Source organism: Paenibacillus macquariensis (assembly GCF_900156375.1).
Lineage (GTDB): Bacteria > Bacillota > Bacilli > Paenibacillales > Paenibacillaceae > Paenibacillus_AQ > Paenibacillus_AQ macquariensis.
This window is the reverse complement of sequence record NZ_FTNK01000016.1, coordinates 1-115,343: the sequence shown is the minus strand read 5'-3', so window position 1 is coordinate 115,343 and position 115,343 is coordinate 1. Positions and strand designations below refer to the sequence as shown.

Genomic DNA, 115,343 nt, shown 5'->3' with positions numbered 1-115,343 from the left:
GGTGCCTTAAGCATTTGGTTGCAAGATGCCAAGCGGTTTAGCACGCTATCCGAAACAGGCAAGGTAACGGTTACGAAAATATCAGATTTCGATGCTGACAACGAGAACATGCTGATCGCCGCAGTGAAGATGCCGAACACAGTGAACCCTCAGGGTGGAGATGCTTATCTGATTGCGCTAGCTACACTCCAACCCATCGGTGATGCCGTTCAAGTCATGAGCCGATTTTATATGTATTTTTACGTACTGGCTGCATTTCCTATTCTACTCTTTGCTTATTTCCTTTCACGTACCATCACATTACCGCTTATTCAATTGAACAAAGTCGCTAAGCGATTGACTAAGCTTGATTTCACCGCAGTTATACGAATGAACCGCAAAGATGAAATCGGCCAACTTGCAGATACGATGAACAGCCTCGCCCACAATTTGCAGCAAACGATGGCTGATTTGCAAGAAGCCAACACTAAATTGCAGGCCGATATTGAGAAAGAAAAGCAGCTTGAACGACTGCGCAAGCAATTTGTAGCCAGTGTGTCTCATGAGTTGCAGACTCCCGTCAGTCTTATCCAAGGCTATGCGGAAGCGCTCAAAGACAATGTAGCCCACGGATTGAAGCGAGACAAATATGCGGGCGTAATTATTGAGGAATCGGAGAGAATGGCTCGTCTTGTGGCCGATCTACTGGACTTATCCCAATTAGAGAGCGGTCGGTTTGCACTTCATTGGTCAAAAGTTCCGCTTCAAGAAACGATCCGCTCTGTATTCATCAAATTGGATCCGCTCTTGAAAGAGAAATCCATCCGTCCCCAATGGGTTGGGCTTGATACGGAAGAATTGTGGGTAGAATCGGACCGACAGCGGTTGGAACAAGTGCTAATCAACCTTCTCAGCAACGCAATACGCCATACACCTGTTCAAGGACGTCTGGAAATACGGTTGATACCCGAACACTCGTCAGTATGGTTAGAAATCACGAATGAGGGCTTGCCAATTCCAGAAGGGGATCTGCCTTATATTTGGGATACCTTCTACAGAGCAGATCGCTCAGGTAGCCGTGAACTTGGAGGGACGGGCATTGGATTATCGATTGTAAAAGCTATTTTACAACGACATGGAAGCCAGTACGGCGTGCGAAATGAGGAAGATGGCGTAACCTTTTACTTCACCCTTCCTCTTCAGCGCACAACTTAATGAATACAATATAAACATAAATAAAAACAGTCTAAACCCCTTCCATACAGAGGTTTAGACTGTTTTTTATAATCACACAACTATGACTATCGCTTTATTTCCTAAGTGCTTCCGCAGGCTCAGTTGCAATCAACTTCCGACTTACAATCGTACTTAATAACAGAATGATGATGAATGTTGAAATCACGGTAATTACAACTTGCGAGATCCGGATAATCAAATCCCCACCTAGTAAGAGGCTATATACATAATGGATTGCGAAGAACATTCCCATACTAAATACCGTTGCAGTACAAGATAAAAGAATATTTTCAGCAGATAAAATCCCTCGAATCCATCGCTTGTTATAGCCAAGAGCTGCTAGAACTCCTATTTCACGGTACCTTGCGTTCGTTTGTTTGGCAAGTAATACGCTACTTAGGAATAGTGCTATGGATAAAATAAGAATAGAAACAACCATAAATAGCTTCTTCAAGTTGTTGAACGTATTCTCCAGTGCAGCAACTTGCTCTACAGCTGTCTTGGTAGATATATGTTGTTTGGTTAACCCTTCAGTTACCGATACAATGTCCGAAAAGTTGATCACATCATAAGATACGGACCGTGGCTTCTCTTCTCCCACATGCTTATACATGGATTGTTCCACATCAGAGCTGATGAAGAAATCATCATATCCTGCGTTATAAATCCCGCTAATGGTTAAGAGGTGACTCTCGCCTTCATATTCAAGTGTTAACTTTTGACCGATGAGTTCATGGATGTTATTCGTAAATTTCTTACCTACACTTGGTGTAATGGAGATCTCATTCTTCCCAGATCTCGGCATGATACCATAAGACATATTTTCAGTCGCTTTGGGCATGGGTATTTTCTCATTAAAGCTAACTACTTCTTCATCAAAAGCAAGCGATAGATCTTGTAGCACATACTGATGATAGATATTGTCAATTCTAGGATCTTCACTTAATCGTGTAGATGGATCTTGGTTCTTATCTATCGCAATATAGCCATTATTGAACGCGGTGTTCTTTTCTATGAAATCAGTAATCGACTTACTCATAATATTGTTAGAAGAGAGCGATACAACGAATAACGAGATCCCGATAGCAATGACCACACTAACCGTGAGATAGCGAAGAAGATGCACTCTAAAGTTCCTAACAGCCCGCTTCCAAATGGACACTTTGGCACGATCATGACGTTGCTGTGATTCCGTATGTGCCTGTGCTTGCGAAGGTGTTGTTGTTGCTTCTTCTGATGAAACAACCTCTATCTTCCCTTCCACAATGGATATGACTTCATCAGCCCAAGCGCATACCTTTGTATCATGAGTGATGACAACGACCAACCGATCCATCGATATTTCTTTCAAAATATCCATAATCTGATTCGATAACTCACGATCAAGCGCTCCCGTGGGTTCATCTGCAAATAAGATTTGTGGATCATTCACAAGTGCTCTGGCAATCGCCACACGTTGCCTTTGCCCTCCTGAAAGGTTCTCGACCTTTTCCTCCGCCTTCGTTTCTATGCCAAGTTTTGCGAGTAACGCAGAGACCTTCTCAAGGTTTTCTTCCGCTGGTTTCCCATTTAACTCTGCCGCAAGCATAATATTCTCTACAACCGTATAACCACTAATCAAATTATAGCTTTGAAAAACAAACCCAATATGTTGTTGTCGAAATTGACACAGTTCTACTGGATTCATCGTCGTGATCTTCTCATTGCATACCGTAATTGTTCCATCATACTTCGTATCAAATCCTGCGAGCAGGTTTAATAATGTACTCTTCCCACTACCTGATGCTCCAAGAATACAGGTTATCCCTGTATCTCGAAACCTGTAGTCAATAGATTTAAGAATGGTCTGGTCACCGTATTGTTTGGTTATGGCTTCTAATGTAATCATTATCTGTCACCTGACTTCAACGATTTAAACATATTCACGGTAGGGATAACCATCGAAGCAACCACTCCACATAAACCACTTAGTAGGATGATCAATCCACCTGCTATAGCGAATGTTGTTACATCCACAATACCCGAACCTGTAAAGGACTTCATGGCCATGTTGATGAGTGGAGAGGTAACTAAGAACAATACGATGGCCGCTATGCCAACAAGTAGGTATTCTAACAACGTAATCTTTGTCAGATGGCTATTGGTGTATCCGTTTATTTTATATATCGCATACTCCTTCTTACGCATAGCTGCCGTCATGAACGAAACAGCAAGGGAAACGACTAGCGCAAGAACACTGATGACAATGACCGCTGAGCCCGATTGCTCTTTGGCCTGATCATTTAGTCGAACCATATCTTCCACAAGTTCAAATCTACCATTTGGGACAATTCCGTTAGCTAGCAGCTCGTCCTTCAGCGAAATCATATCTTCAGGGCTCTTTGCTCTCATAGAGAAATTAGACGTTTTGGACGCCATGTTCGCTTGTCCGCGCATTTCCATAACCGATGATTTGCTGAAAAAGAAAGAGTCATCGACGGGGTATTCCTTAAACTCACCGTTATTCTCGACAACCATTGTTGTATCCGCCACACCAACGATGGTTGTAGTCGTACCTACAGGCATCTCAACAGGCTGTCCTGAATCCCAATTGAATAATGTTCCGCTGAGGTCTATCGTCTTACCGATGAGTTCTTTATTTGAAAGACCTACAATATCCCCCAAGCTACTTGACACAACAACTTCATTACCATCACCCATAGGCATTTTCCCAGCTAATAACTTTTTAAATACAGGGACATTGTTTGAGGTTTCAATGGTGTGTTCTTTACCGTCGATTACGACCTTAATGTTACCCACTGCCTGGGCAAATACGACATGCTCCACACGTTCATCTTTTAAGTATTTATCATAAAGACCTGCGATATCCTGATTTACATCGACAGCTGGCTTTTGCTCGTCTTCAGATCCACTCATACCCCCTGCACTGATAAAGCTGGCTGCAATCTCAACATCTAACAATCCCTCGCCAATAGACTCATACAATTCTTCAAAGCCATTTTGACTACTGTTTTGTATACTACCTGATGTATTCATTAGCAAAAAACTTGTGGATACGAGTATGGCGAGCGCAAGCACTGCATATCTACCTATTTTACTTTTCACGTTCGTGATGGATACGGATAGCGCCCTTTTTAACGATAATGCTGGGTTGGTTGTCTTCTTTGAAGTTATTGTTTTACCTTGTTCTTTCAACGTTGTTGAAATAATTTCACCCTTGTCCATTTCGTAAATACTGCTTTTGTCATCAAGCATTGAGCGATCATGCGTTACGATAATCACTGTTCGCGTCTTGGCGATTTGTTTGAGTATATTCACAATAATGCTAGCAGACTTCGGATCAAGAGCAGCCGTTGGCTCATCTGCAATAATAACTTCTGGATTCTTTACAAGTTCTCTTGCAATAGCCACTCGCTGTTTCTGTCCACCAGATAGATTTCTTACCTTTTGATTTGCCAGCTCATTAATTTTAAGTTGTTTCATTGTATACATTACTAATTCATCGGACATCGCATCATTTAAGTAGAGGGGCATTTTAATGTTATCAAACACACTTAAATCGTCGATCAAGTTAAACTCTTGCCATACAATCCCGATTTTTTTGTTGTAATACTCACTCTTTTCCTCTGTACTAAGCGCTTTTAGACTTTGTTGTCGGTAATAAGCTTCCCCTGTGAAATCTTGATCCAAGCCAGAAAGTATTTTGAGAAGTGTCGTCTTCCCACTACCAGAGGCACCAATAATAAAGTTAAGTCCGCCCTTTATTTCAAGCGATATGTTTTTGAGTGCGTACTCCTGACCAAAGACTCTTGATACATTTTTAATTTCAAACATGTTTGTTCTCCTAACTATTTTGTATTATTTCCCAGAAAATACTGAAGATAAATAGAAATTGATTGCATACTAAGATTGTTGACACGTTGTCCGTTATTGTCGCTAGCGGAACTCTTATACTATATATGGATCATGTGTCAACCAGATGGCGGATTGGTAGAGAAGTTCATCTACCTTATATACGGGGTTGTCCTTCAGTCAAAATACGGGTGCCACTCTGATCTTAGGCATTGCGGGTGTCGGATCATGGGAAATCGGGAACAACCCTATGGTTGTTCCCGATTTCCACACTAAGGTTTTTCTGCGCAACCGCGTTATATACATGTTATGTATTGTGTTATGTTATATTACACAACTCTTTGATTTATGCCCATTTTTTTCTTTGAAGCAATTAAATTCCATTAATTTCTTGTTTTATTATATGAAAAGTGTTATTCTTGTGTTAATTAAAATAACATTACGGGAAATTGAAAGGGTGGATAGCTATGAATGTCGCTTTCGTTGCTCATGATCACAAGAAAGACGAAATGATTCAATTCGTTATTGCTTATCAGTCCTTGTTCGAGAAGCATACATTGTTTGCTACTGGCACAACTGGCGGATTAATTATGACAAATACGAATCTAGATATTGTAAGATTCATGTCAGGGCCACTTGGCGGTGACCAGCAAATCGGAGCCATGGTCGCTAAGAATGAACTGGACTTGTTAATTTTCTTTCGTGACCCCCTTGTTGCGCAACCACATGAACCGGACATTACCGCTTTACTCCGACTATGCGATGTATACGGTATCCCTGTAGCAACCAACATGGCAACTGCCGAGTTACTTGTACACGCACTCGAACGAGGAGATTTCAGCTGGCGCGAAGTCATTCATCAATGCCGCCCTACCAATATCGCTCACCGTAAAATAAAACCAGTTGAAACTAAGGTCACTGCACAAACAGAATATTTGAGTGATGCTAACCTTCCTACAGCAGAATCCCAATAACTATAAAGAATATCGAACAATCTCTAACGAAATAACAAGAAGGAATCCACCTCCGTATATCGAGGTGGATTCCTTCTTTCATGAACATATTCATTCACCATACTTCTACACTTTCATCATTTCCCCATCAATTTACCTCTATATCCGTTAACGGGCAACCGATTTGAAATACTGAAAGACCTGATTTAATTTCTTCTCATGCCTACCCTTCGGACTTTCCATGCTACCGAATTCGAAGAATTTCACTTTTCGTATCCCCACATATTGAAACAAAGCCTTTCTCATGAGCACTTTATGAGCATTATTCAACCAATATAAAGGGTAGAACATAGGACCTTTCATGGTTGATATGCACACCACCGACTTACCCTTCAGCAACCCTTCTGGTAACATACCGCCCTTATCCTTGTATGCAAAATTCGAAGCAAACATTTGATCGATATAACCCAAGAGCATTGCGGGAGGTCGTCCCCACCAGATGGGATACACGAACACAATCTTATCTGCATTCAGAAGTTGTTCACGATATTTCGCAAGCTTGGGATCGATGTACATATCTCTTCTACGTTTGTTTTCATTAAATATAAGAACCGGATCAAATCCCTCTTCATATAAATCAAGCACCTGTACGTCCGCAATATGTATGTTCTCGCTGCTGCCTTGTATGACTTTTTTCAAAAATGCATAACTTAGACTCTTGTGATTCGGATGCGTATAAATGACTAAGACTTTCATTGCTCCACCTCATTAATTATCATTTGATAACTAAATGGTATCACGGACATCTTTTAGTTGTCAAATGATAATTGTATTGTGATAATCAGTTTGTTATTGTTTCATTAAGAGGTGAGGCTTGTGAATAAAGAAGCGTTGTTCCAAAAATGTGTGACCTTTGCAACGTCCGTACATGAAGTGACATACGAATTAACCAAAGATATTAAACCCGATGACATTACGCCCGTTCAATATAGTATTCTGGAGTACATTGCGGTTAGCCAACCCGTTACTCTGAGTCAGATTAGCGATTGTAAGCATATCTCCATGCCGAACACGAGCCGTGAGCTCAAGAAATTAACTGAGAAGAATCTCTGCGAGAAGTTCGATGTTGCTGAAGATCGCCGTAAGCAATTGATTCGGCTTTCCGAAGTAGGACAAGCGATGATGAATGAGGCCTTTCAACGGATAGGTGGACGTTTTCTAGATCGAATCAAGGATGCCTCCGCAGAAGAACTAGAAGAGATCCAGCGGGCGCTGGATCTGCTTCAATCTAAGGTGTTTTATGGAGATAAATGATTCAGGTTACCATGCCTCCATGAAGGAATAGCATTACAACAATATTCAAAGGGCACTCCTGTCTAAGGGGTGCTCTTTCTACTATTTGTAACGCTTGAATTCATCTCGACACCTTCCTTCCATCTTGATCGAATGAGAAATGATTATTTGAAACAGTTATTAACGTAACTGGTCTATAAATTCCGCCATAGAACGTGAAATCAGAATTTTGGGGATAAACATCTTTAGTTGCATTATCTGCTGAAACTGAGATGTTATTAGTACCCTCTACTAAATATTCTGTAATATCCGCATAGAATGTTGAGTATCCACCGCGATGCTCCACCACGAACTTCCCGTTGACATACACTTCAGCAACTTGAGCCACGGCCTCAAATTTTATGAGAACACGGCCTCCACTTTCCACTGCAGGCTTTTCAAAATTCTTTCGGTACCAGCATTTCCCTTTATAATAATCGACTGTACTCTGACCATCGATGTTATTCCATGTATGGGGTAACGTAACTGCTTCAAATTGTGATTCATCTATTTCAATATTATAAAAGTCACCGTCTGTTTTGATAAACCGCCAGTCATTATTCCAAACTTGTGAAATTCTCATTATGTACCTCCTGTAATCAATTTATTATGGTAACGGTTATGAATTGTTATCTATTCTTCTATTACATTCTAGAAGATTAATAACGATCTTATAAGAATCAATTTGTTTTATTAGTAGGATATGCAACCATTTTTGATAACGGTTTCACTTTTATTCATTACAAAACAAACAGACCGCAGCAGAATGCTTCGATCTGTTTACATAAGGATTCTAATGGATTCACTTAGAATTGTAATGTTTAAGTTCTACATTTCTATATCATGTCCCACAGAAAGTTCGGTAAGGAAGTGCTGAATCCGCAGGTAGCGTAGCATACATAGCCTGTTCTGGTGTGTGTGCATAGGGATTTGAGAGAACCTCAAGCAGTTGCTCCATGACGCTATAATCTCCATGATCTACTGCCGCTGCTAGTGCTTCTTCTACCCGATGATTTCGGGCAATAACCGCAGGGTTACTATTTCGCATCAGCTCATGTGCTGCGTCTTTCGATTCCTGTTGTCGCCCTAGTCTCTCCTGCCATAACGTATACCACGCCGTGAACTCAGGCGTGCCAGACAGAACCGTATCCTCCACCGTATTAAATGTTAAGGCAAGGAAAGTATTTGTATAGTCCACATGATACTTATGCATCAGACTCAGGAGATCTTTGATAAGTATCTCATCTTGTTCCTCTTCGTTAAATATGCCAAGCTTCGATCTCATTCCAGTAATCCAATGACCATAATACAACGTTGCATATTCTGCTAACGCATCCTGTGCCAATTCGACTGCTTCAGATTGATCTTCATGAAGTAATGGTACAAGGGCTTCCGCAAATCGTGTAAGATTCCAACCACCAATATTCGGCTGATTCCCATAAGCATAGCGACCTTGTCGATCAATGGAACTAAACACCTGTGCAGGATCAAAGATATCCATAAATGCACAAGGACCATAATCAATCGTCTCTCCACCAATAGCCATATTATCCGTATTCATGACTCCATGAATAAAGCCAACCAATTGCCACTTCGCAATCAGCATCGCCTGACGCTTAATCACTTCCTGAAGTAAATGAAGATAGCGGTCCTGTCCCTCTTCAATATCTGGATAATGTCGTTGTAATGTATACTCCGCAAGCACCCGAATATCCTCAACATTGCCCCATTGTAAAACATATTCGAATGTACCTACGCGCAAATGACTGGTCGCTATACGTGTAAGAATGGCACCTGGCAAGTGATTCTCACGAATAACCGATTCACCCGTTGTCACTACTGCTAAGCTACGCGTCGTAGGAATGCCAAGCCCATGCATCGCTTCACTAATGATATATTCGCGCAACATGGGTCCAAGTGACGCTCGACCATCACCACCGCGAGAGTATGGTGTTCGACCCGCACCCTTGAGTTGTATGTCCAATCGCTCACCTTGAGGCGTGATATGCTCACCAAGTAGAACAGCCCGTCCGTCACCTAACATCGTGAAATTCCCGAATTGATGACCTGCATAAGCCTGAGCGAGAGGTTGCGCATCCTCAGGAATGCTGTTGCCAGCAAACACGGCTACGCCTTCTTCACTTTGTAATGCTTCTATGCTTAACCCCAAGGATGTTGCCAATTCCTCATTGAGAATAACGAGCTGTGGCGATCTTACAGGCGTTGGGTTAGTACTGGTAGCAAATAATTGTGGTAGACGAGCATAACTATTATCAAATTTCCAACCCGCTTCGAATCTTTCATCTCCCATTGTCATCACATACCCTTCTCTGCTTTATTATTAAATTCTATGTAACATCCAATAGAAATCATTGATCACGGTACTTAGCTAATTCCGATCCATACATAAGCTCTTTTAGCGTATACTTCTTCCCATTTATTATACCCTTCCTCATCATAGATGGGCGAATCAACGGTGAATAAAACTTTTTCCTGAAATAGTATTGTAAATTATTCCATTCGCTGTTATATTATCATTATCGATAATGATAATAATGAAAAACAGCAAACCAGAAAGGATGTTAAGCACATTGAGCGAGTCCAAAGCTGATTTAATCCTTCATCCGATACGTATGCGAATAATCCAATCTTTAATCGGTGGAGCACGCCGAACAACGTTGCAACTCTCAGAAATCATGCCAGACATTCCACAGGCGACAATGTACCGCCATCTGAACAAGTTGCTTACAGCCAAAATAATTGAAGTAGTTGAAGAGCAGAAGGTCCGCGGCACCTTGATGAAAGTGTACATCCTCACTGAGAATGGAGGCGATATTCCGATAGAGGATCTGAACAACATGACTTCAGAAGAGCATATGGATTTATTCATGAAATTCATCGCCTCCCTAATCGGGGATTACGGAAGATACATTCAACAAGAGCACTATGATCTCGAACAAGATGGTCTTTCCTTACGACAACTAGAGCTTAATTTATCTGACAAAGAATATATTGAACTACTACATGGAATGCGGGCACAGATGATGCAACATATCGGCAATGAGCTCAATGGTGAGCGTAAACGACGTAATATTGTTACCATCTCCATCCCTGAGCCAAAACGTAGTTAATATCACAATTAGATAATATGAGGAGTGAAAGTTGATGACATCCATTAATGCTGATAACAGCAACGAATCGCAACAACAGTATGAACAAGTAATGAACAGAGCGAAGTACTTTCTACCGTTGTATCTCTTAGTTCCTGTGATGTTCTGGTTGGTATTCCACTATAGCGGTACTGCAATGGAGTGGAAAGCATTCGGATTGGGTGCACTTGGATGGGTAATCGCGTTCTTTCTAAGAGGGCCACTGAGTGCAATTGTCATGAAAATGCCGAAAGAGAAAGCGACCACGATTATCGTAGCCTCTTCGGGCGTATTCGAGGAATGTGTTCGCATCGCGGTGTTATTATTAACCAGCCTGACATTCTCATGGTCACTATCCATCGGTCAGGGTTGGGCGGCTATTGAAGTCCTCTTCGTTATTATCAATTTGATTGTCATGATCTCTCTTTCCAAACGTACCGATGAGAAATCGATACAAGCTAAAGAAATGCTCCAAATGCAAGGGAATATGAACGCTCATCCGGTGTGGGGCGTGATTGAACGGATTTTTGCAAGTGCGTTTCATATCGGGTGTACCTTATTGGTAGCGAAATACCCTTGGTTGGTTGTTCTATTAATTCCTCTGCATAGCTTCGTGAATCTATCGGCAATCAAGTTATCGAAACAATCCATGGTGCAAACAGAGTTGCTCATCGCCATATTCGGGATAATTACACTTACTGTTGGAATACTTGTATTTCAATAAGCTATGCATATCCTTCAACCAAAACGTAAACAGTAGGTGTTGAGGTGAATTATGCGAAGAATCCTATTACTATTAATGACTATACTCATCTATTTGGCCCCTGTTGCTTATGCTTATCCATATGAAAATAGAGAAGTAGAACCATTCACGTGGGATAAACAGTACCTTAAACAACTACACCACGTGAATATCCCTGTTTATGTTCCGTCGTGTATCGCTACATCTGAATTCCACCGGATAATTGGTCCTTTGACGTTAAGCAAACTTGAAGTGAGTAAAGATCATTATTTATTTCAAATTTCACGTCAAAAAGCCCCGAAAGGTAATCATGCAAGATTTCCTTTCGACGTAATGACCATGTCAGCTGGCACACTTCCTGACTATCGGAAACAGCCCTTCGCAACATTCGAAATGTTCCATAAACCAGAAGGCACAACTACCTTTAATGGATATGATGTAGATTATTTTACTGATAAAACATCATTCATTTGGAAGAGTAATGGCTGGGAATACCTCGTATCGGCAAAGAATACAAACAATGCCGTTAATATTATGAAGCAGGTTATGGCTACGATACCAAAGAGTGAACAACCTGTTCAGGATGCAGTAAAAGGACAATTTACAGCTTTTGATACAAATGCGGGTGTTCAATCAGATGCTGCATGGTCTTATGACAATGGGGCAACGTGGTATATCGTGACTGGGCGAACTACACCAGAACAATTGGTAAAGGTTCTACGGTCTATGGTTAAATTAGACACCCCATAACAACTTATATTATTTGTACTGCATGGTGACAACGCCGGCATATTGAGTTACGTTGTCCTTGGTAACTTCCAACGTAACCACTTCGGTCGTGTGTTGTCCCACAGCCTCAAGGAATTTGTCTGCCTTAGCGAACACAACTCTTCCTAGAATTCCTAACGCCTTCGTACTGTAATGCATAGGAATCGCAACGGTCGCTTGCAACTGACGCATCACTTGAGCGGCCTCTGCCCCATCAAGCGTCATTCTTCCTCCAACGGGAACAATAAGCACATCCACATGACCGATCTCCTTCACTTGCACCTCCGTCAACAGATGTCCCAAATCTCCGCAATGACAAATCGTTAGTCCATCCATCTGGAAGCGGAATATAATATTGGGGCCTTTTTTCTCGCCGTTCACCTTATCGTGAAAGGTCTTAAACCCGCTAATACTCACATCCCTGTGGCTGTATTCCTTCGGCTCATTAACAAGCAAATAGTCGCCTGACGCAGCATTAATTTTATTGTGGTCAGCATGATCATGCGTAACGACAACAATATCTGACTCAACTGGAACGGGCATGCGGTAGCCCAGGAACTTATAGTAGGGATCGATGAGAACCCGCGTCCCAGCCTCCGAAGTCAGTAAGAATGAAGAGTGACCAAACCATTGTATGCGCATATTGAAAGACTCCTCTCATTTATTTCTAATTTCATGGTTACATAGACTAATCTAAATTACAAACTTTCATCTTGTGATTAGAATACTCTCTAATTCTCACAGATGATTGGTATTGAATGATCTTCGATACGCATTCATCTAAGGAGAGCTTATCCGTCTCCACGATCACATCCGGTTGTACAGGCTCTTCATAAGGAGAATCAAAACCCGTGAAATGCTGGATTTGTCCAGATCTGGCTTGTTTATAGAGCCCATTCGGATCTCGCTCCTCACACACTTCCAACGGACATTGAACATATACTTCCATGTAAGCCTCGCCGATCAAAGAACGGACTTTGTCACGTGTGGAACGGTATGGAGAGATCGAGGCGACGATCACATTAAAATTCGCATCAAGCAGAATCTTGCCAATCTCACCAATTCTTCTACCTACTTCCAACCGATCCTCTTCACTGAATTGAAGATCCTGATTAATTCCTCTCCTCAGTATATCTCCGTCCAGAATATAGCAATTCTCAAAAAAAAGTCTCAGCACCTTAGCAAGAGTTGACTTACCTGAACCAGACAGCCCAGTTAGCCATATCAATTGACTCATAGATCCATTCCTCCATTCTGCTTGGTTTCTATTGTTAGAGGGACCGCCCCTCATCTTAAATAGACTCGATTTGTTTTTTCACGGAAGTGACTGTTGCATCAGAAACCCCTCGTAAAAATTGGATTAAATTTACTATTTATGCTAATTTGGTATAACTATATCACTGTTATTTAGACAAAAAAATCCCCCGTTTGGGGGATATATCTTTAAATTTTAGAGTGATGCAAAACGTTTCTCTGTTTTTGGGGTTATGGAGCATATTGAAAAAGTGGATTATTCGTGGCTGCACGGAATCTAAAGAAGAAATGGCCAGAATGACACTCGATTTCCTCGATATTAAGTAAACCAAACCTTCCTTTAAGCTCTGTTTAATATGAAAAGAACGAGACTCTCCCAAGGGAGAATCTCGTTCTTTGCTTTGTATGACTGTTAACGTTTCTCTTTATCAGATACTTGCACTTGTGACGCTTCATCCTTCAGATGCTTAAGCAACGATTCACCTTCGATATCAATATTCGGCAGGATACGATCGAGCCACTTTGGAAGATACCAGGCAGACCGGCCTAATAGCGCCATTGCTGCAGGAACGAGTGTCATTCGTACGATAAAGGCATCCACCAGCACACCCACGGTAAGTGCAACACCCATTGCTTTGGTTATCGGATCTTCCGTGAAAATGAAGCTAGCGAATACAGCAGCCATGATTAGACCCGCTGCCGTAACGACTCGACCGCTATGTCCTAATCCCATGACAACGGACTCCCGAGCGTTACCTGTAAGGATGTAATCCTCCCGCATTCGACTTACCAGGAATACTTCGTAATCCATAGCAAGGCCGAATAATACACCCGTTACAAGTATCGGCAGGAAGCTGAGAATTGGCCCAGACTGTGATAATCCAATCCAACTCAGGAAATGGCCATCTTGGAACATAAACACGACTACACCAAGCGATGACGTTAAGCTTAGTACAAACCCTATAACGGATTTAAGAGGCACAAGTAAGGATCGGAATACTAGCGCCAGTAATACAATCGCTAGACCAATAACAACTAGCGCAAATACAGGTAGAGCAGAGTTAAGCTTATCTGATACATCGATATTAACGGCAGTAACTCCTGTCACGAGAAGTTTGACCTCTTCTTGTTTCTGCAAGGCCGCTGTTTCATTTCGGATGTAATGGACTAAATCTGTCGTTTTCACGTCATTAGGACCTGTTATTGGAACAAGACTGACCAAAGCGATCGTATTGGTCTGGTTCCAGTTAGGCGGAGACACATAGGCTACATTGGGAATAGCAGTCAATGCTTTTGTAACCGTTTGAACCGTCTCTTGCGGATTCTTCTTGCCTAATACATCAACCACAACAATCAATGGACCATTAAATCCAGGACCAAAACCCTGAGAAAGTAGCTCATAACCCTTGTGCTCCGTCGTTTCTTTAGCCTTAGCCCCATTATCCGGTAGCCCAAGCCTCATATGTAGCGCTGGTAGACTAATAACGGTAAGAATCACGATACCAACCAATAGAATAATGACTGGATGACGTGTGACGAAACGTCCCCAACCTAGTGAAACTGTCTTCTGATCCGCTGTTGGTGGTGTTCGGAACATCCGTGACTTCCGATCAGGACTGATACGATGTCCAGCCATACCTAGAAAGGCGGGAATTAAGTTAATGGCAATAAGCACAGCTATCAGCACCGTGAATGAGGCAGCGAAACCCATAATGGAGAGGAAGGGAATACCTGTTACAGATAAGCCTGCTAGTGCGATAATGACCGTTGCTCCTGCAAAGACAACCGCACTCCCAGCTGTTGCAACAGAGCGTCCAATAGACTCCTCCATTTCCAACCCTTCTGCAAGCTGTTGGCGATGCCTTGCCACGATGAACAGTGCATAGTCGATTCCGACGGCGAGGCCGAGCATGATAGCAAGTATAGTAGCTGTAGAGGTCATTGAGACAAATCTAGATACCAAGAACACACCCATAATTCCGATCCCAACCCCTATTATGGCAGTAAGAATCGGTAACCCTGCCGCAAGCAAGGAGGCGAAAGTAAAAGCAAGAATAGCATAGGCTACAAATACACCTATGACTTCAGGAATTGGACTGGTCTCGAAATCTGTAAGCATGACAGATCCACCGAACTCTGTCTGTACACCAGCATCACGTGTCACCTGAGCACTTTGAATAATTTGCTCTTTGGATTCTTTCGTGACCTTCTGTGCATTTACGTTGTAGATAACATCTGCGTATCCAATTCGGTTATCCTGACTAACCGTCTTCAACATGTAGGGGTCCATAATAGCAACCACTGCTTTGTCCTGACGTGCTTGATCGAATGAAGCCATAATCGCCTTTTTGACATCCGGAGAGTCCAAGGTTTTACCATCCGGCGCAGCGAAGATTAGACGTATCGTCCCCCCATTTCCTCCTGGGAATTCTCGGCCTAGTAGATCAATTGCCTCTTGCGCCTTGGTTCCAGGAATGGAGAATTCACTACTGGTAGGGCCTTTGAAGCTCAGACCCACAATTAGGGTAGCTATCAGTACAACAATCCAACTTGTTACTACTAACTTACGGTTACGATGAGACCATTTTCCAAAATAATAAAGATACTTTGCCATGAGAAGCTCCTTTTGTATTCAATTTCGTTTATAGAGTATATGTGAAAATTATGGATATAAATATCATTTATCTCCATTATAATGTAGCTTTATTTTCTCAATGTCAATTTCCCCGAGCCCTCTAGCCCCGAAAGCTGATAACAACGCCGACATTAATTATGCTACCGCAGATAAAAAAAGCTCCCCACCGACATGAACTTCGGTGGGGAGCTTATCTCAATCACTTAAATTTCTGCATTTGATAACTGACCATCTATCATTTTTCAGTTGCTCATTACTTGATCTGATCTCAAATGCTAAGGATATGTGGCGAATCGACTATCCCAAATATTCCTCTTCTTATGTTTCACTAACTGTATTTCGGTTCACGTTTATTCTTGTTGTTGTGCTTGTTTCTGCTATTTCCTCAGCTTGCTCCGTACGTTTAATGAAGAATGATAGCACCAGACCTACAACTCCAATACCAATAATAACAAGATACGCATCATTAATACCTTGAATAGACGCTTCCATCAAAATATGTTCTTTTGTCATATTACCAGTTCCGCCAGCGACCATATCCAGAAGATGTGTCTTGGTACGGTTAGCCATAACTGTGACAAGCAGTGAGGTACCTATCGCACCAGCTACCTGCTTGATGGTATTGGAGATGGCCGTACCATGTGCATTCAGTCTTGCCGGCAGTTGGTTTAGACCCGCCGTAGTGATAGGCATCAGAAACATTGCCATTCCGAAGCGTCGTCCTGTGGACATCAGAACTAGATACGTATACGAGGTGGAATCGGTCAGATTAACGAATCCGATGGTTGTCACGATCGTGATAGCCATTCCGATGATGGACAGCCACTTCGCTCCAAAACGATCAAACAGCTTTCCTGTCACTGGCATCATTACTCCCATGAGAAGTGCGCCAGGTAGCATCAGCAGTCCAGACTCCAGAGCCGTGTATCCACGTGCATTCTGCAAATAGAGTGGAAGCAACATCATATCTGCATACATGACCATAGTTACAGCAATATTAATAATAGTCGTTAGGGAGAACATACTGTATTTGAAAGCCCTAAGATCAAGAAGTGGACTCTTCGATACCAACTGTCTCCATGTGAACAAGATCAAGGCGACCACACCTGTAACAATGGATAGAATGACTTCTTCGCTTGACCAACCTTTACTTCCAGCACTACTAAATCCGTAAAGAACGGTACCGAATCCGATGGTTGACAACAGTATGCTAAGAATATCAATTTTAGGATAGGCTCTTTCAGCCACATTTTTCAGAAAGATAAAGGCAACTACAATAACAATGACGACAAGCGGAATCATTCCATAAAACATCGTCCGCCAGGAGAAATGCTCTATAACATAACCAGCGATTGTAGGCCCAATTGCAGGAGCGAAAATAATAGCAAAACCAACCATTCCCATTGCGGCTCCGCGCTTATTAGGAGGAAATACGGTCAGAATGACATTCATTAACAGCGGCATGATAATACCTGCGCCAGCAGCTTGAATGAGGCGACCCGCTAGCAAAACATCAAAGTTAGATGCTATTGCCGATACAACCGTTCCGCCGAGAAAAATAACCATGGAAGCCTGAAAAAGCTCACGGGTCGTAAATCGTTGCATTAGAAATGCAGTGATTGGAATAAGAACCCCGTTAACCAACATGTATCCGGTTGTTAGCCATTGAGCGGTAGATGCCTCAATGTTAAAGTCGATCATCAGCCCTGGCAGGGCGACGCTCATAATAGTCTGATTCAAAACGGCGATGAACGCTCCCAATATCATGACAAATAACAAGGGACCTTTTTTAATGGCACTGCTGTCAAAAGCTAAATTTTTACTCATTATGCTCAATCCCTTCAAATTTATCCTGAACCTAATAGACACATTGTAGTATAATAAGCTCAATGTAAAATATTATATTGAACTCACATATATTTCACAAACAACAGATTCTCAATAAATGTCTATTAGTTTACATTGGAGAACGATCTGTCGTCTATGTGGAGAATAAACTACATAAGAAGATGCAATTGTAGTATAAAAAATTTTATGAGAAAGGAAATGAAAGCGATGCCAACAACTCCGCGCACAGATCCGCGTGTCCTTCGTACTCGCCAATTGATTCGCGATGCATTTATTGATTTGCTTGAGGAGATTCAGCTTGAGAAAATAACCGTGAATCGTATAGCAGAACGCGCCACCATTAATCGTGTTACCTTCTATCTTCATTACCGGGATATTCCAGAAATGCTCGAGAAATTGGCAGATGACATGATTGGTGAAATTCATACTATCGTAGATGGTATTCAGAACCAGTCTCGTTCCAGAGATATGGATTGGTCTATATTGGTCAACATGCTTGAACATATCGCCGAAAATTCAAAATTTTATAAGGTAATGCTTGCCTCCCAACGCATACCTGTCTTCAACGATCGGCTTATGAAATTGTTCGTCGATCTTATTACTAGCAGAAGCGAGAACCAAACCGATTTCCCTTCTACTTTGTCTATGGCAGTTCCGAAAGATATTGCAATCTGGTATGGCTCCTCTGCTTTCATCGGTACAATCGTCTGCTGGCTTCGCGAAGATATGCCCTACACACCACTTTTTCTTGCCAAGCAACTTTCTCTGCTGTTCCATATACAGCAAGTTACAGACCTACCCACAGACCCAGAATGATTACATCACAAAGAGCTCTCAGACGATTTCGTCGACTGAGAGCCTTTATTGATCTTTAGAGCTTATTTTAAATATAGAGTCTCATTTCGTTAAATGACATCCTATACATCAGCACGGATTGATTTCTTATCTTGAGAAGCATGTAGTTTTACCATCGCAAATCGGGCAATGGGTTGAATCACTAAACTCTCAGCAATCAGTGCAATCAAGAAATTTCTTGGCCAATTCGTTAAGAAGTTACTATAGATACCAGATCCAAATCCGTCTCCTATAATACCACCAATAAGCGTCATAGAAGCTGACATTCCTAGTACGGTGAATAGGATGCGGAATGCAATTTTGGCATTAAAACTATCTGTTGGTTCTGTAAATTTCCCTACCAATTTCTCTGCGATACGACCAATAAGAACGGGCTCAATAATCATGACAATAATCCACATAATCGGTAACGACTTGAGGATGGTTAAGGCCACTTCTTCATTAAATTCCCCAACAGCTAGAATGATATTTAGTGACGTCATCAATAGAACTGTCAGGGTACAAATGATTGCACCGTACAATGCTCCCTCCTTCCCGTTTCTCGGTAATCTTGTCTCTTGGTTCATTGTATTCTTCCTTTCAAATAGATAATTTCAGCATTACACAACCTTCAATAAATTCGGTAGAAGCTTGGCGATCATCTTTAAAGGAGCTGTTGATTGTTGTGTTAAACAAAGCATCATCGCACCTTCAATCGAAGCTGTCATCAACAATGCAACATCTGAAGCTGATTCATTCGAATAGCCATCCGTTACAAGCTTCGCACAGAAAATCTTTTGAATATTCTCATAAAGTGCACTACATGCATGGCGGACGGGTTCGCTCACTGTAGCCATTTCACTGACAATGCTGCTAAAGGTATCCGGTAATGGTACCGTCTGTCTCTAAGTTGTGAATTAACTTATCAATCATGTATTGAGTGGCTTCCTTCGTTGATTGATGCTTGCTAAAAATATCCTTGATATCTGTCGTAATTGCTTCGTCCAAAGCTTGTAAACAAGCAATTAATAGTTCTTCTTTGCCATTTGGAAAATGATGATAGAGCGCTCCTTTTGTAACGTTACAGGCTTTTAAGATTTCAGTAAGCCCTACACTTTTGTACCCCTTTTGTTGAAAAAAGATTGTAGCCTTATCCAAGATTAGCGATTTTGTATCCACGTTTGATGCATTCCTTTCAACATACCGACCGGTCTGTTTGTTATTATAACAAAATTTTTTCTATTGATGTAAGTACTTTTTTTGTTCTAGTCGTTTCCAAACATGCTATCTTACAAATACAATATAATCCGTGCTAACAGGTTCAATACCATCTGCTCGAAGTCCTGAGTTAATTTGTCCTCGATGATACTGTCCATGAAGGGCTACATGAGTCAAAATATCGCGTATAGAACTCTTGAACTCTTCCCCTTTACTATTGGTGTATGTTATTAAGTTGTCTAGGTCCGTGTTGGCTAACTCCGTAAGATATGTTGTGAATCTTGCTACATTTTGTTTACTAAGTTTTGCACAGACTTCTATATCACCATCCGACCAGATCGGCATTTGTGAACTATCCATTCCTTGTAATCTAGTTAACCATACTTGTTCTGCATTTAGAATATGAAGAAATAAACGTACCTGTTGGTCCCGAACTTCAATATTTTGCAAGGTTTCTAGCATGCGTTGATTCGCCCAATTTAAATGTTCAAACATCTTTTCAATTGTTCTCAATGCCGCCGCCTCCTAAATGATCAATCACTTTTTAAATATAAATTCTATACAAAGGAGTTCTACCCCTTCTTATTCTCATCATATTCCATTTATTTAAAATAATATAAAACTTCATTCTAAGGTACATGATAGAACTAAAGGAAGCATATTCGCCAACACGGCAATTATGCTTCCTTATAACATACGAGCTTTTCAATTATTGCGGAATTGCTTGCTTTTCACCGGATAAGCCCAGTGTGCGTGCTGTTGAAGTTTGAATTTCCTGCATAAGCTCTGAGTTTTCCAGCATAGACAAGCCATAAGAAGGAATCATTTCTTTTAACTTCGGCTCCCACTCTTTGATATGTTGCGGGAAGCATTTATTTAATATCTCAAGCATGACAGAAACCGCGGTAGAAGCACCTGGAGAAGCTCCGAGCAATGCAGCTATCGATCCATCAGCGGCACTAATCACTTCCGTACCAAATTGAAGCGTTCCTTTGCCCGCAGCAGTATCTTTGATAATTTGCACACGCTGACCGGCTAGTACCAACTCCCAATCCTCTGCTTTGGCGTTCGGTACAAATTCCTGTAAAGCTTCCATACGTTTTTCTTTCGATAACATCACTTGCTTGATCAGGTATGTTGTCAATGAAACGTTCTTCACACCTGCTGCCAACATCGTTACGAGATTATGCGGCTTTACGGAAGTTATCAAATCAAGCATTGAACCGTATTTCAGAAACTTCGGTGAGAAGCCAGCAAACGGTCCAAAGAACAACGATTCTTTCTCGTCAATCACTCTTGTATCAAGATGCGGTACCGACATTGGAGGAGCACCAATCGCTGCTTGGCCATATACTTTTGCACGATGCTTCGCTACAATTTCAGGATTCTTACATACCATAAATAGCCCGCTTACTGGGAATCCACCAATCCCTTTACCTTCAGGGATGCCGGATTTTTGTAGCAGATGTAGACTTCCTCCTCCTCCGCCAATAAAGACGAATTTGGCAGTATGGCGTTCGACGGTATTGCTATCGACATTACGCACTTTCAATTCCCACGAACCGTCGCTAGTACGTTTAATATCATCCACATTTTGTTTGAATTTGATATCTACGTTGCTACTCTTTAATTGGTCGAACAAGATGCGCGTTAAAGCGCCAAAGTTAACATCCGTACCAGAGTCAATTTTTGTAGCCGCTATAGGATTATTTATTACGCGGTCTTTCATCATAAGCGGAATCCATTCCTTCAGTTTCTCGGGGTCATTGGAGAATTCCATCCCTTGAAACAGAGGATTGTTAGACAATGCTTCATAACGTTTCTTTAAGAACGTTACATCTTGTTCCCCTTGTACAAAGCTCATATGGGGTACTGGCACGATAAAGTCCCGCGGATTACGTATCAGATTACTTTTTACAAGATAAGACCAGAACTGCTTGGAAAGTTGAAACTCTTCATTAACCTTTACAGCCTTGCTAATATCTATGGAACCATCCGGTTGCTCGACGGTGTAGTTAAGCTCGCACAGTGAAGAATGCCCTGTTCCTGCATTATTCCATTCGTTAGAGCTTTCCTCTCCTGCGGTATCGCGCCTTTCCAGAACTGTAATTTTCCAGTCTGGTACTAGTTCTTTCAGCATTGACCCCAAAGTAGCACTCATGATTCCAGCACCAATTAAGATAACGTCCGTTTTAGTTTGTCGGTTGCTCATGTTTACCGTCCTTATACCCTAGAATTTGCAGAAAGAATGTAGGCGCCACAGCAAGTAAGGGCGTGACCTGGTCACATATCTTTTCTGGATAAAAATTTAACCTATATCATAGTGTATCACTATTATTTGTAGATTAAAATATTAATTTTTACAATATCACACAATTCCATTCCCGCTTCGCAGGCTAATTTCAGAATAACTTTTCGGACAGACGAATGACTAATAAATGTTGCTTATATACGATGTTATGAGCAGTATTTTATTTATCTGACGTGGTATTTGATTAGGCTTCCTCTATTAAATCAATTATCCCTTTATTTGTGAAAAGGATCACCGTGAACGCTATCAACGAAGTTTAAAGGACACCCTATTGGATGCCCTTTATGGAACACAAGAATAATAATCTGACAATTAAACCTGAAAAGAACGCATGCTTCCGATAACGAGTATGTCGCCATTCTCTAGCCCTATAAGTCACCTCGGTATCAGATCGGAATTCCCCACAAACGCACAGTATCTCTATCTTGAGCACGACACAGCTGCAGCGTCGGGATAGTTTTATGCCCTACATTACAGATCATATGGATTCCCTTTATCAATGTCCTTAGGAAATTCTTCATTTAAGAGTTGCAAAAATACTTTTTGGGTTGAAGAAACATATTCTTTTTTACTCCTTTGTAAAAGTCCAATCGGAATATAAGGATTCATCATATGGACTGGAATGGTCACAACATCAGCTGATAGAGGTAATGATGAAAGAACAACTCCGACAGAAGGAATTTTTTGTACAAATGGCACAATTGAAGAAATTTGACTGACCGTATAAAAAAATGGCTTTGAAGAAAATCGAGAGAGCTCTTTATCCAACCGGATATGATACAAGCAGTTGGCTCCGCCAACGATAAGGGGATACTCAAACAAATCCTCCAGGGAGAGATCACTTTTCTCGGCAAAAGGATGATTCTTAGATACAATAAACGTGATTTGTTCGATATTAATGGGTTCAAAATGTAAGGTAGATATAGAGTGTGGTTCCCCACAGATCGCGAAATCTAGTGAGTTATTCATTAAGGCTTTTGAGAGAGAGTCTGTATTCCCAATAATAAAATTACAAGTTATATTCGGTTTATGCTCACGGAATTTTTGAAGGACAGCGGGCAGTATGCTAGCTGTTAAAGTTTCTATAACGCCGATATTCAGTGTGCCAATTTCTTCTTTTTCTAAAGACTTAGCCTGTTCCAACACATAATTCCAATGTTGAATCAATGCGTCTACTTCCTCTGCGTATATTTTACCGGATGCAGTTAATACGGCATCCCACCCTCTTTTAAAAAGCTTAATCCCTAATTCCTTCTCTAGCCTTTGCACCTGATTGGTCACCGTAGACTGAGCGTAATTCAACTTAGTAGCAGCCTTTGAGAACGATCCTTCTTCAATAATAGTACGAAATGTAGTTAGTTCTTTGAGATCCATGAGCATTCAACTCCATCTACAAAATTGAATATATTTATGATATTTATCAATTATACGAATAAAGAATGTTGATGTAAAATCAAGTTATCAGTTGAGGAGGTGGGATTTACAAGATGCCATTCGTCCGAGTAAGTTACTTGGAAGGTCAATACACGGATAAGGAATTGCCTGTAATTAGCCAGAGTATAATGAACGCACTGATCGAACATTTTAATGTCCCAGAAAATGATTATTTCCAGGTCTTTCATGCTCATAAAAAGAGTGAATTTTATTACAGTACAGATTATTTGAATGTATCCAGAACAGATCAATTACTAAATATCCAAATTACACTTGGGTCGGGAAGAAGCAGAGATCAAAAACGAAGCTTCTATAAAGGATTAGCTGAGCTATTGTCAGCACAATGCAAAATTAGGGAAGAAGAGGTATTGGTTATGCTGATTGAAACAGAATTAGAAGATTGGACATTTGGAAAAGGACTCGCACAAATGATTTTATAAGTGATTTGGTATCCATATCTATGGAAGAAGGAATAAAGATGAAGCATAAACCCATCACATCGACCGCTAGAAAAACAATTGGAGATTTTGCTCCGGCCTTTGTCAGTTATACGGAAGATGTTCTTTTCGGTGATGTGTGGAGAAGAGAAGAGTTGTCTCTAAGGGAAAGGAGTCTCGTTACGGTATCTGCATTAGTAGCTGGCGAACATACAAGTCAGCTCGTCTATCATCTCAAGCTTGCCAAGGAGAATGGTCTTTCGGAAGCCGAACTGATCGAGGCCATAACACATCTTGCCTTTTATGTGGGGTGGCCGCGAGCAGCTTCAGCAATTAATGTTGCTAAAGAAGTTTTTTTGAATGAAAAGGAAAAGTAATTATACTTGGTGTCCTATAATTAGAATTAATAATCTATCCTCAGAATTAAGCATTCCTTTATAGTCGCTCTGGCAAATGATTCCGGGTGTTGCATTGACTCCTGCATTGTATTATATTTGATCTATCAACAATTGATACGTCAACTATTGATGCATCATATAAATTACAGTCACCTAGAGAGGACCATACAACAATGAGTAATTTTCAGAAAACAAATGATTTCAATGAAATTGTCTATGGACGTCGATCCATTAAGAATTATGATCCGAGCATAAAGATCAGCCGTGAAGAAATGGCGGAAATGTTAGCAGAAGCAACCATTGCTCCGTCTTCGGTCAACATGCAGCCTTGGCGTTTTGTAGTCATTGATAGCGAAGAAGGGAAAAACACGCTTGGCGATCTGGCTAAATTTAATAAAGATAAAGTATTAAGTTCATCTGCGGTCATTGCTGTCTTTGCGGATATGAATAACTTCGACTATTCCGAAGAAATTTTCGGTAAAGCTGTTGAGCTTGGATATATGCCTAAGGAATTGAAAGATTATCAACTAAATGCGTTCAAACCTATGTACGCAGCGATGTCCGAGACAGCTATGAGAGAAACCATCATACTTGACGCTGGCCTTGTATCGATGCAACTTATGCTTGTCGCACGTGCACACGGCTATGACACCAATCCCATTGGTGGTTATGAGAAAGACCAAATAGCAGAGACATACGGGCTTGATAAAGATCGTTACATTCCTATTATGCTGATTTCAATCGGTAAAGCAGCAAGTGAAGGATTCCAAACGTACCGATTGCCTGTTGAAACGATAACTACTTGGAATTAATGCGTTTCAGTTGTAAACCACTACAGCACCTCGGAGGTCAATGATGACATGTTTATTTTCGGATCAAGAAAAGATCTTACATCTACTGAAGGGGCTTAGCAACCAAATCAATCCTAAGTTCGAACGTTGTACAGGCATTAGCTCATCACGATATGAACTCTTATATCACCTTTATCAAGTCGATGAAGTGAATCAGTCTACCTTACAAAAAGCCGTAAACATCGATAGCGCAGCCATTACCCGCCATTTAAAACAACTTGAGGTTGATGGGATGGTAGTAAGAAGTAAAATAGCTTCGGATAATCGTGTTACTCTCGTTCGTTTAACGGAGGAAGGTCGCAATAGGATCTTAGGTTACAAGGAAGAGAAAGTTAGATTCGTGAATACGATGTTGAATGATTTCAGCAAAGAGGAACTCGACATGGTCACCACGATGCTCAACAGAATGCAAAACAATATTAGTGAATTATAAAATATATATAATAAAGGATGATCATCAATGATAATTATACATGCCAACCTACAAGTGAAACCTGACCAAGAACAAGCATTTTTAGAAGAAATGAAATCTCTTCTCCCCCTAACTAGAGCAGAAGAAGGCAATATTAGCTATGAGCTAATGAAGAATACGGAGAAAGAACATCACTACACAATGGTTGAGCTGTGGAAAGATGTTGAGGCGACTACGTCACATAATACAAGTGCTCACTTCACTGCTTTTGTTCAGAAAGCCCCAGTATTCATGGCTGCACCTATGGATCTAAAAGTATTCGCAGGCGAGCCTGTAAATCGTTAATTGTTAGCGACATAATCATAAAAACTCGTCTTGTGCTTAGAATGCACTGGACGAGTTTTTTCATGATTCTATTGTAATAGATACGATACTTAAACTTATTCTAATCATAATATTTCCATCGTTTTTTCAAAAAGGCTACGAATTTGACGCATCAAGAATAGAGAGAGTTCAAAATAAACCACAATGAGTAAATAAAAGATACAAATGTAAAAATCGGAAACTAGTTTGTGCACACATTCGTACTTTATAATAACGTTATAGGAGCTCTTAGATATAATAAAGTTGAACCACAGTGAACGTATGATCCGCCAAATGATGTGGATACGGACAGATTGGATTCAAGCTCTTCATATTTCAACCCCTACTTCTTGGGAGGATGTGCTAAACGTTTTGAAAGCGTTCACATAAGAAGGTCCGGATGGTAACGGCAAGTAGGATACAGTTGGTGAGGCACAATAAACTATTTAAGTATAGTCTGTTTAATTATTTAGTATAGAAGCGTTTAACGTTTTTATAAATATGAACAAGAGGAGTATGAAACCATGAGAGTAAAATACAAAAAACATTTGACTGTTGCTTTAGCATCTATCTTATCCGTTGGTATGATTCTACCTAACGCTACAATCGTACATGCGGGTGGTGATACTCTCCCTCCTCGCATGGGTGAACAAGGCTATAAGGGTAAAAGTCAACCCGTTTATCATGGGTACCGTAAACAGAATATCCTGGATTGGACTCCTAAATCAGATGAGTACTATGAATTTATGAGAGCTGAAGTACCGCTTCAGAAACGAAATGAAGCCTTTAAACCAACACAGGCTAATCCTATGTTGGATCAGGAAGTTCAAAGCTTGCTCTTAACAGGTGATTATGGCAATGAGTTTTTTAATCCAACCATTTATAATGATCAATTCGCCCAATATCTGTTTAACTTTTGGCAATATGTTGATTATACGGCATCCTGGCATGGTGTAGTGACGAATCCAACACCGGACTCCCTATTTAATCCTGAAGGAGAATGGTGGGAGCGCGAATATGAGTTTGGCGTGATGAATCTTCCTAACCCGGCATATACCAATGCCGCTCACAAAAACGGTGTTAAAGCATTAGGTGCTATTTTCTTCCCAAGATCAGAGCATACGGATGACTTTATTTATAAAGACGAAAATGGACGATTCCCACTCGCGGATAAATTTGTTGAAATCGCTAAGTATTACAACTTTGACGGCTACTTTGTGAATGCGGAAGAAAAACTTCCTGCCAGCTTTATGCCGGTATATGAAGAGTTTCTTCGTGCCTTGACTTCACAGGGGATTTACGTTCAAGTCTATGCTTCTAACCTTTATGGACAGGAGAACGAAAGCAAGTGGGGTAAAATAGATTACTACAATAAAAACGCTAAGGAGTTCAGCAACTGGATCAAGAACCCTACCGATGAAACCGTTGCTGCTCATTCCCTGTACATGAATCCGGACCCAAGTAAAGCAATGGTGGACGGTTCCGTGGAAACTATGAAGTCATTAGGTCTGGATCCAAGAAATACAGTGTTTAATACGTTTGAAGCCGGTCAAACCGGGTTTAGTGGCATGCGGGGATCCTTATACAACACTTACGATGAAAATCTGGTACCTAGAACAGGCATAGCTTCCCTGGGTAGCTCTACGGTCTATGAGCATTTGGATGAACAGCTCTTTGGTCATTCGGGACCTAATAAGTACACAGAAAACAGACGCGGCAACCCCGAATACTACAAGTATATTGCTGCAAGAGAAAGAGCATGGTATTCAGGTGCAGCTAATGCTCCAACATATGCTGAAGGAAAAGGCACACTTGATTCAGCTGACATGACTCATGATGAATTGCTTGGTGCGGTTCTAAATGCTACCCCTGACCCTGTTAAAACTGCCAATGATCCTAACCGTGGAAAGCCAGACGAGGGTAAGGATAACGAGGGTAAGGAATATAAGACATGGCCAGGTCTAGCAGCATTCATCTCGGAAAGATCCGTTATTAACGGTTCCAACTTTAACACCAACTTTAATACCGGACATGGTATGCAGTATTTTGTAGACGGTCAAGTTTCAAATGATCATGAATGGGCAAACATCAATATCCAAGATTACTTGCCAACATGGCAATGGCGCATTGATACAGAAGGCACACGGTTAAATGTAGATTATGACTATGGAAAGAAATATAGCGAAGGACATGACTATACCCAGGTTGGTGCGTATAATGGTGGCAGTTCTCTAGTAGTCTTCGGTGATCTAGATGCAACGAACTTTGTGAATCTTTACAAAACTAAAATGGATATTAAAAAAACTTCCAAGTTAAACATTACTTATAATAAACCATCTGCTACCGATGCAAGTAGCGTTAAAGTAGGATTGATATTTGAAGACGCTCCATCCAAAGTGGAATACGTTCAAATTCCAAGCGGTGCTAACAAAACGACCAAAGGATGGGATGAAAAGAACCTTAACTTGTCTGCTTATGCTGGTAGAAGCTTAGCCGCTTTCGGTTTGGCCTTTACACCGGAGAAAGGTGCGATAAAGAATTACCAATTCAACGTTGGTGAAATTAAAATTACGGATGGCACTGTAGCTAAGCCTAAAGCTCCAACAGGCTTGAAAATCGATAAATCCTTCGATACTTCCGAAATGTATATCTCATGGGATTTGGAAGACTACAGCAAAGTACAGAAGTACAATGTATATGCGAAATATGACGATGGCAGAGAAGTATACTTAGGCGGAACCTATGACGACGCATTTTATATTAAATCCTTATACGATCCTAAGGGTAATGTTGAAATTAAAGTTACCGCAGTTGGCGCTGACGGAATTGAAGGCAAGCCAGCCGTAGTCAAAAAGGATTTCAGCAAAACAGTTAAAAACATTGAAACGACTGAACACGAGGGATCCATTTTCTTATCATGGAACACACCTCCCATAAAGCATGAAAAAGTAAAAGTAGATGTGAGCTTCAACTATTCACACGATGATGTATATTCAACTACTTTAGAAAAAGCAACGAATTCCGCTGAATTTGAAATTCCATATACAGATGGAAGTACGTATACCGTTAGAGTCTCGCTTTTGGATGCTAAGGGAAATGTGATTACTTACACGGATGATACTAGTGTGTTAAAAGATAATTATTCCGATGTATACGAAGGCGTAGCAACAATGAACGGTTCCTATGTTAAATTGTCTGGCCCAACATCCAATGACTGGTGGCATTTGTACGCATCGCAAAATGGCAAACCAATCACCTTTAAGGATGGGAAATCTTATGCTACAAGAGGTGTCGACGATTTAACCAATCTCAAAGTTGGGAGTACCTCTGGCGTAATTGAAGTGGTGCTGGAAGACTTCAGCGGCAATAAATCCGAGCCGGTTAAAATTCCATTTGGAACCCCAGCCGACAAGTAAGGAACTAAAAGATTTGAATCTGGAGCTGTCCCTTGAGTAGATTTTTCTACTTGAGGGATGGCTCCTTTGCGCTCGGATTTTTCTTTCCCACAGCCAATTCCCCCTGTAATTCATAACACAAAAAGTAACCCGTCCTATGAGATTGAAGAACTCACAGACCAGACTACTAGGATGGATATTTTAAGATTACAAATTATATCGATTTCTTGATTTTTAGCTGGTACCAACTTCTTAGAAGTCTTTAGTCTACTTTTTATTCGCTAATTGCTCTTGTGCGAGACGGATCATTTCCCGTACCATCGCGCCTCCAATTTTGCCACCAACTTGTCCGACTGATTCTGTAGTCAGACCTCCATTGTCACCTGGATGCAGAGGTACACCAAGCTCCTTAGCTACTTCATATTTCACATCGTCGGGCTGATTCGGATCAACCGCATATCCTTCGCGTTTCATTACGTCTGCTTTGAAAGCCTGCATCCCCTGTTCCACTCCTGGCACCACATATCTCCTGCTTCTTCTTGCCATCATGCTACACTCCCTTTTCCTCGGTGTCTTGTTCTAACATACCCAGAACTTTGGGGGATTATGATGTCCAAGATCGGAAACGGCGTAGTGCAAGTCGTAACGTTATTCTTTCATTAATTATCTCGTCCTACCTTCATTTCCGTTCTATACATTTTTTCTGCTTCAATAGGACTTTCTTTTGCCGTCATATGGTGGGGAATTACCCGGCATACTTGAACTGGTCCGCCGAATACAGCCGACCTATACTTGTCCACATGCTGCTTGGGTAAGGGGCGGTTATAATATCCGGGTACATATTTATTCATCATTTCCTGAAGTACATGAGTAGCTTCATCCAAATCTGTGATCGGCTCTGCTTGTCCAAATATCATTACGCTCATATAAGCCGTATCCGTCTTGGCAGGTACTGGATTCGTGATGGTTCCGTATTCCTCACATACCGTAAAGCATACCTCTGGATTTTCCTTCATGACTTGATTACGTCTTCCATCTCCAGCCCCGTGAAAATAGAGCTTCCCCTGCGTCCATACATAATTAAGCGGTACAACATATGGAAGATTCCCATCAACCAACCCAAGATACCCTGTTCTCGCTTGGTGAAGGAAACTTTCAATTTTGTCTTGATCCACACATTCCCTGATCTTGTAACGAACCGAATCCATTCAAAATTTCCCCTTTCATTTCATAAGATACTCATCCCGCTCCAATTGCCTTAAATACGATACTCTTCTAGCGTACGGCAACGGCCAGATTGCAAATACTAGTGTTATTACGGTAGTATATCAACGAATGGATTGCATTATAACATCCAAAGATTACGTTTTCGAACAATCCATAACTATTACTTAGGGTTGGATCTTCTATTGGGAGGTGTGTACGATGATGAAAGTCATTCGTAATGATAAGAGACCGATCTGGCAGCAATTGCTTGATCAAGCTATTTATAATATTACAAACGGGATTTGGGCCCCAGGGGAATTGCTGATTCCTTCCCGCGAACTGGCTCACATGGTAGGTGTCTCCCGCTCAACTATACAGATCGTCTATGAGGAATTGCTAAGTCGAGGGTATACCATTACATCTCGCCGGGGGGGAACACGAGTTAGTCAATGGAATCAAGTCACAGAATCGACGAAGGAAATAATAACAGATGGTCCCATTCCGCCTTCCCTTCCCTTGTTGAACTCGGCTGTCGATCAACTACATGACTGGTTCAGAGGCAAAGAACAACGAGAAGTGGATATTGATTTCAGTCCCCATGAACCCTATTTGGATGGGCAATTTCAAAAGAACTGGCGACAATCGCTTCTCCATGCATCCGCTGAAATGGATGAATCAAATTGGGCTTACGGTAATCCCTATGGCTTCACACCCTTACGTGAACAAATTCAGCGTTATTTATCACTTGAACGAGGCATCCATATTCAAACCAATCAGATTCTATTGACCTCAGGAGCTCAGCATAGTATTGACTTAATCGCACAGTCACTTTTATCTGATGGGGACACTGTCTCTGTAGAAGATCCCGGTTTTCCAGCTTCCTGGATGGCGATGAAATATCGGCGTATGAATGTGGTACCTGTTCCCGTTGATGAGTATGGTCTAGTGGTTGAGCATATTCACCCACAATCCAAGCTGATTTTTGTTACTCCTTCGCACCAGTGCGCGGTCGGAGTCGTTATGTCCGAGCCGCGCAGGCAACAATTGCTACATAAGGCTACTAAAGATCAATCGTGGATCATTGAAGACGATTATGATAGTGAATTTCGATATCGTGGGGATCCACTTCCAACGCTGTTTAGCCAAGCACCTCAGAATACCTTGTACCTCATGAGTTTTTCTAAAATGATTGCTCCAGGCATTCGTATTTCGGCTATCGTTGGATCAGTCGAGGCCATTGCTCAACTAGCTAGGGTACAGGAGCTGACTTACCGTCATCTGCCGATTATGGATCAGCTAACACTAACCCACTTCATCAAGAATGGGCATTTCATGCGCCATATGAGAAGAGTCAGAAATGTGTACCGACGAAGACACGAAGCGATGACAAAGGCTATTATGGCTAGCGGATTAGGGGAACGTTTCACACTAAGTGGAGCAGAAACGGGATTGCATATGTTACTTGAAGCTGAAGAATCATACGACGAAGAAACGGTGACAACGTTAGCCCTTCAACAGGGAATACGTGTATATCCTCTTGGACCCTATTGTTTGGAAAGCACACGAAAGGGATGGGTATTGGGGTTTGCACAAGTAGATGAAGCATCGATTGAACAGGGGATTCATCGTCTTTCGGAGTTGATTTTATGTGAGTGAATGTTACTTCATTATTTTCAAAAGAAAAGACGTGTGAGTAATATCTACCCACACGCCTTCTTCTTTACTATTTATTGTTCAAATAAAGATTTAAGACCTGAGTCTAATTCTAATGCATGCAATATAATTGTAAGGGCTTCTGCACGAGTAGCATTGGATTGTGGTGCAAAGTGATCAGTTGACTGCCCATTTACTAGCCCCATAGAAGCAGCTGCCTGAATCTGATCTTTATTCCAGACCCCATCAATGTCTTTAAAAGTACCTTGACTAGAAGTTGTCTTGAGAACTACTAATTTAGAAATAATAGAAATAATTTCAGCTCTAGTTATTTGTCTGTCAGGCTTAAACGTTCCATCTTCGTAACCTGAGATAATACCACTAGAGGACAAGGCTATAATAGCATCTTCAGCCCAATGACCTTTACCATCTGATAGGTTAGTAGATGTGGAACCCGTTAATCCAAACACTCTAAATATGATAGAAGCAAACTCTCCTCGAGTAATACTATCATTAGGCCGGAATGAACCATCCTCGTATCCTTTTACAACGCCCAGTTTAGTGAATAACTTAACCGTTTTATCTGCCCAGTGAGTAGCCGTGTCATTAAAGTTCACAGACACTCCCTTACTGTCTTCCAATTTCTTAGTGAGTTCTGAGATAACCTTTGCAATATTAACACCCGTAGGGAAGATTGGAGGAGTACTAGCTGCTGGAGGTTTTTCTACAGTAATCTCATTAGTACCATAGCTTGGAGTTCCACCCGTTCCAGTTCCAGTTCCAGGAATATAAGGATTAGTAATGTTGAGATTAATATGATCAACGATTACTGACGTGCCTGAATACTTAGCTTCTATTGTTACACTGCCTGACTTTAATGCTGTGATCACTCCATTATGAATGGAAACTTTAGAAGGATCGTCAGCTGTCCAAGTAATTAGAGAAGTTATATCTTGAGTCGTCGTGTCACTCATAGTTGCAGTAGCTACTACAGTGAACGTATCCCCAACTTGCATTGTTCCAGTATGCTTGTTCAAAGACATAGCAATGACTGTTGCAATTGGAGGAGTAGTTGAAAGTGTAGTAAAGCTAACATCGTTTCCATAGCTTGTCCCTACGCTATTCGTAGCAAATGCGCGAACGTAATAAGTTGTTCCCGCTACTAATCCACCCAGATTCGAAGTGTAGCTACCTGTCGTGCCGGCAACGACAATCTGCTTGTCCGCTAGTGTTGGATTACTTGTCGTAGAATAAACAATACCGCGTACGGTTACCGGAGCACCGCCTTCGCTGGTTATATCCCCGCCTACGTCTGCCGAGGTTGCGGTAACATTCGTTACCGGATCAGTTGTTGATACCGTCGCTACGCTACTCGGCAACGTTGTCGTAAAGCTAACATCGTTCCCATAGCTTGTCCCTACGCTATTCGTCGCAAATGCGCGAACGTGATAAGTGGTCTCCGCTGCAAGTCCAGTTAGATTCGAAGTGTAGCTACCCGTCGTGCCAGCAACGACAACCTTCATGTCTGCTATTGTTGGATCACTACTCGTAGAAAAAACAATACCGCGTACGGTTACCGCCGAATCGCCGTCACTGGTTACATCCCCGCCTACATTTGCCGAGGTTGAGGTAACATTCGTTACCGGATTTGTTGATACCGTCGCTGCTTCAACAGGAGCGTTGACGAGCACTCCTGCCGTACTGCCTACGCTATTTAATGTTAATGAGGCATCAGTGTTGCTAACGGAATCTTTAATCGTACCTCTATTAAGATCTAACGCCCCGACGGTTATACCGTCCAAGTCAGAATCGCCTCTTTGAACCGTGTAACGAAATGTCAGGGTGTTGCTTCCCGAGCCGGAAAGATAATCTGCCCTTACCGACTTGATTCCTATCACTAGCCACAAACTTGGCGTCCCATTCGTCGTATCCACACTAACCGCCTGATCAAACGCCACACCAAAATCGAGGGCTTGCCCAAACGTGTAAGTACCATTCGCTGGCACACTTACAGAGATAACTTTCGCAGATAGATCAGCCAATACCACTGTGGTGACCACATAATTTTGCGTCAACCCGTTCTCTGAGATTACAGTGTACGTCAGTGGACTTGTAAAATCGTTAAGCGTTCGCCCGGAATATTGGACTTCGTTGCCTATTTTGACAGATTGACCATTTGTCGTGAACGTTGCGGTCTGATTGAGAAGTGAACCTCTGGCAGGCAATACAACGGATATCGTATGCGCAGCTTCATTCACAGTACCCTCTGTACCCGCAACAGCAAAAGTCAGCATTTCTTTAGTTGAGCTTGCAGCCGCAACTTGTACCGTCACGGTATAGACTTGAGAGTCGCCGACTTCATCATAAACGACATAGTCAACAAGCGATCTGAAATCTAAGACGGCTTCTCCGCTAATTTGCTGTACTTGGTTTACGTAGACCCTGGTGCCCGTAGACGTAAACGCCGGCGCTAAGGATGCCAAGTTTGTACCGAAGGGAACCGTAAGAGCTATCTTATGGTTTATCTCATCGATTATCCCAACTGAAGAAAGCGAAGCCAACCCGAAATAAGTGATTTCTTTGGCCGTACTGAGCTCTCTTTGAAAATTAACGGTAACCGTATAGTTCCGTGTGCTGCCATCTAAGGCTTCAACCGTATAGATCAATGGTTGTGTAAAATTCTGAGCGCTGACGCCACTGTCTTGAACAGTACCATTCACCTTAACTTTAGCCGCGCTTTCATCTGTAATAAACGTAGGCTTCAACGCAGTCACATTCGTACCTTGCGGTACGGTGAGAAAGATCGCAAACGCTTCGTCGTCGATAAAGCCCGTCACTACAGGAGCCGACAAGTCAAATGATTTTATAGATTTTATGTTACTAGGCCCGATAGTTACCGTAACCGTATAATCCTGCTTACTACCGTCCTCGGCAACGACCGTTAATATTACGGGATTCGTATAATCAGTGCGCTTAACCCCACTAATATGATTAGGTACTGACGCACCTTCGGAAACCGTAAAGATCTCAAGCATATTGTCGACTGCGGAATTAAAAGGAACTTCGACGTTGATCGTATGGTTCACGTTATCGATGTTGCCAAGATTGTCTTCTACGGAAAAAGAAAGAAACTCCTTTGATGAACTTTGGCCATTCGCAAAAATAAATTGCGGAAACACGCTTAGAATTAAACTTAATACGAGTACTATTGACGCTGCCTTCTTAAATATTCTTAGCAATTTTATTCGCCTCCTGCTCCATTATTTCTATAACAATATAAAAAAACCTTCAATTTTTAGCGAATATTGAAATATTTTAGCTCCTCTCCAAACGCAACTGGTACATGAATATCCTCTATGTCTTCCTTTCGACTTAAACATCATTACTTTCCCTACTCTATTCAATATATATATATCGGTCATATGCTTCTCTTAACCTAGTATAAATTAAGAAATTTAGAACAAGTAGTGATCGTTGTCATTATTTTTGTCATATGACAATTTGGTTTTTTTGGATATTAAACATATATAAGTATGTAACAAGCATCTCTACTTTGATCTTGGACATGCCCCCTACCCACCGGTCTGCGACAAAAGTTACTCCTCAATCACTGGAGAAATAACATAATTAAAAGTCCCTAACCATTACAGGTCGGGGACTAATAATGCTATATTGGCAAACTTTCAGTCTGTTGTACTTTCAGTTAAATTCATCATTTAAGACTAAGCCTCGCTCTAACATCTTACATGTTTGCGTTTGAAGCCGAGTTTCCCTTTTTCTACTACCTTATTTATATTAACAGAAGCATTCAAGAGTTTGCTTTTTGCGGTACCCTGATTGACTTCTACCGGACCTACTTCCTTCGCAACTTCGACTGCCTTATCATGAAGCGGAAGATAGGATGTAGCCACGGTATATATGAAATTGTTCATCGCATATTTCGTGCGTTCGGGGGCATCATGAATTGTATTTTTTATAAGTTCTAACAAATCAGCGATTTTCTCTTCGGAGAATTCATTGTCTGGACGATTGCCGATCAGCCAGCAGTAACAGTTCCAGCCCGCCGACATTTTCAATTCGATATCGCTTGCAATCCATTTATCGGAAACATCTTGCGCGATATCCGTTTCTGCCAAGGTTACCGCTACTACAAAATCCGATAGCATATAAAAATAAGCTCCATCAATCCACCGTTCAAAATCCGCCTCAGACATTGCCTTCGGATCGGCGATCACCCCCGCAAAGTACATCGCGTCGTAATTCCCTGTGGCATAAAGCTGCTCAGCCAATGGTTGATTGAACTTTATTTTCCTGAAGATAGGCTTCATTTCGCCTGTAGCCACGCCAAAAAGCGGTTCGTGCGCGCCATTGGATTGGTATATCTTCTTGGTGCGTTCCTTACCGAGAGCTTCAAGTTCTTGCATTACCGATTCTAGATTCATTATTAGCACTCCTTTTTGATGGTTTGTCCTTCGGGATAAAGCCGTCTTTACTTGAATATATCATAAACCGGCCTTATTCCAATGAAATCAGGACCAAGAACACTTGAGGGTGTTAGGCACGTTCGGGCAAGTCTTATATGCCGCCATATTCCCGACACAATCAACTGATATATTAAGTGTGTAGCAAATGACCACCATAATAAAGAATATAAAACACTCTAGGAGGAATTTAAAATGAAAAAATCACTAACAATCGCTTCACTTGTACTCGCTATATCTGCTATCGGAACATCTGTATATGCATCCAGTGACATCGAAATTGATAAAACCAATAAATCCAGTAACGCAGCAACAGTGAAAGTCCTTCCAGCGACAGAATCATCTAAAGCACTCAGTGCAGATGAAGCAGCGAAGTTGAAAGACGACACAAACTTCACTAAAATGGCTAAAGAAAAAGGCATTACGCTAGAGGAATTGTTTGCTCAGCTTGAAAAGGAAGGTAAGGTAACTAAAGCTGTTCCTTCATCTGAAGCTACAAAAACTACAGGTACTACCGACTCAACGATGGATAGCAAAGCAACTGCAGTCACACAATCCAGTGAAGCTGTCAGCCTAGAAGAAATGGCAAAAGAGCAAGGCATCACGGTTGATCAACTGATCGCTAAGCTTGAAAAAGAAGGAAAACTTACGAAAGCTGCAAAAACAACAGACTCCACACAATCTACACAATCAGAAAAAATCAATAAATAACATATAAAGCGCAGCTAGAGCTGTCACAAAAGTAAACTTCTACTCAGGAGAGCTTTTGGGACAGCTCTCGTTGTTCAACAGAATACATATTGGTTAGAATAATACTGTGAAACATAATTATGGAAGGATGGTTATTTCCTTGAAGCGAGTATTGTTAGTAGAAGATGAGCTGCCGATCGCAGCCTTACTTCAAGCATATTTGGAAAAAGAAAGTTATGAAGTCATGTGGAATTCGGGTGAGGGGGAAATCGATGTGATGGAGCAATTCCTCAGTTGGAAACCCGATCTCGTATTGTTGGATCTTATGCTTCCGAATGATCAGAATGGAATTGATATTTTGCATCAAATTAGGCAAATAGGAAGCTGCCCCGTCATCATTCTTACGGCACGCGGCGCTGTACCAGAGCGTCTTCAAGGATTTGACCAAGGAGCGGACGACTATATTGCCAAGCCATTCGATCCTCAGGAAGTCATGGCCCGCATTCAAGCAGTACTTCGCCGCTCAGTCTATATGATAGATTCGAATATTATGCGACTTGGTAGTTTGGTTATTGACGCGAGCACTCGGAGCGTTACAGTCGGAGCTGAGCAGATCTCTTTGCTTCCCCGGGACTATCAACTGCTGACATTTCTAGCGGAACATCCCAATCAATGCTTTGAACGCGATCAGTTACTTAATCAAGTGTGGGGAATCGACTTCGAAGGTGGAGACCGTTCAGTCGACACCTCCATTAAACGGCTACGTAAGAGTCTCCAACAATGGCCAGCAAGCGAGGGTGAAATCGAAACGATTAGAGGAATGGGGTACAGTATCCGTGTTTACTAAGCATCCGGGCAAGTCCATACACAACAATGTAGAAGCTAAGCAGCAAGCTACCTCTGTTTCCTTGGTGCGATATTGGACATGGCGCTATGTGATGATTCTACTCATTATGCTTATGGGCATAGGTTTGTTTGGCATGTACTGGATTCGAATGAGTACTGTGGAACAGCAGTTTCAGCTACTCGAGGCGAGATCTGCAATGATGAGTGATTCATTTAGCAAAATGGATGATCTCATGCAATTAGCCACTACGGTGTCACCTGCACATTCTTCAGAAAAAATGCCACCAGCCCCCACAGAAAATATCCCATTGCCGGCATCTGTCCCTTCGATCCCCTCAGAATTCGTCCCTTCGATTCCAGATGGTTATCAATTTCAATTATTTAACGTTTCAGGTGAGATGATTTATTATTTCAGCAATTCATACGCGGAGGAAGGCGTTTACCTCAACTCCCCGCCCAAACAAAACGAAGTCCTTTCAGGTGAGAAAACTCGTGAGAAGGTCGATACGCAGTCAGGAAAGTGGCTACGAGTTGGTGTTCCTTTCTATAAACACAATCAAATTTCAGGAACACTCTATATGAGCGCCCAATATAACGAGGGTCGTTTGCCACAAATATACGGACTCATTGTGGTTGCATTTGGGCTTATTTCCTTATGCGGCTGGGCTGTCGTTTTCGTATTATCCCGCTCTCTCACAAGGCCACTCATTCAACTGGCTAGTGCAGCGAAAGAACTTTCATCAGGTAATTACCAGCCGTATTTGCCTGATCCGAGCCTCGTCAAGGAAGGTGAAATTAGCGGGCTTATTCAAGCTTTTCATGAAATGACTGAACGTCTAAACCAACTTGAACGTATGCGTACCGATCTGCTCGCAGGAGTCTCACATGAACTGCGTACGCCGATCACCTCAATCCGCGGTATGCTCCAAGCCATTCAGGAAGGCGTAGTTACAGGCAATAAAGCTAACGAGTTCATAAATATCGGGTTAAATGAGGCAAAGCGGATGCATGTAATGGTGGACGATCTGCTTAATTTTTCTTCAATGGAGTCAGATGTGATTCACCCTGAAAAGTCTCAGGTCTTGCTTGAGCCGTTAATAGAGGAGATCATTAAGCAGTTCCATACCATTCAAACATCTGTACCTGTTCAAGTGGAACTTGAGGTGCTTCCCTCCAGTTTGGTATGTACCTGTGATCAATCACATTTGAAGCAAATTTTTCTCAACTTGCTTAGCAACAGCGCCGCAGCTGCGGCTACTATCATCAAGATTACTGCAAGATCAACTGAATCGATGATCACTATCGATATCTCTGACAATGGTAAAGGGATTACTCCCGATGAAGTTCCATTTATTTTCGAACGCTACTACAGAGGAAACAGTCGCCGCAAGAAAAAACAAGGACTCGGTCTAGGGTTATCAATCTGCCGGTTACTCGCCCAAGCAAACGGCGGAACAATCGAGTTGCTTCAAACGTCATCAACAGGTACCGTATTGCGGCTGTCATTTCCCTGCGTATCGCAATAAAAAAGGCAAACACATTGCCAGCGAAAACTTTGGTGCTTTGCGTATATTAGTACCTTTTTGGTACACCAATAGTCAACTTTTATAGTCCTTTTCTATTGAGAATGTCCTCCGTTTCATTGACCTTCCGGTTTGATTGTAGATCGGTACTTCTTCGGCGTCATACTCGTATGCTTCTTGAAAACTTTAATAAAATGAGGTTGATCATAAAAGGTCAACCTCAATCCGATGGATGAAATCGTGTCATTGGTCATAAGAAGCAGTTTCTTGGCTTCTTCTACCCGCTGTTTCTGTATATAATTCATCATTGTCATACCTATCTGTTCTTTGAATATATTCATCAAGTAGCTACTGTTCAGTCCAGTCAACTCTGCAAGCTTGTCGAATGTAATCTCTTGATATAAATGGTTGAAGATGTACTCGCAGCAAATTCTGATCGGTTTAGACAACCTATTTTTCTGGCTCTGTTCAACACGTTCCGTAAAGTCTAATAACGCACGTAATAACGCGGCCTCAACCGCCTTGACATCATTCAGTTCTTCGATTTGTTGAATATGCAGATCACTGAGAGTAAAGGCCAGTTCTTCGTATATTCCTCCATCTACAGCAGCCCTCATAGCAATCGCAACAGAGCAAATGGCTAAATTTTTGATATTGCGGAGTTGGCTCCGTTTAGATAGAATCCCCACGCCCTCGATAGGATAGGCGATCCACTCTTTCATTAATTCACTTGTATTGCCAGTTCGAATCAATTCAATTAACCGTTTATCTATTTTCGAACTATGATTAGACACCGATAATTCCCGTTTGTTTTGAATTTCAATTTCTATATTCCTTTGAGACTTGGCCGGCAGCACATATTGATAACTATATTGCAGCACATCCGTAATTTCCAAAGCCTCTTGATTGATCATCCAATTCGCAAGTACGCTGATATGAAGCAGACGAATACGGCTTACGACCGGAAGGCTGTCCCAATGGGCTTTCCAGTGCGGCAGATCGAGATAAGACAATTGATTATCGTGCAAAAGCCCATTGATATGCTCATCTGTAGGTACTTGCTGGATTGAAGGACCGATTACAACGAATCCATGCCGCTTTCCACTACGTTTTATAGGTACTATGATAAACTCCTCCCAGGAATTCGCAGCTAGAATAACCGGGTGTTTCATCTCTTTCTCTATAAATGAACCGAATAGCTTGTCGAACTCCATATAAAAAGGCCTCTGCTGGTCTCCACTCCCCCAAATCGTCTCCACATCATGCCCATCTTCGGTATAAAAGATCGGAAGTTGGATGCTTTCATATAGTAACTTACATGAATAGGTTACTTCGGGTTGACTATGAACATTAACCAATATGGAAACCTCCCCAAGCGTACAATTTTTCTAAGTATTATACCATAATAGAAAGCGTTTCCATGAGATAATTTGAGTTGTACAGACATCCTAAATCCAAGGAGGTTATTTCTAGTGGAACGCGATATCCAAGCTCTAATTACTGAGATGACATTAGAAGAAAAAGCTGGCATGTGCTCCGGTTTAGATTTTTGGCGCTTAAAAGGTGTGGAGCGCCTAGGCATTCCTAACATTATGGTCACCGACGGCCCGCACGGACTGCGCAAGCAACAGGAAGGCACCGACCATTTGGGCGTATTTAATAGCGTTCCCGCTACTTGCTTCCCTTCAGCGGCCGGTATGGCCAGCTCGTGGGATCGGGAGCTGGTCAGCAAAGTCGGCGTAGCACTGGGTGAAGAGTGCCAGGCGGAAGACGTTGCCGTCCTCCTTGGGCCAGGCGCCAATATCAAACGCTCTCCGCTGTGCGGACGTAACTTCGAATATTTCTCGGAGGATCCTTTCCTTTCTTCCGAAATTGCCACCAGCCATATTCAAGGTGTGCAAAGCCAAGGAGTTGGCACATCTCTGAAGCATTTCGCGGTTAACAATCAGGAGCACCGTCGCATGGGCGTTGATGCCGTTGTCGATGAACGCACGCTGCGGGAAATTTATTTGGCGAGCTTCGAGGGTCCGGTAAAGAATGGCCAGCCGTGGACCGTCATGAGCGCTTACAACAAAGTTAACGGAACGTTTGCTTCCGAGAATAAGTTCTTGCTTACTGATATTTTGAAGGAAGAATGGGGACATGAAGGATTCGTCGTGACCGATTGGGGTGCTAACAATGACCGGGTAGATGGGCTAGCTGCCGGTCAAGAGCTGGAAATGCCTTCTAGCGGAGAAGCGAACGACCGTAAAATCGTAGAGGCTGTTCAAAACGGTCAGTTGTCCGAAGAGATGCTTAATCGTGCTGTTGAGCGAATTTTACGTATCATTTTCATGAGCGTAGATAACAAAAAACCAAACGCGACTTACGATCGGGACGATCATCATCGTCTGGCGCGAACCGTTGCCGGCGAAACGATGGTACTCCTGAAGAACGAAGAGAACCTGCTCCCACTAGCAAAAGGTAAGAAATTGGCGGTTATCGGTCCATTTGCGCAAAAACCGAGATACCAAGGCGGCGGCAGCTCGCATATCAATCCGACCCAGATCGACGTACCGATAGATGAAATCAAACAACTTGCGGGTGATTCTGCCTCGGTTGTGTACGCGCAAGGATTCCATTTGGACAGAGATGATCTGGACGCTGCTTTGATGGAAGAAGCGAAACAAGCAGCTAGCGAAGCGGATGCGGTCATCATTTTTGCGGGACTTCCCGACCGTTATGAATCCGAAGGCTTTGACCGCAAGCATCTGCATATGCCTTCGAACCAGAATCAGCTGATCGAAGAAATCACTGCCGTCCAGAGTAACGTGGTCGTCGTACTTATGAATGGTTCCCCAATCGATATGCCTTGGATCGGCCGAGTAAAATCGATCCTAGAAGCTTATTTGGGCGGTCAAGCGGCAGGCGGCGCGATCGCTGATTTATTGTTTGGTGAAGTGAATCCTAGCGGCAAGCTGACCGAGACATTCCCTATGAAGCTGAGCGATAACCCTTCGTTCCTGTTCTTCCCGGGCGAAGGCAATCGCGTTGAGTACCGCGAAGGCATTTTTGTTGGCTACCGTTATTATGATGCCAAAGAAGTAAAGCCGCTGTTCCCGTTCGGACACGGTCTGAGCTATACCACATTTGAATATTCGAATCTTGTCATCGATCATAAAACGATCAAAGATACGGATTCTATTAACATACAGGTAACGATACAAAATGCGGGCTCCCGTGCCGGTAAAGAAATTGCTCAGCTCTATGTCCGCGATGTAGAGAGTATGATTATCCGCCCTGTCAAAGAATTGAAGGGCTTTGCTAAAGTAGAACTTCAGCCGGGAGAGAAGAAGACCATTACGATGACGCTGGATAAACGTTCCTTCGCTTACTACAACGTAGATCTTAAGGATTGGCATGTGGAGTCCGGTGATTTTGAAATATTAATTGGACGCTCGTGTGAAGATATCGTTGTAAGCGATACGGTACATGTCGAGTCGACAGTCGCTTTGAAATCCATAGTCGACCTAAACACATTGGTTATCGACCTGTTAAACGATCCGCAAAGAGCGCCGTTCATGCAAGGATTGCTTCAGAAGATGCAAGAGGGAATGGGTACTATGTTGGAGGGTCTTGAAGCCTCTGACAGCCTGGGGGAAGGCTCGAGTGAAATGTTCGAAGGATTTATACATTATATGCCATTGCGCGGGCTGTTAATGATGAGCCAGGGAGCGTTCACGGAAGAAATGCTGAACGGGATTATTTATCAATTGAATAATCCTTCATAAATGATTGGGCAAACATATGTAAACCGAAAATATCAAGTTTAGAGAGAAGCTTGGATACGGGTTTGAGGATATGCTTCGTGTATCTTCACACCCTGCTTCCTTTACAGATAGATCTATGAGAAACATGCTCAACATGTTGGCACCATATTATAACAATATGAATCGGAGGTATAAGAAGATGCAAAATGAAAACTCAATCGTAGTGGTTACCGGTGCAGGTAGCGGAATTGGACGAGCAAGTTGTATAAAGCTGGCACAGAACGGGGCGAAAGTCGTTGCGGTCGACTTCAATCAAACAACCGGGGAAGAGACGCTATCACTAATACAAGAACATGGTGGCGAAGGTATCTTCGTACAAGCCGATGTATCGAAGAACGAAGACGTCGAACGGTATGTTCAAATTGCCGTGGAAACCTACGGACGCATTGACGCATTTGTTAACAATGCCGGCGTTCTGCAAACATTTTCAATGCTAACAGATATTAGCGAAGCCGAATATGACCGTATCATGAACGTCAATGTCAAAGGTGTTTTTCTTGGCTTGAAACATGTTCTCAAAGTTATGGAGAAGCAAGGTCATGGCTCAATTATTAATACCGCATCTACGTCAGGCATTCGTGCCGAGCATAGTCTCGCAGCATATTCAGCAAGCAAACATGCTGTAATAGGATTGACGAAGGGGGCGGCATTAGAATACGTGAAAAAAGGTATCCGCGTCAATGCGATTTGCCCAGGTGGCGTCGATACGACATTGACGCAATCTGTTCCTTTGATGATACAGAAAACTGGCTACGTGCCAGAGGAAATTCCAAATATGCGAATGGGTCGCTATTCTGATCCTTCAGAAATTGCAGAGATGGTGGTCTTCTTGGCCTCCAACAAATCCAGCTATATGACAGGTTCAATCGTTGTCGTAGACGGTGGTTTGACGCTATAAACACGACTCATGTCGACTGGGTGTTTCAGAAACTAATGGAATACTCTTCGCTTTTGTAGTAACTCGGATTAAGGGGTGTCCCAAAAGTCATTGATGAAATGGCTAGGGACACCCCTGTTCTATAGGAGGAAAATAGATGGTGTGAGCGGTTGCTCCGAGAACGGACCGTCCCTCAACGATTGTGGTTCTGCTTTCATTTTATATGTAGACATAATCCCTCTATATATTATCTTAAGGAACGGCATTTCATTGAATGCTTTCTCTTTCTCACGCCCTAATCATTTAATCCTTTTCCATTGAGAATTTGCTGCATATACTTTTCAACCCTTGACACTCGAGTCTTGGATTGTTTGGGTTGAGTAAAGTGAAAAATGTATGCTCTTTGCCGTCCAGGCGTCAATGCTTCAAAAGCAGTTTTCAAGGCAGGGATTTCATCTAATTTATTTTGAAATTCTTCAGGAATGGTGTATTCTTCATTCTTTTTAAAATCCACTTCCAAACCGGATTTTTCAACTTCAATGGCTTCATATATATAGGCTTTCAAGGTGGCTTCCATTTCAACTATTTCTTGAACATTGGTGAACCGAATCTGGCGCCCCGCCTGTACATTCTCCGTTTGTTGGATTAGAATCCCATTGGCATCCTTTAACAAGGAACCTTTGATGAACAAAATCGCACAGTACTCTTTAAATCCATGTATTAACACGATGTTTTTGTTCTCAAGCGTGTAGCATGGATGCATCCACTTAAATTCTTCGGTCAACTCACAGTCAAGAACGATAGTTCTCAACTTCTCATATTCTTCTTTCCATTTTTTAGATTTATTTAAATATTCATCAACCTTAGGATTCAATCTACTATTTGTCATTAAGGAGCGCCCCTCTTCATCACTTATTTCGTATCTGCGTCTTATAGGTTCAATTGTACTGTTTTTTTATGGATTGTACAGTTTGTGTACAGACTCTAGTATATTAATCCCATACAAAATATTATTTATTTAATATTTGTACCTTCACGCACGATTTAAAAAACTCGTCCCTATTTATAATACGGTTCTCTCTCACCCTAATAACGAAATTAAAGGGCACCTTATGGGTGCCCTGATAAACGATTGTGTACGCTAGTATTGGCCTAAAAGACCTTTCTTCATAGCTATTTTCTCGCATCGATGGAACACAACGAGCCCTAAGATCAGATATATCAGCGAATTTAATACTAATACCCCATAATCTGACCAAGGTAATTGTGTCAACATCAGATCGTCTATCATCACTGTTCTTACCATATTCACGCCTTTGACGAATGGAGCAAATGCTAGAAACGGAGCTACCGTTAACGGAACAAATACAAGTCCCATCAACACAAATTGAAAGATCTGTAGAAACGCTTGAATTTGCTTCACAATAATAGCTAACCCAGCAATCATAAAGCTAATACCTACCATACTTATCATCGTAACTACAATGATCGGGATCGTTGTCATGGGGTTAAGACTCAACCACTGTCCGGAGGTTAGCATCGCACCAAAGAGCAAGAGGACCATAATAACAGACTGTAAGCCGAATTGAGCGATGATCCGCGTGAGCATGATTTTCCACACCCCCATTGGGGACATATAGATTTGTTCTAACGTTCCACGCGTCGCTTCTGTTACTACCGAGAAACCGATAAAGTTCATCGTCATCATCGTTAAGCTCCAAAAGACTACACTTACAATTGAATATTGAACATTCGTATCAAAACTGGCTGGATCACCTATGAACATAATTCCAAAGAATGCAGCCAGAAATATAATATAAAAAGTAAATACTAACGCAATCGTGTTCGGTAGATAACGTTTCATCTCAATATATTCCTTACGAAAATTAGCATTGAATAGGTGTAGCCATTTCATTGGTCATCCCTCCCTTTACAATCTGCATAAACACTTGTTCGAAATCAATGGTTATACGATCAATACTTTCCACCATGGTTCCTTCCTCTTTCAAAAGATCGAACAACTCGTAGATGTCCTGACCATGCTCTAAATTCACTTCTACGATGGTTTCATGGGAGCTTGCTTTATATGTGCTTAATGGAAATCTACTCAACAATTTATTTTTCTGGTTGATGCTTAATTCCTCACCCAACTTAATCGAATATGCCCTTGTCTCAAATAACCTAAGTAAATTCTCCACTCTGTCGTCAATCACAACTTCACCTTTATTAATGATAATGACACGGTCACACAACTCCTGAACGACAGGCATATCATGCGAACTAATAATAATCGTGCGCTTTTCTTCCTTAACGATTCTGTTCAAAATATTACGCAATTCATAACTAACCTCAACATCCAATCCGAGAGTTGGCTCATCCAGCAAGATGACATCCGTATTAGCTAATAGTGCTACAGCGATAGCCAGCTTTTGTTGCATCCCCCGGGATAATCCATTGACAAGCTCATTCTCCTTATCCTTAAGGTTGAATTGCTCTAATAATTTATCCGCTTGATAGGCAACTTGCTTCCGAGAGTAACCCCGGTTACCTGCGAAATATTCTAGGTTTTCCCGAACCGTAAGACGCCAATATAAATTTCGGTTCCCCTCTAATACAGCACTGATATGCTCTAGCGCTTTAAGTCTCTTCTTATAAATATCTAAGCCATTAATGGTTATAGAACCCGCATCCGATTCTAACAAACCACAGAGCATCTTTATCGTTGATGTCTTCCCAGCACCATTGGGTCCCAATAAACCGAGAACCTCTCCACGATTCACATCAAAAGAAACATCGCGAACCGCATGTATCTTCTCTTTCGTTTTTCTTTTCCCATACGCCTTGCTAATACCCCGTACTTCTATAATTTTCTCCACCCTTTAACCATCCTCTCCATACGATATAAAAAGTGATTCAATTGACATATTTATTCTATTGCAGTATCTCGATTTATTTAACTGACTTCAGATGGATACTTCCTCCGTCTGAGGGATGAGATTTACCTATTGGTTGCGTTAGACAGGTAACAACGAAAAAAACACATCTCTTTGAGATGTGTCTGGAATCGCACGGCGAAGATAAGGAGGTACAGACGAATGAAATGGAATATTTGTAAATATTTCAATGTACTGATGGACATGATACCCCTAGAGTCTGTGAAATACGATGGGAACAATCATGCACACGAAGATAAATTACAATGGAGGGTCATATGAACTTCTTTCTACTCATTAACATCACCGGTATTTTGGTCTTTATCGGAGTTGCGTTTCTGTTCTCCAAAGATAAAAAAAATGTAAATTGGAAAGCCATTAGTATCCTGGTTATCTTTAATCTATTCTTGGTCTGGGTGTTAACTGCATTCTCAGGTGGACGCTGGTTTATTGGACAAGTTGCCAAAGCCTTTACTTGGTTAATTGATACTGCTTTTTCTGGTATAGGATTTGCATTTGCAAGTATGGTTCATGTTGAAAATATGGACGTTGTGTTCAGTGCATTAATGCCGATCCTATTAGTTGTACCGTTATTTGATATTTTAACTTATCTGGGGATCCTCCCTAAAATCATTAAATTGTTGGGCTGGGGACTATCTAAACTTACGGGTCAACCACAGTTTGAATCCTTCTATGCCATTGAAATGATGTTCCTTGGTAACACAGAGGCATTAGCCGTATCTGGCGGACAATTAAAGTCTATGAGCCAGCAACGCCTATTCACGATTTCACTTATGTCCATGAGTTGTGTATCCGCAGCGATGATCGGTGTATATACACAAATGCTTCCAGCAGAATTTGTTCTTACTGCTATACCACTTAATGTTATCAACGCGATTATTGTAACAAGTATCCTGAATCCGGTCGTCATACCAAAGGAAGAAGATGTTATCTTTGAAATGAAAAAAGAAGACAAGCCACCCTTCTTCTCTTTCCTAGGCGATTCTATCCTTGGTGCAGGTAAGTTGATTCTGATCATCACAGCGATGATTATTGCATTCGTATCCTTAGCAGCACTTATTGATAAGCTTCTGCTGCTCATTGCGCCTTGGCTTACATTGAGCAGCATTCTAGGTACTATCATGACACCATTTTCTTTACTTCTCGGTCTGTCATTTAGTGAAGCATTCCAAGCTGCTCAGTACATGAGCACCAAATTGGTAACCAATGAGTTCGTCGTGATGATCGAAATTATGCCGATAATGGATACATTCAGTCCACATATGAAGGCAGTTCTGTGTACCTTCCTTGTATCCTTTGCGAACTTCTCTACAGTGGAATTGATTCTAGGCTGTTTCAAAGGTATTGTGAGTAAGGAGAAATCAGATAATTTGTCCAAAGGGGTATGGTTGATGATCATTTCAGGAACATTAGTATCCTTACTAAGTGCTGGTTTTGTCGGACTATTCGTGTGGTAACACTGGCTATAACGGCAAGATTGAAAAGGCAAATTTTAAGACCATTCCCTCGCGGAATGGCCTTATGTCTATCTGGCTATGATTTTAAGTGGGTTCGTTGCAATAAAGCGATCAACCTCATGTATTGATCATGCTGTTATCTTGATTGCTTTTCCCCTTTTTGCTTCTAATCGAATACAGTATGAATAATAAAATAAACCATAACGGGGTAAACAATAGAGCCGGACGTGTTTCTTCAGAGAACAGCATTATGATGAGAATGAAGGCAAACAACGTTAAGACCGCATAATTCATAGCCGGCGTGAACGGTGCTTTGAATTTGGATGTAGCCTGCAAATCCGGCCGGGTTTTCTTATACTTAATATGACACACGAGAACAACGCCCCATACCCATATGAAACAAATGGCACTTATCGTTGTCACAACTCCAAAAGCCTGCTCCGGAATGAGTTTACTCAATAGGGCCCCCACAGATATGACAATCGTAGAAATGAATAACGAGTTACTTGGTACATGATTTCTATTCAGTTTGCCAAAATGAGAGGATGCTTGGTCCTTCCTACTCAAATTATAGAGAATCCGGCTTGTTGAGAACATCCCACTGTTACAAGCGGAAGCAGCTGAGGTTAATACGACGAAATTGATAATCCCCGCAGCAATCGGAATCCCCACCAAAGTAAAGGTTCTCACAAATGGACTTTCTGCCGGACTGAGCTGCGTCCATGGGTTAATGCACAGCAGGACGAACAGCGCGCCAACATAGAAAAATAGAATCCGCAGCGGAATTTTATTAATCGCAGATGGGATATTTTTTTCCGGATTTGCTGTTTCCGCTGCCGATACACCCACTAATTCCACACCGACATAAGCGAATACAACCATTTGAAATGATAATAAGAAACCTGAAACTCCATTTGGAAAGAAGCCCCCGTGCTCCCAAAGGTTTCGTACCGTCACGGATCCTGCATCCGTCTTAAACCCAATGATCAATAAAATGATCCCTAGGCCAATTAAGGCTAGAATTGTGACTACTTTGATTAAAGCAAACCAAAATTCGAGTTCTCCAAAACTTTTTACGGTTAATAGATTAAGTCCTAATAAAATGGTTAGACAGACAACGGCAGGAACCCATTGCGGGATATCAAACCAATACTGCACATATACGCCAACAGCAATGACATCAGCCATAGCTGTCATGATCCAACAAAACCAATAGGTCCAACCGGTAATGTACGCGACCCGCGTTCCAAGGTAGTCTTCGGCAATGTCCGTAAACGATTGATAACCTGCTTTAGACAATAGAAGTTCTCCCAGTGCTCTCATCACAAAAAACACAGCAATACCCACGATTAAATACGTGATCATAATGGATGGGCCTGCCTTCTCTATCGCCTTTCCCGATCCCAGGAATAATCCCGTACCAATGGTGCCGCCGATGGCGATAAGTTGAACATGCCGATTGGCAAGCTCCCTCTTTAATTCTGGTTGTGCCATTCCTAGTTCCCCCTTGTGAATACAACTTATTGATGCCAATAAAAAAAGAGACTGGATGTCATCCAATCTCTCAGTTCATAAGAATATCAAATAATCTCTGCCCTGCTGATCGCGATCAGCATGACAAATACATATTCAGTACTCTTCTGTCCTTTTGCCTGAGATTGTGAACCCTTCGGCGCCGCGAAAATTTCCGCGGTCTCTCCAGAAGCTGCTCCTGCTAAAGTGTGATCCTTAGCAATCATAGCTTGCGAATTATTAAATTATTAAAACGGTAATGCTGTTCTGATATTCTAACATATTACTTTCGATGTGAGTATTTGTTCAATGATAAAAGTCCCTTTGTATTTTTTGACAAAAAGACTGTTTGGTCTTTTATATTTCAATAGTTAGGTTGGAAATATTGATATCTGCACCTAGTTCAGTCACTTCGTTCTTTGAAGATATTTTCATTATGTAAGAGGTTATAAACCTAATTGAGGAGACTATTGGTGCTTTGAGAGAGTTAGTGAAAGAGGGGGGGAGTTAAGCATATAGGACTTTCAGAGGCTTCTTCTCAAACGAGTAAAAGAGCACAAAAAGCTGTACAGCAAATTTCTGCTCCAAGCTTCTCACCCGTTTGCTTAGCGCGGTATGCGAGATATGTAGGACCTCACTATTAAAAATTATGTATTCACGTTTCACTCTCGCTCCTAATATGACGATATGATCATTGTGTTATATCGACACTGCCAGCACGACTACTATTTTTGAAAAGAAAATCACAGAAGGCAACATCCGCTAACCGGATTTCTGCTTCTGTGATTGTTTAACCTATTTGTTACTTTTGAGTCCCCTTCAGGACTTCGAGGATGCCATCGTCCACAGATTCAATATAATTGTGACTGCACCCAAAATAACCGTGGTCCACATTGTCTCTGAATCCAGAGAGAAAGCGTAAGGATGAATGACAAACCAAATTCCCGCGAGTAGTGAAAACCACGTCTGCCATACAGCCCACCCCGAAGAATTCTCTTTGCATAAAGCCCATCCGGATACAATCAGCAAGACGGCTCCGACAATAACGCTAGTCCATAAAGCATCCTTTTGATCGGAATAGTCAAAGATCCATGGTGAGATGATGAACCAAATTCCAATAATAGCTGCTAATCCGTTCCTCCATTTCATAACCAACACCTCCGTTAAAATATTATACGACGTTCACATTTTTAACCTATGTCGTTCGAATATTGATCAGAACCCATTTATTAACAAATGATCGTCCGTATTGAAGGTGCCCCACCTGAAATACTGCCCTTTTCCTTTGAAACTCTCAGATTTTCCGATATAAATCGATGATCATATATACATGAGGAAATTCACATTATTTCCTTGCGGAAATAGGTGGAGACGTAAGAACTACGTCATTATCTTTTAACTGTACGCGAAAAATATATACAGGTTGAGAAAAACCTTTTGTATCAGTGGATTGATCTAAATAATACTCTGTAATGACTAATGTCTCACCTTCAAATTCTTCACCCGCTCCGAAAGGTCCCATAGGATAAATGTCTCCTTGTTTCAGGTTTTGAAATGCTTCTTTGGGAGAAATAATTTCGACGTCTCGCACTTTTTGACCTTTGGAATCGTAAACAGGCATTTTTTTACCTTCATTACTTAACTCTAGTGATGTTTTTATAGTGACATGAGACATATCCGTTTTTCCATAGGGATCAAATGGCATATTACCAAATCCCTTCATTTGATACGAAATAATTATTCCAAGTGCGACGAAGCTTACTGCAGTGGGTAAGATTAAATATTTGACTATTTGTGTGTATGATTGCTTTTTTTTCAAAAAAATAAGAACTATATTTAATATACAATAACCTAGCATCATTCCTATCGTATTATGAAGTAAATCGTCTAGTGCCGCACTTCCACGAAGTGTTATAAATTGAAGAGTTTCAATACATAAAGATGTTGTAATTGAAGTGATTAACATCCATTTTTCTTTTAAAAAAACTTCACTAAATAAAGGTAATAAAATCCCTAACGGAAACAGCATACCTATATTAACAATGATATGAAAAAAAGAATTAAATGAAAATTGATTCCATGCTTGTTGATACGCGCTCAGTACATCGAAATCAATTGTTCTTACAAAGATATTCTCAGCTGAACGACCAAATGTGGTAGCCATTATTAAAAGGAAATAATATCCTATTATTAATATAAGTAATATAATTTGTCGTTTAGTAAATTTCTTTTCTCGTTCATTAATAAAACTCATTTTACACCTCTTTAGAATAATATATATTTTATCTTCCATGGAAATCCCCTTGATTGATCGGGAACTCCATAATTCAAGAAGAGATATATCTCCTCCTTACTCGGTGATTTGATCTACCGTACCTACTCTGCCGAAAGCGAAAAACAAAAAATAAAGAATCAAAAGGGTTTAGGATATGGTTATAGCCAAAATCTTCTTTCGGTGTTGCTTCAATTGCATTGTCTTACCTCCATCGCTTAGCTGATGAATATTATTATATCCGTCTAAAATGACTTTCCAGTGACTATGGAGGTGACAATTCAGTCACTTACAGCGTGCCGTTAAATCACTTGCTTATAAAATTTAATCCGGAACTGCGTATACTCCACGCCGTTCTTCAAAATATTGATGACCGCCTCGGCAGTCCAATTGAAATCGCCGACAAAAGAGACGTCGTCATCGCTCGCGATGGAAACCGTCTGTCCCTTAATATCCATCGGAATCAGTACCGGCTCTAATGCCTTAAGGAACTAATTGTATGACCCTAGCCATCAGAGAGAACAAGGAGAAAGCCGGTACCTATAAAAACCGCTTGCTTGTTCGGCCGATATAGCCGTCAAGCAAGCGGTACGGGTTCAAAAGCCTTCTTTACCTGCTTCGGCTCATAAATATGGACGAATAGTCACTTATGCTGATCATTAATTTAATTTAGAATTACCTTAGAACATTGAAAAAGGCTGTGATTCCAATGTTAATCAAAAGAGACAAATGGTTGCAATATCGCATCCTTCGCAATGGATCCTCTCTCGCCGGACGGTTGCCAAAAACACAGTTGCTTAAGAAGAATGCTTTATCGAAGATGCTTCTTCAATATCAAAGCGTCGTACTGAAACCTCGCGACGGGAGTTACGGAAGGGATATCCTGTTCATTAAACGGAACGGTGCGAACGCCTATCGTATTCATAACGAAAAGAATGCGGTCACCATGAGAGACACTGATAAGTTATTCAAATGGCTCCGTAAAAAAAATAGAGGTCGTGGATATATTGTCCAAAGTCGTCTTCAGCTTGCTCAAATTGGGCACAATCCGTTCGACATTCGGATAATGGCTCAGCGAAAAAAAGGCTCTTCATCCACTTGGAACGTGACAGGCTCATACGCGAAAGTGGCGGCGCAAGGATATCTAGTCACGAATGTGACTAGCCGCACCATTCCAGTGCTTGAGGCACTAAAATTATCCCGAATCGGAGATCGGAGCTTGCTTGTCAAAGCGGAACGGGTCGCACTATTGGCTGCCAAACGACTGGGAGAGCGTTACCCCAAGCTTAGACAAGTCGGGTTCGATATAGGCATCGACAGGAAACGTCGGATTTGGATCATCGAAGGCAATTATCAACCGGACTTGCACCCTTTCCGGCTCTTGAAAGATTCCTCGATGCATCGCAGAATATTATGGTATAAGAAACATTAAAGCGAAAAAAAGACGACCAGCCTTTTATCTTTGACCGGTCGTCTTTTTATGTTTGGTTACCTATTCTTGATAATGCCCCGCTTGGGATTTTATCTGCGTCTTTTGGCACTTACAACGCGTGTCACTTGGAACTTATTTACCCCTACCTGTATAATGGCAAATTTGCTGTAAGAAGTGCCGGAAGAAGTATAAGGTTCTGCTTGAATATTTCCACTCGGTGTTTTAACCGTTGCGGTGATTCTAGTCACCAAACAGACTCCACGGCTAGAAGCTTTCCAAGTCTCGTCACGCTGAACATCATAATTGTCGTCACTACAAAAGACGGATGCATATTCAACTCTCCCAAACGCATTAAACGAAGTTGAGTTAGAGATCTGAACGGGGTCGTAACCTTTAGGTCTTCTATTTCCCATATTCAAAACCTCCCTTCTTATTGTATTGTTCAGTAAATGAAAATTGAATCGTTTTGGTAAGGTATAAATGTGGACAAGAAAAAAAGTGCGTTTTTCCGGTGGTCGCGAGGATCGGCAGCTTATGATACTGTGCCTCAAACAAAAAGAACCACCCTCGATCGAGCAACTAGCTGCAAGAATGACCCTAGCAATTAATAGCGTTATATAATTGGGGCTAACGATAGATAAAATATTTCCTATTAAAAAAGTTATCATAGCTATGAGTAGTAATTTGCGTCTCTCCACTCTGGAAGTTAAGGCAATGAGTGTTGGAGCGCCAAAAGCGAAAACCAAAGAGAAAATGGAAACCAACTGTCCGATTCTTCCGACTACAAACGGAGTATTCACTATGGACTAGAGATATAGAAGAAGAAATATTCCCCCTCTGCCGTGAACTTAATATTGCAGTTGTACCCTATAGCCCCTTAGGCCGTGGGTTCTTAACTGGAAAGATCAAATCAGTTGATACACTCGCAGAACATGATTACAGAAGGAATACACCACGATTTCAGGGTGACAATTTCACTCACAATCTTGCATTGGTTCAACGTTTAGAAGAGATAGCCAATGAGCTACATATTAGTCCTTCTCAGCTTGCTTTAGCATGGTTACTATCTAATGGCGAAGACTTAGTTCCTATACCTGGGACCAAAAAGAGTTCTTACATGGCAGAAAATATAGGAGCAATAGACATTGAGCTACCTAAAAATGTTAAGGAATTTATAAATAAAACGATTCCAGTAGGCACGGCAGTTGGTGACCGCTATCCTGCAAATTCCATGACGTTACTGGATCGGTAAGCAGCAAGTCCCATTTAGATCTAGATCTTTATTTGGGCTATGCTCACCTATTTTCTCGATCTGCCCTATGAAATACTTAGGTATATCTATACTTCCATTAAATAACTTACCTAAATCAAAAACCACAACCTCTCAACGGTTGTGGTTCTGTATTCATCTTGTATGTAGACATAGTCCTCTATAAGAATTCAGCCTTATTTGTGATACGGTTCACCGCACTTTCTGTAACGGCATGTGTTAATGCATAAAAAAAGTTGGAATCTTAATTGATTCCAACCCCTGATTACATCCAAATAGCTTGACCGATCACACTTTTAAATCGCTCAAGAGTCTTGTCACCAATTCCATCAATATTTAGTAACTCTTCATCGGATGCTTCTGCTAGTTCCCCCACAGTATCGTAACCCTGTTCTTTTAAAATTTCCAGCTTATTGTCTGTTATTCCATAAGGGAAGACAGTGGACTTTTTCAATTTTTCTATAGGTAGCTCCAGTATTGATAGCATTTTGTCCTCAGGTATTTCAGGCCACTGGATGTTAGAAAAAACACTGCTTGTTTGTGAGAACTGGATGTCCTCACCCTCCCTGTTACTCCATTGATCAAATAAGTCTTTCGTTAATCTACTGCCACTCATTACTTCCAGTAAATTGCAAAGATTTAGGGTGAATCGAGTTCCTCGCCCCCCTGACTTCATCCCCCGGGAAACCTCCCGTCGAGCAATAAACCCAGTATATTCTAATATTTCTAGCGCTTTGTCCATTTTATTCACTAAGTTGCGGTGAATAATACAAGAAATTGCGCCTTTAGATCCGCAGTTATTATATATTGTTGTTACCAATTCTTGTGCCGGTTCGATTAAGGCTTCATATATGCCAATTTTTAAACGCACTTCTTCAATCATTGGCCAATAATAATCAGAACTTAGTTCAAGCATTGCCTCCGATAATGTGGAATATCCAATTGTTTTATCTGTATTGAATAAAATAGAACAGGCCTTAACATATGATCGAACATTCCCAACAACAGCTTGTCCTAGGAATGAGGCAACTTCTTTAACATCAAGTTCCTTAGAGAACGTTCTTACCATAAGTTCGTTAGGAAATCTTGTTTGCATAATAGAAAAGAAGAATTCATTAAAATCTTCTTGGTCTTCTCTCCTTGATATCTCCACAACATTTGCATCATTATAAATATCAAATCTATTTCCAAATCGTGTCACACCAGGATAAATTGCTGCTTTGCATGAGACATTACTACTAGATAAAGTTCTAAAAACATCAAAGAACTCTTCTAGAGCCGCTTCTCTTCCAATGTGAGCTGCATCGTCAAAAAACAGTACGATGCGTTTACCTATGTGTTCTGAAAGTCTAACCAGTTCTTTATGCACTTCGTAAACTTCAGGACTAGCTTCGAAAATAAATGAGAATTTATCTGTAGATATTTTACCAATTTTATCAATTAATATTCGTAATAATTCGTTCTCATATTGCTTACCTCTTGTTCGTAGTAATGGAAGATGTCTTAAACTCAAATAAATACCTAGAGCATTTGAAGAATTCGAATTCTCATTTAGTCTTCTATCGGCTTCTCTTAATAATGCACTCTTTCCAGTTCCTCGGCCTCCCTTTAATAATACAGGTCCATGTGCCATTAGCTTTTTTATAATATTTTCTTCATATCCCATAAAACGATGATATCTAACAAATTCTTCTGCAGTAAAATCCTCTGAGGCAAGAATCAAGTTTACTAATCCGTTCTCAGGTGCCATCTCTTTATCAACTCCTCAGTTTCCTGAAAATACTGTATTGCATCTTCTTTAGGCAAACTATTTACTAAAATCCCACTATAATGGCTAACTAGACCTAATTCAGCGATTAATTGTACCATTCTAATGACATAATCTTGTACTGTTGTCGCATCATATATACTGTCAGAATTTATTAAAAACTCATAATGCACACCTTTAGAAAATGCAGAAAAAAGCTTTCCGGCCTCTGTTTTTGACATTTCAAAAAATTGGTTTTCGTCCTTCATTTCAAGTTTGTCCACCCAATCAGTTTTCCTCATAGAGTGGCTAGATAAGAAATCAGTCAAAGCAAGATATCCCGGCTTCCATAATAGTTCACCTACATGATTACCTAGAAGAGCCCTATCATAATCAGACAACTTATTTTCGGGATTCCACATGTCTTCCTTAGGTTTAGTAGCAGCAAGAATATCTCCCTTCCATTGTAACGCTATATTTGATCGTTTAGTTATGTCGTAGTTCGAAGAAGATTGAACTTTATATACAGAAAGTAGTCTGAAAAAATCATACCTTCCTAGAAGTGCCGAACATGCTCCTTCAATAATATTACGGGCATAAAAAGGTGCTAACTCCCTATCATCCTCATCAATCAGTTCCAAACTAAGCAACTTCCTTGAAAAATTACTAATAGTATTGCTCAGACGATTGAATACTATATTAGCTTCTCTATGAGTGTTATCAATATTACCACAAATTAGACTTGCAAGTGGATGTTGCACTAACGTCAATACGAACCCCTCCTCATATAGAGAATTCTATGAATAAATCCAAATTCCTCCTACTTCTTAATTTGCCCTTACTTATGATACGGTTCACCGTAATGTATCAAAAGGAGTATCTTATTCTTTTCTTTACCATCTATTAATTTCAAGATAGATTTCTAAAATCAAATTTAATTCCGACTTAGTATATAGAGAATAATAATTTAATAAATTCTATTATTTTAATATAAAGGTTTACTTTGCATAATATAACTTTTATAATGATGTTGGCCATGTAGCTTAATGGTAAAGCGCATTTTTTAATGATATGGGAGGTTCGATTCCCCCCATGGTAAGAACGATGAAAGTTCATCGTTCTTACCATGGTGAGAATATTTCCCACGAGGAGAGTATACTGAATGGTTAATACTCAAGAAGATATTTATAAGTTTCACTGCCAAAATCTTAAAGCTGTAATTGCTTCATATAACAATATTGAACGAGATTTAAAGCAAAGTTTAAGAAGAAATGATGTACATTCTATACAACTATTAAAACATTATGAATTATACCTATTATTTTTATCAGGTGCCTATATCGAAAATATGTATTTTAAATTAGTATATGAACCAAATTTCACCCAAAATGATAGAGATTATACTAAAGTACATTCTAAACAACCCTTAAATCAAAAATGGAAAATTCTATTGGAGTACGGATTTAGAAAAGCATATGGTATAAGAGACAACTTTAATTTACAACTTAAATTAAAGTTTACTCCTAGAAAATATTATAATGAATTATTTAATTTTATAGATAAAGAACTAAACACAATTATAACAATTCGTAACAAAGTTGCTCATGGTCAATTTATTCATACGTTTAATAGTGATAGAACAGCTCTTAATGAAAATACCCAAAGTTTATTAGATGCTCAAAATCTTTTTACCATAAGAATGCGAATAGAAAAGTTCAAGGTGATTTCGAGTGTAATTCATGATTTAGTTATATCTCCCAGAACGTTTATAAGAGATTTCGATAACTATTATGAGAAGTATGAGCGAGTAACAAATAATTGTTCGTTAGAAAAATATGATGAATTTTTATCTGAAATCAGAAAAAGATACAATAATAGAACTTCAATCTTGAGTAATACAATATAAATACTTCAAATAAATTAAAAAAACTCTTGGAAATTAATTGACCAAGAGTTTTTTTAATTTTATTTATATATGATGCATTCTTAAAGAGATATTAACTAAATCTTTACCTAATAATTTATATATCACATTCACTATTTATTAGTATATATCTCCTTTACTTATGATACGGCTCTCCCCGATTTATCTTCACCGCACGATACACCTGCTCCGTCAGCACTAGCCGCATCAGCTGATGCGGCAGTGTCATGCGCCCGAAGCTGAGCTTCTGCTGGGCGCGACGCAGTACTGCATCGGAGAGCCCGTGGCTGCCTCCGATGACGAACACGACATGGCTCGTCCCGTAGGTGCCGAGCTTGTCGATCTCTGCGGCCAGCTCTTCCGAGCTCCATAGCTGGCCACCGATAGCGAGCGCAACGACGTGCGCCTCGCTCTTAATATGCGCGAGGATGCGTTCACCCTCGCGATCTTTAACAATAGACACCTCAGCATCGCTCAAGGTGTCCGGTGCCTTCTCATCCGCTACCTCAACCATCTGGAACTTGATGTATGGATTTAGCCGCTTAGCATATTCCTGAATCCCCAGAACTAGATACTTCTCTTTCAATTTCCCCACGCCAATAATCTGAATAAACACTACTCAATCAACCTCCACCATTTATGTATGCCTCAACGATATCCAATACGGTTATATATTTTTAAGAATCATGTAACTCATGATTAAATTTACATTTACATCCTTCATTATTACCACAGTATTCACACTCAAGAACTTTCCCCTTATTTCTTCTGGCTCTGTACTCAACCTCTAGTTCGTTTCACTAACACTAACTAATGGTTTGTAACCTTTGCCCTACCCATGCCCACCCACCTAGCGATGAAATTAGACCCTACTCCAATGTAGGGATCTGAACGATGCGAAGCATCTACGCACTAAGTGAACTTAAGGCATTAAAGCTTCTAATACATTTAGAGCATGCATAGCATGTAAGGTATTTCCGTAGTACCAGCGTAGAGGACGGAATTGTTCTGGAGGAAACGAAGTGGTCGCCTACAAGCTTTCCGAAGGAAAGCCTCTTCGAAAGCATATGCTTGTCCCCGGATTTCTACCGCAGTAGGCGGTATCCAATTAGGAAATCCGGGGACAACAGCGATCGGAAGAACAATCCGTTCTCGCAGCGGTCTTCGAAGCATATTCCCAAAAGGAGCTTCCCCGAATAATACCCAGCATCTTTTCCATCCCCCACAAATACAAAAAGGGCGTCAAATTTCACGCCCTTTCACTTATACGACCAAATACTGCGCCGCCTGCTCACACTCAATACATTTCACTGGGGGATCCCAGTCGGAGAACTCGGTTTCCTTCAAATCCACAATGTCCGGTGCATCTTCATATTCATCAACGAAACTGTCAATCGCGAACTCTACATGATCTTTGCATACAACGTACATGAACGAAAGCATCCTCTCTGTCCTACACTCTGCTGTTTTTTATCTATTATAACCCGAAATCGCCTATAACACATCCACAATCTCCATAGATTTCATCAGCTATCTATCACAAGTCACTGATTTCCGTCATTTTATTCCGCTGGTTTATCACTAATCTTCAATGTCACAACCTTCAATTCACCCTCACGATAAAAGGTTACACTCAGCTCATCACCGATTTTCGATTGATCATAGAGGAACTTACGAAGTTCCATGGTTGACGTAATCGGTTCATTATCGAACTTCGTGATGACGTCATTCAACTTCAATCCCGCTTCTAACGCAGGACCGACAGCATCCAACACCACAACACCTTCTTTTACATCGCTAGGTAATTTCAGGCTCTTACGTTCATCCGCATCCAATGGTGCATATGTGTTATTTAAATCTACCGTATATACGCCAATGTAAGGACGTGCTATTTTACCATTTAACATCAATTCATTTACCGTCTTCATGACTTGACTCGTAGGAATTGCGAACCCAAGTCCCTCTACACCTGTGTCGGATATCTTCATCGTATTGATCCCAATGACTTTACCGTCCAGATCAACCAATGCACCGCCACTGTTGCCCTCATTAATCGCTGCATCCGTCTGAATAACCTCTTGCTCCCAATCATATATACCATCTTTATTCAGAGATACTGGAAGTAAGCGCTTGGTGTAACTCACAATGCCGGACGTAAGTGATCCACCAAGCCCTAATGGGTTTCCTAAAGAAATGACGGTTTCTCCCTGACGGAGTTTACTCGAATCCCCGATCTCGGCAATCGTATTGATCTTCTTACCATCAATAGAGAGTACGGCAATATCATTAACCGTGTCTGTACCTACTAACGTCGCTTTTATCGTATCCCCATCAATCGTCAGCACTTCCAACTCTTCCGCTTCAGCGATGACATGATTGTTCGTAATGATATAAGCTAAGCCATTTTCTTTCTTGAAAATAACACCGGAGCCGAGACCCGACTCCTCTAAATTAATATCATCTTTTTTATGGTCCTTATAATTAGCGATACTTACGACTGCAGGACGTACCTTCGCTGCCGCTTGAATCAGTCGTTCAAAAGGATCACTCTCCATCTTTACTTGCACCGCACTAACAGCAGATGCGTGGGGAGTTGAGGAGGGTAAGCCCGTGATCAGACTGAATAATACGGTTGCCACCACTGCGCCGATCACCGAACTAATGACAGAAATTTGAATCGTGGACATTCCCCGACGACGGGTTCTAGACCAGCTCACGGGGTTAGGTTTTACTTTGGTATGCTCTTTTCGCTGTTTGGACACTTTGGTCGAATAAAATTCATCTTCGAACAAACCCATAGTAAATCCTCTCCCTTTGTTATCACCCTCTAAGAACAAGACAATAATGACTTCATTAGAGCCACTTCATCTGACAATACATATACTATATATAACTCCGTTAAGACCTAAAAAGTTGCACATTTTATCTCGTTACTTTTACATCACCACATAACCACTAGTTCAAGCGAAATAAACAAGTATTTATGAAATAAAATATACCACAATCACATCGTAAAATTTCCACCATAAAATTCAATTATTCTAGTAATCTTTGTGCTACATAGGAATATTTTGCGATGAAACAGACTACACTAAGAACAAGTCTATGAATTACAAATTCATAGATTACGATTACGTTTGTGTACTGTACATTGTATCATACGTAGTGATTAGCAACATCATGTTTTGGACCTATTTTAAAATAGTTAAATTTGGGATATTTACCTTATATGCAAAGGGGAGGAATAACAATTGGAAGGTGTAAATTTATCTATGGATGTTGTGCACATGATAGCCAAGCTAGGAGATATGAAGGACGAACATTATCGTAATACCCTTGCCATCAGTACAATCATTGAGCTTCTTGTAGACAAGGGGATTCTTACACGTGAGGAATTGGCTATCAAAGCCGATGAACTCGATCAGTTTATGGCTTGCTCACCTTATCCCATGGTGTAGGTCGATCAAAGTAGGTGTCACATAACTTGAAATCGGTCTCTTTATAGAAACATCCGCGCTCTTCCATGGCATCGCGCACGGTCATTTTAGCTAAATCCATCATGTTGTGATCTCGGCTTAAATGAGCCAAGTACGTACGTTTGGTATCTCCCGTAAGGAGCTCACTCATCGCTTCACCAGAAGCCTCATTCGAGAGATGCCCCATATCGCCTAAGATACGACGTTTGGTGTTCCATGGATACCGCCCCATTCGTAGCAACTCAATATCGTGATTAGCTTCAAGGACGAGTACATCCGAATCCGCAATGGCCCTCTTCACTTTCTCACTAACGTAACCCAGATCCGTAGCCACACTGAGCTTATCATCGCCATCATAGAAACTATAGCCTACGGGTTCCGCTGCATCATGGGAAATCCCGAATGATTCCACGCGAAGTGTACCGAAATCCTTCACTTCCCCGCTATCTAACACAATCCGATTCTCTTCTGATATTTTACCAACTGATTTATTCATTGCATCCCATGTCTTCTCATTAGCATAGATCGGTAGATTATATTTACGAGCCACTGGACCCAAGCCTTTAATATGATCTGAATGTTCATGTGTAATGAGTATCCCATCAATTTCGCCACCCGTAAGGTCACGCTCCTGTAACAATTCATCGATTCGACGCGCACTGAATCCCGCATCGATCAATAGCGTCGTCGCCCCATTCGTAACCACCGTTGCATTCCCTGTTGATCCACTCGATAATACTGTAAATGATATCCCCATAAACGTTGTCCTACTCCTTTACTTTGTCTGTCTTGGAACTAATAACGTCCCCACTGATGCCCTGTACATAATAGATTTCACTCTCTAACGTAAATCGCCATACCGGTGCCGCCACCTGATTCTCAGAGTTAAACATCTCTCCGTAATATCCTAGCTGAATATCTTTCACAGCTGAATTCTCTGGAATATAGTTATTGTTAATGAGTTTGGCTAGTGCATCTGAAGCATGTAACACCTTCTGCTCTTCCTCGTCGTTAGATGGAATAATCTCCGTTATCGATAATTGATAAGAAGTGATTTTCTGCTCACGATAGAACAACTTCAACTTCAATTGATCATTAAATAGTGGCCACTCATTCTCAACTAAAGGATGAAATACGAACGCTCCATATTCACTTTCCATTGGATCATAACGATATTTCTTAAAATCAGGAATTTGCTTCTCTAGTGCTTTCGTTAATTCGTCACCCATAAAGACTAGCTTGCTATCTAGTGGTTTCGCAAGATCCACAGGATCATTATTCTCACTGTTAATAAAATGATAGGTAATCTTGGGAAGCGCTGGGGTTCGTGGAGGAATCGGACATAACAGTTGAATGTTTTTTTCCTGCATGATTTTCTGTGTATTTTCATCGAGTGAGGTATAATCCAGGTTCGTACTCACTTGTTCCCTTACATCGTTCCACAACTGATAACCTAATACGAGATTTAGCAGTAAAAAAGCGTAGATCAACACATTTTTAGCTCGTCCCCAATCCATCCCTGTCCCCCCTATCCCACCTAAATATTATGAACCTTAACTTGATTCCATTTTCTTAATCGAGCACCATCTCTTCGCCATTTCGTAGCTTAACAGCCCATACAGGGGTTAAATGTAGTCCTCCCTCAGTACGTGTAGGCATATATGCAGGATACAGATCCACAATCGCAGATTGTTGACTGACGATTTTCAGCTTCTCTTTTAGCTCTTCACCGCCTGACAACACCTTGATTTGCTTGTTTTGTTCCTCCGATTTGATATAGATGAGAGAACGCTCATAAGCGGATACCGTGCCTTGATGCAGATCAAGCTTAATGGTGCCATATTGGAACCCTGCTTTTTTCAAAATAGGGTAGTTGCCATAATACTGCTGGAATACCACTTCATTCTTACCTATCCCACCGCCAGCAAGGCTTAATCGATAATCACCATTCCAACCGCCATGTTGGTTCACGAAATCAACCGCAGCGAGTACCTCTTTATCCACATTGCTTTCTCCAGCAGGTAATGCTGCAGGATCTGTATAACTCATCCACTTCTGTTCTTGCCTCACTTGCAAGCTTCGTTTACTATCCGTATATATCTCGGAGCCATCCTTTTCCCTAATATTACGTGTAATACTGGAATCGAAGAATAAGCTTCTTTGCATTTGTTCAGCTGTATACACACCCAAATTCAATGTGGATTCAACCATATCGACTGATGTCTCAGGCACATAGTAAGCTCCATTTACTGTTGTATACGGAATCCACGTTGCGCCGAAATCCACATGTTGCTGTACATCCTGCACGGTAAGATCGGCTTTGCCTGCCTCATATACAACGCCACCTTCTGTGCTGAAAAACAACGCATGTGCCTTAGATTCATTATTCACGTTATAAATCCAGACGCGGTCAATGAGCTCCGCTTGAAATAACGCATCCGGTTGAATCTGCATCACACGTTGCAGTAGGGTAACCGGCACACCCGACCCAAACGTCAGTTCAATACCAGGATTCTTCTGTCGCATTTCTGCAAGATCGATATTCTGAATGGAACGCCGTTGGAAGCTATCGAAACTCCGACCCTCAAGTAATGAGAAGATCAGATTATAAAACGTCGAATCAGGATAAAAGATCGTATGTTTATCTTCTCCCATGTGAATAATCATTTTGTCTGGGTAAATAAGATCCTCCACATTCGTCTCAGGCCCCATATAATCTGTCTTAATATAGTTGGTTGCAGACCGGATGATAGTATCACTACCTGGAAGTCGATATATAAGATAATAACTTTCCACTAGACTACTCACGACCAACAAGACGAGCACGATAGACTTTAACTTCTCTTTCATGACAACACACCCCCATCTTCAACCAAAGGAAGCGTGAAGCTGACCTTCGTACCTTGTCCCAATTCAGACTGTAAAGCTATAACGCCACCATGAGCGCTAACAATTTCCCGGGCAATGGATAGACCAAGACCTGTTCCTCCCATATTACGTGAGCGTGCCTTATCCACTCGATAGAACCGCTCAAATATACGATCCAAATCTTTCTTAGGAATACCAATCCCCGTATCCCGAACCGAAATCGTCAGGTTAGCTCCCTCTGTAACTTTAGCTTCCAACGTAACCACGCCACCCTCAGGTGTATATTTAAGCGAATTAGACACTAGATTATCAAGTACTTGGTCGATCTGGTCACGATCAAATGATACGCTACCGATACCCTTGTCCACCTTAATAATGGATCGAATATTCTTCTGCTGCATTTGAAAAGAAAAGCGATCCGTTACATCCTCCAACATTTCTAACACATCCGTTGGTTCTTTCCGAAGGGACGCTTCTTTGTTATCTAGCCTAGATAAGTGAAGTAGATCTGTTACCAGACGAATCATCCGTTCCGTCTCATTCTGGATTACGCCTACAAACCTCGGTGCCAGTTGTGTATCCTCTAATGCACCATCATCCAGCGCTTCGGTATAACTCTTTATCGTCGTTAGTGGGGTACGTAATTCATGCGATACATTAGCCACGAATTCACGGCGCGAGGCTTCCAACTTCTCCTGCTCCGTTACATCCTGTAGTACGGCTATCATACCTGTAATGCCAAATTCTCTCCGGTGAATCGAAGTGAACGTCACTCGCACCTTATATGAAATAGCTACCTCTTCTCGACTAATCTCGAGTAATGCCGTATTGATTGATCCATCTGCAAAAGCTTGCGTCTGCTCAGCATCAAGTCCGAGGAGTACGGTGATATCCCGATTATCTAAATCTTCCTCATCTAAGCTTAACATCGTGCCCGCACGACGGTTCATCAATATGATATGTCCCGCTTCATTTGTCGCAATCACACCATCACTCATATTCGTAAGAATGGAAGCTAACTTCTCCTTCTCCTCTTCATTCTGCAAGAGTGCATTTCGAAGGCGACCCGTCATATAATTGAAGGCCTCGCTTAATTGTCCAATTTCATCGTTGCCGAACACTGGCATCTTCTGATCGAAGCTTCCTTCTGCCACCGCCGTCGCATGCCGTGTCATTTCTTTGATCGGCTGCGTAATGGTATGTGCTAGAATAACGCCAAGGATCGCGGTTAATCCTAACGCAATTAACATACCTGATATAAAAATATTGTTAACCCGACCCATCGTATCGTGCAACTCATTCATGGCAGCGACAATATAGATCGCACCTACAATTTTGCTATTATAAATAACAGGCTTTGCAACCACCCGTTTACGTTCATTATCCTCATCAATCATATATTCCTCATTATCACTAATGCCTTGAAGCGCACGGCTCACGACCGTCTGTGTGTTCTTTCGCCCTACATAATCCTCATGAGCAGACAAGGAGGTAATCAACACCTTACCACTGGCATCAAGAACCTGAATCTCCACACCACTGAGATTGAATAGATTATTGACGATTATGCCTAAGCTTTCCACAGAGTTCTTCCCCGCTTCAACATCTCCTCCCAATTTCTCCGCAGCCATTACAGACAACAACTCTGCTTGTTCCTGCAGGTCATTGGTGAAATTGCTCGTCAGCGAGTTTTTCATAGCACTCACGAAATAGACGCCGATCAACTGCATGGCGATGAGAATCAACAGCATATACACAATAATAAGTTTAGCTTGAATGGTGCGAAAGAAAGAGGTGAACTTCATTAGAGCCCACCGTTTTTAAGGCTTCGCATGACATAACCAAGGCCCCTACGTGTAAGTATATATTCCGGTTTACTAGGGTTCTCCTCAATTTTCTCACGTAACCGACGAATCGTTACATCCACGGTACGCACATCACCAAAGTACTCAAATCCCCATACAGCCTGTAGTAAATGTTCACGTGTCATCACTTTACCCGCGTGTTTCACGAGATACACTAACAACTCATACTCTCGATGTGTGAGATCTAGTGGCTCACCATTCTTAAATACCAAATACATATCTGTATCAATAAACAACTCAAAGAGTTGTATACCTTGTTTCTCTGTAGGTGTTGTCGCTTTGGTCAATCTCCGCATATGTGCTTTGACACGGGCTAAGAGTTCACGTGTGCTAAATGGTTTTGTTACATAATCATCTGCACCCATTTCTAATCCAAGCACCTTATCGATTTCGCCATCTTTAGCCGTAAGCATAATGATAGGGAAATGCAAGTGAGCTGCCCGAATTTCGCGGCATACGTCCATCCCATCTTTACCCGGTAACATGAGATCAAGTAACATCAGATCGGGCTTTTTGGATATGGCTAATTCAACGGCTGTAATCCCGTCAAAAGCACATATAACGTCATACCCTTCTTTTTCTAAGTTGAATTTCAATATATCAGCAATGGGTTGTTCATCATCTACTACTAGAATTGTTCCTTGCATGAATGTATCCCACCTCATATTTCAGCCATTGGTTGTCAATCATGTTCCTATTTTACCACACCTGATAGCCTGTCACACACTCATTCCTTGCTCACAAATAGCAAAAAGAGCATCCCTATAGTATCCACCGTAGGGTTATGCTCTTCTGCTATCTTAAAATAACGTTTGTTAATTCAAATATCTCATAGGGTTCTGGGCTACATTATTCTTCTTAATCTCAAAATGTAAATGCGTACCTGTTGAGCGCCCTGTGTTCCCCATAACGCCAATCCCATCGCCTTTGTCTACCGTCTGCCCTTGACTTACGGTAATGCGACTCATGTGACCGTATAGCGTGGTATAACCATTACTATGGTTAATGATCACTGCCTTGCCGTAACCACTAATGTTACCTGTGAAGGTAACGACACCTTCATCAGCCGCCATGATTGTACGGTTGCCTGATACCATATCAATTCCTTTGTGTTGTCTTCCCCAACGCGAACCATACGTACTCGATATGGTTGCACCACTTACAGGCCAAGAGAATTGCCCCGATCCTTGCCCAGCGATCTTCGTTCCTTGTAACACGACTTCCGTGACTGAACCTTTAGTCACCTCTTGGCCGAGCCATTGCTCCTCCACAACTTCGCCGTTCTCTTTCGTCACTAGATATTCCATGACCTTAAGTCCATCCTGCCCTGGACGAACAACCTTAGATTTACCTGCGGGAAGCTCTGAGGTCTTTCGGATTTCCACTTCGGGAGCCGTTATGATCTCTTCAGAAACCTGTTCAACCGTTGTAACCGTCACTGGAAGTTTCGGGACCGTTAATTTTAAAGTATCTCCGATCTTAAGGTACTTTTCCTTAATCTCAGGATTGTTAAGATAAATCTTCTTCTCTGAAATGTTATATCGCTTCACGATAGAACTAAGGGTATCCCCTTCAGCAATCGTATAAATGATCGGCGCATCTTCGCTTTTCGTGAGGAGATCCGTTACTGCCTCAGCGCTAAGTACCTTAGTTGGATCTGTGTTAACTGACGCAACATCTATCTTTTCCGCAATCTTGATTGATTTCACACTTGGTGTTGGTACAGCAGCTGTACTCATTGCAGATGCCATAACAGCTGTACTCATACTTTTGAGTTGTAGTTGTTTCACTTCTTTAGCAGGTAAGTACTGTTGTTTCACTTGTTGCAATATGTCGTCTACCGTTTCCTGATCCTTTACAATCGCCACGACTTTGCCGTCTATCTTCAGTTCTACACCTTTAGCATAACCTGTTAACATTCCATCAAGCTTCTTGAGCGTTGCCTGACTATCCACTTCTGCTTTATAGGCTTCTTCCGCCTTCATTGTAACGCCTTCTGTCTGAAGTGTCATTTCTACATCGGGATATTTATTCTTATATTCTTGCCGCTTCTGAGCATATAATTGTTCAACCTGTGTTGGATTCTGCACGCTCCCGATCTTTTGATCCTGAACGTACACGTTATAATAGGCGATCTTGTTCGCAGTCACATACTGATTACCTGCGAATACTAGTCCAACAATTAAGAGGACTCCCGCTACTATAATCGTCATCCATTGTTTTCTCTTTCCCTTATTCTCAATCATATCTCGTAACCATGTTGAATGCCGGGTAGGTAAATTCATGTTGTTCTCATCTTCTTGTTGAATAGGTGTGAACTTGTCCCACATTTCTCCTATCCAGCGTATAGCGTTGAAACCCTTCATGGTTTTTCTCCTTTACAACCAGCTCGTTAGTGTAGGCAGATTCTTAGAGTCTCTGTCTAACACATAAGTGTTGTTCAATTCCAAATGTTTATAATACCCAATAAAATGAATTTTAATTAATACAATTGTAAATTATTTCACACTAAAAGGTTTCAAAATTTTAACCTTTAGGACTCTTTGTTTACTTTAACATAACATTTACAATCATTTCAACCTTAGAGAAACGACAAAAAACCCGCGGATTATGCGAGTTTCTTGTCGTTTCCCTATATTTACATTAATGATCAACTTATGACAAGTTAGTGATTATTGCCACTATTTTCATGATTTGAGTAGCTTCATCAACTTGGCATACTCATCATCACTTAAATACTTAGATATAATCTCCTCGACTTGCTTCAGTTCTTGTTCTGTAAGACCGTTCTCCATAGCGACGGTAATCTCTTGTACTTTCTCTTGTGGAAGTTTGGTCATCAATATGTTAAATATCTCTTCCTTCTCACTAGCCGGTAAGTCATCTTTCTTCCGGACAAGATCATCTGGTGACACAATAACTTGATCCTGTTGCCCTACTCCAGCAACCTCTGTGTGCATTTCGCCCATCACTGGCGTTGCACCGTCAGGTGCTTCTTCGTCTACAGGTGATTCCTCTTTACCTGATCCCGACGAACTTCCACCATTCCCTGTAGTTCCGGTCTCATTCGTTGTATCCGTATCCTTAGACCCATTTGAAGACTCTACTACCTTATCATTATCTTCCTTAGCGATCTCTTCCTTGTTATCCTTGGTAACTTCGCCCTCTACTACCGTCGTAGAATCTTTTTTTCCCATCAGTCCTTGTAATACACTTCCCCAAGCAAAAGGCTGACCCTCAAGCTGTATATTTAAGCTCGCTAACATAGACTTGATATAAGCATTCACTACCAACCCTGTCGTAAGCATGCTCAATGAACTGACCATGACGACAATTAGAATCATCTTACCTAACCAACTCATAAATTTCATTCCTAGTCCTCCTTCACTGCCCCTGATCCGATATCCTCGATTTCATTCTCATTGACAGTATTGACTAGATGGATATACTTTAACCCAATTTATTCCACATTATGACGCAAAAAAAAGCCGCCCATCACAGAAGTGACAAGCGGACTCATGAAATCTATTTCTTTCATTACGAATGATCAAATCCACGTAGATATGGCATGACCATCCGTCTTATATGTTCTACTCGTAAATTTTAATCACTTGGTTCGTCTGATCACGATTACGTCCTACAGAGAAGATCGCAATTGGAATTCCAGTAAGTTCTGCAACGCGAGTTACATAATTACGTGTATTCTCTGGAAGTTCTTCAAGCGTCTTAACGCCTGTAATATCTTCACTCCAGCCTGGCATCTCTTCATATACCGCTTCGCATTCAGCAAGTTGCTTCAAGCTAGCAGGATACGTAGTAATCACTTCGCCACGGAATTTATAACCCGTACAGATCTTAACCGTCTCAAGACCGGACAATACATCAAGTGAATTCAGAGATAATCCCGTAATACCACTCACGCGACGAGCATGACGAACAACGACACTGTCGAACCAACCTACACGACGCGCACGTCCTGTAACCGTTCCGTATTCATGACCTGTTTCGCGGATATAGTCTCCAACTTCATTGTTTAATTCCGTAGGGAAAGGACCATCACCTACACGTGTAGTATATGATTTAGCTACCCCAATAACCTGTTGAATCTTAGATGGACCTACACCAGATCCGATACACACGCCACCAGCAGATGGGTTGGATGAAGTAACATAAGGATAAGTTCCTTGGTCAATATCCAACATCACACCTTGAGCACCTTCAAACAGTACTTTACGGTCCTCATCAATAGCATCATTCAATACAACCGATGTATCCGTCACATACGGGCGAATGAATTCAGCATATTCTAAATACTGTTTCAATATTTCTTCAACATCAAGTGGAGCTTCACCATATACCTGTTGAAGAAGATGATTCTTCTCAAGCATCATGTGACGAAGTCTTAATTCGAACTCTTCCGCATCCATCAAGTCAGAGATACGAATACCATTACGTGCTGCTTTATCCATGTAACAAGGACCGATCCCTTTACGTGTCGTACCAATCTTATTGTCACCTTTACGATCTTCTTCTAACGCATCTAGAACCATATGATAAGGCATAATGACATGTGCACGGTCACTAATTACCAAGTTATTTGTTGTAAATCCATTGTCATGGATGTATGTGATCTCTTCAATAAGAGCAGCTGGATTAATGACCATTCCGTTACCAATAACGCAGATTTTATCTTCATAAAATACGCCAGACGGAATAAGACTCAGCTTATATTTTTTATCGTCAATCAGAATGGTATGGCCGGCATTGTTTCCTCCCTGATATCGAGCTACTACATCTGCGCTCTCCGCCAGAAAGTCCGTAATTTTGCCTTTGCCTTCGTCTCCCCATTGTGTTCCCACAACGACTACTGTTGACATATTCATTCCCCTTTTGGTGCTAACACACCTATTATTATTTCTCACGCATTAGGCTTAGCATATGATTAATATTCCCAAACCATTCACTGCACTAAAGATAGATTTAGCTACCCTTTTCGCTTCGTAATTCCAATCATATGTAAAGAAAATACATGAACGAATCGTATTTAATTCAATCTATCAAGCAACAGTAATAGTTTAACAGCCCATATTTTTAAAGTCAAATCAAAAACGAACAATCGCACGCCTAAGAGTGCAATCGTTCGGAATTGGATTGTAATATTGCCCAGCTATTAACTCCGTTACGATATTATTATGCAAAAGAGTCAGAGTGCGCTCGCTCATAATTAACAAACTTATTGAAATTCTTGAGAAATACGAGTTCAACCGTTCCTACTGGACCGTTACGTTGCTTCGCAATAATGATCTCAATGATGTTCTTTTTCTCCGAATCCGCATTATAGTAATCATCGCGGTAAAGAAAAGAAACAATATCGGCATCTTGCTCAATCGAGCCAGATTCCCGCAAGTCACTCATCATCGGACGTTTATCTTGACGCTGCTCAACACCCCGACTTAACTGAGATAACGCTATTACAGGCAATTCAAGCTCACGAGCAATCTGCTTCAATGTACGAGAGATCTCTGAGACTTCCTGTTGGCGATTCTCCCCACCCTTACCGCGACCTTGGATAAGCTGTAGATAGTCAATCACGATCATGCCAAGACCCTTTTCTTTCTTCAATCGACGGCATTTCGCCCGAATGTCAGCTACAGTCACCCCTGGTGTATCATCGATATAGATTTGTGCTTCGGATAACGATGAGATCCCCATCGTAAGTTTTGCCCAATCATCATCTTTGAATTCCCCAGTTCTCATCACGTTCGCGTCTAGATTCGCTTCGGCACAAATCATACGCTGTACAAGCTGGGGCGCTGACATTTCCAGACTGAATATGGCTACCGTTTCATTAGCACGAACAGCAACATTCTGTGCGATATTCAGTGCGAAGGCGGTTTTACCAACCGAAGGTCTTGCCGCTACGATAATCAAGTCATTGCGCTGGAAACCATTCGTCATCTTATCAAGATCCACGAAACCCGTTGGGATACCAGACGTACCCCCTTTGTTCTCATGCAACATCTCTACCTTATCGAATACTTCCATAAGCACGTCTTTAATTACGACGAACCCGCTTCCGCTACGTCGATTGGAGATTTCTAAGATCTTGCGCTCTGCATCCCCAAGCATGCCAGAGACGTCTTCACCGCCAGTGTAACCCTCGCTGACAATGGATGTCGCTGTACGGATTAAGCGGCGCAACATCGATTTCTCCTCAATAATCTGAGCATAATAATCGACATTCGCCGCCGTAGGTACAGCATGAGCAAGCTTCGCTAGATAACTAACGCCACCAATTTCCTCTAACTGTCCACGGTCCTGTAGCAAAGAAGTTAGCGTGATTAAATCAATCGGTTGATTGGCTTCACCTAGATTCAACATGGCTTCAAAGATCAGTTGGTGTGGCTTATCATAGAAATCTTCCGTGTGAACACGTTCCATCACGGTGATGATAGCTTCATCTTGCAGCAATATCGCACCTATAACAGCCTGCTCTGCCTCCAGGTTCTGAGGAGGAATTCGATCGTAAAAGACCTCTCCGCCCATCTTAACCCTCCGTTACTTGGACCTTCAGCGTTGCTTTCACTTCAGGGTGGAGCTTCACTGGCACTTGGGTAACACCCAAGGTGCGAATCGGGTCATTTAATTCTATTTTACGTTTATCAATCTTCACGCCATTAGCTGCAAGCACTTCTGCAATCTGCTTACTTGTGATCGCTCCGAAAAGACGACCGCCATCTCCTGATTTAGCCTTAAGCTCGATCGTCATTTCTTCAAGCTTCTTACCTAGTTCGGCTGCCTCATCTTTCTCTTGTTGTTTACGTTTTTGCTCTGCAGATGTTTGATTTTCAAGCGTCTTCATATTACCATCTGTAGCTGAACGTGCTAGTCCACGAGGAAATAGGAAATTTGCTGCATACCCTTCTGATACTTCCTTAACGTCTCCCTTTTTAGCCTGACCCTTAATATCTTTTATAAAAATAACTTTCATTCGAATAGACCCTCTTTCTCTTCAATTTGCGTTAATACATCTAACAATTTTACTTCAGCTTCGCTGACGGAACATTTCAATTGTACAGCAGCATTGGTCAAATGACCGCCACCGCCCAAACTTTCCATGACGACTTGTACGTTCATACGCCCTAAAGAACGAGCGCTTATACCAATCATACCATCTGGACGTTCACTGATCACAAATGAGGCTACTACATCTGTCATGGTCAGAAGCGTATCTGCCACCTGTGCTATTAATAATTGCGGGATGACGACACCTGATTCTGTCACGGCTAGTGCGATGTGACCGTGAATCATCTTGGCTTTCTTGATAATCTCTGCTTTTGCCAAGTACTCCTGCAGATCCTCTTTGAGCATCCGTTCAATCATCACTGTATCTGCGCCACTTCGGCGTAGAAACCCAGCAGCTTCAAAGGTCCGTGAACCCGTATGAAGTGCAAAATGTTTCGTATCCACGATAATTCCTGCTAACAACATCGTAGCTTCCAGCGGACTAAGCTGTATTTTGTCATGTATATACTGCAATAACTCTGTTACCAACTCACATGCTGAGGAAGCGTATGGCTCCATATAGAAAAGAACAGCATCATTAATAAATTCTTCGCTACGACGATGATGATCAACCACCACAATCCGAGTAGCATTATGCACGAGCTTTGGCTCCATCGTCATGGACGCTTTATGCGTATCCACCACGACCAATAAGCTGTGTGCTGTAAGCATCTGCAAAGCTTGTTCTGGCGATACAAATCGCTCGGATAACTTTTCATCCTTCTCAACTTGTATTAGCATCTGCTCGATCGAAGGATTACTTCCTGATAACACGATATAGGCATCCACATTATACATCTGCGCCGCCTTGAGTACCCCAATAGAAGCACCTATAACGTCCATATCTGGCATCCGGTGTCCCATGATGAATACCTTGTCACTCTCCTGCATGAGATCACGAAGTGCGTGGGCAATAACCCTAGCACGAACGCGTGTCCGTCTCTCTACTGCATTCGATTTACCACCATAGAACGATAAGCGTTGTTCCGCCTTCACCGCAGCCTGATCACCACCGCGTCCGAGCGCCATATCAAGACTGGTCTGAGCAAGTTCTCCTAATTCAGTTATATCCTCAGGACCAAATGCAAGTCCTATACTAAGCGTCATTGGTACTTTCAGATCCGCAGTCATTTCCCGCACTTCATCTAGAATGACGAACCGACTCTTCTCTAGCTCCTGAAGGGATTTATAACTTAGCATCACAAGATAACGATCCGAAGAAAGACGTCGTAAATATACTCTGTAGGTCTTAGCCCAAGCGGTTATTTCATTAGCCACCTTAGCAATAAGCGCGGTGCGTTGTTGATCATCCATACCTTGTGATGCTTCGTCAAGATTATCTAAATTGATAATCCCCAAGGCTAGTTTTTCATTTGCATACCGCGTTCTGAGTACAACAAGCTCTGATATTTCATGTAAATAAATAAGTCGTTCATCCGGAATCACAGTCAGTTGATAATATCGCTCTTCAATCAACACTTCCATCTGATGTTCTTTGTATGTGTGATCCTTACTACCCTCTTTCTTATCACCGAATGTTACAGGCAATTGAGGGAAAATATCTTGCAAGGCAGAACCAATCATTGACTTACGCCCAAACATCACGCTCACGTAACGGTTATTCCACTCGATCGTACGATCCTCGCTGTACAGCAATATACCAAAGGGAAGCATACTTACAGCTTCGCCTTCAACTCGTTTGATACGGAAAGACAACCCATTGATATATTCAAGTAAATCTTTGCGGAATGCCATTTCTGTCTTTAACATCAGATAGCTAAGAACGCCAACGATGCATAGACTGATAATGCCGAGTGGCCAATTGTACCACGATACAAAGATGACAAGCAGAAGTAGAAGCATGAACGCCCAGACACTATGGTAGCCGTGCCAACGTTTTTGTAGAAATTTAGGCATGACTTCTCATCCTATCATTTTGATTTCGTCATCAGCTGACGCAGTGGAAATGCGATATCTATAATACCGATAATAGCCATCGGTGGGAACAAAAATACAGGAACTGCTAATAAGAATGGGATAACCGGGTGCCATTTACGGTGATATGCAATAAAGAAGAAGAACGCCATCGCTTGGATACAAAAGAATATATTCAGCATGGGCACTAAATTTGCAGATATCATCGTTAAATAACTACTTTCTGAGTTGAACGCCATGAACTCAAGAACAACACCGAGCAAATAGTACCAGATCAATGATCTTGGAAACATCCATTCTCGTACAGGTTTTAACCTCGTTGTAGTGTAACCCATACGCCCCAGAATAGGACGAGTAATCACATGTGCAATAATCGATAACATGAAAGAACTCAGAATCAAGGCAAACGGAATCCTTTGCACTGTCATATTCATCAGGCTATCCATATATTCTTTCGTCAACACAAAATCTTTCGTGAGCGCACTATTACCAACCATCTCCTGCATTGGTTTCACAGCCACATTCACCATATCTTGCACATAACCTGACAAATCGAATTGGAATAACATAGTCCCAATCAAGAGAAGCAAGAGCATCTCCACTAGGATCGTAGCTGCTCCAACGACAATAGTCCTTAACGCTGATGCACGTCTCTTATAACATCTACCCATTAGAATGGCCGGTATAACAAAATACAAAGCCAAAAACAAGTACACTGGATGAATAATAAAGGCTATCAGCCAGACTGGAACGACGTGGAGGAAGAACTTTTTCGTGTTCAATATGTTATACAGTACGATCACAGGTACAATTAATAAAAATGCAGTGATCATCGATAAGCTAGTAAGTAACGAGAGGATAAGGAGTAAATAAGCTCCAGTCCAGAGTAACGCTGTAGAACGTGATTTCAAATCAATTCACCTCTTACGCAAATGTTCTTCAAGTGTTGAAATATCTTGGTACCATTCTTCTAACTGATGTCCTTCTTGCTTATGCTTTTTGAGTTTGTCAATCAACAGCTCATCGATCTCCCGATAAGACACGCCAAGCCTTCGTCCCAGAATGTACGAGCTCATAATCAAGCTAGCTATGCTGTCACTTACACGGGCTGTACTCCCTTCCCATAACGCCTTAAATAGTCGGGATACATGATCGACCACCTCGGTCTTTAGCCATTCAATCACTTTAGCGCGTTTGGCTACATCTAAATCCTTTGGCATGTTGGACACATTAACCTCCCCCAAGTGGAAACAGCTATGCCATCCTTATTCAAGGACAACACCCGTTTTAGCAGAAATATAAGGAATAGCGTATCAAGTTAAACTCATGCTGTATTATATTTTGAAAAAGCTTTATTCTCGATTATATCACAAAAAGGTGTTGCCTACACTCAAAGCTTCTGGCAAGAAGAGCATACTTCATCGAAGTTAACTGTATTATGGATTAGAATTAGTGGACTCTCTAGTTACAAACTTTTCGCAATATTCAATAACCTGACTTCTACGTACAATGCCAATAAAACGATTCATGTCATCCACTACAGGAACAAAGTTCTGAACTTTTGCTAAGCTAATCAAGTCTTCCATATTGGCATCTATCGAAACAGGCTTATTGCTCATCTTAATAGGAATATCCTTTATTAGAAACTTTGAAGCATTCTCAAAAGTAACTTTCCCTTCGGAATTTTTCATATACCATAATAAGTCGCCTTCCGTAATCGTTCCAGCGTACTCACCTTTATTATCCAACATAGGCACAGAAGTATACCTGTGGAACTCCATTCGTTCAAGCGTCTGCCTTAGCGTCGATTCAAGCGTCAAACATACCACTTCCTGTTTAGGAAGTAGGAAAAATGCAATATTCATATACAACAATTCCTCCTTAATTCTTGATACAAGTTCTCTTCCTTCATACGTTTACAACCCATAAATGTTCCATATAAAAGCTAAACCAGCAGCCCTTCTCGGCTGGGCTGCTGGTTTAATTGACTTACTGTGCTTTAACCTGATCTTCTGGCGTCAGCAACTGATATGTTGGTGTGGCACTATTCATCCAATTGTCTATTAAGTCTTGAGCGAATTTGAGATCATCTTCATCAACACGGTCATAGGATATACCGTTCAATCGCATGCTTTCACCCATAACCGTAAAGCTTGTAATCTCTACTGCACTTCCAGTGAGTAATTGTTTACTCAGATCGATGATAAATTTCGGTTGCATGTTTGTCTGTAGGTTAGTACCCATGATGTCTAGTAATTGTCGGATCTTCGTGATTTGATTCAGGTTCATCATCTTTTTAGCCACCTGATCTAAGAAGACCTGTTGTCTCTTCGTACGATTAAAGTCACTATCCTCACGATAACGCACATAATTTAAAGCGTCTGTACCGTTGTAAATAGACTGATTTGCTTTGATCGTGAATTTCTCATGATCTGCACCCTTATTGACGATGTCCTTCTGAATCGGAAGTTCCACGCCACCAAGCGCATCCACCGCATCCCTTAATCCCACGAAATTAATCGTAGCATAGTAGTCTAACGTATGGTCAAGCAAAGCCTCTGTCGTATCTTTAGCCATCTGTTGTCCGCCAAATGCGAAGGCATGATTGATCTTATCCTTCTTACCTTTCCCAATAATCTCGGTATAGGTGTCACGTGGAATGGAAACCAATAATACTTTTGACTCTTTAGGTCTTATCACGGAGTAAATCATTGTATCCGAACGCGCAGGTTCGTTTCCACGCTGATCTGTACCTAATAATAGAACAGAAAAGGGTTTCGTCTGTACTGCAATATTTTCTGCCTTCGTTAAATCGCCTTCAAGTGGCTTATATGACTTCTTTTCAAGTGTATTCTCTACCTGGTCGGATAGAAATATATCAAATGCAAGCAATGCCAATGGCTTACGGAATGCAAAAGCGCCTGATGCAATCAAGACTAGCACTACCGCTGCTATGACCATTTTTTTTGTTTTCTTTGTCATTATTCTAGTTCCTTCTCTATATGTGGAGTATAAATAAATAGCGTGATTGTTAATATAAGTTACATGAAGCGCTAACTCAAATTAGACCTCCCTTTTCGTATTAAACAGCTTATTTCATAAATGAATCTAATAATATAAAAAAGTGTCATACCAAACTATTGTATACGTTAAATGGGTAAAAAGAAACTTTTATATGCTCGCTTCACCTTGTTTGCTTCTATTAGAAATAACAACATAAAGGGGAATTAACTGCAGGAAAACGGAACAATATATAAACATAAAATGTATCAATCCCTTGCGAACTTACAATGGCTATGATAAAATCATTCTTGCTGCGGAAAGGTACCCAAGTGGTCCAAGGGGGCTGACTCGAAATCAGTTAGGCGTCGCAAGGCGTGCGTGGGTTCGACTCCCACTCTTTCCGCCATTACTTATGACATATTAATATTAAGATACAAACCTCCTATTAAGATATTGGAGGTTTTTTTATATGGAAAATGATTGCTGATTGCTCTCCTTGACATGACAACTACTAAATAATTTCAGTTTTATACGGGCTGACATCGAATGATTCACCAACTTAAGAGCGCCAGCTCCATAAGTTCCATAAGTGTTCCAAGACAAGCCAAAGAAGGACCCTTTCGGATCCTTCTTGACAGCGGTGCTTGATGATTTGGATTTCTTCTACAATTACAATTAAAGTGAACTTACGCTCGAAGCAAACCGCGTGCTTGCTTAATGTGAATTGGCATAGGCCAGCGCTCCTTTAATGTAGCGTTTCTAGATTTCCTTGTGATCTGTTCAAAAATATAACAAAAGTTACGTTTTAAATAACAAATTGCATATTTCTCGTGGCATGACTACCGCCCTTTGAAGGGTAAGGCGCCATATCCACTGACTCTGAAGTCCAACGGAACCACACCTCTCTCATGCACCGCTTGAAAATAGTATGATCCAAGTGAGCCATTCTTATACATGATCTAATTAATTTTTATTAATGGGATTTCCCTTTGTGTTTCTTTTTCCATACTCGATCCTTGTTGGACGTGTCAGGGAATCGTTCTCCTTTACGCAACGTCACGTGCTTCGGATCAACAATTGTAGTCTCAAGACCAATGTCTCCGAACTCCATGTAATGTCCATTGTTTGGCGCCTTGTCTCCAGGTTTGAATTCTGTTCCTTCGCCCATTTGTGCATCCTCCTTGAAATATAAAAATGGATTTCTCCATTAGTGTGTACCAGCAAGCGATAATCATGTGTCCATCTATTGGCATTGGGGAAAAGGGGTAAGCAAAGCTTGCTTATAACATAACTATTTGTTATATTAATCAGGTGCGAGTTTACGCTCGTTCCTTGCTCCTGAGTTAAATCAGGGGCCGTGAGTCCATAAGGAGGTGAAAAAATATGCGCAAATATGAAGTGATGTACATTATTCGTCCTGACATTGAACAAGATGTCGTTCAAGCTACAGTCGAAAAATTCCAAGGCATTATCTCCAACGGTGGAGAAATTACAAAGCATGATGTAATGGGTAAACGCCGTCTTGCGTATGAGATCAAGAAATTCAATGACGGAACTTTCGTTTTGGTTAACTTCAACGGTACACCAGAAGTTATTAACGAACTAGAACGTCTTATGAAGATTTCTGACGAAGTAATTCGTTATCTCATTACCAATGACGTAGCATAATTCATTTTCGGTTTTGTAGTTAAATCGCTTGAGGGAGGGGGACTTAAATTGTTGAATCGTGTCATACTGATCGGCCGATTGACTAAGGATCCTGAATTGCGCTATACACCTTCAGGGGTGGCAGTAACGCAATTTACGCTCGCTGTAGACCGTCCGTTTACGGCACAAGGCGGGGAGCGCGAAGCGGATTTCATTCCGGTCGTAACCTGGAGACAACTTGCAGAGACTTGCGCTAACTATTTACGTAAAGGTCGCTTAACGGCAGTCGAAGGACGCATTCAAGTTCGGAATTACGAGAATAACGAAGGTAAACGTGTATACGTTACTGAAGTTATTGCCGATAATGTTCGATTCTTGGAATCATCCAAAGGCGAAAGTGGAAGTGGCAATGCTGGAAATAGTAATGCTACACGTGAAGAACCTTCTTATGGAGGCGAACCACGTGGAAATCAACCCTCGCGCAATAAAAACAACAATCAGGATCCTTTTTCCGATGACGGAAAACCGATAGATATTTCGGATGATGATTTGCCATTTTAACAACGGAAAGGACTGACTAGCATGGCTTTTAAACCAAGAGAAGCTGCCGATAACGATAAGAGACCGGCACGCCGTGGTGGACGTAATAAACGTAAAAAAGTATGTTTCTTTACTGCCAACAAAATTACTCATATTGACTATAAAGATATTGACTTGCTCAAGAAATTTGTTAGCGAACGCGGAAAGATTTTGCCGCGTCGTGTAACAGGTACTAGTGCAAAATATCAACGTGCATTGACAATTGCTATCAAACGCTCTCGTCAAATCGCATTGTTACCATATACTACTGAATAGTAGTTATGACGAAAAAGACGACTTTCGAGTCGTCTTTTTTTTGTCTCTTCATTTCATATTTATTAACGCCAAAAAACCTCCTACAAATTCATGTAGAAGGTCTAACGTTGTATCAACTATTATCGATTGCTGGCAAGCCCACTTTTCTACTGAGCCAAAACTAGAAAGCCGTAAGAGACCTGTTCCCTAACGGTTTTCTAGTTTTATGATATCTATCCATAATGAAGAAGCTATCACTTTATACGAAATGACAAGCAACTAAATGATCATTGCCAACATCACGGTACTCCGGAGCTTGTTGCTTACAAATATCTGATGCAATAGGACAACGGGTATGGAACTTACATCCAGAAGGTGGATTTGCAGGACTCGGTATATCACCTTGTAGCACAACTCTGTCCCTCTTATACGTTGGATCCGGAACAGGTATAGCAGACATCAAGGCTTTGGTGTAAGGATGTAGTGGATTACGGAATAGCTCTTCCGTGCTACTCATCTCTACCATGGATCCAAGATACATAACCCCTACTCGGTCGCATAAATGCTCCACCACGCTTAAATCATGGGAAATAAACAAATACGTTAATTGCTTATCACGCTGCAGATCACTAAGCAAGTTAATAATCTGTGCTTGGATCGATACATCTAGAGCTGATACAGGCTCGTCTGCCACAATAAACTCTGGATTCATGATCAATGCACGAGCAATCCCGATACGTTGTCTTTGTCCACCAGAGAATTCATGAGGATAACGATCATACTGATAACTAGCAAGACCACAAATGTTCATTGTCTCTAATACACGTTCGCGCACTACCTTTGAATCGGTAACACCATGATCATACAGAGCTTCACCAATCGCTTGGCCAACTTTGATCCGAGGATTCAGTGAACTAAATGGATCTTGGAACACGATTTGCATCTTCGGACGCATACGACGCAATTCCTCTTTAGGCAGTTTATACAGGTCTTTCCCTTGAAATAGAACGGTTCCATCCGTCTTTTCATTCAAGCGAAGAATGGTTCTACCAATAGTACTCTTCCCACAACCAGATTCACCCACTAGACCAAGGGATTCGCCTCTGTGAATACGAAATGAAACATCATCAACCGCTTTCACATTACCTACCGTACGTTGAAAGACCCCACCAGTGATCGGGAAGTATTTCTTTAAATTGTCTACTTGCATTAAGACTTCTTTCAAAGTACTTCCCTCTCTTCTTCATATAACCAGCAAGCTGATTTATGGTTGTCTTTGCCGTGCGTTCTGAATGGAGGTTGTTTAACTTTACAAATATCCATGCAAAATTCACAACGATCATGGAAATGACAATTATCTTCAAGGTCAATTGGATTGGGAACTTGACCTGGTATTGAATACAGACGTTCCTGTTTCTGATTAATAATTGGTTTGGCTTTGAGCAATCCCTTTGTATACGGATGTTGTGGATCTTGGAACAGTTCCAATACTGGAGCTTCTTCAATTACCTTACCTGCATACATCACGACAACATAGTCCGCCATCTCAGCAACTACACCTAGATCATGTGTAATTAACATAATAGACGTATTAAGCTTTTGCTTAATATCACGCATCAAATCTAGTATCTGTGCTTGAATGGTTACGTCAAGTGCAGTCGTTGGCTCATCTGCAATGAGCAATTTAGGATCACAACTTAACGCAATAGCGATCATGATCCGCTGACGCATTCCACCACTTAACTCATGTGGATACGAATCAAATATTTTGTCTGGACGTGAAATCCCCACGAGGGTAATTAGTTCAATCGCACGCTTCTTAGCTGCTTTACGATCTAGCAACATGTGCAACATCAACGGTTCGCTAATTTGATGTCCAATCGTAAGTACTGGATTTAATGAAGACATCGGCTCTTGAAATATCATAGATATTTCATTCCCGCGAATCTTCGACATATCCCTCTTACTTAATTTGAGCAAATCTCGGCCTTCGAATAGAATCTCTCCCCCGACAATTTTGCCCGGTGGTGATTCAATTAATTGCATAAGTGACATCGCTGTTACACTCTTGCCGCAACCTGACTCGCCGACAACACATAATGTTTCGCCCTCACGAATGGTAAAACTAACGTTATCTACAGCCTTTACCGTACCTGCCGTTGTGTGAAAGTGTGTCTCCAAATTACGGAACTCTACTAAGTCTTTTACCATATTGCATCTCCCATCTTGAAGATATCGGTTTTGTTGTAACGACAACCGACGTTGTTCAAGGAAGCAGCTTTCGCTGCCTACATCACTTGTACTTTGTATTCAAACAATCATTATTTTTTCGTTTTTGGATCCAGTGCGTCGCGTAATCCATCACCAATCAAGTTGATTGCAACCGACGTGATCAAAATACACATACCTGGTGGAATCCATAGCCATGGTCTCTTTCGGAAATCAATCAGATTGTTCGCAGCCGAGATCATGTTACCCCAAGATGGTGTAGGTGGTACGACACCAACTCCTAAGAAACTAAGTGCTGACTCCGTTAGAATGGCACCAGCTACACTAAGTGTTGCTGTGACGATAATCACTGGAATCGTGTTTGGTAACAAATGCTTAAATATTTTACGTCCATCTTTGAGACCTAGTGCTTCCGTCGCTTGCATGAACTCTTGTTCACGAAGCGTTAAGATTTGTCCCCGTACAAGCCGTGCTAAGGTTGTCCAGTTAAGAACCCCAATAATGACCATCAAGTAGTATATTCTACTGCTGGGATCTACCTTCAGATCCGATAGAACAGCTCCAAGAATAATCAAGATTGGCAGCAGTGGAAGAGCCATGAAAATATCAGCAACACGCATAATGATCGTATCAATAATTTTTCCATAGAATCCCGCTAAGGCACCCAATGTGGCACCGATCATAACTGCAATAAATGTAGCAACAAATCCAACTAATAGAGAAATTCGACCGGCCAACATCATACGAAGCAGGATATCGCGACCTAGCTTATCTGTACCCAACCAATACATACTGTTAGGTGCTAAGTTCTTGTTCTTCAAACTATAATCGAAGAGATTATGTGGTGAGAAAACAGGCCCTAAAAAACAAAGTATAAACATAAACACAATCATTATAAATCCAATTACCGCAAGCTTATTTCGGGTAAAGCGGCGAAATGCCGTTTTCCACGGTGTATCAACAGCTTTAGCTTTTTTGGTATTTTTATTTTCCGTTATAGGCATAACATCAGCAGACAACGCAATCTCCTCCTACTTTAAACGAATTCTGGGGTCTGCAATTCCATAGAGCACGTCCGCAAGCAAATTACCCACTAGGGTCAGCATGGCTAGAAAGATTGTAAACCCGAGCATAAAGGGGTAATCTCTCATACTAATTGAGTTAAGATAGATGTGACCGATACCAGGCCATGCAAATATTTGCTCTAGAATCATAGCTCCACCAAACAGCCCTGGCAGTTCAAACCCAAGTAGAGTGATCGCAGGAATCATCGCATTCCGAAATGCATGCTTAAATATAACTGTTCGTTCTTTGAGACCTTTAGCTCTTGCAGTCCGTATATAGTCCTGTCGGATGACTTCCAACATACTCGTACGGAAATAGCGTGTTAAGCTTCCTGTAGATAACATAGTCAGTACCATAATGGGTAAAAAGCTATGTTTAAGTACGTCAGTGAAATATGTCCATCCCGTAGCATTTAACCCGGAAGTACTCATTCCTCCAACGGGAAACAGTTTTAAATCTAGTGCCAAGAACTTAATGAGTAATAGACCTATGAAAAATGACGGTAGTGACATACATATAAATACTAATAGTGTAACTACTTTATCAAAGAAAGAATACTGAAATTTAGCTGAAAATATACCGGTGATCATCGCTATAAACCAACTGAAGAACAAAGCGAAGATTCCCATAATGAATGAATTCCATACATATGTGTTAATAACAGTCGTTACGGGTTGCTTATGTTGCATGGAATCCCCGAAATTCCCTTTTAGCATATTACCTGCCCATATAAAATAACGTTGATAATCTGGCTTATCCAGTCCGTATATAGCTCTAAGTTGCTCTTGCTTCTCAATAGACATATTCGGATTCGCTCGCGCTGTAATGTAATCCCCTGGAACCATCGCTGAAATGGCAAAAATAATGATAGATATGCCTATTAGCGTAGGAATCATCTGCAAAAGCCGTCGAATGATATACTGCTTCATTCCTATTCCCCCTGGCCTATAAGTGGATATGCTCAGCTCTTATGAGCTGAGCATATCTAATATTCTTTATTGTTCCAATTGAACTTGATACAAGCTGAAAGGGAACTCCTTGTACGGCGAAAGATCAAATCCTTGTGCTCTAGCATTTACAGCTGTCATATTCGTTCTTTGATACATCAAGATCATAGGAACATCCTTATTCAATTCTTGATACATTTCTTTATAAATTTCTTTACGTTTCTCGATATCCATTTCTTTCTTACCTTTAGCCATCAACTCATCTACTTTAGCGTTAGAATAACCTGCGTCATTCTGTGCACCTTTAGTGATGAACACGGTGTTATCTGGATCTGGTGTCAAGCCCCATGCAGCGAAGAACATATCGAAATCGCCTTTGGTTTTCTTATCCATTATTGCATTAAAGTCTAGTACTTCTGAAACAATTTCAATACCTAATTCTTTGTAGTTAGTAGTCATAATTGGAAGCAATGATTCTACAACTGGATTGTCAGCAGTTGCAGAGAAATTGATTTTGAATTTCTCTCCATCTTTCTCACGAATACCACTTGCACCCACTACCCAACCTGCTTCATCAAGCAATGTTTTTGCTTTTTCCATATTAAAGTCATACTTTTCGATATTCTCGTCTGTGAATGACCAAGATACTTTAGATTGTGGGATGTTAATAACATCCGCATAAGGTCCATAAATACCCTTCACGATGTCCGAACGGTTCAAACCGAAAGTAAGGGCTTGACGGACTTTAGGATCTTGGAATTTCTTCTCGTTATGGTTAAATTGAATATATCCATAGCCATTGTTTGGAAGGATATTGATGTCCAAGAATCCAAGAGCTTTCAATTCTTCAACGTTATCTTCTGACACGTTGATGTTATCCATATCTGTTTCACCAGATTGTATCATCGCCATGTTCGTCGAATCTGTTGTTGTTTTGAAGATAACATTCTTAACGATTGGAGCTCCTCTGAAGTAGTTCTCATTAGCTGCCAGTACAATTTCTTGTCCAGCTTTGTAACTTGTGATTTTGTATTGACCACTACCAAGTGGCTTGTTGTTCAATGCTTTTACAGATTCCAAATTACCTTGTTTGTATCCTTTACCATAGTAAGATTCAGGCAGAATGTATACGCCGCCCAATTCTACTGGACTCATCGCAGAATATTCTGTAAGACTTACTTCTACTGTATTGTCATCGATTACTTTGATACCTGAGATATCACTTGATGTGCCTTCGTTATATTCTTTAGCACCTACGATATGATAACTTAGTGGATCAGATTCACCATCATAGCTCTTATCAAGAAGCAACTTCATTGTAAACAAGTAATCGCTAGCTTTCATTGGGCTACCATCTGAGTAAGTAACACCTGGCTTAAGATGGTACGTATATTTCAGTCCATCTTCAGATACATCAATTTTCTCAGCCAAGCTGTTCACATAAGTTCCGTCTGCTTTTACTTCAAGGAAAGAATCAAAAATTGCATAGTTTACATAAAAGTCATAAGCCGTTTCCATAAACAATGGGCTGAATACCCCTTTTGGATCCACCATACCAACAATCAGTGTGTCTTTACGGTTTTTAGCTAGTTCAGGATTAAGAGATACATCAGTCGCTTTGATTAAGCCACTTGATTGATCTTCTGCAACTGGCGTCTCAGGTGTAGTCGTATCCACAGTCTCTTTTGTATCATTTGTTGTAGCTGGCGCATTCGCCTCTTTGTTGTTGCCCCCTGAACATGCGGAGAGTACTACCGTTAGCGAAAGTAAAACCGCTAACATTAAGTTCCATTTCTTTGTCATGCAAATTCTCCTCCTTTTAAATAATTTATAATATATATTATGAATATAATATATCCTCCATATATCAGTAACCACACGGTTAACTGAAGTAAACAAGCTTTTGAATGCTAATTTTCTTTTCATAACAATGTACTAATTAAATAATGACCACAGGTCAATTTTAAGGTAAGATTACCCAATGAATTTTTGTATGTAAGGTATGCTGACACATAATCAAAATCAATTTATTTATTAATATAACCTAAATCTCAAAATATTCCAAGCATTTAATTTATAATATGTTCGCATTTCATCAAACATACGATTAACTCAAAAAATGTAAGATTCTACTTCTTGTTCTTTTTTTGTAACCTTAAATAAATTCCTATAATAAGGAAGTAATGCGAGTTGACCTACGTATAGATTTACAATCCAATATTGTGGTTGATATTTCACGCCTTCTAGATTGCTCACTTTCGGTGCAGAACACAGTTTTAAATACTTTGCTCATAAATCATTTCCATTTTGTAAACTATCAAATATGTATAACTCTCGCCCAATCGAGAATACCATCACAAAAGCCGTATGAAGGAGGCACATACTTCACTACAACTTCTTCTACCTCATTAACTTGCTATGCTACGTATAACTTTGTTCTACAAGCAATCCAGATAAATAATTCATATAAAGATGAATGCTACAGTAACATAGTATCTTAACAAAATGTAAGCGTATTCACTTTATAGTTTATTCATGTGCACTATTTGTATAATTTTACTATGTAAATGTGTCTAATTCAATACATTTCAATAACTAACCTAATTATAATTACTATCTAATCTTATGTCATATTATCGTTTCCATCCATGTTAATTATCGATTTATATTCTTAACTAAGGCTTCGCCATACCTAAACCTCACATTACGTGATATGTTTAAACTACTATTGTAATTAATAATATGATATTTGGATGAACACCCTCCTCTTTATCCTCTCCACATAAAAAAATCTTCTACATTAAAGTAGAAGATTGGACTGTTACAACGATAACCTTAATCCATTGATTCTAATGACGTCTCAGGTGGCAATGTGGACCGAAGAACTTTCTTCATATTCTTCTCAAATTTCACACGTGGAATAAGCACGCTATGCTGACATCCAACACATTTAATCCGAATATCCATTCCCATGCGAATAATCTCCATTTCGTTACTTCCACATGGATGTTGCTTCTTCATCTGTACGATATCACCTAATTGAAATATCTTACGCTCCATCTCAAGTCCCCTCCTCGCCTTTAGTAGCTTGTAATACTAGCGCTTCTTCCCTCTCGATCGCTTGCTTTACATCCATCTGGATTTGCCGTTCTACCTTTTCCCGATATGTCGGTAAGCAATCTGCCACAATTCGAAGCGCATACTCACTTGTACTTAATGATTGAATACCTAACACATGTGGTGAACCGATCATTTCAGGTGTATTTTCAAAGGTATCTACTAAAGCTTGTTCTATAAATTTAATCGTATCCTGAAGATTACGTTCATTCTTAATAGGAATATCAACAATAGCTAATGCATTAGATAAAGAAAAATTAGTAACCGTTGTTATCGCACCATTAGGTAAAATATACACTTCTCCTGTATGGCTTACGATCCGTGTCGTCCGAATACCTATCATCTCTACGGTACCTTTAAATGTGCCTGTCTGAATCACATCTCCAACCGCAAATTGGTCCTCTAGAATAATAAAGAACCCTGTGATTACATCTTTTACGACGCTCTGAGCCCCGAATCCAATAGCTAAACCTAGAACTCCCGCTCCTGCTAATAGCGGCGCAAGATCAAAGTGAAACTCGGATAACACGATCAGGAACATCACAAAATTACATACTACCGTTATCGTATTCTTCAGCAATCCCCCAACCGTGATAAATCGGCGTGGATTCATTCTTAGCTTACTATTCTCTTGATGAGACAACGTCTTGTCTATCACTTTATATACAACTTTAATTAGTAAACGAGTCAGTATAAATATAATTATTATTCTTACGGCTGCTAAGAGGACAACCGTCCACATCTCACTATCTGTTAGCCACTTCCACGCTATGTCTTTAAATTTCAGCGCCTCCTCTATGACTTCTTGCGCAGTATCAGTATCAATTTCATTCCCTGAATTCTGCAATATTTCCACTCCTTACATCTCGATGATTTCATAATGCTCTAAGTTGTTTTTTGTAAAGATGCCACGAATCTCTACCCGCTCTTGTTCAATGATGTTCTGCACGACAGTTAGATCCTTCTCAGGAAAGAGAATAGATAGTGCGCATCCCGCCGTAACATCTTTGGGTGTAGGAAATAAGTCTATTTCAATATCTGCATACTCCAGTAGCATTTCAGCTCTCAGTGCCTGCTGAGTGGAATCAAATGCAATGAGAAGCCATTTCTCCATCATACAGCCTCCTGTATCTTATCTTCTATATACAACCTACAATTATGCATTCACTAGATTTGATAAATATTAATAGCTCTAACTTTACCATTTCTAATCATGTGACTAAGTATAAATAAATCATTTCATCCATATACTAGTACTACGATCCGCACGAGAAAGGAAGATCCTATGAGCCCTCTTACAAATCCATTTTCACAACAACAACAGCAACCTTCTAGCTTAAAAATACCACATACCGATCCTGAAATCCATTCCGCTATCATTCACCGTTTGTTGTTCCATCTCTCTCAAGTCAAAGAAGGTCAGCCTGTTATCATTGTGTGTATTGGAACCGATCGATCAACGGGCGATAGCCTTGGTCCGCTTGTGGGCACTTCTCTATCTCGTTATAATAGTCATCTCTTCCGTATCTATGGCACATTAGATGATCCGATCCATGCGGTTAACTTACAAGAAACGATAACCTCTATTCATGAGTTGTTTCATCAGCCTTTTATCATAGGTATTGATGCTTGCCTAGGTCAATCCGCTAGTATTGGCTGTATTCAAGTCGCTGATGGCCCTCTGAAGCCAGGGGCTGGGGTAAATAAACAATTACCGCCGATCGGCGATATCCATTTGACTGGTATCGTTAACGTCGGCGGTTTCATGGAATATTTCGTATTGCAAAACACACGTTTAAGTCTTGTGATGCGGTTATCGGAAATTATAGCTTCAAGCCTATACTCCGCTATAAAGGAATGGAAGTCTCACTCTACATATTTTGCTTTGCGAGAGTAATGGCTTCCTTTTCCTCCGTTGACAAAGCATGTTTGGACTCACCCTTCTCAAGCGATTTGGCATAAATGTAGGAGTTGTCCCGATTATAAATCGAAGTAAGTACAACACCATCCGAATGATCATCCATAATCGCCACTGAGAAGCTTAAATCGCTACCTCTTTCTCCAAATGCATTGTATCTGATTAGACCCACATGACCTTTGACAGAATGAAGTTTATTTACGGTACTATCTAATACGTTTTGTTGTTGTTTGTGATCGTCTTCCACACTATCCAATTGCATTTTCAGATCAATAAGCAGTGTCTCTAGATTTTCAACACCACTACCCGACATCATCATTTCATATCTACGGCGTAATTTGTTTAGTTTAGATAACTGTGTAAACATCAAAATCAACAATATCAACACCACAAACATGATGACTCCAATAAATAAGGCTAAATGTTCCTCGATTAAACCGTTAAGTTCTGACATGGATGTTTCATTCCCTTTCCTTCATCTTAGACTAGAGCTATATATATTAGTTTAAGTCTATTCTTATTTACATAAATGCTTCATAGCTCTTATCAGAGATTCGACTTCTACCTCTGTTGTACTAACCCCTACACTAGCACGTACTGCTCCAGTTTGTTCTGTATGAACAGCATAATGCGCTAATGGCGTACAATGAAGTCCTGCTCTCACAGCAATTCCGAATTCACGATCTAATCGAAATGCAATTTCAGATGAATCATGATGATCAATTACAAAAGAAACAATACCCGTACGAGGCATGCCCTTATCCGGTCCTAATAAATTGATATTAGGGATATCTTCTAATCCTATCAATAGTTGTTGGGTGAGATTCCACTCATGAGTATATATCCATTTAGGAGTAAGCTCAATCACTTTGTCTACCCCTGCGCGTAAGCCACCAATACCCACCGTATTCGGCGTCCCTGCTTCATACCGATCAGGCCTAACCGTAGGTTGCTCCTTCTCCTCAGACTGACTTCCAGTCCCGCCATGTAGCATCGGCTCCAGATCAACGTGAGGGGCAATGTAGAGCCCTCCCGTCCCCTGCGGGCCTAGTAGACCTTTGTGACCTGGAAAAGCCAACAGATCGATGTTCATCCGTTCCACATCTATATCAAGGATTCCTGCACTTTGAGCGGCATCTACCAAGAAGATTGCTCCACAACTGTGAGCTAATCTACCTATATCCTCTACAGGCAATATACTCCCTAATAAATTTGAACTATGATTGCATACAACTAAGGCAGTTGGTTGCTTCAATGCCATTTCTACATCTCTTAGATTTAATTCACCTTTGTCGTTAACCTTGACGTAATCAACAGTAATACCTAGTGTTCTCTTCAAGTATTCCAACGGTCGTCGAACAGAATTATGTTCTACCATTGTAGCAACAACATGGTCTCCCTCTTTTAACAATCCTTTTATCGCCATATTCAGCGCCATCGTTGTATTCGGTGTAAATATGATGTCATTGGCATTCCTAACATGGAATAGCCTCGCTAATTGCATTCTAGCTTCGAATAGCACACGACTTGCCTTAACAGCCATAGCATGACTTCCTCTACCTGGATTAGCAGCTGAGTGTTCCATCGCGATCTGCATAGCTTGAAGGACACCTGGAGGTTTCGGCCACGAGGTAGCGGCATGATCTAAGTAAATAATTGAATTCAACTAGGACCCTCCTCTAAAAGCAGAAAAGCATATCCTTTTCCTATGATGGAAAACAAACCAGATATGCTCTCTCTCAATCACTCTATTTCGTGATCGATATATAATAGAAATGATTCTCTTACTTCTATACCTGTTGCAACAGTTCCAATAGTCGTTCTAAATCTTGTTTGCTGTAATAATTCAATTCAATCTTACCTTTATCTTCTTTGTTGTGTTTAATCTTCACTGTTGTATGGAAGCGATCACGAAGTGACTCTTCTAAATGATCAATATAAGGATCATTTTTCTTAGACGTCGGTTTTTGAGTTTCTACAGGTTTACGATCCAAATATTTTACCGTTTCCTCCAGCTCTCTTACACTCCACTCATTTTCTACACATTGTTTTGCTAATTGTTTAATAACCACTGGATCTTTGATTCCTACGACAGCTCTTGCATGACCCATAGATAATGTTCCACGTGAAACATAATCTTTAACTTCTTCAGGCAATGACAACAAGCGCAAAAAGTTTGCAATATGAGATCTCGATTTACCCACTTTAAGTGAAAGCTCTTCTTGTGTTAAATCATATTGTTCCATCAGCCCTTGATATGCAACTGCAATTTCCATAGCATTTAAGTTCTCGCGTTGTAAATTCTCAATCAATGCAATCTCCATCACCTGTTGATCAGTAAAGTTGCGAACAACAGCTGGAATCGTAGCTTTGCCACAATATTGAGATGCCCGAAAGCGACGTTCACCGGCGATGATCTCATACCCTTTGATAACACTACGAACGATGATTGGCTGAATGACACCATGCTGACGAATAGACTCCGCTAATTCATGAATAGCTTCTTCCTTGAATTCTTTGCGAGGCTGATAAGGATTAGCACGTAATTGATTCAGTGAAATCTCAACAATCTTATCATCATCGTTAATCGACAGGGATGGGATTAATGCATCCAACCCCCTACCCAAACGCTTATTCATATGAAATCACTTCCTTTGCCAACTCTAAGTATGCTTCTGCTCCTTTAGAGCGTGGATCATACGTAATAATCGATTTTCCGTGTGATGGCGCTTCACTCAAACGAACATTTCGAGCAATCACTGTCTTGTACACTTTATCTTGGAAATATTTCTTAACTTCCTCAATAACTTGAATTCCAAGATTCGTTCGTGCATCGAACATCGTCAATAGAACGCCTTCAATTTGTAAAGACGTATTTAAATGTTTCTGAACTAATCGAATGGAGTTCAATAACTGACTCAAACCCTCTAACGCATAATATTCGCACTGAATCGGAATAATGACTGAATCAGCAGCCGTAAGCGAGTTGATGGTTAGTATCCCTAGGGATGGTGGGCAATCTATTATAATATAGTCATATTTATCTTTAACCATTTGCAACGATTTCTTAAGACGTTGTTCTCTAGATATGGTTGGCACCAATTCTATTTCTGCTCCAGCCAATTGAATTGTGGCAGGAATGATATGTAAACCTTCTACTTCTGTATGAATAATGGCATCATTCGGATGAACTTCATTAATAATCACATCATAAATGCAGTTTTCCACATCAGCCTTATTAATTCCAACACCACTAGTTGTGTTGCCTTGCGGGTCTATGTCAACGAGAAGCACTCTTTTACCTAAAGACGCCATGCCTGCACCTAGATTAACGGAGGTTGTCGTTTTCCCTACCCCGCCCTTTTGATTTGCTATGGCAATAATTTTAGACACTCAATTCACCTCAATATATTATTGACTCTTCGTGTAGTTCCTGAGATATGGTTATACGGTATCGTAATTGATGTTATTGAGTTAGTTCAGACACTTTTTAGTTGAATCCGACTATATCATGAGAAAAAGCGGCTTCAATTGCCGCTTCCATTTCCCCGACATCATTATCTTTTGGGAATTTGAATTACAATTTCGTAGTGATCTTCATGATCCTTCTCAGTTGTTTTTATTGACAATCCCGAACCAGACACCATATCAATTGACTGTCTAATGGTGTTTAAAGCCAGACGAACATCTTTAGTGAATGAGATTCTTTTTGATTTCTTAATTATAGAAGATTCTTTATAGTATGCTACTCTAGCTTCTGTCTGTTTTACATTTAGTTCTTTAGCAATAACTTCTGCTAGTAACTTAAGTTGCAGCGCTTCAGGACTTAAGGCTAAAAGTGCACGCGCATGCCGTTCAGTGATTTTCCGCTCCATCAAAGCTTCTTTCACTTCTACTGGCAAGTGTAACAAGCGAATCTTATTAGCTATCGTAGATTGACTCTTACCTAAACGCTGAGCTAGACTCTCTTGTGTTAACTGATGTAAGTCAATGAGATTCTGATAAGCGACAGCCTCTTCAATAGAAGTGAGCCCCTCACGTTGCAGGTTCTCAATCAATGCGATGGAAGCTGCTTGTGAATCATTGAAATCACGAACAATAGCAGGTATTGTTTCGAGACCTAACTTCTTAACTGCTCTCCATCGTCGTTCCCCTGCAATAATCTCATACTTATCATTCCGGTAACGAACAACAATAGGTTGAATGACGCCATGCGTTTTAATCGTCTGACAGAGTTCATCAATTTTGCTGTCATCAAAAATAGTACGTGGTTGAAAGGGACTTCCCACAATGTCATCGACAGGAATTTGTTTCACTTCATCCCCATTAGTCCGCTCGGTTAGGCCAAATAACTTAGAAAATTGTTCTTTCATTCCGTATATTACCACCTAGTTTCATAATAGTACCGAGTCAAAGTGGATTACTACGATGTAGCACGTTCCACCATGCCTTGCCAGCACCTTCTTATCGCTATACAAAGATACACTGCACTCTGTACACTTAAGGACCACTTACATTTTTTTGAAAGTTGAAAGTTGTGTCCATATACAACCAAATTAAATGGTTCAATTATTTAAAAAAATGATGATGATCCATCACATGTTGTAAGATACTCTATCTATCCTATTCTATCACTTTTTCTCATATAATCCTATTCTATCACACTCATTAATTTCTATATATTGTTTATTCCTAAATACAAAGAAAAGACTTTGTTATCCCTGTGATCTGGATAACAAAGTCTTTTTATTTTATAATGTTTCACGTGAAACAATATGAATTCCAACTATATTAGAGGGGACTTAGCAGCAACCCCAGGACTTCTTGGGTATTTTTGAGGTGTGGCTGCCCTCTTTTGTACAATGATAATATGACGCTCGGCATCTTCCACCGGAAGCGTGAATTTTTCAACTTTGCTGAGCTTACCTTTTAATTGTTTGAAGCTATAAGACGCCTCTTTCAATTCATCCGTAGGATCACTACCCTTCATAGCAGCAAACGTTCCATCCACACGTACAAAAGGTAAACAAAACTCGTTAAGCAATGCTAACTTCGCAACCGCTCTAGCCGTCACTAGATCATAATGATCTCGATACCCTTGTCTCTGTCCCCATTCCTCTGCTCTTCCATGAATGAGTTCAACACCAGAAAGTCCTAACTGTTCTACAATGTTTTTGAGGAACGAGATTCTTTTATTAAGCGAATCAATAATCGTCAACTTAAGATCTGGGAAACAAATCTTAAGTGGTATCCCAGGAAATCCTGCTCCAGAACCGATGTCAGCTAGTGTCTTGACGTTCTTCATGTCTACAAAAAAGGCAAGGGAAACGGAGTCGAAGAAATGTTTCGTATATACTTGATCCCGCTCCGTAATGCCTGTTAAATTCATTTTTTCATTCCAACTCACCAATTCTTTGAAATACACTTCAAATTGGTTCAATTGGGTTTCATTCAACGTAATACCATGCTCCTGCAAGCGACTAGTAAATGATTGTTGTATGTCATCCATAACCTAACCCCTTGCCGCAGTTACACGGTTATAATGTTCAAGGTACACCAGAAGAACAGAGATATCCGCAGGTGTAACACCTGAGATCCGTGATGCTTGCCCAATAGAGATTGGACGAATGTTAGCAAGTTTTTGGCGAGCTTCGATCGCAAGTCCATGAATTTCGGAATATTCGATAGTATCCGGAATTTTCTTCTTCTCCATTTTCTGTAGACGTTCCACGTGAATCAATTGTTTCTCGATATACCCGGCATACTTAATTTGAATTTCGACTTGCTCCTTCATTTCATCGGTTAATTCATATGGTGAAGGCGCTAGTTGTTCGATGACACTATAACTAACCTCAGGTCGACGTAAAAGCATCAACATATTGGTTCCATCCTGAATTTGAGTGGAATCCGATTGTTCCAGAAGTGCATTTACTTCTTTCGGTTTTGCCTTCTCCACACTTAGACGTTCAATTTCTAGTTCGACCGTATTCTTCTTGCTTAAGAATCTCTCGTACCGTTCATCCTTGATTAAACCAATTTCATGCCCAATCGGAGTAAGGCGTAGATCTGCATTGTCATGACGAAGTAATAAACGATATTCTGCGCGTGAAGTCAACAGACGATACGGTTCATTTGTTCCTTTTGTCACCAAGTCATCGATCAATACACCAATATATCCTTGAGAGCGGTTAAGGACGATAGGCTCTTTCCCTTGAACCTTGCGTGCAGCGTTAATTCCTGCCATTACCCCTTGTCCTGCAGCCTCTTCATATCCAGAAGTACCATTAATTTGCCCTGCTGTGAACAATCCTGGCATTTTCTTAGTCTCAAGTGAAGGATACAATTGCGTAGGCACCATAGCATCATATTCAATCGCATAACCATTACGCATCATTTCTACCTTTTCCAACCCAGGTATAGAACGCAACATTGCTAACTGAACATCCTCTGGCATACTTGTTGACAGGCCTTGTACGTAATACTCCGCTGTGTTTCTTCCTTCTGGCTCAAGGAAAATTTGATGTCTCGGTTTGTCACTGAAACGGACGATTTTATCCTCAATTGATGGACAATAACGCGGACCCGTACCTTCAATAATCCCGGAGAACATCGGCGCACGATGAAGGTTTTCCGTAATGATCTGTTGTGTATCTACAGATGTATATGTTAACCAGCATGGAAGCTGATCATTCGTATTTGTCGATGCTACAGTCTCATAGGAGAAGAATTTAGGCTTACTATCCCCTGGCTGAATTTCGGTCTTCGAGAAATCAATTGTATCTCTATGCACACGTGGTGGTGTACCCGTCTTAAAGCGAACAAGATCGAACCCATGCTCACGCAAATTTTCAGCTAATTTAATAGAAGGTTGTTGATTGTTCGGACCACTTTCATAAGCTAACTCACCCATGATAACTTTACCGCGCAAATAGGTTCCTGTTGTTAACACGATCGATTTACCACGATACTCGGTACCCGTCTTCGTAATTACGCCAACACAATGTCCATCCTCAACGATAAGTTCCTCTACCATCCCTTGACGCATGGTTAGATTCGATTCCTTCTCCATCGTTTCCTTCATTGTATGTTGATAAGAGAATTTATCCGCTTGTGCACGAAGAGCATGTACTGCAGGACCCTTTGCCGTGTTCAGCATTCTCATTTGAATAAATGTCCGATCGATATTGCGACCCATTTCGCCACCAAGCGCGTCAATTTCACGCACCACGTGACCTTTAGCAGGTCCACCAATCGAAGGGTTACATGGCATGAATGCCACCATATCTAAATTGATTGTAATCATTAACGTACTACAACCCATCCGTGCTGAAGCTAAAGCAGCTTCAACACCGGCATGACCTGCACCAATGACGATTACATCATAATTTCCACCTGCATAACTCATGGTCTTACCTCCTTGTATCTATATATATTGAAGTAAAGTTTCCGTTCACAAGTTCATTAATTTCTTAAAAGAAATTCACGAATATAAAGGATTGTCTTTAATTCAATCTCTGTGTTATCTATTAACATCAAGCTTTAATCCCTAAAGCCTCTATTTACCCAAACAAAATTGCGAGAAGATTTGATCAAGTAACGAATCTCCCGCAGTATCCCCAATAATCTCTCCAAGTTGCTCCCATGCTAAGCGAACATCAATCTGAATCATATCAATCGGGATATATTGATCCGCAGCATCATATGCATCTTGCAATGATTGCTTCGCCTTATTCAATAAAGCAATATGTCGAACATTACTTACATAGGTCAGATCGTTCGATTCAAGACTACCACTAAAGAATAATCGAGATATCGCATCTTCCAATGCATCGATTCCTTCTTGAGCCTTAACAGACATCTGTACGATACTCTCTTCATTGAAGTAACGCTTAATAACATCCATATCGATCATAGACGGTAAGTCTATTTTATTCATAATTACAATACATTGTCTACCACGGATTTGTTCCATTAATACCAATTCATCTTCATGTAATGGCTGACTCGCATCGAATACAAGCAAAATAAGATCTGCCTCATTTACCGCATTCTTGGAGCGCTCCACCCCAATTTTCTCAACAACATCAAGTGTCTCCCGAATACCGGCTGTGTCTAATAACTTCAATGGAATATTGTTAATCGTAACAAACTCTTCAATGACATCACGTGTCGTCCCAGGAACATCCGTTACAATCGCTTTATTATCATGTGCCAATGTGTTCAACAATGAGGATTTCCCTACATTAGGTCGACCAATAATGGCCGTTGTAATTCCTTCACGAAGAATCTTACCTTCCTCCGCTGTCTTGAGTAATTTCGTAATACCTTCCATGACTTCGCCACATTTATCTTTTATAAAAGAGGACGTGAGTGAATCCACATCATGCTCTGGATAATCAATATTAACTTCAATATGAGCCATTGTCTCAATTAAAGTGAACCTTTGTTTCTTAATCTGTTGGGAGAGGTCACCCTTAACTTGCTTTAATGCAATACTAAATGCCCGATCTGATTTAGATCGAATGAGGTCAATAACTGCCTCGGCTTGCGATAAGTCAATTCGTCCATTTAAGAATGCGCGCTTTGTGAACTCACCCGGCTCAGCAAGGCGAATATTTTGTTGCAATAGAATACCCATCACTCTAGTAACCGAGATCACACCACCATGTACACTAACCTCAACCACATTTTCCATCGTAAAAGAACGCGGAGCCCGCATCACGCTCACCAGTACCTCTTCTACTTCTTCCTTCGTCTGAGGGTTAATTATATGTCCATAATGCACCGTATGAGATTCTGCATCAGACAGCTTTATACGACTTTTGAAAATTCGATCCACTTCAGGAATCGCTTCTGGACCACTTACACGGATGACAGCAATTCCTGCTTCTCCAACGGCTGTGGCAATCGCTGCAATAGTATCACTAATCAACATGATCACACTCTCTTTTCTAAAATATAAAAAAACAATGACTCCTATACACGTATCAGAGAGTCATTGCATCTATATAGAATGAACTAAAGGATAAACGCCCTAATCTTTAGTTCATTCTATCTATTTCATCTCATTACTTTAACGAAATCACTACACGCCTATTCGGCTCTTCACCTTTGCTGTAGGTATTAACCACTTTGTGATCCTGTAACCTAGCATGAATCACCTTACGCTCTTGAGGAGACATCGGCTCTAACACAACCTCTTTGTGGGAACGAATAACGCGTCCTGCCAAACGATCGGCTAGCTCCTCCAACGTCTTCTTACGGCGCTCACGGAAGTTTTCTGCATCCAATATAATTCTTACATAACTACTTGAGACACGATTAGCTACAATGTTTGCTAAATATTGAAGAGAATCAAGCGTTTGCCCTCTTCTTCCAATCATTAGGCCTAAGTCAGGACCAAAGATATGCAGCGTTGTAGCATCTCTCGTATGCTGCACATCCACCGTTACTTCTAGTCCCATACTTCTACCTACATCTAGAATGAACTTCACTGCTGCGGCGTATGGATCTCCATCAACTGGTCTAACACTCTCAGAAGATGAAGTCATTGTCCCCACGACTGGCTCTGGTGAGACTTCTGGAAGCAAAGTAAGTTCTACTTTCGCTTCCCTGACACCAATCAGTCCCAGGAATCCTTTTGACGGCTGCGAAAGTATGTTAACCGAAACACGGTCTTGGCTTACCCCTAGTTGGGCAAGTCCCCTATTAACAGCTACTTCAACGGTTTTTCCTGAAGCGATGACGTTGCTCATTTAGACCGTTTAGCCCCCTTCGAGTTTTTCCCCTTACCTTTGTTTCCTTTTTTAGCTCCGTTAGTATTACCAGCTAAGGCAACACCAGAAACAACCGCTGTTTTATCATTCGTGCGATAAAGGAAATAGTTCTGAACGATCGTATACACGTTACTGAAGAACCAATATAAAGGTAATGCTGCTGGGAAATTGTAAGACATGAAGAATATTAATACTGGATACACCATCATCATGAATTGCATAGGCCCCGCTTGAGGCGTTGGGTTCATCTTCATCATCATTTTAGTCTGCAAGAACGTAGTCAACGCAGCTAATATTGGAAGAATGAATGTCTTGTCCGGACTTCCAAGTTGTAACCATAGGAATGTACCATGACGTAAAAGATCATTTCCATATATAGAGTTATAGAGAGCAATAAATATCGGCATCTGCACGATCAACGGTAAACAACCCGCTAATGGATTAACCTTATTCTCTTGGAACAATCTCATTGTTTCTTTCTGTTGTTCTTCTGGGTTGTCTTTGAACTTTTCTTTCAGCTTTGCAAGTTCTGGTTGAATCGCTTGCATCGCCTTAGAACTTTTCACTTGTTTAATCGTTAATGGCAAAATAAGTGTACGAACAATAATAACCATTACTAATACGGCTAGTCCGTATTGTCCACCGAACCAATTGGCGAAGGTATCGAGAGCTTTAGCGAACCAATAAACAACATTACTTTGCCAGAAGCTTCCGTTTTCTAAATCTGTAAGGCTTTTGGTGGCTGCTGGTGCACCACACCCCGATAGTATGGTCATTGCGAACATCATCACAATGGTGAGGAGGATCCATTTCTTTCCTCGGCTAGTCTTCAATCGCGACACTTTATTACCCCTCTCTTAGCACTTCCATTTCATACTAAATCATACCATATTCAAATGGACAAGGAAACCAGGCTTCATCGGTTAGAAGTCTTCAAAAGTGACGCTTTCCGTAACACATGTAACACACTTCTTTCCATATCCTTATATGGCATAGTTAAAGCGCCCTTGCGAACAATAAATACGAGGTCTACATGTTCAATCAGTTCAGCATCATGATGACGAACAATTTCCTTCACCAGTCTTCTCATTCGATTTCGAACAACCGCATTGCCGACCTTTTTACTAACAGAAATCCCTACCCTGAATTGTTCTACTTCTTTCTTACGGAACCAGTAAACAACAAATTGATGATTGGCAAATGACCTTCCATGACGATATACGCGACTGAAGTCAGCACGATTTCGTAAACGTAAACTTTTCTGCACGAGTTTCTCCCAATTTCACTTCAATTTTCAATGCGATTTATTTATTACTTCATATATATATATATTATGGGCAGCATTTAGATCCTCTAAACTAAGCTGATCTATTTACCTTTCTTCCATTATTAACAGAAAAAAAGACCACCGCGGTGGTCTTCATGCACGTTAATTACGCACTCAAAATCTTTCTGCCTTTTAAGCGACGAGCAGCCAGCACTTTACGGCCGTTTTTCGTGCTCATTCTTTTACGGAAACCATGAACCTTAGCGCGTTTGCTCACATTTGGTTTAAAAGTCGGTCTCATGTATTGCACCCCCTTACAGGAATTATAAACACAGATTAACCATTTTCATATCCACAGAAAATGCCTCTATACATTTAACCATGTACAAGGATAAAAGTCAACTGAACCATGCGTTCTTCTCTTCTTCCCTCTTTATAAAGGGGTTCATAAAAAGTTTTCCACAGGTTTCAAAAAGTTATCCTTAAAAATAAAACTTATCCACTTGTACACAATCGTCGAGTTTTCGATTTTTTATGGCACAACCTGTGCATAAGTTTTATTGCAATTTACAAGATGCTGTCGAAAGTTTAACAATTTATAAACAATATGTTGTGTTGTGAATAAAATCTATACACAAGTTATTGAGTTTGTGGATAAATTAGCCTGAATCATTGATATCACACCATTATTTTGCTATGATGATAATACTTTTGGTTGTGTATACATGTTTTAAACCTCAATATTATCAACAAGCTGTGGATAAAGTTGTGAACAATTTCAATTTATCCATTTTTTTATGTTTCCACCTTTCTGAGTTTTGGGGATAAATGCAACATGAATCATTTTATTTCGACATTTCCTCTCATGGCTCTCGCCACATTTGGATGATTTAAAGGAGTGACAATCTGTGGAAAGCCATACTTCTGAATTATGGCAACAAATATTATCTATTATTCAAAGCAAATTAAGTAAGCCCAGCTTTGATACCTGGTTTAAAGCAACAAAGGCTACACGGATGAACGATCATTCCATTGTGATATCAGCTCCAACAACATTTGCTGTCGAGTGGCTAGAAAGTCGTTACACCAAATTAGTGGGTTCGACTCTCTTTGAGGTTGTTGGAAAGCAACTTGATGTTAAATTTGTGATTGAAGAAGCTGTCATTGAGGATCCCATTCCTTCGCTATCGTCTTCGCTACCGCAAGTGTCTCATGAAGAATCCATGACTCACATGCTTAATCCGAAGTATACCTTTGACACCTTCGTTATTGGCTCAGGCAACCGTTTTGCCCATGCAGCATCGCTTGCTGTCGCTGAAGCGCCAGCAAAGGCCTATAACCCGCTGTTTCTATACGGCGGTGTTGGACTCGGAAAGACTCACCTAATGCATGCGATCGGTCATTATGTATTGGAGCATAATCCAAACAGTAAGGTCGTTTACCTGTCTTCGGAGAAATTTACGAACGAATTTATTAACTCCATTCGTGATAATCGCACGGAAAATTTCCGTAACAAATATCGCAGTGTTGATATTCTACTTGTAGATGATATACAATTCATTGCTGGTAAAGAGTCTACACAGGAAGAATTTTTCCATACGTTCAATGCACTTCATGAAGAGCGTAAGCAAATTATTATTTCGAGCGATAGACCACCGAAAGAAATCCCAACACTCGAAGAACGTTTACGTTCGCGGTTTGAATGGGGCTTGATTACGGATATCCAACCTCCGGATCTCGAGACTCGGACTGCAATTCTACGCAAAAAAGCCAAGGCTGAAAACTTGGATATTCCTAATGAAGCGATGACATATATCGCGAACCACATTGACTCCAACATACGTGAACTAGAGGGCGCTTTGATCCGTGTAGTGGCCTATTCATCCCTAACCAATCAAGATGTAACCACGCATTTAGCAGCTGAAGCACTTAAGGATATCATTCCTTCAAGCCGTCCTAAGATGATCACGATGCAGGATATTCAGCAAAAGGTAGGAGAATACTACAACCTACGCATGGAAGATTTCAAAGCTCGGAAGCGTACAAAGGCAGTAGCATTCCCTAGACAAATTGCTATGTATCTTTCACGCGAATTAACCGATTTCTCATTACCCAAAATTGGAGAAGCTTTCGGTGGAAGAGATCATACAACCGTCATTCATGCCCATGACAAAATATCACAGCTACTTAAGGTGGATCAGGATCTATTTAAAGTGGTAAATAACCTCATAGAAAAAATCAAAAATCCATCCTGAACAAGTTCAAGCCTATGCACAATCTATACACATGTGGATAGGCTTGATTTCATTAACGATTTTAGGGTTATCCACATATCCACTGCGCCTATTACTATTACTAAGAAAATCTATAAAGAATAATCATCTATAAAGAGGGTGAAAAAGGTCGCTTTTTGACCCAAGTTCACCGAATACTTGCAAGGAGTGAAAATATGAAAATCAGCATTCTTAAAAACTATTTGAACGATTCCATCCAACAGGTATACAAAGCCATTTCCAGTCGAACTACGATTCCGATCCTGACGGGTATTAAACTGGATGTGAATCATCAAGGTGTGACGCTTACTGCAAGTGACACCGATATTTCAATCCAATCTTTTATTCCCGTTGAGCATGATAACCAGATGGTTGTCCAAGTCGAGCAAACAGGAAGTGTCGTTCTCCCTGCTAAGTTCTTTGTAGAAATTATTAAAAAGCTGCCTTCGCAAGAAATTGTGATGGAAGTCAAAGAAAATTTTCAAACGTTTATTTCCTCAGGAGCAACAGAGATCCAAATGGTAGGTCTTGATCCAGAAGAATTCCCCATTTTACCCGCGATTGAAGGAAATCAGACGTTATCTATCCCTGGAGATTTATTGAAAAATATGATCAAACAAACAGGGTTTTCTATCTCTACGCATGAGACAACCCCTATTCTGACAGGTATCCTTTGGAACTTAGAAGATAATGAGTTGAAATTTACCGCAACAGATCGACACCGTCTTGCGACCCGTTCAGCACAGTTACAGGGTAGCGATGTTAAATTCAACAACGTCGTTATTGCAGGTAAAACGCTAAGCGAATTGAGTAAAATCGTGCCAGATCAGAATACGCTTGTAGATATTCTTGTATCTGACAACCAGGTCTTATTCAAAATTGAAAATGTTCTGTTCTATTCACGAATTCTTGAAGGAATATATCCAGATACATCTAGGATTATTCCAACATCCTACAAAACAGAACTCATCATCGACACAAAAAAATTAAGTGAATCGATCGATCGGGCTTATTTGCTGTCGAGAGAAGAAAAAACAAACATCGTGAGGTTACAAACCCTAGAACAAGGGGGAATTGAAATATCTTCGAGTTCAACAGAACTTGGTAAAGTACGTGAAGAATTAGATGTGGTAGACTTTAAAGGGGAACCTCTACGGATTTCTTTTAACTCTAAATATATGCTGGATGTCTTAAAAGTAGTCGAAAGTGAACAATTGATGATTGCTTTTACCGGAATTATGAGTCCAATTGTACTCAAACCGATGGATGACAGTAACAGTCTTTACGTCATTTTGCCGTACCGAACCAATAATTAAAAGTTATACACATGTGCATAGATCAACGAGAGAAAAAGGAGCATTCGAGTGAACAAAATTATTATCCACAGTGAATATATTAAGCTAGACACCTTTATGAAATTATCAAATTGTGTATCCACAGGCGGGATGGCTAAGGCTCTTCTTCAAGAAGGCTTAGTATTCGTCAATGGTGAACAAGAAGAACGCCGCGGTCGTAAGTTATATCCAGGCGATATTGTAAAAGTAGCGGATGAAGGAACGTTTGAGGTTTCTAAAGAATCGTGATCTTCACCTCAAAAAAATCCCGAAGATTTTAGTAACAGGGGTGGAAGATGAGGAGGATAACGTGTGTTTGTAAAAAACATTAGCTTGCAGCAATACCGTAATTATGAACAATTGCGGTTGGATTCCTTCGGGGATGTGAATCTATTGATTGGTCCCAATGCCCAAGGAAAAACCAATCTGCTGGAAGCTATTTTTGTGTTGGCACTGACCAAAAGTCACCGAACTTCGAAGGACCGTGAATTGATTGCCTTTGAACAAGGAAGTGCCCATATATCAGCCGTCGTTGAGAAGAAATATGGACCGCTTAACTTAGAGCTAACCCTGTCAGCTCAAGGGAAAAAAGCGAAGATAAATGGGCTTGAGCAGCGGAAACTAAGTGAATTCATCGGTTCTCTCAATGTGGTCATGTTCGCTCCTGAAGACTTGGAAATTGTTAAGGGGACACCAGGGATACGTCGTAGATTCTTAGATATGGAGATTGGACAAGTTCAGCCAAGCTATCTTTTTCATCTGCAGCAATATCAGAAGATTCTGCTTCAACGAAATAATTTCCTGAAACAATTGTGGGGTAAAGATGCTGTTGATCAGGGCTTACTCGACATATGGAATGAACAGTTGGTGGAGCATGGTGTTAAAATTATTAGAAAAAGGAAACAATTTATAATAAAACTTCAACGATGGGCTGAGTCCATTCACTATGGGATTACAAATGGCAGTGAAGATCTTCAGTTACGCTATGTTCCATCGTTTGGAGAAGCGACAGAGGAAGATGAAGCTGTCTTATTTGAGCAATTTATGATAAAGTTAAGACAAATGAAAGAACAGGAAGTTCGGCGCGGCATGACACTTGCGGGGCCTCACCGTGATGATATGACCTTTTATATTAACGGTAAGGAAGTGCATACGTATGGTTCTCAAGGACAGCAACGGACGACAGCCTTATCACTCAAATTGGCGGAGATTGAACTGATCAAAGAAGAGATCGGTGAATATCCCGTACTTTTGCTAGATGATGTATTATCTGAGCTTGATCCATACCGTCAAACCCAACTGATTGAGACATTTCAGAGCAAAGTGCAGACGTTCATCACCGCAACTGGAATAGAGAGCTTGAATGCGGATAAATTAAAGAATGCAAGCATCTACCATGTGAATGCAGGTCAGGTCGGTTTATAAAAGAGTGGAGGATCATGATGTATATACATTTGGGCGGAGAAAGAATTATTCGATCTTCAGAGCTCATTGCTATTTTTGACGTATCCATTGAGAAATCTTCTAAAATATCCAAGCAATTCGTAAACCACGTCAAGGAAGAGAAGACATTAGTTAATATCGGTGAAGAAGAAGCCAAGTCAATCGTTGTGACGAAAGATACGGTCTTTTACTCTCCCATTTCGTCTTCCACGCTAAAGAAAAGAGTTAACGTGTTTTATGCTAATGCTTAGTTAGCAGATGTAGAATCTATAGAAGTAGGTGAAGGCATGTCTATGAATGAACCACAGTATGATGAAAGTCAGATACAGGTACTAGAAGGTCTCGAAGCCGTTCGTAAACGGCCGGGGATGTATATTGGATCAACTAGCGCTAAGGGCTTGCATCATTTAGTCTGGGAAGTAGTGGACAATAGTATTGATGAAGCCATGGCAGGTGTTTGTGATCACATAGAGATTACTGTCCACAAAGACAATAGTGTGACCGTTGTCGATAATGGACGCGGTATCCCAGTTGGGGAACACGCCAAAATGAAACGCCCTGCTCTAGAAGTCGTTATGACTGTCCTACATGCGGGTGGTAAGTTTGGTGGTGGTGGATATAAAGTATCGGGTGGTTTGCACGGAGTAGGTGTCTCGGTTGTTAATGCTTTGTCGGAAAAAGTAGTGGTAACCGTAAAAGTTAAAGGGCACATCTATCAACAAGAATATCGCCGTGGCGTACCTCAATATGACGTGAGAGTGATCGGAGATTCGGATGAACATGGAACAACGGTTACCTTCCATCCAGATCCTGAAATCTTTACAGAAACAACGGTATATGATTATGGAACGCTTCTCACTCGTGTTCGTGAGATCGCCTTTTTAAATAAAGGAATTGCCTTAACGCTGAATGACGAGCGAGCTGATTCATCCGTTCGTTTTATGTATGAAGGTGGAATTAAGGAGTATGTAAAATTCCTAAATGAGAAGAAAGAAGCACTTCATGAGGAGCCTATCTACGTGGAAGGATCACGGGATATGATGCAAGTTGAAGTAGCATTGCAATATAACGATAGCTATACGGAGAATATTTATTCGTTCTGTAATAATATCAACACACATGAAGGCGGTACGCACGAATCTGGATTTAAGAGTGCTTTGACTCGGATCATTAATGATTACGCTCGTAAAACAGGTGTAATTAAAGATAGTAACTCCAATCTTTCGGGCGATGATGTTCGTGAAGGATTGACTGCGATTATTTCGGTCAAGATTCCAGAACCTCAATTCGAGGGTCAGACCAAGACCAAGCTTGGTAACAGTGAAGTGCGTGGTATCGTGGAATCGCTATTCTCGGAGAAACTACAAGAGTTCTTAGAAGAGAATCCAGCGGTATCTCGTCGAATCCTTGAAAAGGGATTGCAGGCTTCCAGAGCAAGAGAAGCGGCTCGCAAGGCTCGTGAATTGACGCGACGCAAGAGTGCGCTCGAAGTGAGTGCATTGCCAGGTAAACTAGCTGACTGTTCTTCGAAAGATGCATCCATCAGTGAACTGTACATCGTCGAAGGGGATTCTGCAGGTGGATCAGCCAAGCAGGGTCGAGATCGACACTTCCAAGCTATCCTTCCTTTGCGTGGTAAGATTCTAAACGTAGAGAAAGCTAGACTAGATCGCATTCTTTCTAATGCTGAAATTCGGAATATGATTACAGCTATGGGTACCGGAATTGGTGAAGATTTCGACCTTAGTAAAGCTCGTTATCATAAGGTTATTATTATGACGGATGCCGACGTCGATGGTGCGCACATTCGGACACTTATGTTGACCTTCTTCTACCGTTACATGAGGAAGTTACTCGATGCGGGATATATTTATATTGCGCAACCACCTTTGTTTAAGGTGGAACGTAACAAGGTTATACGTTATGCGAATAGTGAAAGAGAACGAGATCAAATCATTAGTGAGTTTGGACCTAATGTTAAAGTGAATGTTCAACGCTACAAAGGTCTTGGTGAGATGAATGCAGGACAGTTATGGGAAACCACGATGGACCCTGAATGTCGGACTATGCTTCAAGTTACCATTGACGATGCGATGTTAGCAGATAATATATTTGATACGTTGATGGGTGATAATGTAGAACCACGACGTGAATTTATTTATGAACATGCGAAGACTGTTAAGAATCTAGATATTTAAATAGCATATTTGTGGAACAGGAGAAGGTGCAGACGAGGCACCTTCTCTTTGTTTTTGAAGTATGGGGAACTAGTTTACCTTGATATCTTCTTTGAAGAATATCTTCCGTAGGATACAGCGTATCGGTAAATACGACGATATACATCCTTATTGGAAATATATTTTTTGAATGGATATAGAGCTGGTAAGGTATTTACCTCTAATATCCAAGGTGTATTAGTGTTATCCATTGCGATATCGAGTCCTAGTTCTTTAATGTGATGGTATTTTTTTTGAAGCTGATTGGCGACGGAAACACCTAAACTTTTGAGTGATTGTTGTAGGTCAAAAACCTCCATAGGGGTCATATAAGGAGACATTAGTGTTTCGAACGTCTGGACTTTACCTCCACTATGATGATTGGTTACGACTTTATGGGGGGCTGCAACACGGCCAATGATTCCTGTAGATACCCACTGACCATTCGGACTCTTTTGAGTAAGAATACGTAAATCAAAGGGACAAGAATTGTATTGTAACAAGGGGATACCTTGTTGTATCAAATAATTATGATGCCGTGTATACGGGTGAATGCCTATGAATAGTGCTTCAAGAGAGTTAAATATCTTAGTTTCAGTGTTGTAACGAAGTTGATAAATTGTATAGGTATCCATGAATTGATCATCTGAATCAAGGTTATTCAATGTTAATTGTTCAATACACATCACACCACGACCATATGTCCCACAATCTGGCTTTAAGAAGACCATAGTGAATTCATTCAGCATAGTTGTTAAAGCTTCTGAAGAGTATTTACATGTAGTTGGAATGTAGGGGGAGATTTGCTCATTTTTTAGGAGCACTTTGGTTTTGGCCCACTTGCTTGAGACGCGCTGAATAACCAAGAAGGTTCATCCTTTCAATAATCTATTTTTGTAAGTGGCGAGTTCTCAGTCCAGATGGATAGCTTGAAATCCCATCAAAAATATGAGAATGTTAGATGCCATTTTTTATTCATAAAAGGAATAAAAAACATGATTCTCTTATCGTATGGGGATGAGGTTTTGGATCATTTGGGGGCTTAAAAATTAAGACAAGGTAGTAAAAGAATGGTATACTATGTGTTGGGGATTTCTTAAGTATTGTATGAATAGGCTGTTTAAGAGGGCAGGGCATATCCCTAATTTTCAGAATAAAAAGAGTGTTTATTTGCCTTTATCAGTGTTGATGTTTAATTGTGCTCTTTTTGAGAAAGTAATATAATAAAGATTACTGGTTTTATTATGTAACAGGTATTGAAGCGGATCTTTGACTTCATAAGGGATAACTCAGAGTTATGTGTTCCATAACTGGCTTCGTAAAGAATACCCCCTAAAAGACGGCAAGGCCGTTTCTTCTTGAAATATAAGAAAGTATAAGTTTCACCTTGTACGATATCCTTATATTTTTGGCGGAGATGAGTACTATCTTTTAAAAGACAGTACAACCGTTTCTTCTTATATATTCTGCATTTCGTTGATTTGGTTGATAGGAATTGGAGGAGGTACAGCATGGCAGAAGAATTAAACTCGCAAATTAAGGATCGGGATATTGGCGTTGAGATGCGCGAGTCATTTATGGATTATGCGATGAGTATCATTGTAAGCCGGGCTCTACCTGATGTAAGAGATGGCTTGAAACCGGTGCATCGTCGTATTCTGTATGCTATGAATGATTTGGGTATGACCCCGGATAAACCGTTTAAGAAATCAGCGAGAATTGTCGGCGATGTTATCGGTAAATATCACCCACATGGTGATACAGCAGTATACCAAACGATGGTGCGGATGGCGCAGGATTTCTCGATGCGGTATATGCTCGTGGAAGGTCATGGTAACTTCGGTTCGGTTGATGGTGACATGGCAGCAGCAATGCGTTATACGGAAGCACGTCTTTCTAAGATTGCAATGGAAATGTTAAGAGATATTAATAAAGAGACGATTGATTTCCAACCCAACTATGACGGTGAAGAACAAGAACCTATGGTTCTACCGGCACGTTTTCCTAACTTGTTGGTGAATGGGGTATCAGGGATTGCCGTTGGTATGGCTACAAATATTCCACCGCATAATCTAGGTGAAGTCATTGATGGTGTTCAAGCTTTGATTAAGAATCCAGAAATCACCTCGATGGAATTGATGGAGTATATCAAGGGTCCCGATTTCCCAACTTCCGGTTATATATTAGGACGCCAGGGAATTCGTCAAGCTTATGAGACCGGTCGTGGTTCTGTTACGATGCGTGCTAAAGCTAATATCGAAGAGAATAACAACAAATCGCGTATTGTCATATATGAACTTCCTTATCAAGTGAACAAAGCAAGACTGGTAGAGAAAATTGCTGAGCTTGTTCGCGAGAAGAGTCTGGACGGTATTACCGATCTACGTGATGAATCAGATCGTAATGGTATGCGTGTGGTTATTGAATTACGACGTGATGTTAATCCAAATGTCGTATTGAACAACTTATACAAGCATACGCCAATGCAGTCTACCTTCGGTATCAATATGTTAGCTATCGTGAACAATGAACCGAAAACACTTAGTCTGTTTGATGTGCTGTATCATTATTTGGAGCATCAGAAAGTGGTTATCCGTAGACGGACAGAGTTCGAACTTAGAAAAGCTGAAGCACGTGCTCATATCCTAGAAGGATTACGAATAGCATTAGATCACTTGGATGAAGTTATTGCTCTAATCCGTAGTTCACAAACATCTGAAATTGCACGTGATGGACTCATGAGCAGATTCGAGCTAAGTCTTGAACAGGCACAAGCCATCATGGAAATGCGCCTACAGCGCCTGACAGGTTTGGAACGCGATAAGATTGAGAATGAATACCAAGAATTGATGAAGAAAATTGCAGAATTACGTGAGATTTTAGCGGATGAGTCACTTATCCTTCAGATCATTAGTGAAGAACTAAATGAAATTAAGGAACGTTTCAATGACGAGCGTCGGACTGAAATTACGGTCGGTGAAGAAAGCATTCTGGATGAAGATCTTATTCCACAAGAAGAAGTAATCATCACGATTAGCCATTCTGGTTATATCAAACGTCTTCCTGCGAATACCTATCGTAGTCAAAAGCGTGGTGGACGCGGCGTGATGGGAATGGATACGAAAGATCAAGACTTTGTTGAACATCTATTCGTAACCAATTCACATCACTATCTCTTGTTCTTTACCGATCGAGGGAAGGTCTATCGCCTTAAGGCTTATGAGATTCCTGATTTGAGCCGTACAGCGCGTGGAACGGCGATTATTAATCTCATTCAGATCGAACAGGGTGAGACTGTAAATGCTGTGATTCCAGTACAGAACTTCGAAGGTGAAGATTACTTATTCTTTGCAACTCGTCAAGGGGTCGTGAAGAAGACACCACTAGAGGATTATACGAACATTCGTAAGGGCGGTCTTATTGCTATAAACCTTCGTGAAGATGATGCACTCATTGGAGTGAAGCTTGCGAACGGCGAACATGAACTCATTATGGGTACGGCCCAAGGGATGTCCATTCGTTTCTCTGAGAATGATGTCCGTTCTATGGGACGTAGTGCAACAGGGGTTAGAGGTATCCGCTTAAGCGATAATGATGAAGTTATTGGTATGGATATTATTGATAAGGATTTGGATATCTTGATTGTTACAGCTAAAGGATACGGTAAACGTACACCAGCTAGTGACTATCGTTCCCAAAGTCGTGGCGGTAAGGGAATCAAAACGATTAACGTAACCGAGAAGAATGGTGCTGTTATCGCATTGAAAGTCGTTAAGAATGACGAAGATTTGATGATTATCACCACACTTGGAACCCTGATCCGTACGAGTATGGAAGGCATATCCACGATGGGTCGTTATACTCAAGGTGTGAAACTGATTAATATCCGTGAAGATGATGCGGTAGCTACCGTATGTCGCGTTGATAAAACGGAAGAAACCGAGGAAGATGACTTAACTGAATGGGATGAATCCAATCCGGTAGGTTCAGAGTCTGATTCCGTTGTAGAGGACATTGCTTCTTCTGAGGTGGATGCTTCTGATGATGGGGAACCTTCTCAAGATGTTTCGGATGATACACTAGAGGAATAGATTTCAAGAGGGTATTGTAAGATGTATAATTAGGATAGATGGATTACTTCATAAGTATCCGATTAAGGAAGGCCTCAGAAGAATATTCTGAGGTCTTTTTTGATTATAAATGTTCTACTAGACTAAGCTGATCTGACTAGAATGGATTATATTACTAATAATGATTGTACAGCTATACAATAAATAATATAATGGCATTGATTGTTATATACATATGAACTTTAAATAATGGAATGGAGATGTATATTAATCTATGGCTATCGTACCTATTATGGATTTAAAACCTGGTGTTAAATTAGTCAAAAGTGTATATACTCCATTGGGCAGCCTTCTCTTTCATAAAGAAAAGGTACTACTTCCACGTGACTTAGAAATTCTAGAGGCATTTCTAGTGGAAAATGTAGAAGTGGGACAAGTGGGCGAGAAGATTATTCAATCGAAGGAAAAGAACTCTTCTACTGATTCTGTAGTTCAGCAGGACCAACCGCCATTTAATAGAACATCTCTCTTTGTTGAAGAATATGATAAGCTATTTAACTTGATCAAAAGTGCTTATCCTTCTATAGCAGCAGTAGGAATACCGATTTATGAAATTCGTAATCAGCTAGAAAGCTTGATTCAATATATAAAGGATTACAGTCTGATATCTTTTTTGCCTCGTTTAATAAATGACCATGATTATATGTATCATAATGCAGTTTTATGTGCGCTTTCTTCATATAAACTTGCCGAGTGGAGTGGTCTTCCTAAAAAAGATTGGATGCAAGTAGCATTCGCCGGACTATTCCACGATATTGGGAATGTTAAGGTTGATCCATCTATATTGTTTAAACCTGATCGATTAACGTTGGATGAAATTAACGAAATGCGTGAGCATACGAAGATGGGGCACCAATTGCTGAAGAATGTTGCGGGTATTAATGAGGGTGTTCGTTTAGCCGCGTTACAACATCATGAAAAAGTCGATGGAACGGGTTATCCATTAGGCATTGATAGTAATAAGATTCATATCTATTCCAAAATTGTAGGGGTAGTAGATATATTTCATGCTATGACACTTAATAAAGCATATCGTAAGGGGCAATCTCCGTATTTAGTGTTAGAACAGATTTTAAGTGAATCATTTGGAAAGTTAGATCCAAAGTTAGTGCAGACGTTTATTAAAAAAGTGACAGAATTTAATAACGGTGTAATTGTACGCTTAAGTAACGATAAAATTGGCGAGATTGTATTTTCCAATCATAATGAGCCAACGCGACCAATGGTCTCAGTAGGAAATGATATTATTAATTTAGAACAACAACGACATCTCTATATCATAGAAATTATTAAAAAGAATAACTAATTCTAATAGTGGAATGTATAGTTTCTATAAATCAGATATTGAGAGGTTTTGGTTTCTGATCAGGAGTGAGTGTGCATGTTAAATATAAGTAGTTATTATCAAATAAATTTAATTGATAAAAAGACTTGCATTCCTTTGTGTGCCGTGATATATTATTAGTCCGGCCAACAAATAACACATTTGTTGAATCGGCAAGCCAATATCGAATGAAACTTAAACGAAAAAAAAGCTTGCACAAACGAACCGGACATGATATGATATAGAAGTTGTCGCCGAGAAGAACTGGTAACAACAAAACGAAATAATTGGTCTTTGAAAACTGAACAACGAGTGAGTAGATTTCACGAAAGTGAAATCAAAACAAATGAGAAATCATTTGATAGAGAATGAAAATTCTCGCCAGTTTGTTTCAAAATGAGCATTTCGCTCTTTCTAAATACCAATTTGGAGAGTTTGATCCTGGCTCAGGACGAACGCTGGCGGCATGCCTAATACATGCAAGTCGAGCGGAGTTGTTTTGAAAGCTTGCTTTCAAAACAACTTAGCGGCGGACGGGTGAGTAACACGTAGGTAAC

Annotated in this window: 104 protein-coding genes, 2 tRNA genes, 1 rRNA gene, 3 pseudogenes and 1 riboswitch (1 of these 111 running past the window's edge); of the genes and pseudogenes, 39 read left to right on the top strand and 71 right to left on the bottom strand. The window is 40.8% G+C overall.

Going from position 1 to position 115,343, the window contains the following annotated elements:
* Positions 1-1,194 carry the 3' portion of a sensor histidine kinase gene (locus BW961_RS22795; protein ID WP_169810331.1) on the top strand. The gene continues 474 nt to the left of window position 1, outside the view, so the window shows 1,194 of its 1,668 coding nt (coding positions 475-1,668); the start codon falls outside the window, past its left edge; it ends in the stop codon at positions 1,192-1,194.
* A gap of 94 nt (positions 1,195-1,288) precedes the next feature.
* On the opposite strand, the gene BW961_RS22790 is transcribed toward BW961_RS22795, so the two are convergent.
* Together BW961_RS22790 and BW961_RS22785 are read right to left on the bottom strand one after the other, a co-directional pair.
* Entirely contained in the window at positions 1,289-3,103 is a 1,815-nt protein-coding gene (locus tag BW961_RS22790; protein ID WP_068589139.1) for an ABC transporter ATP-binding protein/permease, read from the bottom strand.
* The gene (locus BW961_RS22785; protein WP_068589141.1) at positions 3,103-5,049 is read right to left on the bottom strand and encodes an ABC transporter ATP-binding protein/permease; all 1,947 of its coding nucleotides are present in this window, start codon (positions 5,047-5,049) and stop codon (positions 3,103-3,105) included. Before BW961_RS22785 ends, BW961_RS22790 begins: the two co-directional genes overlap by 1 nt.
* Before the next feature lie 485 nt (positions 5,050-5,534).
* Here BW961_RS22785 and BW961_RS22780 point away from each other — a divergent pair.
* Positions 5,535-5,939, top strand: a pseudogene (locus BW961_RS22780) (methylglyoxal synthase); the annotation flags it as partial.
* 249 nt (positions 5,940-6,188) lie between these two features.
* Here the strand turns inward: BW961_RS22780 and BW961_RS22775 are convergent.
* Positions 6,189-6,776, bottom strand: coding sequence for an NAD(P)H-dependent oxidoreductase (locus BW961_RS22775; RefSeq protein WP_068589144.1), 588 nt, complete (start codon positions 6,774-6,776; stop codon positions 6,189-6,191).
* A 120-nt stretch (positions 6,777-6,896) separates the two neighbouring features.
* On the opposite strand from BW961_RS22775, the gene BW961_RS22770 reads away from it, so the two are divergent.
* On the top strand, positions 6,897-7,334 hold the full coding sequence (locus BW961_RS22770) for a MarR family winged helix-turn-helix transcriptional regulator (protein ID WP_068589147.1): 438 nt from the start codon (positions 6,897-6,899) through the stop codon (positions 7,332-7,334).
* Positions 7,335-7,434: 100 nt separating this feature from the next.
* Here BW961_RS22770 and BW961_RS22765 read toward each other — a convergent pair whose 3' ends face one another.
* Positions 7,435-7,935: a sugar-binding domain-containing protein gene (locus BW961_RS22765; protein WP_068589155.1), complete on the bottom strand. Its 501-nt coding sequence runs from the start codon at positions 7,933-7,935 to the stop codon at positions 7,435-7,437.
* A 258-nt stretch (positions 7,936-8,193) separates the two neighbouring features.
* Positions 8,194-9,669, bottom strand: coding sequence for a protein adenylyltransferase SelO (locus BW961_RS22760; RefSeq protein WP_068589157.1), 1,476 nt, complete (start codon positions 9,667-9,669; stop codon positions 8,194-8,196).
* Positions 9,670-9,943: 274 nt separating this feature from the next.
* Between BW961_RS22760 and BW961_RS22755 the strand changes: the two genes are divergently transcribed.
* Genes BW961_RS22755 through BW961_RS22745 form a run of 3 tightly spaced genes read left to right on the top strand, consistent with a single transcriptional unit; the run spans position 9,944 to position 11,993 of the window.
* The gene (locus BW961_RS22755) at positions 9,944-10,483 is read left to right on the top strand and encodes a helix-turn-helix domain-containing protein (RefSeq protein WP_169810332.1); all 540 of its coding nucleotides are present in this window, start codon (positions 9,944-9,946) and stop codon (positions 10,481-10,483) included.
* Between the two features lie 34 nt (positions 10,484-10,517).
* Entirely contained in the window at positions 10,518-11,225 is a 708-nt protein-coding gene (locus tag BW961_RS22750; protein WP_068589167.1) for a YhfC family glutamic-type intramembrane protease, read from the top strand.
* Between the two features lie 51 nt (positions 11,226-11,276).
* A complete protein-coding gene (locus BW961_RS22745) occupies positions 11,277-11,993 on the top strand; it encodes a hypothetical protein (RefSeq protein ID WP_068589170.1) in 717 nt (238 codons plus the stop codon).
* A 9-nt stretch (positions 11,994-12,002) separates the two neighbouring features.
* Here BW961_RS22745 and BW961_RS22740 read toward each other — a convergent pair whose 3' ends face one another.
* The 4 genes from BW961_RS22740 to BW961_RS22725 all read right to left on the bottom strand — a co-directional run bounded on the left by BW961_RS22740 (position 12,003) and on the right by BW961_RS22725 (position 17,727).
* Positions 12,003-12,653, bottom strand: a complete 651-nt coding sequence (locus BW961_RS22740) for an MBL fold metallo-hydrolase (protein WP_068589179.1) — start codon at positions 12,651-12,653, stop codon at positions 12,003-12,005.
* Positions 12,654-12,699: 46 nt separating this feature from the next.
* Complete coding sequence (gene cysC / locus BW961_RS22735) at positions 12,700-13,302, bottom strand: adenylyl-sulfate kinase (protein ID WP_068589186.1); 603 nt, start codon at positions 13,300-13,302, stop codon at positions 12,700-12,702.
* Positions 13,303-13,677: 375 nt separating this feature from the next.
* Positions 13,678-15,879 carry an MMPL family transporter gene (locus BW961_RS22730; RefSeq protein ID WP_068589189.1) on the bottom strand — a complete coding sequence of 734 codons (2,202 nt, stop codon included), beginning with the start codon at positions 15,877-15,879 and terminating at the stop codon, positions 13,678-13,680.
* 339 nt (positions 15,880-16,218) lie between these two features.
* Positions 16,219-17,727 (bottom strand): DHA2 family efflux MFS transporter permease subunit, encoded by a 1,509-nt coding sequence (locus BW961_RS22725; protein WP_068589192.1) that lies wholly within the window; start codon positions 17,725-17,727, stop codon positions 16,219-16,221.
* 219 nt (positions 17,728-17,946) lie between these two features.
* Between BW961_RS22725 and BW961_RS22720 the strand changes: the two genes are divergently transcribed.
* Positions 17,947-18,564, top strand: coding sequence for a TetR/AcrR family transcriptional regulator (locus tag BW961_RS22720; protein ID WP_068589195.1), 618 nt, complete (start codon positions 17,947-17,949; stop codon positions 18,562-18,564).
* A 101-nt stretch (positions 18,565-18,665) separates the two neighbouring features.
* Here BW961_RS22720 and BW961_RS22715 read toward each other — a convergent pair whose 3' ends face one another.
* The 6 genes from BW961_RS22715 to BW961_RS22695 all read right to left on the bottom strand — a co-directional run bounded on the left by BW961_RS22715 (position 18,666) and on the right by BW961_RS22695 (position 23,485).
* The gene (locus BW961_RS22715; protein WP_068589198.1) at positions 18,666-19,169 is read right to left on the bottom strand and encodes a DUF2798 domain-containing protein; all 504 of its coding nucleotides are present in this window, start codon (positions 19,167-19,169) and stop codon (positions 18,666-18,668) included.
* A gap of 33 nt (positions 19,170-19,202) precedes the next feature.
* On the bottom strand, positions 19,203-19,439 hold the full coding sequence (locus BW961_RS31320; RefSeq protein ID WP_244556031.1) for an LmrA/YxaF family transcription factor: 237 nt from the start codon (positions 19,437-19,439) through the stop codon (positions 19,203-19,205).
* A 16-nt stretch (positions 19,440-19,455) separates the two neighbouring features.
* Positions 19,456-19,761, bottom strand: a complete 306-nt coding sequence (locus BW961_RS31315) for a TetR/AcrR family transcriptional regulator (protein ID WP_244556030.1) — start codon at positions 19,759-19,761, stop codon at positions 19,456-19,458.
* Between the two features lie 105 nt (positions 19,762-19,866).
* Entirely contained in the window at positions 19,867-20,313 is a 447-nt protein-coding gene (locus BW961_RS22705; RefSeq protein WP_068589201.1) for a DinB family protein, read from the bottom strand.
* Positions 20,314-20,509: 196 nt separating this feature from the next.
* Positions 20,510-22,012, bottom strand: a complete 1,503-nt coding sequence (locus tag BW961_RS22700; protein WP_068589202.1) for a malate:quinone oxidoreductase — start codon at positions 22,010-22,012, stop codon at positions 20,510-20,512.
* 570 nt (positions 22,013-22,582) lie between these two features.
* Positions 22,583-23,485 carry a LysR family transcriptional regulator gene (locus BW961_RS22695; protein WP_068589204.1) on the bottom strand — a complete coding sequence of 301 codons (903 nt, stop codon included), beginning with the start codon at positions 23,483-23,485 and terminating at the stop codon, positions 22,583-22,585.
* Positions 23,486-23,598: 113 nt separating this feature from the next.
* Between BW961_RS22695 and BW961_RS22690 the strand changes: the two genes are divergently transcribed.
* The 6 genes from BW961_RS22690 (at position 23,599) to BW961_RS22665 (ending at position 29,422) form a co-directional block, all read left to right on the top strand.
* Positions 23,599-23,985, top strand: coding sequence for a tautomerase family protein (locus tag BW961_RS22690; RefSeq protein ID WP_068589206.1), 387 nt, complete (start codon positions 23,599-23,601; stop codon positions 23,983-23,985).
* 38 nt (positions 23,986-24,023) lie between these two features.
* Positions 24,024-24,359: a carboxymuconolactone decarboxylase family protein gene (locus BW961_RS22685; protein WP_068589216.1), complete on the top strand. Its 336-nt coding sequence runs from the start codon at positions 24,024-24,026 to the stop codon at positions 24,357-24,359.
* A 194-nt stretch (positions 24,360-24,553) separates the two neighbouring features.
* Positions 24,554-25,192 carry a nitroreductase family protein gene (locus BW961_RS22680; protein ID WP_068589219.1) on the top strand — a complete coding sequence of 213 codons (639 nt, stop codon included), beginning with the start codon at positions 24,554-24,556 and terminating at the stop codon, positions 25,190-25,192.
* Between the two features lie 43 nt (positions 25,193-25,235).
* The gene (locus tag BW961_RS22675; RefSeq protein ID WP_068589222.1) at positions 25,236-25,664 is read left to right on the top strand and encodes a MarR family winged helix-turn-helix transcriptional regulator; all 429 of its coding nucleotides are present in this window, start codon (positions 25,236-25,238) and stop codon (positions 25,662-25,664) included.
* 27 nt (positions 25,665-25,691) lie between these two features.
* Positions 25,692-25,988 carry a putative quinol monooxygenase gene (locus BW961_RS22670; protein WP_068589226.1) on the top strand — a complete coding sequence of 99 codons (297 nt, stop codon included), beginning with the start codon at positions 25,692-25,694 and terminating at the stop codon, positions 25,986-25,988.
* A 542-nt stretch (positions 25,989-26,530) separates the two neighbouring features.
* Positions 26,531-29,422 (top strand): endo-beta-N-acetylglucosaminidase, encoded by a 2,892-nt coding sequence (locus BW961_RS22665; RefSeq protein ID WP_068589229.1) that lies wholly within the window; start codon positions 26,531-26,533, stop codon positions 29,420-29,422.
* 246 nt (positions 29,423-29,668) lie between these two features.
* Here BW961_RS22665 and BW961_RS22660 read toward each other — a convergent pair whose 3' ends face one another.
* Entirely contained in the window at positions 29,669-29,947 is a 279-nt protein-coding gene (locus tag BW961_RS22660) for an alpha/beta-type small acid-soluble spore protein (RefSeq protein ID WP_068589232.1), read from the bottom strand.
* 113 nt (positions 29,948-30,060) lie between these two features.
* A complete protein-coding gene (locus tag BW961_RS22655) occupies positions 30,061-30,609 on the bottom strand; it encodes a pyridoxamine 5'-phosphate oxidase family protein (protein ID WP_068589235.1) in 549 nt (182 codons plus the stop codon).
* Positions 30,610-30,826: 217 nt separating this feature from the next.
* Here BW961_RS22655 and pdxR point away from each other — a divergent pair, with 217 nt between their 5' ends.
* Positions 30,827-32,263, top strand: coding sequence for a MocR-like pyridoxine biosynthesis transcription factor PdxR (pdxR, locus tag BW961_RS22650; protein WP_068589238.1), 1,437 nt, complete (start codon positions 30,827-30,829; stop codon positions 32,261-32,263).
* 71 nt (positions 32,264-32,334) lie between these two features.
* On the opposite strand, the gene BW961_RS22645 is transcribed toward pdxR, so the two are convergent.
* Both BW961_RS22645 and BW961_RS22640 read right to left on the bottom strand, forming a co-directional pair.
* Positions 32,335-35,499: an S-layer homology domain-containing protein gene (locus BW961_RS22645; RefSeq protein ID WP_068589242.1), complete on the bottom strand. Its 3,165-nt coding sequence runs from the start codon at positions 35,497-35,499 to the stop codon at positions 32,335-32,337.
* 495 nt (positions 35,500-35,994) lie between these two features.
* Positions 35,995-36,702 (bottom strand): DNA alkylation repair protein, encoded by a 708-nt coding sequence (locus tag BW961_RS22640; RefSeq protein WP_068589245.1) that lies wholly within the window; start codon positions 36,700-36,702, stop codon positions 35,995-35,997.
* 234 nt (positions 36,703-36,936) lie between these two features.
* Here BW961_RS22640 and BW961_RS22635 point away from each other — a divergent pair, with 234 nt between their 5' ends.
* The 3 genes from BW961_RS22635 to BW961_RS22625 all read left to right on the top strand — a co-directional run bounded on the left by BW961_RS22635 (position 36,937) and on the right by BW961_RS22625 (position 39,803).
* Positions 36,937-37,452 carry a hypothetical protein gene (locus BW961_RS22635; protein WP_068589248.1) on the top strand — a complete coding sequence of 172 codons (516 nt, stop codon included), beginning with the start codon at positions 36,937-36,939 and terminating at the stop codon, positions 37,450-37,452.
* 139 nt (positions 37,453-37,591) lie between these two features.
* Positions 37,592-38,278, top strand: a complete 687-nt coding sequence (locus BW961_RS22630; RefSeq protein ID WP_068589251.1) for a response regulator transcription factor — start codon at positions 37,592-37,594, stop codon at positions 38,276-38,278.
* Positions 38,229-39,803 carry a HAMP domain-containing sensor histidine kinase gene (locus BW961_RS22625; RefSeq protein ID WP_244556029.1) on the top strand — a complete coding sequence of 525 codons (1,575 nt, stop codon included), beginning with the start codon at positions 38,229-38,231 and terminating at the stop codon, positions 39,801-39,803. The genes BW961_RS22630 and BW961_RS22625 overlap by 50 nt, the downstream gene beginning before the upstream one ends.
* Positions 39,804-39,916: 113 nt before the next feature.
* On the opposite strand, the gene BW961_RS22620 is transcribed toward BW961_RS22625, so the two are convergent.
* Entirely contained in the window at positions 39,917-41,158 is a 1,242-nt protein-coding gene (locus tag BW961_RS22620) for an AraC family transcriptional regulator (RefSeq protein WP_068589256.1), read from the bottom strand.
* A gap of 114 nt (positions 41,159-41,272) precedes the next feature.
* Between BW961_RS22620 and BW961_RS22615 the strand changes: the two genes are divergently transcribed.
* Together BW961_RS22615 and BW961_RS22610 are read left to right on the top strand one after the other, a co-directional pair.
* Positions 41,273-43,570, top strand: a complete 2,298-nt coding sequence (locus tag BW961_RS22615; protein ID WP_068589260.1) for a beta-glucosidase — start codon at positions 41,273-41,275, stop codon at positions 43,568-43,570.
* A gap of 178 nt (positions 43,571-43,748) precedes the next feature.
* Entirely contained in the window at positions 43,749-44,507 is a 759-nt protein-coding gene (locus tag BW961_RS22610; RefSeq protein WP_068589263.1) for an SDR family NAD(P)-dependent oxidoreductase, read from the top strand.
* A 274-nt stretch (positions 44,508-44,781) separates the two neighbouring features.
* On the opposite strand, the gene BW961_RS22605 is transcribed toward BW961_RS22610, so the two are convergent.
* The 3 genes from BW961_RS22605 to BW961_RS22595 all read right to left on the bottom strand — a co-directional run bounded on the left by BW961_RS22605 (position 44,782) and on the right by BW961_RS22595 (position 47,362).
* Positions 44,782-45,375, bottom strand: coding sequence for a YdeI/OmpD-associated family protein (locus BW961_RS22605; protein WP_068589266.1), 594 nt, complete (start codon positions 45,373-45,375; stop codon positions 44,782-44,784).
* 252 nt (positions 45,376-45,627) lie between these two features.
* Entirely contained in the window at positions 45,628-46,401 is a 774-nt protein-coding gene (locus BW961_RS22600; RefSeq protein ID WP_068589268.1) for an ABC transporter permease, read from the bottom strand.
* Positions 46,373-47,362 (bottom strand): ABC transporter ATP-binding protein, encoded by a 990-nt coding sequence (locus tag BW961_RS22595; protein WP_068589272.1) that lies wholly within the window; start codon positions 47,360-47,362, stop codon positions 46,373-46,375. Before BW961_RS22595 ends, BW961_RS22600 begins: the two co-directional genes overlap by 29 nt.
* A 335-nt stretch (positions 47,363-47,697) precedes the next feature.
* On the opposite strand from BW961_RS22595, the gene BW961_RS22590 reads away from it, so the two are divergent.
* A complete protein-coding gene (locus tag BW961_RS22590; protein ID WP_068589274.1) occupies positions 47,698-48,897 on the top strand; it encodes a NupC/NupG family nucleoside CNT transporter in 1,200 nt (399 codons plus the stop codon).
* 117 nt (positions 48,898-49,014) lie between these two features.
* Here BW961_RS22590 and BW961_RS22585 read toward each other — a convergent pair whose 3' ends face one another.
* From BW961_RS22585 to BW961_RS31310, 4 genes and pseudogenes are all read right to left on the bottom strand, one after another.
* A complete protein-coding gene (locus tag BW961_RS22585) occupies positions 49,015-50,391 on the bottom strand; it encodes an amino acid permease (RefSeq protein ID WP_068589277.1) in 1,377 nt (458 codons plus the stop codon).
* 136 nt (positions 50,392-50,527) lie between these two features.
* A riboswitch (glycine riboswitch) is annotated at positions 50,528-50,609 on the bottom strand.
* A 619-nt stretch (positions 50,610-51,228) separates the two neighbouring features.
* The gene (locus tag BW961_RS22580; protein ID WP_068589281.1) at positions 51,229-51,558 is read right to left on the bottom strand and encodes an SPW repeat protein; all 330 of its coding nucleotides are present in this window, start codon (positions 51,556-51,558) and stop codon (positions 51,229-51,231) included.
* A 196-nt stretch (positions 51,559-51,754) separates the two neighbouring features.
* Positions 51,755-52,663, bottom strand: coding sequence for a VanZ family protein (locus BW961_RS22575; RefSeq protein ID WP_068589443.1), 909 nt, complete (start codon positions 52,661-52,663; stop codon positions 51,755-51,757).
* Positions 52,664-53,019: 356 nt separating this feature from the next.
* Positions 53,020-53,166: pseudogene (locus tag BW961_RS31310) on the bottom strand (sensor histidine kinase); the annotation flags it as partial.
* A 224-nt stretch (positions 53,167-53,390) separates the two neighbouring features.
* On the opposite strand from BW961_RS31310, the gene BW961_RS22570 reads away from it, so the two are divergent.
* Positions 53,391-54,113, top strand: a complete 723-nt coding sequence (locus BW961_RS22570; protein WP_068589284.1) for a YheC/YheD family protein — start codon at positions 53,391-53,393, stop codon at positions 54,111-54,113.
* An 89-nt stretch (positions 54,114-54,202) separates the two neighbouring features.
* Here the strand turns inward: BW961_RS22570 and BW961_RS31305 are convergent, their stop codons facing one another.
* Together BW961_RS31305 and BW961_RS31990 are read right to left on the bottom strand one after the other, a co-directional pair.
* The gene (locus tag BW961_RS31305) at positions 54,203-54,526 is read right to left on the bottom strand and encodes a hypothetical protein (RefSeq protein ID WP_068589287.1); all 324 of its coding nucleotides are present in this window, start codon (positions 54,524-54,526) and stop codon (positions 54,203-54,205) included.
* A gap of 216 nt (positions 54,527-54,742) precedes the next feature.
* Positions 54,743-54,913, bottom strand: a pseudogene (locus tag BW961_RS31990) (MFS transporter); the annotation flags it as partial.
* Here BW961_RS31990 and BW961_RS22555 point away from each other — a divergent pair.
* Positions 54,832-55,365: an aldo/keto reductase gene (locus tag BW961_RS22555; protein WP_068589290.1), complete on the top strand. Its 534-nt coding sequence runs from the start codon at positions 54,832-54,834 to the stop codon at positions 55,363-55,365. The pseudogene BW961_RS31990 and the gene BW961_RS22555 overlap by 82 nt on opposite strands.
* A gap of 283 nt (positions 55,366-55,648) precedes the next feature.
* Here the strand turns inward: BW961_RS22555 and BW961_RS22550 are convergent, their stop codons facing one another.
* Together BW961_RS22550 and BW961_RS22545 are read right to left on the bottom strand one after the other, a co-directional pair.
* Positions 55,649-57,133 carry a helix-hairpin-helix domain-containing protein gene (locus BW961_RS22550; RefSeq protein ID WP_068589293.1) on the bottom strand — a complete coding sequence of 495 codons (1,485 nt, stop codon included), beginning with the start codon at positions 57,131-57,133 and terminating at the stop codon, positions 55,649-55,651.
* Positions 57,112-57,900: a hypothetical protein gene (locus tag BW961_RS22545; protein ID WP_068589296.1), complete on the bottom strand. Its 789-nt coding sequence runs from the start codon at positions 57,898-57,900 to the stop codon at positions 57,112-57,114. The genes BW961_RS22550 and BW961_RS22545 overlap by 22 nt, the downstream gene beginning before the upstream one ends.
* 261 nt (positions 57,901-58,161) lie before the next feature.
* On the opposite strand from BW961_RS22545, the gene BW961_RS22540 reads away from it, so the two are divergent.
* Positions 58,162-58,229 (top strand) — tRNA-OTHER (locus BW961_RS22540).
* A gap of 63 nt (positions 58,230-58,292) precedes the next feature.
* Positions 58,293-59,036 (top strand): hypothetical protein, encoded by a 744-nt coding sequence (locus tag BW961_RS22535; RefSeq protein ID WP_068589299.1) that lies wholly within the window; start codon positions 58,293-58,295, stop codon positions 59,034-59,036.
* A gap of 154 nt (positions 59,037-59,190) precedes the next feature.
* Here BW961_RS22535 and rlmH read toward each other — a convergent pair whose 3' ends face one another.
* The 3 genes from rlmH to BW961_RS22520 all read right to left on the bottom strand — a co-directional run bounded on the left by rlmH (position 59,191) and on the right by BW961_RS22520 (position 61,852).
* Positions 59,191-59,670: a 23S rRNA (pseudouridine(1915)-N(3))-methyltransferase RlmH gene (gene rlmH / locus BW961_RS22530; RefSeq protein WP_068589302.1), complete on the bottom strand. Its 480-nt coding sequence runs from the start codon at positions 59,668-59,670 to the stop codon at positions 59,191-59,193.
* Positions 59,671-60,317: 647 nt separating this feature from the next.
* The gene (locus BW961_RS22525) at positions 60,318-60,485 is read right to left on the bottom strand and encodes a CxxH/CxxC protein (protein WP_068533896.1); all 168 of its coding nucleotides are present in this window, start codon (positions 60,483-60,485) and stop codon (positions 60,318-60,320) included.
* A gap of 131 nt (positions 60,486-60,616) precedes the next feature.
* On the bottom strand, positions 60,617-61,852 hold the full coding sequence (locus BW961_RS22520) for a S1C family serine protease (protein ID WP_068589305.1): 1,236 nt from the start codon (positions 61,850-61,852) through the stop codon (positions 60,617-60,619).
* A 474-nt stretch (positions 61,853-62,326) separates the two neighbouring features.
* On the opposite strand from BW961_RS22520, the gene BW961_RS22515 reads away from it, so the two are divergent.
* Positions 62,327-62,512 carry a hypothetical protein gene (locus BW961_RS22515; RefSeq protein WP_068589447.1) on the top strand — a complete coding sequence of 62 codons (186 nt, stop codon included), beginning with the start codon at positions 62,327-62,329 and terminating at the stop codon, positions 62,510-62,512.
* Here the strand turns inward: BW961_RS22515 and BW961_RS22510 are convergent.
* From BW961_RS22510 to BW961_RS22440, 15 genes are all read right to left on the bottom strand, one after another.
* Positions 62,481-63,287 (bottom strand): MBL fold metallo-hydrolase, encoded by an 807-nt coding sequence (locus BW961_RS22510; protein ID WP_068589309.1) that lies wholly within the window; start codon positions 63,285-63,287, stop codon positions 62,481-62,483. The two genes, BW961_RS22515 and BW961_RS22510, sit on opposite strands and share 32 nt — an antisense overlap.
* Positions 63,288-63,297: 10 nt before the next feature.
* Positions 63,298-64,047, bottom strand: a complete 750-nt coding sequence (yycI, locus tag BW961_RS22505; RefSeq protein WP_068589312.1) for a two-component system regulatory protein YycI — start codon at positions 64,045-64,047, stop codon at positions 63,298-63,300.
* Between the two features lie 55 nt (positions 64,048-64,102).
* Complete coding sequence (locus BW961_RS22500) at positions 64,103-65,380, bottom strand: YycH family regulatory protein (RefSeq protein ID WP_068589316.1); 1,278 nt, start codon at positions 65,378-65,380, stop codon at positions 64,103-64,105.
* Positions 65,377-67,128 carry a cell wall metabolism sensor histidine kinase WalK gene (gene walK / locus BW961_RS22495; protein WP_425298698.1) on the bottom strand — a complete coding sequence of 584 codons (1,752 nt, stop codon included), beginning with the start codon at positions 67,126-67,128 and terminating at the stop codon, positions 65,377-65,379. Before walK ends, BW961_RS22500 begins: the two co-directional genes overlap by 4 nt.
* A gap of 74 nt (positions 67,129-67,202) precedes the next feature.
* Positions 67,203-67,910 (bottom strand): response regulator YycF, encoded by a 708-nt coding sequence (yycF, locus tag BW961_RS22490; RefSeq protein ID WP_068589323.1) that lies wholly within the window; start codon positions 67,908-67,910, stop codon positions 67,203-67,205.
* Between the two features lie 168 nt (positions 67,911-68,078).
* The gene (locus BW961_RS22485) at positions 68,079-69,629 is read right to left on the bottom strand and encodes a M23 family metallopeptidase (RefSeq protein WP_068589325.1); all 1,551 of its coding nucleotides are present in this window, start codon (positions 69,627-69,629) and stop codon (positions 68,079-68,081) included.
* 321 nt (positions 69,630-69,950) lie between these two features.
* A complete protein-coding gene (locus tag BW961_RS22480; RefSeq protein WP_068589327.1) occupies positions 69,951-70,634 on the bottom strand; it encodes a hypothetical protein in 684 nt (227 codons plus the stop codon).
* Positions 70,635-70,853: 219 nt separating this feature from the next.
* Entirely contained in the window at positions 70,854-72,140 is a 1,287-nt protein-coding gene (locus BW961_RS22475; RefSeq protein ID WP_068589330.1) for an adenylosuccinate synthase, read from the bottom strand.
* Between the two features lie 313 nt (positions 72,141-72,453).
* The gene (gene dnaB / locus BW961_RS22470) at positions 72,454-73,809 is read right to left on the bottom strand and encodes a replicative DNA helicase (RefSeq protein ID WP_068589332.1); all 1,356 of its coding nucleotides are present in this window, start codon (positions 73,807-73,809) and stop codon (positions 72,454-72,456) included.
* Between the two features lies 1 nt (position 73,810).
* A complete protein-coding gene (gene rplI / locus BW961_RS22465) occupies positions 73,811-74,254 on the bottom strand; it encodes a 50S ribosomal protein L9 (protein ID WP_068589335.1) in 444 nt (147 codons plus the stop codon).
* Complete coding sequence (locus BW961_RS22460) at positions 74,251-76,245, bottom strand: DHH family phosphoesterase (RefSeq protein ID WP_068589339.1); 1,995 nt, start codon at positions 76,243-76,245, stop codon at positions 74,251-74,253. The genes rplI and BW961_RS22460 overlap by 4 nt, the downstream gene beginning before the upstream one ends.
* A 14-nt stretch (positions 76,246-76,259) precedes the next feature.
* A complete protein-coding gene (locus BW961_RS22455) occupies positions 76,260-77,174 on the bottom strand; it encodes a DUF2232 domain-containing protein (RefSeq protein ID WP_068589341.1) in 915 nt (304 codons plus the stop codon).
* Between the two features lie 6 nt (positions 77,175-77,180).
* Positions 77,181-77,483 carry a MazG-like family protein gene (locus tag BW961_RS22450; protein ID WP_068589342.1) on the bottom strand — a complete coding sequence of 101 codons (303 nt, stop codon included), beginning with the start codon at positions 77,481-77,483 and terminating at the stop codon, positions 77,181-77,183.
* Between the two features lie 216 nt (positions 77,484-77,699).
* Complete coding sequence (locus BW961_RS22445; RefSeq protein ID WP_068589344.1) at positions 77,700-78,128, bottom strand: CBS domain-containing protein; 429 nt, start codon at positions 78,126-78,128, stop codon at positions 77,700-77,702.
* A gap of 124 nt (positions 78,129-78,252) precedes the next feature.
* On the bottom strand, positions 78,253-79,245 hold the full coding sequence (locus tag BW961_RS22440) for an LCP family protein (protein ID WP_068589345.1): 993 nt from the start codon (positions 79,243-79,245) through the stop codon (positions 78,253-78,255).
* Positions 79,246-79,581: 336 nt separating this feature from the next.
* Here BW961_RS22440 and BW961_RS22435 point away from each other — a divergent pair.
* A tRNA-Ser gene (locus BW961_RS22435) sits at positions 79,582-79,672 on the top strand.
* A gap of 567 nt (positions 79,673-80,239) precedes the next feature.
* Here the strand turns inward: BW961_RS22435 and BW961_RS22430 are convergent.
* Positions 80,240-80,434 (bottom strand): YjzC family protein, encoded by a 195-nt coding sequence (locus tag BW961_RS22430; RefSeq protein ID WP_068589347.1) that lies wholly within the window; start codon positions 80,432-80,434, stop codon positions 80,240-80,242.
* A 215-nt stretch (positions 80,435-80,649) separates the two neighbouring features.
* Between BW961_RS22430 and rpsF the strand changes: the two genes are divergently transcribed.
* Genes rpsF through rpsR form a run of 3 tightly spaced genes read left to right on the top strand, consistent with a single transcriptional unit; the run spans position 80,650 to position 81,768 of the window.
* Positions 80,650-80,934 carry a 30S ribosomal protein S6 gene (gene rpsF / locus BW961_RS22425; RefSeq protein ID WP_068533934.1) on the top strand — a complete coding sequence of 95 codons (285 nt, stop codon included), beginning with the start codon at positions 80,650-80,652 and terminating at the stop codon, positions 80,932-80,934.
* A gap of 48 nt (positions 80,935-80,982) precedes the next feature.
* On the top strand, positions 80,983-81,474 hold the full coding sequence (gene ssb / locus BW961_RS22420; protein ID WP_068589349.1) for a single-stranded DNA-binding protein: 492 nt from the start codon (positions 80,983-80,985) through the stop codon (positions 81,472-81,474).
* A 21-nt stretch (positions 81,475-81,495) separates the two neighbouring features.
* Positions 81,496-81,768, top strand: a complete 273-nt coding sequence (gene rpsR / locus BW961_RS22415) for a 30S ribosomal protein S18 (protein ID WP_068589352.1) — start codon at positions 81,496-81,498, stop codon at positions 81,766-81,768.
* Between the two features lie 238 nt (positions 81,769-82,006).
* Here rpsR and BW961_RS22410 read toward each other — a convergent pair whose 3' ends face one another.
* From BW961_RS22410 to BW961_RS22375, 8 genes are all read right to left on the bottom strand, one after another.
* The gene (locus BW961_RS22410) at positions 82,007-82,972 is read right to left on the bottom strand and encodes an ABC transporter ATP-binding protein (protein WP_068589355.1); all 966 of its coding nucleotides are present in this window, start codon (positions 82,970-82,972) and stop codon (positions 82,007-82,009) included.
* Positions 82,969-83,958, bottom strand: a complete 990-nt coding sequence (locus BW961_RS22405; RefSeq protein ID WP_068589359.1) for an ABC transporter ATP-binding protein — start codon at positions 83,956-83,958, stop codon at positions 82,969-82,971. Before BW961_RS22405 ends, BW961_RS22410 begins: the two co-directional genes overlap by 4 nt.
* Before the next feature lie 110 nt (positions 83,959-84,068).
* Positions 84,069-84,980 (bottom strand): oligopeptide ABC transporter permease, encoded by a 912-nt coding sequence (gene opp4C, locus BW961_RS22400; RefSeq protein WP_139331720.1) that lies wholly within the window; start codon positions 84,978-84,980, stop codon positions 84,069-84,071.
* Positions 84,981-85,007: 27 nt separating this feature from the next.
* Positions 85,008-85,970 (bottom strand): ABC transporter permease, encoded by a 963-nt coding sequence (locus BW961_RS22395; RefSeq protein ID WP_068589365.1) that lies wholly within the window; start codon positions 85,968-85,970, stop codon positions 85,008-85,010.
* A gap of 66 nt (positions 85,971-86,036) precedes the next feature.
* Positions 86,037-87,797 carry an ABC transporter substrate-binding protein gene (locus tag BW961_RS22390; protein WP_170878603.1) on the bottom strand — a complete coding sequence of 587 codons (1,761 nt, stop codon included), beginning with the start codon at positions 87,795-87,797 and terminating at the stop codon, positions 86,037-86,039.
* 1,026 nt (positions 87,798-88,823) lie between these two features.
* Positions 88,824-89,048: a DUF951 domain-containing protein gene (locus BW961_RS22385; protein WP_068589371.1), complete on the bottom strand. Its 225-nt coding sequence runs from the start codon at positions 89,046-89,048 to the stop codon at positions 88,824-88,826.
* A gap of 1 nt (position 89,049) precedes the next feature.
* Positions 89,050-89,952 carry a mechanosensitive ion channel family protein gene (locus BW961_RS22380; RefSeq protein ID WP_068589374.1) on the bottom strand — a complete coding sequence of 301 codons (903 nt, stop codon included), beginning with the start codon at positions 89,950-89,952 and terminating at the stop codon, positions 89,050-89,052.
* Positions 89,953-89,964: 12 nt separating this feature from the next.
* Complete coding sequence (locus tag BW961_RS22375) at positions 89,965-90,219, bottom strand: putative Se/S carrier protein (protein WP_068589377.1); 255 nt, start codon at positions 90,217-90,219, stop codon at positions 89,965-89,967.
* A 171-nt stretch (positions 90,220-90,390) separates the two neighbouring features.
* Between BW961_RS22375 and yyaC the strand changes: the two genes are divergently transcribed.
* Entirely contained in the window at positions 90,391-91,002 is a 612-nt protein-coding gene (gene yyaC / locus BW961_RS22370; protein ID WP_068589380.1) for a spore protease YyaC, read from the top strand.
* Here yyaC and BW961_RS22365 read toward each other — a convergent pair.
* From BW961_RS22365 to rpmH, 12 genes are all read right to left on the bottom strand, one after another.
* Complete coding sequence (locus BW961_RS22365) at positions 90,977-91,477, bottom strand: DUF4446 family protein (RefSeq protein WP_068589383.1); 501 nt, start codon at positions 91,475-91,477, stop codon at positions 90,977-90,979. The two genes, yyaC and BW961_RS22365, sit on opposite strands and share 26 nt — an antisense overlap.
* 63 nt (positions 91,478-91,540) lie before the next feature.
* Positions 91,541-92,689 carry an aminotransferase class V-fold PLP-dependent enzyme gene (locus tag BW961_RS22360; protein ID WP_068589384.1) on the bottom strand — a complete coding sequence of 383 codons (1,149 nt, stop codon included), beginning with the start codon at positions 92,687-92,689 and terminating at the stop codon, positions 91,541-91,543.
* 124 nt (positions 92,690-92,813) lie between these two features.
* Positions 92,814-93,662, bottom strand: a complete 849-nt coding sequence (locus BW961_RS22355; protein WP_068589387.1) for a ParB/RepB/Spo0J family partition protein — start codon at positions 93,660-93,662, stop codon at positions 92,814-92,816.
* Positions 93,655-94,416, bottom strand: a complete 762-nt coding sequence (locus tag BW961_RS22350) for a ParA family protein (protein WP_068589390.1) — start codon at positions 94,414-94,416, stop codon at positions 93,655-93,657. The genes BW961_RS22355 and BW961_RS22350 overlap by 8 nt, the downstream gene beginning before the upstream one ends.
* 164 nt (positions 94,417-94,580) lie before the next feature.
* On the bottom strand, positions 94,581-95,396 hold the full coding sequence (noc, locus tag BW961_RS22345) for a nucleoid occlusion protein (RefSeq protein WP_068589394.1): 816 nt from the start codon (positions 95,394-95,396) through the stop codon (positions 94,581-94,583).
* A gap of 413 nt (positions 95,397-95,809) precedes the next feature.
* Positions 95,810-96,532, bottom strand: coding sequence for a 16S rRNA (guanine(527)-N(7))-methyltransferase RsmG (rsmG, locus tag BW961_RS22340; protein ID WP_068589397.1), 723 nt, complete (start codon positions 96,530-96,532; stop codon positions 95,810-95,812).
* Positions 96,533-96,535: 3 nt separating this feature from the next.
* Positions 96,536-98,428, bottom strand: a complete 1,893-nt coding sequence (mnmG, locus tag BW961_RS22335) for a tRNA uridine-5-carboxymethylaminomethyl(34) synthesis enzyme MnmG (RefSeq protein WP_068589400.1) — start codon at positions 98,426-98,428, stop codon at positions 96,536-96,538.
* A 150-nt stretch (positions 98,429-98,578) separates the two neighbouring features.
* Positions 98,579-99,955: a tRNA uridine-5-carboxymethylaminomethyl(34) synthesis GTPase MnmE gene (mnmE, locus tag BW961_RS22330; protein WP_068589450.1), complete on the bottom strand. Its 1,377-nt coding sequence runs from the start codon at positions 99,953-99,955 to the stop codon at positions 98,579-98,581.
* 136 nt (positions 99,956-100,091) lie between these two features.
* On the bottom strand, positions 100,092-100,778 hold the full coding sequence (gene jag / locus BW961_RS22325; RefSeq protein WP_068589403.1) for an RNA-binding cell elongation regulator Jag/EloR: 687 nt from the start codon (positions 100,776-100,778) through the stop codon (positions 100,092-100,094).
* Positions 100,775-101,641, bottom strand: a complete 867-nt coding sequence (locus BW961_RS22320) for a YidC/Oxa1 family membrane protein insertase (RefSeq protein ID WP_068589406.1) — start codon at positions 101,639-101,641, stop codon at positions 100,775-100,777. Before BW961_RS22320 ends, jag begins: the two co-directional genes overlap by 4 nt.
* 74 nt (positions 101,642-101,715) lie before the next feature.
* The gene (gene rnpA, locus BW961_RS22315) at positions 101,716-102,066 is read right to left on the bottom strand and encodes a ribonuclease P protein component (RefSeq protein WP_068589408.1); all 351 of its coding nucleotides are present in this window, start codon (positions 102,064-102,066) and stop codon (positions 101,716-101,718) included.
* A gap of 166 nt (positions 102,067-102,232) precedes the next feature.
* Positions 102,233-102,367, bottom strand: coding sequence for a 50S ribosomal protein L34 (gene rpmH / locus BW961_RS22310; RefSeq protein ID WP_068533979.1), 135 nt, complete (start codon positions 102,365-102,367; stop codon positions 102,233-102,235).
* Positions 102,368-102,974: 607 nt separating this feature from the next.
* Between rpmH and dnaA the strand changes: the two genes are divergently transcribed.
* From dnaA to gyrB, 6 genes are all read left to right on the top strand, one after another.
* A complete protein-coding gene (gene dnaA / locus BW961_RS22305) occupies positions 102,975-104,321 on the top strand; it encodes a chromosomal replication initiator protein DnaA (protein WP_068589412.1) in 1,347 nt (448 codons plus the stop codon).
* Between the two features lie 194 nt (positions 104,322-104,515).
* Positions 104,516-105,655, top strand: a complete 1,140-nt coding sequence (gene dnaN / locus BW961_RS22300) for a DNA polymerase III subunit beta (RefSeq protein ID WP_068589415.1) — start codon at positions 104,516-104,518, stop codon at positions 105,653-105,655.
* 48 nt (positions 105,656-105,703) lie between these two features.
* On the top strand, positions 105,704-105,922 hold the full coding sequence (yaaA, locus tag BW961_RS22295) for a S4 domain-containing protein YaaA (protein WP_068533986.1): 219 nt from the start codon (positions 105,704-105,706) through the stop codon (positions 105,920-105,922).
* A 63-nt stretch (positions 105,923-105,985) separates the two neighbouring features.
* Positions 105,986-107,098 (top strand): DNA replication/repair protein RecF, encoded by a 1,113-nt coding sequence (gene recF / locus BW961_RS22290; RefSeq protein ID WP_068589418.1) that lies wholly within the window; start codon positions 105,986-105,988, stop codon positions 107,096-107,098.
* Positions 107,099-107,115: 17 nt separating this feature from the next.
* A complete protein-coding gene (gene remB / locus BW961_RS22285; RefSeq protein WP_068533990.1) occupies positions 107,116-107,367 on the top strand; it encodes an extracellular matrix regulator RemB in 252 nt (83 codons plus the stop codon).
* A gap of 36 nt (positions 107,368-107,403) precedes the next feature.
* Positions 107,404-109,314 carry a DNA topoisomerase (ATP-hydrolyzing) subunit B gene (gyrB, locus tag BW961_RS22280; RefSeq protein ID WP_068589421.1) on the top strand — a complete coding sequence of 637 codons (1,911 nt, stop codon included), beginning with the start codon at positions 107,404-107,406 and terminating at the stop codon, positions 109,312-109,314.
* Positions 109,315-109,388: 74 nt separating this feature from the next.
* Here the strand turns inward: gyrB and BW961_RS22275 are convergent, their stop codons facing one another.
* The gene (locus BW961_RS22275) at positions 109,389-110,198 is read right to left on the bottom strand and encodes a YheC/YheD family protein (RefSeq protein ID WP_068589424.1); all 810 of its coding nucleotides are present in this window, start codon (positions 110,196-110,198) and stop codon (positions 109,389-109,391) included.
* Between the two features lie 645 nt (positions 110,199-110,843).
* On the opposite strand from BW961_RS22275, the gene gyrA reads away from it, so the two are divergent.
* The 3 genes from gyrA to BW961_RS22260 all read left to right on the top strand — a co-directional run.
* Positions 110,844-113,423, top strand: a complete 2,580-nt coding sequence (gene gyrA, locus BW961_RS22270) for a DNA gyrase subunit A (protein ID WP_068589428.1) — start codon at positions 110,844-110,846, stop codon at positions 113,421-113,423.
* A gap of 253 nt (positions 113,424-113,676) precedes the next feature.
* Positions 113,677-114,768 carry an HD-GYP domain-containing protein gene (locus tag BW961_RS22265; protein ID WP_068589430.1) on the top strand — a complete coding sequence of 364 codons (1,092 nt, stop codon included), beginning with the start codon at positions 113,677-113,679 and terminating at the stop codon, positions 114,766-114,768.
* A 441-nt stretch (positions 114,769-115,209) separates the two neighbouring features.
* Positions 115,210-115,343: ribosomal RNA gene (locus BW961_RS22260) — 16S ribosomal RNA — on the top strand; the annotation flags it as partial.

Bases quoted from the DNA above. Each gene is read 5' to 3' on its own strand.
- jag (WP_068589403.1), bottom strand. From the start codon at position 100,778: ATGAGCAACGTCATCGCTTCAGGAAAAACCGTTGAAGTAGCTGTTAAT.
- BW961_RS22440 (WP_068589345.1), bottom strand. From the start codon at position 79,245: ATGACAAAGAAAACAAAAAAAATGGTCATAGCAGCGGTAGTGCTAGTC.
- yyaC (WP_068589380.1), top strand. From the start codon at position 90,391: ATGAGCCCTCTTACAAATCCATTTTCACAACAACAACAGCAACCTTCT.
- BW961_RS22720 (WP_068589195.1), top strand. From the start codon at position 17,947: ATGAAAGCGATGCCAACAACTCCGCGCACAGATCCGCGTGTCCTTCGT.
- BW961_RS31320 (WP_244556031.1), bottom strand. From the start codon at position 19,439: ATGGCTACAGTGAGCGAACCCGTCCGCCATGCATGTAGTGCACTTTAT.
- dnaB (WP_068589332.1), bottom strand. From the start codon at position 73,809: ATGGGCGGAGAGGTCTTTTACGATCGAATTCCTCCTCAGAACCTGGAG.
- yycF (WP_068589323.1), bottom strand. From the start codon at position 67,910: ATGCAAGGAACAATTCTAGTAGTAGATGATGAACAACCCATTGCTGAT.
- BW961_RS22715 (WP_068589198.1), bottom strand. From the start codon at position 19,169: ATGAACCAAGAGACAAGATTACCGAGAAACGGGAAGGAGGGAGCATTG.
- BW961_RS22535 (WP_068589299.1), top strand. From the start codon at position 58,293: ATGGTTAATACTCAAGAAGATATTTATAAGTTTCACTGCCAAAATCTT.
- BW961_RS22355 (WP_068589387.1), bottom strand. From the start codon at position 93,662: ATGAATAAGCGTTTGGGTAGGGGGTTGGATGCATTAATCCCATCCCTG.
- BW961_RS22635 (WP_068589248.1), top strand. From the start codon at position 36,937: ATGAAAAAATCACTAACAATCGCTTCACTTGTACTCGCTATATCTGCT.
- pdxR (WP_068589238.1), top strand. From the start codon at position 30,827: ATGATGAAAGTCATTCGTAATGATAAGAGACCGATCTGGCAGCAATTG.
- BW961_RS22510 (WP_068589309.1), bottom strand. From the start codon at position 63,287: ATGGGGATATCATTTACAGTATTATCGAGTGGATCAACAGGGAATGCA.
- BW961_RS22570 (WP_068589284.1), top strand. From the start codon at position 53,391: ATGTTAATCAAAAGAGACAAATGGTTGCAATATCGCATCCTTCGCAAT.
- dnaN (WP_068589415.1), top strand. From the start codon at position 104,516: ATGAAAATCAGCATTCTTAAAAACTATTTGAACGATTCCATCCAACAG.
- BW961_RS22585 (WP_068589277.1), bottom strand. From the start codon at position 50,391: ATGGCACAACCAGAATTAAAGAGGGAGCTTGCCAATCGGCATGTTCAA.
- BW961_RS22700 (WP_068589202.1), bottom strand. From the start codon at position 22,012: ATGAGCAACCGACAAACTAAAACGGACGTTATCTTAATTGGTGCTGGA.
- gyrB (WP_068589421.1), top strand. From the start codon at position 107,404: ATGTCTATGAATGAACCACAGTATGATGAAAGTCAGATACAGGTACTA.
- BW961_RS22430 (WP_068589347.1), bottom strand. From the start codon at position 80,434: ATGGGCGAAGGAACAGAATTCAAACCTGGAGACAAGGCGCCAAACAAT.
- BW961_RS22610 (WP_068589263.1), top strand. From the start codon at position 43,749: ATGCAAAATGAAAACTCAATCGTAGTGGTTACCGGTGCAGGTAGCGGA.
- BW961_RS22375 (WP_068589377.1), bottom strand. From the start codon at position 90,219: ATGGAGAAATGGCTTCTCATTGCATTTGATTCCACTCAGCAGGCACTG.
- BW961_RS22520 (WP_068589305.1), bottom strand. From the start codon at position 61,852: ATGGGTTTGTTCGAAGATGAATTTTATTCGACCAAAGTGTCCAAACAG.
- BW961_RS22460 (WP_068589339.1), bottom strand. From the start codon at position 76,245: ATGCCTAAATTTCTACAAAAACGTTGGCACGGCTACCATAGTGTCTGG.
- BW961_RS22760 (WP_068589157.1), bottom strand. From the start codon at position 9,669: ATGACAATGGGAGATGAAAGATTCGAAGCGGGTTGGAAATTTGATAAT.
- BW961_RS22365 (WP_068589383.1), bottom strand. From the start codon at position 91,477: ATGTCAGAACTTAACGGTTTAATCGAGGAACATTTAGCCTTATTTATT.
- walK (WP_425298698.1), bottom strand. From the start codon at position 67,128: ATGCAGTTGATCGGCGTCTATTTCGTGAGTGCTATGAAAAACTCGCTG.
- BW961_RS22515 (WP_068589447.1), top strand. From the start codon at position 62,327: ATGGATGTTGTGCACATGATAGCCAAGCTAGGAGATATGAAGGACGAA.
- BW961_RS22740 (WP_068589179.1), bottom strand. From the start codon at position 12,653: ATGCGCATACAATGGTTTGGTCACTCTTCATTCTTACTGACTTCGGAG.
- BW961_RS22575 (WP_068589443.1), bottom strand. From the start codon at position 52,663: ATGAGTTTTATTAATGAACGAGAAAAGAAATTTACTAAACGACAAATT.
- BW961_RS22580 (WP_068589281.1), bottom strand. From the start codon at position 51,558: ATGAAATGGAGGAACGGATTAGCAGCTATTATTGGAATTTGGTTCATC.
- BW961_RS22480 (WP_068589327.1), bottom strand. From the start codon at position 70,634: ATGAAATTTATGAGTTGGTTAGGTAAGATGATTCTAATTGTCGTCATG.
- BW961_RS22745 (WP_068589170.1), top strand. From the start codon at position 11,277: ATGCGAAGAATCCTATTACTATTAATGACTATACTCATCTATTTGGCC.
- BW961_RS22550 (WP_068589293.1), bottom strand. From the start codon at position 57,133: ATGGCACCTGAGAACGGATTAGTAAACTTGATTCTTGCCTCAGAGGAT.
- BW961_RS22690 (WP_068589206.1), top strand. From the start codon at position 23,599: ATGCCATTCGTCCGAGTAAGTTACTTGGAAGGTCAATACACGGATAAG.
- rpmH (WP_068533979.1), bottom strand. From the start codon at position 102,367: ATGAGACCGACTTTTAAACCAAATGTGAGCAAACGCGCTAAGGTTCAT.
- gyrA (WP_068589428.1), top strand. From the start codon at position 110,844: ATGGCAGAAGAATTAAACTCGCAAATTAAGGATCGGGATATTGGCGTT.
- BW961_RS22655 (WP_068589235.1), bottom strand. From the start codon at position 30,609: ATGGATTCGGTTCGTTACAAGATCAGGGAATGTGTGGATCAAGACAAA.
- BW961_RS22775 (WP_068589144.1), bottom strand. From the start codon at position 6,776: ATGAAAGTCTTAGTCATTTATACGCATCCGAATCACAAGAGTCTAAGT.
- BW961_RS22670 (WP_068589226.1), top strand. From the start codon at position 25,692: ATGATAATTATACATGCCAACCTACAAGTGAAACCTGACCAAGAACAA.
- BW961_RS22500 (WP_068589316.1), bottom strand. From the start codon at position 65,380: ATGAAAGAGAAGTTAAAGTCTATCGTGCTCGTCTTGTTGGTCGTGAGT.
- BW961_RS22605 (WP_068589266.1), bottom strand. From the start codon at position 45,375: ATGACAAATAGTAGATTGAATCCTAAGGTTGATGAATATTTAAATAAA.
- BW961_RS22525 (WP_068533896.1), bottom strand. From the start codon at position 60,485: ATGTACGTTGTATGCAAAGATCATGTAGAGTTCGCGATTGACAGTTTC.
- BW961_RS22590 (WP_068589274.1), top strand. From the start codon at position 47,698: ATGAACTTCTTTCTACTCATTAACATCACCGGTATTTTGGTCTTTATC.
- remB (WP_068533990.1), top strand. From the start codon at position 107,116: ATGTATATACATTTGGGCGGAGAAAGAATTATTCGATCTTCAGAGCTC.
- BW961_RS22675 (WP_068589222.1), top strand. From the start codon at position 25,236: ATGACATGTTTATTTTCGGATCAAGAAAAGATCTTACATCTACTGAAG.
- BW961_RS22395 (WP_068589365.1), bottom strand. From the start codon at position 85,970: ATGAAGCAGTATATCATTCGACGGCTTTTGCAGATGATTCCTACGCTA.
- BW961_RS22730 (WP_068589189.1), bottom strand. From the start codon at position 15,879: ATGGCAAAGTATCTTTATTATTTTGGAAAATGGTCTCATCGTAACCGT.
- BW961_RS22385 (WP_068589371.1), bottom strand. From the start codon at position 89,048: ATGGAGCGTAAGATATTTCAATTAGGTGATATCGTACAGATGAAGAAG.
- BW961_RS22600 (WP_068589268.1), bottom strand. From the start codon at position 46,401: ATGAAATGGCTACACCTATTCAATGCTAATTTTCGTAAGGAATATATT.
- yycI (WP_068589312.1), bottom strand. From the start codon at position 64,047: ATGGATTGGGGACGAGCTAAAAATGTGTTGATCTACGCTTTTTTACTG.
- rsmG (WP_068589397.1), bottom strand. From the start codon at position 96,532: ATGGATGACATACAACAATCATTTACTAGTCGCTTGCAGGAGCATGGT.
- BW961_RS22450 (WP_068589342.1), bottom strand. From the start codon at position 77,483: ATGCCAAAGGATTTAGATGTAGCCAAACGCGCTAAAGTGATTGAATGG.
- cysC (WP_068589186.1), bottom strand. From the start codon at position 13,302: ATGAGGGGCGGTCCCTCTAACAATAGAAACCAAGCAGAATGGAGGAAT.
- BW961_RS22765 (WP_068589155.1), bottom strand. From the start codon at position 7,935: ATGAGAATTTCACAAGTTTGGAATAATGACTGGCGGTTTATCAAAACA.
- opp4C (WP_139331720.1), bottom strand. From the start codon at position 84,980: ATGCCTATAACGGAAAATAAAAATACCAAAAAAGCTAAAGCTGTTGAT.
- BW961_RS22695 (WP_068589204.1), bottom strand. From the start codon at position 23,485: ATGGATCTCAAAGAACTAACTACATTTCGTACTATTATTGAAGAAGGA.
- mnmG (WP_068589400.1), bottom strand. From the start codon at position 98,428: ATGAGTTATGCAGGTGGAAATTATGATGTAATCGTCATTGGTGCAGGT.
- noc (WP_068589394.1), bottom strand. From the start codon at position 95,396: ATGAAAGAACAATTTTCTAAGTTATTTGGCCTAACCGAGCGGACTAAT.
- BW961_RS22485 (WP_068589325.1), bottom strand. From the start codon at position 69,629: ATGAAGGGTTTCAACGCTATACGCTGGATAGGAGAAATGTGGGACAAG.
- rpsF (WP_068533934.1), top strand. From the start codon at position 80,650: ATGCGCAAATATGAAGTGATGTACATTATTCGTCCTGACATTGAACAA.
- BW961_RS31305 (WP_068589287.1), bottom strand. From the start codon at position 54,526: ATGGGAAATAGAAGACCTAAAGGTTACGACCCCGTTCAGATCTCTAAC.
- BW961_RS22475 (WP_068589330.1), bottom strand. From the start codon at position 72,140: ATGTCAACAGTAGTCGTTGTGGGAACACAATGGGGAGACGAAGGCAAA.
- BW961_RS22660 (WP_068589232.1), bottom strand. From the start codon at position 29,947: ATGGCAAGAAGAAGCAGGAGATATGTGGTGCCAGGAGTGGAACAGGGG.
- BW961_RS22265 (WP_068589430.1), top strand. From the start codon at position 113,677: ATGGCTATCGTACCTATTATGGATTTAAAACCTGGTGTTAAATTAGTC.
- BW961_RS22785 (WP_068589141.1), bottom strand. From the start codon at position 5,049: ATGTTTGAAATTAAAAATGTATCAAGAGTCTTTGGTCAGGAGTACGCA.
- BW961_RS22665 (WP_068589229.1), top strand. From the start codon at position 26,531: ATGAGAGTAAAATACAAAAAACATTTGACTGTTGCTTTAGCATCTATC.
- BW961_RS22445 (WP_068589344.1), bottom strand. From the start codon at position 78,128: ATGAATATTGCATTTTTCCTACTTCCTAAACAGGAAGTGGTATGTTTG.
- BW961_RS22680 (WP_068589219.1), top strand. From the start codon at position 24,554: ATGAGTAATTTTCAGAAAACAAATGATTTCAATGAAATTGTCTATGGA.
- BW961_RS22640 (WP_068589245.1), bottom strand. From the start codon at position 36,702: ATGAATCTAGAATCGGTAATGCAAGAACTTGAAGCTCTCGGTAAGGAA.
- BW961_RS22750 (WP_068589167.1), top strand. From the start codon at position 10,518: ATGACATCCATTAATGCTGATAACAGCAACGAATCGCAACAACAGTAT.
- BW961_RS22685 (WP_068589216.1), top strand. From the start codon at position 24,024: ATGAAGCATAAACCCATCACATCGACCGCTAGAAAAACAATTGGAGAT.
- rpsR (WP_068589352.1), top strand. From the start codon at position 81,496: ATGGCTTTTAAACCAAGAGAAGCTGCCGATAACGATAAGAGACCGGCA.
- BW961_RS22790 (WP_068589139.1), bottom strand. From the start codon at position 3,103: ATGATTACATTAGAAGCCATAACCAAACAATACGGTGACCAGACCATT.
- rplI (WP_068589335.1), bottom strand. From the start codon at position 74,254: ATGAAAGTTATTTTTATAAAAGATATTAAGGGTCAGGCTAAAAAGGGA.
- BW961_RS22405 (WP_068589359.1), bottom strand. From the start codon at position 83,958: ATGGTAAAAGACTTAGTAGAGTTCCGTAATTTGGAGACACACTTTCAC.
- BW961_RS22725 (WP_068589192.1), bottom strand. From the start codon at position 17,727: ATGAGTAAAAATTTAGCTTTTGACAGCAGTGCCATTAAAAAAGGTCCC.